This window comes from Nitrospira sp. (assembly GCA_016715825.1).
In the GTDB taxonomy this organism is placed as follows: domain Bacteria; phylum Nitrospirota; class Nitrospiria; order Nitrospirales; family Nitrospiraceae; genus Nitrospira_D.
The window spans coordinates 172,853-288,195 of record JADJXO010000002.1 but is presented as its reverse complement, the minus strand read 5'-3'; the positions used below and the strand labels follow the sequence as shown (position 1 = coordinate 288,195).

Annotated in this window: 108 protein-coding genes, 7 tRNA genes, 1 other RNA gene and 2 pseudogenes (2 of these 118 running past the window's edge); 46 read left to right on the top strand and 72 right to left on the bottom strand. The window is 54.5% G+C overall.

Features of this window, described 5'->3' with window-relative positions; all coding sequences use genetic code 11:
- The 10 genes from IPM58_07475 to IPM58_07430 all read right to left on the bottom strand — a co-directional run.
- A protein-coding gene (locus IPM58_07475; GenBank protein MBK9306914.1) for a hypothetical protein crosses the window boundary here: on the bottom strand, positions 1–1,820 show its 5' portion. It extends 3,121 nt beyond the left edge of the window; the window shows 1,820 of its 4,941 coding nt (coding positions 1–1,820); its start codon is at positions 1,818–1,820; the stop codon falls past the left edge of the window.
- A gap of 770 nt (positions 1,821–2,590) precedes the next feature.
- The gene (locus tag IPM58_07470; protein ID MBK9306913.1) at positions 2,591–3,631 is read right to left on the bottom strand and encodes an aromatic ring-hydroxylating dioxygenase subunit alpha; all 1,041 of its coding nucleotides are present in this window, start codon (positions 3,629–3,631) and stop codon (positions 2,591–2,593) included.
- 14 nt (positions 3,632–3,645) lie between these two features.
- The gene (locus IPM58_07465) at positions 3,646–4,368 is read right to left on the bottom strand and encodes a chlorite dismutase family protein (protein ID MBK9306912.1); all 723 of its coding nucleotides are present in this window, start codon (positions 4,366–4,368) and stop codon (positions 3,646–3,648) included.
- A 313-nt stretch (positions 4,369–4,681) separates the two neighbouring features.
- Positions 4,682–5,383, bottom strand: coding sequence for a hypothetical protein (locus IPM58_07460; protein MBK9306911.1), 702 nt, complete (start codon positions 5,381–5,383; stop codon positions 4,682–4,684).
- Between the two features lie 790 nt (positions 5,384–6,173).
- A complete protein-coding gene (locus IPM58_07455) occupies positions 6,174–7,553 on the bottom strand; it encodes a sigma-54-dependent Fis family transcriptional regulator (GenBank protein MBK9306910.1) in 1,380 nt (459 codons plus the stop codon).
- Positions 7,554–7,623: 70 nt separating this feature from the next.
- The gene (locus IPM58_07450; GenBank protein MBK9306909.1) at positions 7,624–8,022 is read right to left on the bottom strand and encodes a response regulator; all 399 of its coding nucleotides are present in this window, start codon (positions 8,020–8,022) and stop codon (positions 7,624–7,626) included.
- A 260-nt stretch (positions 8,023–8,282) separates the two neighbouring features.
- The gene (locus IPM58_07445) at positions 8,283–10,592 is read right to left on the bottom strand and encodes a PAS domain S-box protein (protein ID MBK9306908.1); all 2,310 of its coding nucleotides are present in this window, start codon (positions 10,590–10,592) and stop codon (positions 8,283–8,285) included.
- Positions 10,593–10,633: 41 nt separating this feature from the next.
- On the bottom strand, positions 10,634–12,013 hold the full coding sequence (locus IPM58_07440) for a sigma-54-dependent Fis family transcriptional regulator (protein MBK9306907.1): 1,380 nt from the start codon (positions 12,011–12,013) through the stop codon (positions 10,634–10,636).
- 166 nt (positions 12,014–12,179) lie between these two features.
- Positions 12,180–12,968, bottom strand: a complete 789-nt coding sequence (locus IPM58_07435; protein MBK9306906.1) for a hypothetical protein — start codon at positions 12,966–12,968, stop codon at positions 12,180–12,182.
- 103 nt (positions 12,969–13,071) lie between these two features.
- Positions 13,072–13,380 carry a hypothetical protein gene (locus IPM58_07430; GenBank protein MBK9306905.1) on the bottom strand — a complete coding sequence of 103 codons (309 nt, stop codon included), beginning with the start codon at positions 13,378–13,380 and terminating at the stop codon, positions 13,072–13,074.
- 252 nt (positions 13,381–13,632) lie between these two features.
- Between IPM58_07430 and IPM58_07425 the strand changes: the two genes are divergently transcribed.
- The 4 genes from IPM58_07425 (at position 13,633) to IPM58_07410 (ending at position 16,328) form a co-directional block, all read left to right on the top strand.
- The gene (locus IPM58_07425) at positions 13,633–14,283 is read left to right on the top strand and encodes a hypothetical protein (protein ID MBK9306904.1); all 651 of its coding nucleotides are present in this window, start codon (positions 13,633–13,635) and stop codon (positions 14,281–14,283) included.
- A 396-nt stretch (positions 14,284–14,679) separates the two neighbouring features.
- On the top strand, positions 14,680–14,976 hold the full coding sequence (locus IPM58_07420) for a hypothetical protein (protein ID MBK9306903.1): 297 nt from the start codon (positions 14,680–14,682) through the stop codon (positions 14,974–14,976).
- A 265-nt stretch (positions 14,977–15,241) separates the two neighbouring features.
- Positions 15,242–15,547 (top strand): RNA-binding protein, encoded by a 306-nt coding sequence (locus tag IPM58_07415; protein MBK9306902.1) that lies wholly within the window; start codon positions 15,242–15,244, stop codon positions 15,545–15,547.
- A gap of 514 nt (positions 15,548–16,061) precedes the next feature.
- Positions 16,062–16,328 carry a hypothetical protein gene (locus IPM58_07410; GenBank protein MBK9306901.1) on the top strand — a complete coding sequence of 89 codons (267 nt, stop codon included), beginning with the start codon at positions 16,062–16,064 and terminating at the stop codon, positions 16,326–16,328.
- A 432-nt stretch (positions 16,329–16,760) separates the two neighbouring features.
- On the opposite strand, the gene IPM58_07405 is transcribed toward IPM58_07410, so the two are convergent.
- From IPM58_07405 to IPM58_07375, 7 genes are all read right to left on the bottom strand, one after another.
- Complete coding sequence (locus tag IPM58_07405) at positions 16,761–17,360, bottom strand: hypothetical protein (protein MBK9306900.1); 600 nt, start codon at positions 17,358–17,360, stop codon at positions 16,761–16,763.
- A 515-nt stretch (positions 17,361–17,875) separates the two neighbouring features.
- Positions 17,876–18,178 carry a hypothetical protein gene (locus IPM58_07400; protein ID MBK9306899.1) on the bottom strand — a complete coding sequence of 101 codons (303 nt, stop codon included), beginning with the start codon at positions 18,176–18,178 and terminating at the stop codon, positions 17,876–17,878.
- A 125-nt stretch (positions 18,179–18,303) separates the two neighbouring features.
- Complete coding sequence (locus IPM58_07395) at positions 18,304–18,672, bottom strand: hypothetical protein (protein MBK9306898.1); 369 nt, start codon at positions 18,670–18,672, stop codon at positions 18,304–18,306.
- 37 nt (positions 18,673–18,709) lie between these two features.
- Positions 18,710–18,955, bottom strand: a complete 246-nt coding sequence (locus IPM58_07390; GenBank protein MBK9306897.1) for a hypothetical protein — start codon at positions 18,953–18,955, stop codon at positions 18,710–18,712.
- A gap of 50 nt (positions 18,956–19,005) precedes the next feature.
- Positions 19,006–19,230 carry a DUF2934 domain-containing protein gene (locus IPM58_07385; protein MBK9306896.1) on the bottom strand — a complete coding sequence of 75 codons (225 nt, stop codon included), beginning with the start codon at positions 19,228–19,230 and terminating at the stop codon, positions 19,006–19,008.
- A 152-nt stretch (positions 19,231–19,382) separates the two neighbouring features.
- Entirely contained in the window at positions 19,383–19,859 is a 477-nt protein-coding gene (locus tag IPM58_07380) for a DUF4184 family protein (protein ID MBK9306895.1), read from the bottom strand.
- A gap of 279 nt (positions 19,860–20,138) precedes the next feature.
- Positions 20,139–20,214 (bottom strand) — tRNA-Lys (locus IPM58_07375).
- A gap of 100 nt (positions 20,215–20,314) precedes the next feature.
- On the opposite strand from IPM58_07375, the gene IPM58_07370 reads away from it, so the two are divergent.
- The 5 genes from IPM58_07370 (at position 20,315) to IPM58_07350 (ending at position 23,910) form a co-directional block, all read left to right on the top strand.
- Positions 20,315–21,517, top strand: a complete 1,203-nt coding sequence (locus IPM58_07370) for a site-specific integrase (GenBank protein MBK9306894.1) — start codon at positions 20,315–20,317, stop codon at positions 21,515–21,517.
- A complete protein-coding gene (locus tag IPM58_07365; GenBank protein MBK9306893.1) occupies positions 21,514–22,101 on the top strand; it encodes a recombinase family protein in 588 nt (195 codons plus the stop codon). Before IPM58_07370 ends, IPM58_07365 begins: the two co-directional genes overlap by 4 nt.
- A gap of 129 nt (positions 22,102–22,230) precedes the next feature.
- Positions 22,231–22,968 (top strand): TIGR04255 family protein, encoded by a 738-nt coding sequence (locus IPM58_07360; protein ID MBK9306892.1) that lies wholly within the window; start codon positions 22,231–22,233, stop codon positions 22,966–22,968.
- A gap of 40 nt (positions 22,969–23,008) precedes the next feature.
- On the top strand, positions 23,009–23,296 hold the full coding sequence (locus tag IPM58_07355; protein MBK9306891.1) for a hypothetical protein: 288 nt from the start codon (positions 23,009–23,011) through the stop codon (positions 23,294–23,296).
- Positions 23,293–23,910 (top strand): hypothetical protein, encoded by a 618-nt coding sequence (locus IPM58_07350; protein MBK9306890.1) that lies wholly within the window; start codon positions 23,293–23,295, stop codon positions 23,908–23,910. Before IPM58_07355 ends, IPM58_07350 begins: the two co-directional genes overlap by 4 nt.
- 91 nt (positions 23,911–24,001) lie before the next feature.
- Here the strand turns inward: IPM58_07350 and IPM58_07345 are convergent, their stop codons facing one another.
- On the bottom strand, positions 24,002–24,211 hold the full coding sequence (locus tag IPM58_07345; protein ID MBK9306889.1) for a hypothetical protein: 210 nt from the start codon (positions 24,209–24,211) through the stop codon (positions 24,002–24,004).
- Positions 24,208–24,411, bottom strand: coding sequence for a ribbon-helix-helix protein, CopG family (locus IPM58_07340; protein ID MBK9306888.1), 204 nt, complete (start codon positions 24,409–24,411; stop codon positions 24,208–24,210). Before IPM58_07340 ends, IPM58_07345 begins: the two co-directional genes overlap by 4 nt.
- Before the next feature lie 581 nt (positions 24,412–24,992).
- Between IPM58_07340 and IPM58_07335 the strand changes: the two genes are divergently transcribed.
- On the top strand, positions 24,993–25,811 hold the full coding sequence (locus IPM58_07335) for a hypothetical protein (protein ID MBK9306887.1): 819 nt from the start codon (positions 24,993–24,995) through the stop codon (positions 25,809–25,811).
- Positions 25,812–25,983: 172 nt separating this feature from the next.
- A complete protein-coding gene (locus tag IPM58_07330; protein ID MBK9306886.1) occupies positions 25,984–26,799 on the top strand; it encodes a hypothetical protein in 816 nt (271 codons plus the stop codon).
- A 17-nt stretch (positions 26,800–26,816) separates the two neighbouring features.
- Here IPM58_07330 and IPM58_07325 read toward each other — a convergent pair whose 3' ends face one another.
- Positions 26,817–27,398, bottom strand: a complete 582-nt coding sequence (locus IPM58_07325) for a hypothetical protein (protein ID MBK9306885.1) — start codon at positions 27,396–27,398, stop codon at positions 26,817–26,819.
- A 269-nt stretch (positions 27,399–27,667) separates the two neighbouring features.
- Positions 27,668–28,990, bottom strand: a complete 1,323-nt coding sequence (locus IPM58_07320) for an adenylosuccinate synthase (GenBank protein MBK9306884.1) — start codon at positions 28,988–28,990, stop codon at positions 27,668–27,670.
- 273 nt (positions 28,991–29,263) lie between these two features.
- Here IPM58_07320 and IPM58_07315 point away from each other — a divergent pair.
- A tRNA-Ala gene (locus tag IPM58_07315) sits at positions 29,264–29,339 on the top strand.
- A 209-nt stretch (positions 29,340–29,548) separates the two neighbouring features.
- Positions 29,549–31,390: an ABC-F family ATP-binding cassette domain-containing protein gene (locus tag IPM58_07310; GenBank protein MBK9306883.1), complete on the top strand. Its 1,842-nt coding sequence runs from the start codon at positions 29,549–29,551 to the stop codon at positions 31,388–31,390.
- Positions 31,391–31,393: 3 nt separating this feature from the next.
- On the opposite strand, the gene IPM58_07305 is transcribed toward IPM58_07310, so the two are convergent.
- Positions 31,394–31,789, bottom strand: coding sequence for a PilZ domain-containing protein (locus tag IPM58_07305; protein ID MBK9306882.1), 396 nt, complete (start codon positions 31,787–31,789; stop codon positions 31,394–31,396).
- 53 nt (positions 31,790–31,842) lie between these two features.
- Positions 31,843–33,135, bottom strand: coding sequence for a replication-associated recombination protein A (locus IPM58_07300; protein ID MBK9306881.1), 1,293 nt, complete (start codon positions 33,133–33,135; stop codon positions 31,843–31,845).
- Positions 33,136–33,215: 80 nt separating this feature from the next.
- On the opposite strand from IPM58_07300, the gene IPM58_07295 reads away from it, so the two are divergent.
- Positions 33,216–34,055, top strand: coding sequence for an alpha/beta fold hydrolase (locus IPM58_07295; protein MBK9306880.1), 840 nt, complete (start codon positions 33,216–33,218; stop codon positions 34,053–34,055).
- Positions 34,056–34,074: 19 nt separating this feature from the next.
- Here IPM58_07295 and folE read toward each other — a convergent pair whose 3' ends face one another.
- The 9 genes from folE to IPM58_07250 all read right to left on the bottom strand — a co-directional run bounded on the left by folE (position 34,075) and on the right by IPM58_07250 (position 43,382).
- Complete coding sequence (gene folE / locus IPM58_07290) at positions 34,075–34,737, bottom strand: GTP cyclohydrolase I FolE (GenBank protein MBK9306879.1); 663 nt, start codon at positions 34,735–34,737, stop codon at positions 34,075–34,077.
- Between the two features lie 2 nt (positions 34,738–34,739).
- The gene (locus IPM58_07285; protein ID MBK9306878.1) at positions 34,740–35,129 is read right to left on the bottom strand and encodes a 6-carboxytetrahydropterin synthase; all 390 of its coding nucleotides are present in this window, start codon (positions 35,127–35,129) and stop codon (positions 34,740–34,742) included.
- 123 nt (positions 35,130–35,252) lie between these two features.
- Complete coding sequence (gene erpA / locus IPM58_07280; GenBank protein ID MBK9306877.1) at positions 35,253–35,573, bottom strand: iron-sulfur cluster insertion protein ErpA; 321 nt, start codon at positions 35,571–35,573, stop codon at positions 35,253–35,255.
- A gap of 82 nt (positions 35,574–35,655) precedes the next feature.
- A complete protein-coding gene (locus tag IPM58_07275) occupies positions 35,656–35,991 on the bottom strand; it encodes a (2Fe-2S)-binding protein (protein ID MBK9306876.1) in 336 nt (111 codons plus the stop codon).
- Between the two features lie 8 nt (positions 35,992–35,999).
- Entirely contained in the window at positions 36,000–37,304 is a 1,305-nt protein-coding gene (nuoF, locus tag IPM58_07270; protein MBK9306875.1) for an NADH-quinone oxidoreductase subunit NuoF, read from the bottom strand.
- A 986-nt stretch (positions 37,305–38,290) separates the two neighbouring features.
- Positions 38,291–38,812, bottom strand: coding sequence for a urate hydroxylase PuuD (locus IPM58_07265; GenBank protein MBK9306874.1), 522 nt, complete (start codon positions 38,810–38,812; stop codon positions 38,291–38,293).
- Between the two features lie 214 nt (positions 38,813–39,026).
- The gene (gene mdh, locus IPM58_07260) at positions 39,027–39,965 is read right to left on the bottom strand and encodes a malate dehydrogenase (protein ID MBK9306873.1); all 939 of its coding nucleotides are present in this window, start codon (positions 39,963–39,965) and stop codon (positions 39,027–39,029) included.
- A gap of 80 nt (positions 39,966–40,045) precedes the next feature.
- Positions 40,046–40,453 carry a hypothetical protein gene (locus IPM58_07255; GenBank protein ID MBK9306872.1) on the bottom strand — a complete coding sequence of 136 codons (408 nt, stop codon included), beginning with the start codon at positions 40,451–40,453 and terminating at the stop codon, positions 40,046–40,048.
- Between the two features lie 13 nt (positions 40,454–40,466).
- Positions 40,467–43,382, bottom strand: coding sequence for a VWA domain-containing protein (locus IPM58_07250; protein ID MBK9306871.1), 2,916 nt, complete (start codon positions 43,380–43,382; stop codon positions 40,467–40,469).
- A gap of 181 nt (positions 43,383–43,563) precedes the next feature.
- Here IPM58_07250 and IPM58_07245 point away from each other — a divergent pair, with 181 nt between their 5' ends.
- The 4 genes from IPM58_07245 to IPM58_07230 are packed head-to-tail and all read left to right on the top strand — an operon-like array spanning position 43,564 to position 46,774.
- Entirely contained in the window at positions 43,564–43,995 is a 432-nt protein-coding gene (locus IPM58_07245; GenBank protein ID MBK9306870.1) for a ferredoxin:thioredoxin reductase, read from the top strand.
- Positions 43,992–44,609: a hypothetical protein gene (locus tag IPM58_07240; GenBank protein MBK9306869.1), complete on the top strand. Its 618-nt coding sequence runs from the start codon at positions 43,992–43,994 to the stop codon at positions 44,607–44,609. The genes IPM58_07245 and IPM58_07240 overlap by 4 nt, the downstream gene beginning before the upstream one ends.
- A gap of 48 nt (positions 44,610–44,657) precedes the next feature.
- Entirely contained in the window at positions 44,658–45,341 is a 684-nt protein-coding gene (locus tag IPM58_07235) for a response regulator transcription factor (protein MBK9306868.1), read from the top strand.
- Positions 45,338–46,774, top strand: coding sequence for a hypothetical protein (locus IPM58_07230; GenBank protein ID MBK9306867.1), 1,437 nt, complete (start codon positions 45,338–45,340; stop codon positions 46,772–46,774). Before IPM58_07235 ends, IPM58_07230 begins: the two co-directional genes overlap by 4 nt.
- Before the next feature lie 392 nt (positions 46,775–47,166).
- On the opposite strand, the gene smpB is transcribed toward IPM58_07230, so the two are convergent.
- Entirely contained in the window at positions 47,167–47,640 is a 474-nt protein-coding gene (gene smpB, locus IPM58_07225; GenBank protein ID MBK9306866.1) for an SsrA-binding protein SmpB, read from the bottom strand.
- Between the two features lie 54 nt (positions 47,641–47,694).
- On the opposite strand from smpB, the gene IPM58_07220 reads away from it, so the two are divergent.
- A complete protein-coding gene (locus IPM58_07220) occupies positions 47,695–48,195 on the top strand; it encodes a DUF721 domain-containing protein (GenBank protein MBK9306865.1) in 501 nt (166 codons plus the stop codon).
- Here IPM58_07220 and IPM58_07215 read toward each other — a convergent pair.
- The 8 genes from IPM58_07215 to IPM58_07180 form a co-directional block, all read right to left on the bottom strand.
- Positions 48,122–48,709 carry a hypothetical protein gene (locus IPM58_07215; protein ID MBK9306864.1) on the bottom strand — a complete coding sequence of 196 codons (588 nt, stop codon included), beginning with the start codon at positions 48,707–48,709 and terminating at the stop codon, positions 48,122–48,124. The two genes, IPM58_07220 and IPM58_07215, sit on opposite strands and share 74 nt — an antisense overlap.
- Positions 48,710–48,754: 45 nt before the next feature.
- Positions 48,755–51,232 (bottom strand): DNA gyrase subunit A, encoded by a 2,478-nt coding sequence (gene gyrA, locus IPM58_07210; GenBank protein ID MBK9306863.1) that lies wholly within the window; start codon positions 51,230–51,232, stop codon positions 48,755–48,757.
- A gap of 88 nt (positions 51,233–51,320) precedes the next feature.
- Positions 51,321–53,783: a DNA topoisomerase (ATP-hydrolyzing) subunit B gene (gene gyrB / locus IPM58_07205; protein MBK9306862.1), complete on the bottom strand. Its 2,463-nt coding sequence runs from the start codon at positions 53,781–53,783 to the stop codon at positions 51,321–51,323.
- A gap of 31 nt (positions 53,784–53,814) precedes the next feature.
- Positions 53,815–54,942 (bottom strand): DNA polymerase III subunit beta, encoded by a 1,128-nt coding sequence (gene dnaN, locus IPM58_07200; protein MBK9306861.1) that lies wholly within the window; start codon positions 54,940–54,942, stop codon positions 53,815–53,817.
- Between the two features lie 23 nt (positions 54,943–54,965).
- Positions 54,966–56,309: a chromosomal replication initiator protein DnaA gene (gene dnaA, locus IPM58_07195; protein MBK9306860.1), complete on the bottom strand. Its 1,344-nt coding sequence runs from the start codon at positions 56,307–56,309 to the stop codon at positions 54,966–54,968.
- 559 nt (positions 56,310–56,868) lie between these two features.
- Complete coding sequence (locus tag IPM58_07190; protein ID MBK9306859.1) at positions 56,869–57,210, bottom strand: hypothetical protein; 342 nt, start codon at positions 57,208–57,210, stop codon at positions 56,869–56,871.
- Positions 57,211–57,228: 18 nt separating this feature from the next.
- Positions 57,229–57,558: a DsrE family protein gene (locus IPM58_07185; protein ID MBK9306858.1), complete on the bottom strand. Its 330-nt coding sequence runs from the start codon at positions 57,556–57,558 to the stop codon at positions 57,229–57,231.
- 94 nt (positions 57,559–57,652) lie between these two features.
- Positions 57,653–58,915 carry a histidine--tRNA ligase gene (locus IPM58_07180; GenBank protein ID MBK9306857.1) on the bottom strand — a complete coding sequence of 421 codons (1,263 nt, stop codon included), beginning with the start codon at positions 58,913–58,915 and terminating at the stop codon, positions 57,653–57,655.
- Positions 58,916–59,078: 163 nt separating this feature from the next.
- On the opposite strand from IPM58_07180, the gene IPM58_07175 reads away from it, so the two are divergent.
- Together IPM58_07175 and IPM58_07170 are read left to right on the top strand one after the other, a co-directional pair.
- Positions 59,079–60,566, top strand: coding sequence for an FAD-dependent thymidylate synthase (locus tag IPM58_07175; protein ID MBK9306856.1), 1,488 nt, complete (start codon positions 59,079–59,081; stop codon positions 60,564–60,566).
- Between the two features lie 16 nt (positions 60,567–60,582).
- Positions 60,583–61,614, top strand: coding sequence for a tetratricopeptide repeat protein (locus tag IPM58_07170; protein ID MBK9306855.1), 1,032 nt, complete (start codon positions 60,583–60,585; stop codon positions 61,612–61,614).
- A 746-nt stretch (positions 61,615–62,360) separates the two neighbouring features.
- Here IPM58_07170 and IPM58_07165 read toward each other — a convergent pair.
- Positions 62,361–62,630, bottom strand: coding sequence for a hypothetical protein (locus IPM58_07165; GenBank protein MBK9306854.1), 270 nt, complete (start codon positions 62,628–62,630; stop codon positions 62,361–62,363).
- Between the two features lie 149 nt (positions 62,631–62,779).
- On the opposite strand from IPM58_07165, the gene IPM58_07160 reads away from it, so the two are divergent.
- The 3 genes from IPM58_07160 to IPM58_07150 all read left to right on the top strand — a co-directional run bounded on the left by IPM58_07160 (position 62,780) and on the right by IPM58_07150 (position 65,173).
- Entirely contained in the window at positions 62,780–64,231 is a 1,452-nt protein-coding gene (locus IPM58_07160; protein MBK9306853.1) for a hypothetical protein, read from the top strand.
- A 206-nt stretch (positions 64,232–64,437) separates the two neighbouring features.
- Positions 64,438–64,523: transfer RNA gene (locus tag IPM58_07155), tRNA-Leu, on the top strand.
- A gap of 98 nt (positions 64,524–64,621) precedes the next feature.
- Positions 64,622–65,173 (top strand): sel1 repeat family protein, encoded by a 552-nt coding sequence (locus IPM58_07150; protein MBK9306852.1) that lies wholly within the window; start codon positions 64,622–64,624, stop codon positions 65,171–65,173.
- A gap of 46 nt (positions 65,174–65,219) precedes the next feature.
- On the opposite strand, the gene IPM58_07145 is transcribed toward IPM58_07150, so the two are convergent.
- Both IPM58_07145 and gcvP read right to left on the bottom strand, forming a co-directional pair.
- A complete protein-coding gene (locus IPM58_07145) occupies positions 65,220–66,539 on the bottom strand; it encodes an aminotransferase class V-fold PLP-dependent enzyme (protein MBK9306851.1) in 1,320 nt (439 codons plus the stop codon).
- Positions 66,540–66,709: 170 nt separating this feature from the next.
- Positions 66,710–69,598, bottom strand: coding sequence for an aminomethyl-transferring glycine dehydrogenase (gene gcvP, locus IPM58_07140; GenBank protein MBK9306850.1), 2,889 nt, complete (start codon positions 69,596–69,598; stop codon positions 66,710–66,712).
- Between the two features lie 284 nt (positions 69,599–69,882).
- Between gcvP and IPM58_07135 the strand changes: the two genes are divergently transcribed.
- The 4 genes from IPM58_07135 to IPM58_07120 all read left to right on the top strand — a co-directional run bounded on the left by IPM58_07135 (position 69,883) and on the right by IPM58_07120 (position 74,404).
- Positions 69,883–70,527, top strand: a complete 645-nt coding sequence (locus tag IPM58_07135; protein ID MBK9306849.1) for a hypothetical protein — start codon at positions 69,883–69,885, stop codon at positions 70,525–70,527.
- A 175-nt stretch (positions 70,528–70,702) separates the two neighbouring features.
- The gene (locus IPM58_07130) at positions 70,703–71,374 is read left to right on the top strand and encodes a response regulator transcription factor (protein ID MBK9306848.1); all 672 of its coding nucleotides are present in this window, start codon (positions 70,703–70,705) and stop codon (positions 71,372–71,374) included.
- Between the two features lie 50 nt (positions 71,375–71,424).
- Positions 71,425–72,828, top strand: coding sequence for a heavy metal sensor histidine kinase (locus IPM58_07125; protein MBK9306847.1), 1,404 nt, complete (start codon positions 71,425–71,427; stop codon positions 72,826–72,828).
- Between the two features lie 88 nt (positions 72,829–72,916).
- Positions 72,917–74,404: a Do family serine endopeptidase gene (locus tag IPM58_07120; GenBank protein MBK9306846.1), complete on the top strand. Its 1,488-nt coding sequence runs from the start codon at positions 72,917–72,919 to the stop codon at positions 74,402–74,404.
- Positions 74,405–74,489: 85 nt separating this feature from the next.
- Here IPM58_07120 and purU read toward each other — a convergent pair whose 3' ends face one another.
- Together purU and rimO are read right to left on the bottom strand one after the other, a co-directional pair.
- Positions 74,490–75,356, bottom strand: a complete 867-nt coding sequence (gene purU, locus IPM58_07115) for a formyltetrahydrofolate deformylase (protein ID MBK9306845.1) — start codon at positions 75,354–75,356, stop codon at positions 74,490–74,492.
- Between the two features lie 57 nt (positions 75,357–75,413).
- Positions 75,414–76,874, bottom strand: coding sequence for a 30S ribosomal protein S12 methylthiotransferase RimO (gene rimO, locus IPM58_07110; GenBank protein ID MBK9306844.1), 1,461 nt, complete (start codon positions 76,872–76,874; stop codon positions 75,414–75,416).
- An 81-nt stretch (positions 76,875–76,955) separates the two neighbouring features.
- Between rimO and IPM58_07105 the strand changes: the two genes are divergently transcribed.
- Positions 76,956–77,492 (top strand): gamma carbonic anhydrase family protein, encoded by a 537-nt coding sequence (locus IPM58_07105; protein ID MBK9306843.1) that lies wholly within the window; start codon positions 76,956–76,958, stop codon positions 77,490–77,492.
- Positions 77,493–77,498: 6 nt separating this feature from the next.
- On the opposite strand, the gene IPM58_07100 is transcribed toward IPM58_07105, so the two are convergent.
- Genes IPM58_07100 through IPM58_07090 form a run of 3 tightly spaced genes read right to left on the bottom strand, consistent with a single transcriptional unit; the run spans position 77,499 to position 78,923 of the window.
- Entirely contained in the window at positions 77,499–78,203 is a 705-nt protein-coding gene (locus tag IPM58_07100; protein MBK9306842.1) for a hypothetical protein, read from the bottom strand.
- 20 nt (positions 78,204–78,223) lie between these two features.
- Complete coding sequence (locus IPM58_07095) at positions 78,224–78,619, bottom strand: HEPN domain-containing protein (GenBank protein ID MBK9306841.1); 396 nt, start codon at positions 78,617–78,619, stop codon at positions 78,224–78,226.
- The gene (locus IPM58_07090; GenBank protein ID MBK9306840.1) at positions 78,606–78,923 is read right to left on the bottom strand and encodes a nucleotidyltransferase domain-containing protein; all 318 of its coding nucleotides are present in this window, start codon (positions 78,921–78,923) and stop codon (positions 78,606–78,608) included. The genes IPM58_07095 and IPM58_07090 overlap by 14 nt, the downstream gene beginning before the upstream one ends.
- A gap of 192 nt (positions 78,924–79,115) precedes the next feature.
- Here IPM58_07090 and IPM58_07085 point away from each other — a divergent pair, with 192 nt between their 5' ends.
- The gene (locus IPM58_07085; protein ID MBK9306839.1) at positions 79,116–79,448 is read left to right on the top strand and encodes an addiction module protein; all 333 of its coding nucleotides are present in this window, start codon (positions 79,116–79,118) and stop codon (positions 79,446–79,448) included.
- 131 nt (positions 79,449–79,579) lie between these two features.
- Here IPM58_07085 and IPM58_07080 read toward each other — a convergent pair.
- From IPM58_07080 to trmFO, 9 genes and pseudogenes are all read right to left on the bottom strand, one after another.
- A pseudogene (locus IPM58_07080) lies at positions 79,580–80,471 on the bottom strand (IS3 family transposase).
- Positions 80,472–80,654: 183 nt separating this feature from the next.
- A pseudogene (locus IPM58_07075) lies at positions 80,655–80,912 on the bottom strand (transposase).
- 109 nt (positions 80,913–81,021) lie between these two features.
- Positions 81,022–81,951 (bottom strand): restriction endonuclease, encoded by a 930-nt coding sequence (locus IPM58_07070; protein ID MBK9306838.1) that lies wholly within the window; start codon positions 81,949–81,951, stop codon positions 81,022–81,024.
- A gap of 390 nt (positions 81,952–82,341) precedes the next feature.
- Positions 82,342–83,205: a M28 family peptidase gene (locus IPM58_07065; protein ID MBK9306837.1), complete on the bottom strand. Its 864-nt coding sequence runs from the start codon at positions 83,203–83,205 to the stop codon at positions 82,342–82,344.
- A 26-nt stretch (positions 83,206–83,231) separates the two neighbouring features.
- Entirely contained in the window at positions 83,232–84,128 is an 897-nt protein-coding gene (gene argB / locus IPM58_07060; protein ID MBK9306836.1) for an acetylglutamate kinase, read from the bottom strand.
- A gap of 70 nt (positions 84,129–84,198) precedes the next feature.
- Entirely contained in the window at positions 84,199–85,566 is a 1,368-nt protein-coding gene (gene hslU / locus IPM58_07055) for an ATP-dependent protease ATPase subunit HslU (GenBank protein MBK9306835.1), read from the bottom strand.
- Positions 85,567–85,605: 39 nt separating this feature from the next.
- Positions 85,606–86,142 (bottom strand): ATP-dependent protease subunit HslV, encoded by a 537-nt coding sequence (hslV, locus tag IPM58_07050; protein ID MBK9306834.1) that lies wholly within the window; start codon positions 86,140–86,142, stop codon positions 85,606–85,608.
- Positions 86,139–87,071 (bottom strand): tyrosine recombinase XerC, encoded by a 933-nt coding sequence (xerC, locus tag IPM58_07045; GenBank protein MBK9306833.1) that lies wholly within the window; start codon positions 87,069–87,071, stop codon positions 86,139–86,141. The genes hslV and xerC overlap by 4 nt, the downstream gene beginning before the upstream one ends.
- Positions 87,044–88,360 carry a methylenetetrahydrofolate--tRNA-(uracil(54)-C(5))-methyltransferase (FADH(2)-oxidizing) TrmFO gene (gene trmFO, locus IPM58_07040; protein ID MBK9306832.1) on the bottom strand — a complete coding sequence of 439 codons (1,317 nt, stop codon included), beginning with the start codon at positions 88,358–88,360 and terminating at the stop codon, positions 87,044–87,046. The genes xerC and trmFO overlap by 28 nt, the downstream gene beginning before the upstream one ends.
- Positions 88,361–88,477: 117 nt before the next feature.
- Here trmFO and IPM58_07035 point away from each other — a divergent pair.
- The 3 genes from IPM58_07035 to IPM58_07025 all read left to right on the top strand — a co-directional run bounded on the left by IPM58_07035 (position 88,478) and on the right by IPM58_07025 (position 90,335).
- Positions 88,478–88,552 (top strand) — tRNA-Val (locus IPM58_07035).
- Positions 88,553–88,725: 173 nt separating this feature from the next.
- Complete coding sequence (locus IPM58_07030; GenBank protein MBK9306831.1) at positions 88,726–89,070, top strand: hypothetical protein; 345 nt, start codon at positions 88,726–88,728, stop codon at positions 89,068–89,070.
- 116 nt (positions 89,071–89,186) lie between these two features.
- Positions 89,187–90,335, top strand: coding sequence for a hypothetical protein (locus IPM58_07025; protein MBK9306830.1), 1,149 nt, complete (start codon positions 89,187–89,189; stop codon positions 90,333–90,335).
- A 295-nt stretch (positions 90,336–90,630) separates the two neighbouring features.
- On the opposite strand, the gene dksA is transcribed toward IPM58_07025, so the two are convergent.
- The 6 genes from dksA to IPM58_06995 form a co-directional block, all read right to left on the bottom strand.
- Entirely contained in the window at positions 90,631–91,080 is a 450-nt protein-coding gene (dksA, locus tag IPM58_07020; GenBank protein MBK9306829.1) for an RNA polymerase-binding protein DksA, read from the bottom strand.
- 89 nt (positions 91,081–91,169) lie between these two features.
- Positions 91,170–91,772: a recombination protein RecR gene (gene recR, locus IPM58_07015; protein ID MBK9306828.1), complete on the bottom strand. Its 603-nt coding sequence runs from the start codon at positions 91,770–91,772 to the stop codon at positions 91,170–91,172.
- Between the two features lie 2 nt (positions 91,773–91,774).
- Complete coding sequence (locus tag IPM58_07010) at positions 91,775–92,098, bottom strand: YbaB/EbfC family nucleoid-associated protein (GenBank protein MBK9306827.1); 324 nt, start codon at positions 92,096–92,098, stop codon at positions 91,775–91,777.
- Positions 92,095–93,894 carry a DNA polymerase III subunit gamma/tau gene (gene dnaX, locus IPM58_07005; GenBank protein ID MBK9306826.1) on the bottom strand — a complete coding sequence of 600 codons (1,800 nt, stop codon included), beginning with the start codon at positions 93,892–93,894 and terminating at the stop codon, positions 92,095–92,097. The genes IPM58_07010 and dnaX overlap by 4 nt, the downstream gene beginning before the upstream one ends.
- Positions 93,895–94,006: 112 nt before the next feature.
- Positions 94,007–94,106: signal recognition particle sRNA small type (gene ffs, locus IPM58_07000), an RNA gene on the bottom strand.
- A 103-nt stretch (positions 94,107–94,209) separates the two neighbouring features.
- Positions 94,210–94,299 (bottom strand) — tRNA-Ser (locus tag IPM58_06995).
- A gap of 263 nt (positions 94,300–94,562) precedes the next feature.
- Here IPM58_06995 and IPM58_06990 point away from each other — a divergent pair.
- The 6 genes from IPM58_06990 (at position 94,563) to IPM58_06965 (ending at position 99,238) form a co-directional block, all read left to right on the top strand.
- A tRNA-Leu gene (locus IPM58_06990) sits at positions 94,563–94,645 on the top strand.
- A 39-nt stretch (positions 94,646–94,684) separates the two neighbouring features.
- Entirely contained in the window at positions 94,685–96,001 is a 1,317-nt protein-coding gene (gene tig / locus IPM58_06985) for a trigger factor (protein MBK9306825.1), read from the top strand.
- Between the two features lie 66 nt (positions 96,002–96,067).
- Positions 96,068–96,706 (top strand): ATP-dependent Clp endopeptidase proteolytic subunit ClpP, encoded by a 639-nt coding sequence (gene clpP, locus IPM58_06980; GenBank protein MBK9306824.1) that lies wholly within the window; start codon positions 96,068–96,070, stop codon positions 96,704–96,706.
- 13 nt (positions 96,707–96,719) lie between these two features.
- Positions 96,720–97,976, top strand: coding sequence for an ATP-dependent Clp protease ATP-binding subunit ClpX (gene clpX / locus IPM58_06975; protein ID MBK9306823.1), 1,257 nt, complete (start codon positions 96,720–96,722; stop codon positions 97,974–97,976).
- A 183-nt stretch (positions 97,977–98,159) separates the two neighbouring features.
- Positions 98,160–98,678, top strand: coding sequence for a PilZ domain-containing protein (locus tag IPM58_06970; protein ID MBK9306822.1), 519 nt, complete (start codon positions 98,160–98,162; stop codon positions 98,676–98,678).
- A gap of 41 nt (positions 98,679–98,719) precedes the next feature.
- On the top strand, positions 98,720–99,238 hold the full coding sequence (locus IPM58_06965; protein ID MBK9306821.1) for a PilZ domain-containing protein: 519 nt from the start codon (positions 98,720–98,722) through the stop codon (positions 99,236–99,238).
- A gap of 305 nt (positions 99,239–99,543) precedes the next feature.
- Here IPM58_06965 and IPM58_06960 read toward each other — a convergent pair whose 3' ends face one another.
- The 3 genes from IPM58_06960 to IPM58_06950 all read right to left on the bottom strand — a co-directional run bounded on the left by IPM58_06960 (position 99,544) and on the right by IPM58_06950 (position 102,012).
- A complete protein-coding gene (locus tag IPM58_06960) occupies positions 99,544–99,867 on the bottom strand; it encodes a HEAT repeat domain-containing protein (protein MBK9306820.1) in 324 nt (107 codons plus the stop codon).
- Positions 99,868–99,956: 89 nt separating this feature from the next.
- Positions 99,957–100,760 (bottom strand): twin-arginine translocase TatA/TatE family subunit, encoded by an 804-nt coding sequence (gene tatA, locus IPM58_06955; GenBank protein ID MBK9306819.1) that lies wholly within the window; start codon positions 100,758–100,760, stop codon positions 99,957–99,959.
- Between the two features lie 106 nt (positions 100,761–100,866).
- Positions 100,867–102,012, bottom strand: a complete 1,146-nt coding sequence (locus IPM58_06950) for an aminopeptidase P family protein (protein ID MBK9306818.1) — start codon at positions 102,010–102,012, stop codon at positions 100,867–100,869.
- Positions 102,013–102,147: 135 nt separating this feature from the next.
- Between IPM58_06950 and IPM58_06945 the strand changes: the two genes are divergently transcribed.
- The 4 genes from IPM58_06945 (at position 102,148) to IPM58_06930 (ending at position 105,465) form a co-directional block, all read left to right on the top strand.
- A complete protein-coding gene (locus IPM58_06945; GenBank protein ID MBK9306817.1) occupies positions 102,148–102,612 on the top strand; it encodes a hypothetical protein in 465 nt (154 codons plus the stop codon).
- A 123-nt stretch (positions 102,613–102,735) separates the two neighbouring features.
- The gene (locus IPM58_06940; GenBank protein MBK9306816.1) at positions 102,736–103,140 is read left to right on the top strand and encodes a hypothetical protein; all 405 of its coding nucleotides are present in this window, start codon (positions 102,736–102,738) and stop codon (positions 103,138–103,140) included.
- Between the two features lie 2 nt (positions 103,141–103,142).
- Positions 103,143–103,883 (top strand): gamma-glutamyl-gamma-aminobutyrate hydrolase family protein, encoded by a 741-nt coding sequence (locus IPM58_06935; GenBank protein ID MBK9306815.1) that lies wholly within the window; start codon positions 103,143–103,145, stop codon positions 103,881–103,883.
- A gap of 133 nt (positions 103,884–104,016) precedes the next feature.
- Positions 104,017–105,465 (top strand): amino acid permease, encoded by a 1,449-nt coding sequence (locus IPM58_06930; protein MBK9306814.1) that lies wholly within the window; start codon positions 104,017–104,019, stop codon positions 105,463–105,465.
- Between the two features lie 27 nt (positions 105,466–105,492).
- On the opposite strand, the gene IPM58_06925 is transcribed toward IPM58_06930, so the two are convergent.
- From IPM58_06925 to IPM58_06905, 5 genes are all read right to left on the bottom strand, one after another.
- On the bottom strand, positions 105,493–105,936 hold the full coding sequence (locus tag IPM58_06925; GenBank protein ID MBK9306813.1) for a hypothetical protein: 444 nt from the start codon (positions 105,934–105,936) through the stop codon (positions 105,493–105,495).
- 113 nt (positions 105,937–106,049) lie between these two features.
- Positions 106,050–107,153 carry a beta-N-acetylhexosaminidase gene (gene nagZ, locus IPM58_06920; protein MBK9306812.1) on the bottom strand — a complete coding sequence of 368 codons (1,104 nt, stop codon included), beginning with the start codon at positions 107,151–107,153 and terminating at the stop codon, positions 106,050–106,052.
- A complete protein-coding gene (locus IPM58_06915; protein ID MBK9306811.1) occupies positions 107,150–108,676 on the bottom strand; it encodes a leucyl aminopeptidase in 1,527 nt (508 codons plus the stop codon). Before IPM58_06915 ends, nagZ begins: the two co-directional genes overlap by 4 nt.
- A 99-nt stretch (positions 108,677–108,775) precedes the next feature.
- Positions 108,776–109,411: a 7-carboxy-7-deazaguanine synthase QueE gene (gene queE / locus IPM58_06910; GenBank protein MBK9306810.1), complete on the bottom strand. Its 636-nt coding sequence runs from the start codon at positions 109,409–109,411 to the stop codon at positions 108,776–108,778.
- Between the two features lie 79 nt (positions 109,412–109,490).
- Positions 109,491–110,171 carry an HAD family hydrolase gene (locus IPM58_06905; protein MBK9306809.1) on the bottom strand — a complete coding sequence of 227 codons (681 nt, stop codon included), beginning with the start codon at positions 110,169–110,171 and terminating at the stop codon, positions 109,491–109,493.
- A 195-nt stretch (positions 110,172–110,366) separates the two neighbouring features.
- Here IPM58_06905 and IPM58_06900 point away from each other — a divergent pair.
- The 3 genes from IPM58_06900 to IPM58_06890 form a co-directional block, all read left to right on the top strand.
- Positions 110,367–110,450: transfer RNA gene (locus IPM58_06900), tRNA-Leu, on the top strand.
- A 242-nt stretch (positions 110,451–110,692) separates the two neighbouring features.
- Positions 110,693–112,969, top strand: a complete 2,277-nt coding sequence (locus tag IPM58_06895) for a PAS domain S-box protein (protein MBK9306808.1) — start codon at positions 110,693–110,695, stop codon at positions 112,967–112,969.
- A 308-nt stretch (positions 112,970–113,277) separates the two neighbouring features.
- Positions 113,278–115,343, top strand: the start of a protein-coding gene (locus IPM58_06890) for a PAS domain S-box protein (protein ID MBK9306807.1). 4,354 nt of this gene lie beyond the right edge of the window; 2,066 of the gene's 6,420 nt are visible here — the first part of the coding sequence; its start codon is at positions 113,278–113,280; its stop codon lies off the right edge, out of view.

Below are 115,343 nucleotides of genomic sequence, written 5' to 3'. Positions count from 1 at the left end.
GGATCGGATTTCCAGTTGGTCTTCTGCTGCTTGTCGACGATCTTGAAGGTCTTCCCGAACCAATCGACCGTTGTCCCAATCAGTTTGTCGGACGACACGCCGAGCTTCATCCGGCCCTGACGATCGGGCAACTCACGGAGATCCGGCATCGTATCGGTATGTCCGGCCCCAACTTGGAGCGTGTTGTAGAATCGGCCATATCCCCACATCCCCGCCACATAATGGTGAGCCACGTGGCAATGGAATAGGAACTCGCCCGCCAGATGTTGGCATCCGCCGCCGCCACATTCCGGCTCGAGATCCAAGGATTCAGACGGGCCGATGACCTCCACATCCACGCGATCGGATTTGGTCCGGACCACCGGATACTTCACCGGACCATCCTGACCAGCCGCCCAGAGGTTATTCGGCTCTGTCCCAGGGCTGCGTTGCCAGCGGATCGATCCACTATGTGGATGGTGCGAGTGGAACACTTCCGACCCACCATGGACCAACCGCCATTTAACCGGATCGCCCAAGTACCCGCGGGGGATCGTGGTCGGCGTATCACCGAACGTATAGGAGCTGTAGGCGAGTGATTCGTCCTCAAATCCGAAGTACTCGTGCTGAAGATGCATTTGATCGATGCCGAACGGTTCGCTGCGGTAATTGATCGCCCGACCGCCCGGACGATAGGCGTCGGTCAACGGGTCACGCTGAGGAAGAAAATCGCCCTTCTTATTCAGAGGCCGGAAGGCTTCGTCACCGATCTCGTGATAGAAAATCACAAACTCGCGGAAGTCCGGTCCTGAGCCATTATCGATATTGACCTGCCATCCGCTTTTTACCTCGGGCGCCGGTCCTCCACTCCCGATCGAATCGAGATACTTGGAACCCTTCGGTTCCACGATGAAGGCGCCAAAGAGGCCCAAGACCGTCAGTTCGCGGTCATGGCTGTAGGAGTGGAATTGCCGCACGCCTTCCTGCATGTGCGGATGAACGTACCATTCAAATTCCTGTGCTTTACCCGGTGCGACAATGGAATCAGGGTTGGTCGTCGTCGCCGGCTTTCCGGTCGCGCTCACAACCATGCTGGAGGCCTGAATGAAGAGACTACCGTCTTCGCCTTCCATCTGATTGCGCAAAGTCATCTTGATGCAATCACCCTGATTTGCCCGAAGGACCAATGGCTGAATCACATCGCCCTGGAGGCCGGTGGTCACAGCCCCCGGATCGAATCCATCCTTTTCACGGGCTTCTCTGTTCTGCGTTTCTTCTGCCCGAGCTTTCGCGACATCTTCCGTCAGCACATACATGTACCCCGGATAGAAATCGAGCCAACGATTCAGCGTAATCTCGACGTTGATCATCGACACATCGAATTGCTTCGTCGGCACACCGGCAGGGCACCGCCCCCCTGACGTCAAGACTGGCTCGCCTTTACTAGAATCTGTCATGAGGAGGAAGCTGCTCCCATCCTGCCCCATATACTGATGCATCATCGACATGTTGTTGAACATCCCGGATGTCTGCTGGGCTTGCGCATCTCTTTGAGCTTGCTGTCCCAACTTCTCCATCAGCCGATGGTGCTGCATCTCCATCTTCTGTGCGTTGTCGGCGTGCCCCTCCATGGCATTCTCCACGACCGTCTGGCCCTTCAGCTGTTGGGTCCAGCCCGGCATGGCCACCGGTGTCGCATGCGCGCCATGCTGACTCTGTTCCGACTCCGCCGCAAACACTGCAGGCGAGATCACCAGACCGCCAGTCAACACAACGGCCTGGAGTAGCAGCGAGGCCCTCCTGAGCCTCCGCCTCATCCGTTTAAGAAGAAAAGTCCTCATAACCTGCCTCCCTCACTTGGGTCCAGCTTCAGAGGCTGGACGGTTGTACGGTGTACGCGATACGAACAAATGCCGAGACAATGACGGTATTTTCTATGAACTCTCCGCACCAATTTCCCTAAGAGACTATCCCGCCATCTGTTCGTCCCACGATTAATAAATGTCAAGGCCCCGCCGAAGAGAAAGTACGCCTCGCGAGAGAACAGCAAGATTTCTACGTATGCTTGGCGTAACCGGCCTCCCGTGTGACCCCGGCCTCTTTCACTCATGCACTCACGAAACGATAAAGAGCTGGTGAGGGGCTCCCTCTTGCGAAGGAATGGGTCATTCGGAGGCCGGTCCAAAATTACCCAAACCCCCACCAGCAACACCGCATCAATGCAATCATCATGCTTTCCTGAATGAGCATTCTCATCAACTGCATTTCTCCTGCTGTCTTGATAAGTTAGAGGACTTCGTACGGCCGATCGCAGATCAACCGGGTAGGGGAAATCCGTCCAGGTGACGATGCATACAGGCGAAGCTCATCCACTCTACTCATAGAAATCATATGGTTCGGCTGTCTATCGCATTGGACAGTGCCTATGAGGAAATTGGGGCATGATGGGACACTCTCGGGTGATGAGTTGGAGTAATAACTTGCGTCCTCGACTTTTCATGGAGAGGCTGCCCGTGCAAGCGAGCCCGGCAATCACTCGTCGAATTGAAGTCCGCACCTGCGGGTCCTGCATGGCCAAGTCGGCCAAGCCCCACTTCCGCGTCAGCCCATCTCAGGTCACCCATCTGAGCATGGTCTTCTCTGGAATCGGATGCTGAGGATTCGGCACACCGGCCAAAGTTTCGCCATGATATTTCTTCAACTGCCGGTACCACACGGCCAGCATGTCTGATTCTAAGTTCAATAACATGCTTCCCTTCAGGCCGAACCCCTGTTCCTGCGATTCCAGAACGTCCCGGTCCTGGCCGAGAATCGTCCTCAGAGTTCGACGGATCAGCCATCCGACAGGAAGCCCTTGCAGGAAGTTCCATCCTACGCAGATATCAAATCGACTTCGTTTATCAGTGAGCGGGGTGGCCACCAACATGACAGACGCGAAGCGTGTGCCGATTTCCCACCGTTCGAAGTGGATGCCGGGCAAGACGAAATCGACCGTGGTCGTGGCCGAGCCCAACCTCAGGGACAACGCGCGAAAGATAAAGGTATCCGGCAGCAGGACATTCTGCGAGACCGTACGAAACCCCAACGGCAGCCGCGTGAATACCTTTTCTTTCTCTCTAGCTGCCTCGCGCCGCCGGAAATAGTTGTTGTGCACGAACGGGACATGCGCGGGATCCATGAGGCTGTCCACTGCAAAATCCCAGCGGACTTTCGCCTGGGCCGACTCGCGCACGGTGACCATTGGACTGCCGTCTGCGGGAATCGGCAAGGAGGGAGGGAGACCAGAAGGCTTCCCACGCCGGTCGTTCCCCATGTAGACCCACACCCACCCATCCCGTTCTTCTGCCGGGAACGTCCGCACGCAGGCCGAGGCCGTTGATGGATGCGGGGCATTGCCAATGGCCGGAACCTCTACGCACTCACCCGAGGAGATGAAGCGCCATCCATGAAAAGGGCAACGCAAGGAATCCCCTTCCTGCCGGCCTGAGGAGAGCGGGACACCCTTATGGGAACAGCGGTCGTGTAAGGCATGCACCAGGCCACGCCGGTCCCGAAATAGTACAAGAGGTTGGTTGCAGAGGACTACCGCGCATGATCGGCCAACACGGACGTTCATGCTTTCCGTGGCGATATACCAGAATCCTTCGAGCATTCAGTTCTGTGGCATCAGCCACCGAGTGTATCGAGCATTTCCTTGAGACTTCGACGGATGCACGTGAAGATTGGGGTGTCCCGCAGCGTATATCGTGAGCCTTCGGTTTCCCGGAGTGCCATTACGAGTTCCAGAAAGTCCTCAGGCTTGTCGCTTTCAAACGCCACCACCCATTCTTGATCGTCCAACCCGAAGGAATAGCTCGTATTCAGTTTCACCGAAGGGAATCGATGGCCGACTTCAATATGTTCATCCATCATGCCTTGGCGCGCCGCTTTTGTGAGCAGGAACCATTCGCGTGTCTTCAGAAACGGGTACACGAAGATGTACTTGCTCTTTCCCGGCACGACCGTCAGTCGCTTCCCTTCCTGCCCAGCGTGAGAATGGTGGTCCACATAGACCGACCGTTTAGTCATCGCCAAGTAAGAATAAGGGGTAGAGAGATACTGTCCGAGGCCAGAGGCGAGGATCGTGGAACCCATATCCTGGAACAGATCGAGGTCGTAGCTGATGCGCCAGAGCATGAAGTCGCAGTCCCCCCGGATACCGATGGTGGAATAGGGAACCACCAACACTTTACCGTTAAAGTCCTCCACGGCCCGCAGGAACTCTTGTTTCCCCTGGCTGCGCACATCTTCTGGGAGGCGTCGCCATGCCGGATCCACTTTATAAAACACAAAGTTGACGTACTGGCGTTTGGTTACCTGGAGCGCCGGGGCTTGTTCAGGGATGGACATCTAAACTCCTTTTCATAACCATCGGAAAAGAAGATCTACTTACTCATTCATAAATAGCGACACCTCATTTCATCCAGCTAGAGTTTCTCAACTGGAAGGATGGAGATGGGGGTGAGGGCAGGGAGCCGTCTCACGGCTCCCTGCAAAGCACTATGCCACAGAGACTACGGCTGCCAGACAGCGATTCTTGGCTCTCCTTGCTGACCGGCTGGGCTGCGCTTCGGAGTTGGCATCGATTCCTCAACACTTAGCGCACCAGGTGGCGCCGGCCTTAGGGATAAAACAACGGCCATTTTTACGACATGGCGCTGGCTCAAAAGCCAATTGCTCCGTAAATACCGGCAGTCCAGAAATTATTCACTGTGTTCGTTTGATTGGAAGCCAGGTGGAATCGGCTGTCGAGCCCCAGCCATAACTCTTTCCATACGCGAAACTCCGCACCGCCACCGAACTGTACACCGATATCCAGATAATTGATCTGACTGGATGTCGGGCTGATCACATGAAAATCCAATCCAGCAGGAATGATCCAGGGCTGAAAATCGGTTCCCTGTCTGAATTTCACTTTAGGCGCCACGCTCACGGTCAGCATGGTCATCTGCACCTTGCTCAGACCGCCGTTACTCACCCCCGTCACACCGGTGGTATCGCCGTTTGCGACGTTGGCGGATGCCCATCTCTTGAATTCCAAACCGATCTCGCCGACGAGCGCCACACCGGGCAACATCCCAAACAGGTCCTTGGTGAGCATGAGATCTGTTCCGCCACCGATGTAATAGCCGCCGCTGCCATCGTTCTTGCCTGCAGCACCATGGCCATCCGTGATCAACTCTCCGCCACGATCGCTTAACAGCTCACCATAGCCTCCACGAAAGAACACGCGGTTCCCCGTCGACGTCGTCTCAGTGGTCTCCTCGGCCAAGACAGTCCATGGACCACCTACGGCGACCGCCACAGCCAGCGAAGCCGCAACAGACCACACTCCGATGTTCTTCCCGCACTTCTGCGCCTGCATGATACCCCCTTCTCTGGTTACGCTTCGAGGAGCACGGCCCTCTTCGAGCAATCAGCTGACACACACTCACTTGTTCAATGCGTCAGCTTGGTGAATAGGCAATTCCTCTTTAGTCGATCCTCCAATCCACTTTCCCTCGACACACCGTTCCCTCTTACGAACCTCTCCTCAGTATTCCGCAATTTCCAATGCCTTCCCCGAATAGAAAATGAGGGAGCCACTCTCACCCGTGACCCCCTCATCACTCACACGTGGCGGTCGAAATAACCGCTCACAAGTAGGTGGACTGCACCAGACGGCGACAGGGCAAATCACCATCCAGCACCCAGAGAGCCGAAGCTCTCCGTACTACTCCCGATACTGAGCAACGTGCATGCCAGAATGATTCACCTTCTCTCGCCCGACTCATTCACGCATTGGACACGACGAATGTGATGTGTGTCCGGAACACGAACTTCTTCTATCGTGTCGAACGTGATCCATCGACTTGGACATTCGGAGGGCGATCTCTCTCAATCGCTTAATTATCATTCGCTTATCCTGTCTAGGTTGATAGACGAGATACCTGGGATCGAGGGCGAAATGGGGCACCAGCGAGACATCGCTTTCGTTCGTTCTGTTGATCGAAACCAACAATCCAAGCGCATCAACAAAAGCAATGTTCGAAATCTAAGAATGGCCCCTTTCGCGTGAGGGACAGGCCACGAGCGGGAGTGACAATGGGCGAGACTATTGAACCCAGTGGATTATGAGGAAACTATACAAGGGGTGGGAATGAGCCGACCAAAGGCTATTCAATGCAATAGGCGCGGAGTTTGTTGTAGAGACTCGCTCGGCTGATCTTGAGCAGCTTGGCTGCTTTCAAGCGGTTTCCGGCGGTCTTTTGCAAGGCGTCCACGATCCGAATGCGTTCAGCCTGAGTAACGGCTTCGCGCGAGGCCGACCGTAAGCTCCCGCCTTCGTTCTCGATATCCCTTGAAACCAGATCGTCGCACCCAAGCCATGGTCCGGCCGTCGTCACCACGGCTCGCTCGACATAGTGCTGCAACTCTCGAACATTGCCGGGCCATGGGGCATCGCGCAATGCTCTCATCGCGCTTTCGGCGATTTTGCGTGCCGGCTGATGATGTCGTGCGCAGGACGCTGCCACAAAATGCTGGACCAGCAGTGGGATATCTTCACGTCGTTCCCGGAGAGCCGGCAAATACAGCGGAAGGACGGCAAGTCGATAATAAAGATCCTGTCGAAACGATTTTGCCTTCACAAGTTCGGCTAGATCCTGGTTCGAGGCAGAGATGACCCGTGTATGGATCTTCATCGCTCGTGTGCCACCGACCGGTTTGATCTCGCCCTCCTGCAACACACGAAGCAGTTTCGCCTGAAAGGTCGGCGTCGTATCGGCAATTTCATCCAGGAAGATCGTTCCCCCGTCGGCTTCCTCAAACAACCCGCGTTTGTTTGTGACCGCCCCGGTAAAGGCTCCTCGCACGTGGCCAAAAAGCTCACTTTCAAGCAGTGTTTCAGGAAGGGCACCGCAGTCGACGACGACAAAGGGTCGATCACGCCGGCTGCTCAGGGTGTGCACCGTCCTGGCCAGAAGTTCCTTCCCTGTTCCACTCTCACCTTGGATGAGGACTGTGGATGAGCTGTCCGCCACCAACCGGGTCATGTCAAAAAGCTGTTGCATGATCGGACTACGGCCGATCAGATCGCCGAGGCGATCCGTGACCGGTATGGTTGAGGTCGCGGGGGATAGGTTCTTGCGCTTCGCGTTCGAGGCCGAGTCGAACAGCACGAGTATCGATGCCACGGTGCCGTTCTGATCCGCTAAGGGAAAGGCTTGGTGCATCCCGCAAGCAGTCCCGTCACCGTTTCCCGAACAGGACACACACTGCACCTCCGGCGTCCCGAATAGTGTAATCGCGGGACAGGTTCCACAAGGGTCTGTCCGTTGCGCGAAGGCTTCGTAGCACTTGGCCTGATGCTGAGGACGGTCTTGTCTCTCATCCACCGCCCAGGCCGCTTCGTTCGCATACACGAGGTTGAAGGCTTGATCCATGACGGCCACCCGGTTAGACAATCCTTGTGCCAGTTGCTTGATCGCCTCAACGCGCGCGGTAATGATGGGATCCGTCAGCACTGGGCCTGGCTGGGGCTCTGAGTCAGACAAGGTTATCTCACGTCACTGGTGGGAGATTTATTGGCTGTCTGCTTACTTGAGCTGATGGGAGGACTCCTCATCAGCTCTCTTTTTTCGTCGTACTGAGGCCGAGCAATTGTTGCACACATACCTTTAGGTCCGCAATACGGACGGGCTTGTCGAAGTAGGCGTTCGCACCCGCTCGCAACACTCGGGCTTTCAACGCCGCATCGCCGAATCCAGTAATGACCACGATGGGGCAGTGAGGTGCCACCGTCCGGAGCCGGCTGACGTAATCATCTCCCCCTGCCGGCATTCGCAAATCGGTCAGGATCAGATCCGGCACAGATTGCAGTACCGCCAGGAAAGCTTCGTCTCCATCCCTCGCCTCACGAAGCTGATACCCCGTTCCCCAAAATTCATCACAGAGCAGACTCCGCATGTCTCGGTCATCTTCGACGATGAGCAACACCGTACCCTTTTGTTCCGGCAGGGTCATGATCCACCTCGCCTCTCGTTGCCGATTCTGAACCGTACTAGAGGAATTGAGTGGCAAGGCGCATGCCGCTCGAGGCCAATGAGGATGATCAAATTCCAGGAGAATTGGGGCAGAATCGAGATGAAGGAGACTTGAGTGGCGAGAAAGACCACATCTTCGGGCACGTCAGCTGTTGCGGAATGCAACAGCTGAGCTATCAGCTATCGGCTTTCTTGGGAAGTTTCTCTGACCGATTCCTGCCTGCTGTACACTGACAGCTATTAGCTCTTGGGCAACAGAATCGTAAACGTCGTCCCATTCCCTTCTTCACTCTCCACGGCGATAGAACCTTGATGTTCTTCTATGATCCCCTTGACCACAGTCAGGCCTAATCCTGTCCCTTTGCCGAACTCTTTCGTCGTAAAAAATGGCTCGAAGATTTTCTTGACCACGTCATGGGGAATCCCATGGCCTGTGTCGGCCACGGTGAGCTTCACACAGTCCTTTTCCCGTGCGAGTCCTATGTGCAGTGTCCCGCCCTCCGGCATCGCGTGCACCGCATTCACAATGAGATTGATCAACACCTGGCTCATCTGGTCGGCATCACCCAAGACCAATGGACAGGAATCCACTAGGTCCATTTCAACATGAATCCGATTCTTCGCGAGACGTTCGCGAAAGATTTCCACACTATCTTCAATGGCCTTCTGAAGATCCAATGGGCGTCGTTCGGGTGTTTTGCGTCGTGCAAATGACAGCAACTGATTCATGACCTTCGTGATGCGCTCGACCTGCGTCACGATCGTCTGGAGCCCTTTTTTGATCGGCTCCTCTTTCACCCGATCCATCAGATACTCGGCACGGCCAAGAATGACGTTCATCGGTGTTCCGATTTCGTGCGCCATGCCCGAGGCCAACGTCCCAAGCTCTGCGATCCGCTCAGTCCTGCGCAATTGCTCCTGGAGCCGCTTCCGTTCGCTGACATCTCGGAGCATGATCAAGATGGCCGGTCCCTCTTCGTCAGTGAATCGAGTCGCGCTGACCTCGACATCAATCGATACCCCATCGAGTCTGACAATTTTATCCTCCGAGACGGGAACCGCTTGTACCCCCTCCAACAACTCGTGGATCCGCTCGCGAACGACGGCATGATGATCCGGATGAATAAGATCCAAGAGTGACTTGTCTAGAATCTCCTTCGCCCGCACGGCGCCGAACAGCTTGATGGCTTGATCATTGGCAAACACGATCCGGTCGCCCCTGTTGACAAGAATCGCATAGGGTGAGAATGCGATGAGGCGTCTGTAGCTTTCTTCACTCTGCCGAAGCAGTTGTTCAGCTCGCTTGCGTTCGGTCACATCGGTGACGAATCCTTCGACATAGTTGAGGGAGCCATCCGTTGTATAGATCCCCTCGCCTCGCTCCCACACCCATTTGACCTCGCCCAACCTAGTCAGAATGCGGTAGGTCATTTCGAAGGGGCGATGATGCTCCAGAGCGGCCTGAACCTCCTGCCAGACACGCTCGCGGTCATCGGGATGCATATTCACACCGTATGACGTGATGCGTTGAACGAGGTATTCAGCCGTGGTGTACCCGGTCAAATCGCAGACCCCCTCACTGACGTACTCGAAGGTCCAGTCGCGATCGTTCTGGCACCGATAGACGAAGCCCGGAAGGTTGCCGACCAGCGTCGCTAATTTCCGCTCGCCCTCACGGATGATCTCTTCCACCTGCTTCCGCTCGGTGATGTCTCGGAGAATGACCGTATAGAAGGCTCTTTTGTCGACGGCGATATGCGAGATGGCGGCTTCGATGGGAAACTCTTCTCCATTTGAGCGGCGCCCCATCACCGATCCCAGTTGCCCCATCTTTCTGGTGGTGACGCCGGATTGCCCGAACGACTGAATATGTTGACGGTGGGTTTCACGGAAGCGCTCGGGTAGAAATCGATCAAGTGGTCGCCCCATTGCCGCTTCAACCGAACAACCGAACATCTCCTCGGCAGCCCGGTTGAACAACACGACGTGCTGATCTTCATCTACCGTGATGATTGCGTCCATGGCCGACTCAATAATGCCTTCCAGTCTGAGCTGACTGGCGATGAGCTGCTCCTCAGCCTGTTCGCGACCGACGACGGCGCGAACCACATCCCGATCCGCACGGTCGCGGGCCTCTTGCGCCACCATCATCAAGCCTTCGGCATGCGCTTGCTCGACACGTGCAGACGTCAACTCCTGCTGAGTTCGTCGGTACCGGAACAGCCCTGCTGCAATAAGCCAGAGCACCATCGTACCCAATGCACGGTTGGAGACTGCATAAGGAATCGGGATACCGGCCGGTCGTACCAGAAGATCGATCCAGGTCAGGACTGTGGCTACAACGGTAAAATAGAGCGGCGCGCGTGTGTGTGGTAAAAAGAGTGTCAGGAGCATCGGAATCACGTACAGAATTGAGACGGCAATGCCGACGGGGGCGAGGAGGTCGACGATGAAAATTCCGATCGTGAGAAAAGGGATCATCCACGGCACAGCGCGTACAACACGCCAATCCACGAGTGTCACGTGATCCATCCCGGCCTGGATCAGCATTGGCCGACGCCAATCCCGATCTGATGATCAGAAAGAGGTTGTCATTCCTCTGGATGAGGCTCGCCTTCGATTTCGGCGAGCTTACGATACAGGGTCTTCCGGTCAATGCCAAGGGCATGAGCGGCTTGGTACTTGTTGCCGCCGGACTTTTCGAGGATTTTCTTGATATATTCTTTCTCGAGTTCGTGTAAGGGGAGGGCCTTTTCGGCAGCTTCGTCCAACACACGGCGGTCGCCACGGGCCCCTTGGACTGCCGTCGGCAAATCCTCCGGGGAGACTTTCTCGCCTCGACTCAACGTGACCGCGCGTTCGATGACATTCTCCAGTTCCCGGACATTCCCGGGCCACGCATAGTCCATGAGCATGGCAAGGGCCGCCTCGCTCACCCCCTTGACGTCTTTCCCGCGGGTCTCGCCGCACTTTTTTAGAAAGGCTTCGACCAAGAGCGGAATATCCTCTCGACGTTCCCGCAATGGAGGCAATTTGAGCTCAATCACATTCAGTCGATAATAGAGATCCTCCCGGAATCGTTTTTCTTTCACCTCCTCACTGAGATTCAAATTGGTGGCAGCGATGATCCGCACATCGACCGAGATCGGTTTGGTGGCTCCCACGCGCCTGATTTCTTTCTCCTGAATCGCGCGTAGAATCTTGGCTTGGAGCATGAGCGGCAATTCACTAATTTCATCGAGAAAGAGCGAGCCTTTCTGAGCTTCTTCAAAGAGTCCGCGCTTGTCGAGCTTCGCATCGGTAAACGCACCGCGCATGTGGCCGAATAACTCACTCTCCAACAGCTGTTCAGGAATCGCCGCGCAATTCACAGGAATAAACGGTGCGTCTTTCCGGTCGCTATTGTAATGGATGGCCTTTGCCACCAACTCCTTTCCCGTTCCACTCTCGCCGGTGATCAGCACGTTGGTCGGGCTATCAGCGACGCGACGAATGAGATCGAAGACCGCTTGGATCGCCTTACTCTTGCCTAAAATATGGTGAAAGCTGTATTCCTTATGGACTTCCTTCCTGAGTCGGCTGACTTCCCGTCGTAGGGATGCTTCTCGAACGACCCGCTCAATGACTCGAACCAACTCATCCTTCTTGACCGGCTTGGTGAGATAGTCGCTGGCTCCGTGTTTCATCGCCTCGACGGCTGTTTCCACAGAACCGAATGCCGTCATGAGGATCACATTGATGTCGGGATAGGTCTGTTTAATCTGGATCAATAGTTCCAATCCCTCCATCCCTTTCATCCGAAGATCGGTGAGGACAACCGCGTAATCCTCCTCACCCAGCAATCTCAAGGCCTCCTGACCACTTCCAGCCGTCGAGACTTGATGCCCACGATCCTTCAACATGTCGTAGGCGAGTTCCCGCATATCGGCATCATCATCGACAACAAGGATCGCTCCCCAATCTTCAGTCATCTCTTTGCTCCTCAAGGCTAGGCCACCTAGACTGCCCCATCATGCCACAATCGACCTGGCCAGGTGGCGCATTATGGGTCACTTCACGCACCCATCGAGACAGACCAGGAGATGGTCTGCAAAGAAAGGACCAGGGAAGTTCATAGCGAGAAGGGCAGACAGTGCGTCAGTCCGTTTTGGCATCAGAAGGGATGAATGTAACTTCTGAGGCCCTTGTGGCTACGACAGCAGGATATTCCCCTTCGTAGGTACTTGGGAATATGTACAGTTTGTCACCTGTCGCGAACAGAATCTTGTATTCTCTGGCTTCATCGTCGCGAAGATACACCTTAAACAGATTGGACGATACTTGCTTATCGACCCTCGCCCAATTCAGGCCAAGTTGCACCGGTACAATGTAGAGACCGACCGCCATGACAGCCAGAGAAAGGTACGCCATTGATACGTCCATGTGCCGACCCGCCTTGGCGAATCGTACAACCAGAAGTTCAAGCGTCGAGGCGCACAATAGGAGAAGAAGGGTGATCGCGACGACCGACAGGACAATGGCAGGCATGATCCATCTAAATCCACTGAGCAGAGGGATCACGGTGAGGAACCCGACCAAAAGCCATGGGCCATACTGAACCACGGCAACGGATACCTTGAAACGGGTGGTTCCTGTGGCCTTGTCTTGGCTCTCCATGGATGCCACGTTCGTGGTCGCCAGATAGCCCAAGAAGAGAATCAAGAGCAGTGGGATCCAGTTTTGTCTAAAGTAGACCGTCGTCGGAACCTCATCCAAGATCCATGAGGCTTGAAATTCTGAAAAGTAGGATCGTGTGTAAATCGATCCCGCTAGATAAGCCAGACCTGTAATCGCAAACAAACCAAGTAGTATTTTCGGAGCCTGCTCAATAATCCGGCGGGTGTTGACGCGAGCAGTTTCGGCTTTCTTGTTGTCCTTGGACGGCATAGTTCATGATCCAGAACATGTAGAGGGCCGGCAACCTTTCGAATGCTCCATTCTAGGAGGGAACAGAGAGGCGGCGCAATGCGTAAGAAGAGATGAACGCGGCTCAGTTCAACGAGATGAGATCGGAGCGCAGTTCGTCAGGCGGATCGGCATGGTGGAATTGGAATCCACCCGGATCCTGGTAATCCACAGTGACGCCGACCATTCGCGCGACGCTCGACATGGGGACCGCGACCGTCAACCCGTCGAGCGTCTGAGCTTGATCCTCTGACTGAACTCGTTCTTCCAGCGTGATACTAAAGACCAGCCGCTTGTCGTCCACATCCTTGACCTGCACTCTCACAATGGGATCCTCTGGATGCTCAACAATCAGCGCCTTCAGCCGTTCGACTGCCGGCCGTGTCAACTTCATCGCTTCGCCTCCTCTCACAGTCGAGTCTCGTTACCGGACGATGGATTTAAGATAACACACGGCTTCTGTCGTCCGCTGCTTGGAATTCCTTTTCTGCCGCCATAGTCTACAACTCCAACATGCTTGGGCTCAGTACTCAGTTTAAGGCCCCCCTCTTTGGTAGCAACTACTTTGGGGAATGCGTTCGGGTACTCTTCCCGCTACGCTTTATCTATCGGGAAGAGAAGAATGGACCATAGCGGAGGAGCCCCCATGAAAAACAGATCGAATCCCGTACGCCGCCATAGTCGGTTTCCAGTCAGGTGGCCCATGTTGTATGGTAGTAACGAGCTTGTCGCAGAAGGCACTGTCTTAGATTTGACTTCCCTCGGCTGGCGACTCGCAGGATCAATGCCGGTCGTCCCCGGCATGCAGTTAGCTCTGCAAATCTCCATCCCCGAACGGTCCACCCCGCTTCTGATCAAACGGGCGACCGTGCTGTGGATGAAAGATTATGAATTTGCGATTGAAGCCCACGAAATGGCGCCCATCGACCAGGCTTGGATCGACGAGTTCCTCCGCCAAAAACTCGGCTTCGTGTGGATGTCACGAACTCCCGGTTATGAAAACTCGGATCTCTCAAGAGGTGAGGTAGCTGATGTCAGTTCCACCCAGCTACAGACTCCCGTTCCGTTCTTTGAGGATCTGAAGCAACAATTGTCCGACTTTTACACCAGCTCGATGGATACGTCTACTAACGCACGATGCGAGGGTGACTCGGACTTTCAGCAAGGGGATGTCCGCCCATCTGACGATCCGCTGCCTGAGACCATTACGTTCGAGGCACGCCGCATCATGCGCGGGATGCTCGCTCTCAAAGCGGCTCGCGCACGGACCGGTCAGGATCCGATTGCCAAGAACTAGACGACGGTGTACCAAGGCCTTTTCAGCTGTTCCCTCACCTGCCCAGTTCTGTAAGATTTGCCACACAACTTCGGTAACAGAGTAAAGAAATCTGTAGACGCATCTCCCAGTTCGAGGACATGGTACACAGCGTCCCTCTCCACAAAGACGACCGTCGGTATCGGTCTGAATGTCAGCGCAGCGATTTCCGCGCTTCCCTAGATGGAATCACAACGTTCTAGAGCGGTAGGCTTCGTATGAAACAATCATGCAATACCAATATCACTGATATGGTATGCTTGAGCACCAAGCGCTCTTGCCTCTCTTTTGCGCCTCCCTCCTCAGTTGCCCCGCGCAAACGATGCCGTGTCTCATCGCACTGCGTACGAGTGTTGTGCTCAAACGAAAGGACTCGCTATGAGCCGCCTCAATTTGGAACCGGTCATGACGTTTTCGGATGGATCGTATTTGGCGATCAGCACGGAATGTTCACGGGAAGGCGAATTCACCTGTTCCGTTTATAGTGTTACTGAAACGGACGATCATCTGGCATTCCGCAACATCTCGAGGCACGCGCTCTTTTCGTCCAGCTGCTTCACGGCTCAAGAACAGGCCTACCACTATACCGCGAGACTTTACCCCGATGCGGCCCAGACCATGAAGAAACCACCCTACTTGATCTGGCATGGGCCACGATCATCAGAACTGTTGTAACCCATCGCCGTCTGCCGACGACAGTACACGTTCCCATCAGACCCTAGTAGCTATTGAGTTTGATACCTGCTAGGATGAGCCTGTTTCATTGCGCAGGGCCTCGCATGAACCATCAGCACGACGGCCCATCACAGATGTTGTTCCTACCGAGAATCTGATCGGAAGCCTGACCTGAGCCGTTCACCCACTACGTCTTTGGCCCTCTCCTTCCTCTTTGAAGTCCTCTCGCGTCATGGACGATGTCATCTCTATTAGGAGGACCCCCATGGGCACAAAATTGTATGTTGGCGGGTTGCCGTATGCGGCAACGGAATCGCAACTCACCACCCTGTTTGCCGAGCATGGCACCGTCGAATCGGCCCGCATCATCGCAGACAAATTCACCGGGCAATCTCGAGGGTTTGGCTTTATCGAAATGTCGACCTCTGCGGAAGCCCAAGCCGCCATTACGGCCTTAAACGGCTCGGAGATGGATGGGCGATCGCTCACGGTCAATGAAGCAAAGCCGATGGAGTCTCGGTCTGGTGGCGGAGGCCGATCCGGGGGAGGCTATACCCGTAACCGTTACTAACCCTCTTCGCTTTCGACAATCTACCAGCAGGGTGCTTCACCCGAAGCACCCTGTCATATTGCATTATCCCTGGGCTCTGTATCTTCTTGGCGTCGAACAGGTTTTCGGACGTCACCCCAGCCCCAATGTGCTTTGCTCATACGCGCTCAGCCGTAACCATGTTCAACGGCGATCCCACTCTCATAAGCAATCTTGCTCACGATGTGTTAGACTACACGCGTGGATCATTCCGATCCTCGCGCTTTTCCTTCCCGGTGTGGTTCCCGCGCGATTGCAATCATCAGTCTGCGACGAATTTATCGTCGACGGCCTTTGTATATGGCCACGAGTGTAAACGGCGGAGGTACAACTCGCTGCTGTAGGGCCGTGTTTCTCGCGCCACCGTTTACGAATTGAGATTCGTGTAGGCTATATAGATTCCGTTTCAGCAAGCCCGTACCCCAGACAAGTCTCGGTGGTGCGTAGAGGGTTCTGTTTCCCAGAATGTCAGCACAACTTTGAACGTGGAGGAGTGATGAATACATCATGGGGGTCCAGAGCCCCACACCGACGGAAGCGGGTCGTACTTCGAACCAAGGTCCGTTGGGAGATACTAGGACTCCAAGATCCCGCGCAGTCGTCCTCGTCTCAGTCAATTGAGGACCTTCGCCGCCAGATCACGTCCGCCGCCAGCTCGGGATTGAGTTCGGATACCCTGTCCCGCTCCGGCCAGAAGGATGAGCGTCCCAAATCTCGACGCAAGACGGCGGTGAATCTGAAACGTGGAGGCGCGTCACAGTAAGTCTTTGACTCGGTACGTTGTACCCGAAAGGAGGGCACCATCGCAGGAACAAGTAAAACCACTCAAGCTAAGCGGGAGCGTGAGAAATCACGTCAGCAGAAACAACGTGAAAAAGAAGCGCGCCGGGTCCAGCGGAAGGCTACTAAGCTCAACCGGCCAGCGCAGGAGGGTGAGGATCCTGACCTCGCCGGCTTGCAGTGGGGGCCGCAATCTCCACTCTATTGAAGGACCACAACACATTCGATAGTACGGACTCTTAAGTACGTACGAAAGGAACACATCATGGACGTCAACACAATCACCTTTGCAGTCGTGATCGTAGCACTCGGAATTGCAGGTATCGCCGTATACATGAGAGGCAAATAACACACTTCTTGCCTTTTGTTGCGGAGTCATCTGAGGATCTGGCGCATGAGCATGAAATCGAAAGCTTCATCTTCGACCGATGAATCGGAGCGTCTTGCTGGCAAACCAAGCCTTCCAGTCCAACTTCGCAAAGAGAACGACCAATGCGAGCATGAGGGCTTGCGTCAAGACAAAATACCCTCCGAAATAGGCAAAAACTGATCCTTGATCGACCACGGCCCTCTGCGCGACATCCATCGCAATGACCATCCAAAAACTATACGTCACAAGCCGTCCTATGAAGGCTGCTAGTGCCACTGGAGTCAGAGGCAAAGACGTGAGTCCATAGGCCATAAACAGCGAGTTCGAGGGAAAGGGGCTACACGTATAGGCGAGAACACCCCCAAAAGTCATCGCGCGTTGTGTTGCCAGACGCTCTTTCACGAGATCAATATTCTGTTTGGTGCGCGTGCTCAACCAGCGTTGCCTGACAATCAGAAACGCAAGCTTCGCAAGGACTACTCTCCCGGCGGTGGCCGCAGCAGCGGCAACGAACGCGGTGAGCCAGGGGTTCGCATCTGGGTTTGAGAGTCCGACTGCGGACAACACCATCCACGTCGGCGGGGCGAAAGCGGGTAGGCTATTGAGCACAAAGATGATCGCAAAGAGCGCCAGAATATTCATCATGGCGTGAATACGTCGTCAATGAGGGGAACCTGCATGGTCCACGGGCCTTACGGACAGCTGCGTCTACAGATACCGTGGAGTGATCTTGATGTAGTGGTTGAACCGTCAGAGAAGTCTTTCGACACCTACAGGAATACGCCGATCTTTCTCCACGCTGATTCAATCGGATCGATCATTCGTTAGTCGGTCTCTTCACCGCCTTCAATGCATGCTTCGCATTGGTCCAATTCGGGAGTGCCGTGTTCACTACAGAAGTACTTATGGCACCGGTTGCATGTCATGAAAGTCATCCTGACTCGATCTTCAACTTCACATTGATCACACTGGCCAGCACTGCGGGCTTTAGGCATCGCTCTATCTCCACGACGGGTTGAATGAGTGTTCGAAACGGCATGTCTCTAATCTGGCGAGGAGTGCAGGAAGGGGCCCGCATCCACCTCACAGTCCGTCCTACACTGATACCATATCCGTGTTCGCCGCTCCAATTCAAAACAGACTAGCGTTGGTCGTGCGTTTCAGATTCTCTCTTCGACAGTGATGTCTGACCATTTTGAAATCTGAATGCGCTTACCAGGATGCATGAGGGCCTTCGGAATCACCTTATGTTCGACGAAATGCTGCAACTCCTCGTTTGACGTGTGGTCAACTAAAAACTGTTCGTTAAAGACCACCTGCCACGAATGTTTCTCGACCTCGTGGCGAAAGCTGAACGTCGGTCTGATAGTCTGACTGAACTTGATGTCTGCAAATTGCTTTTCGAAACATTCCCGTATGGTCTGAATCGTATTTGGATGAATTCCACCTGTACGACTGTCCATAGATTTCTCCTTACCTGAGGCAACGGCACCGTGTGGATATCGTATCGTTCGCACTGCCCGAGGTTCGAGAGAATGCAACCAAGAGGCGTGAGAACCGCCACGCGCGTCGCCTGGTGCAATGTGCGCTAATAGCAATTCGCAAAGGCAGAATTTCTCCACGGGGAAGACAGACAATCCATTTGATGTTGTCTGCTTGGCCCATCCCGTCGGGGTTTAGCCTCTGGGTGTAGGCCTTTCTCCAACGCGTCAGTGACCAGCGTCTCGATTTCCGATTCCGGCATCGTGGGATATTCCTGTTGAAACTGCCGCTGAAGGACAGGACGGGTGGTCGCGATGTACCGTTCTCGAGCCTGCCTCGCGCCCTCACGGGCCTGTAGCAACAGTGCCTCTCGCGCCTCGACCGACAGACTACCGGCTGGCTCAGGAGTGTTGCCCGGTTTTAGGTCGGCACAGGCGCTCATCAGGGTAATGAGTAGAGCCAGAGCCAGCCGCATGACACACCTCCCACGCGCGTGTTGACTGTTCGGATAGTCAGTGGGGTGCACCAACCGAGGAACCGGGAATCTGGCCATCCACGAGCTGCTTGCCATAGGCAATGCACTGGGCCGTGGCTTCCTCCGAGGTCGCATACCGACCGGTCTTTACGAAATGCCTGCTGTCCTCCTCGTCCTCCGCGCCCCAGGAAATGAACACGTTCAACTCCCACTGGCCGGTATCCACGAGCTGCCGAGGAGCGGGTTGTATCGTGAAACCTTTATAGGTGATCGCTTGAGTCATCGCTGAGAATGAGCAGACCCACCACAATCTAGCAGGTCAACAGGTCGTGTTTACTGTGATCCGAGGATCTCCTGCTCCGCCTGAAGCCAGTCATCAAGTGGGCCTTGACGAATACGTCGTTCGTAGTTCTCAAAAGCTCGGGTGGCGATCCGTTCATAGAGCGTTGCCGAACTAGAAGGGGAGGGGGCCTTTGGTGTTGTTCGACGGGTAGATCGCGCGCGCGGCGTCTTCGATTTGGTCGGAGCCTTCGGCTTGATCGCCTTTTTCGACTTCACGAGTGGCTTCCTCTGTCATCCCCGATGGGTTGGTTGTGATGACTGCAAAGCTAGGCCATCCCCGGAGAGATGTCAAGGCAAGACCGTCGCAGGCTGCCATGGCTTTACCTGGCAGAGGCTTCAGCGTGTGAGCGGGTATTCACTCCTGTGCCTCAGAGGCGACCCAACCATTTTGTCAGTAGCCATGCGATACAACCAACGAGACCAAGTAGAAGACAGAGCCGATACACACCATCATGCGACAACTCGTTCAAGATCGGATTGGCACCAGAAAATGGTGCAAAGGGTTGCATGTCATGATGCATGAAACTATCAAGGACAATGTGGCTCAGGGTGCCCCCAAAGGCACCAGACCAAATCGCGAGACGAGTGGGCTCGGGTGGTTCCGACAGCCAACACAGCGTATAGGCCGTAACTTCTTGATTGTATCGACGGAGTATCGGGCGACAGATCGAAGGGGACACCAGGGCGACGAGCAGGCCGATCACGATGGCACCAAGTACCGTATGAGTTGGACCATGGAGGATCTCAGAATTTCGCACCATGCCGATAAACGGCTCAATATCCATAGCGATTTGAGCGACGCCAAATGTGATGAGGCTGAAATGCTTCTGCGCCGCGGGTTTCACGAGAAGCGCGGCACCCATGTGAAAGGGGGTAAATGGCATGGACCACTAGCAGTATCGGAAGTCGTAGAGGGATAGAGCCATAGAAAGCTATCAGGACCCTGCTCTGCGACCGATTGACCTGCCGGTACAGAATACCTCCATTTGCATGTGATGTCATCTCCTATGAACTTTTCCGAACAGAAGGTACTCTTTCCCTATCAATTACCTCCATTGTGTTGATCGATGCCTACTGCCATGGTTCATAACTCCTTCTCCCTGGCGACTGGAGTGAGATCTACGTGGTGAGCCGGCTGGGACTCGAACCCAGGGCCCTCGCCTTAAAAGGGCGATGCTCTACCGACTGAGCTACCGGCTCGGATAGGAACTAATAAAGTATTGATATTACTTGGTTTTTAAGATGTTTAACCCTAGAGTATACTTGGAGTGAGATCTTATTAGCATCACAATACCCTTCAATGTCTCTTGTCGTCAAGGAATCCCTCATCAGACTTAGAGATGGACGTTTACATCTCTACCGGCAGAACGACTCAAAGAACTGGTTATGGCGCACTTTCCTCAACGGTAAGTATGTAGTTCGTTCCACGAAAAACGAAAACCTTGTCCTTGCAAAATCCATCGCTGAACACGAATACGACAAACTACGGTTTCAAACTACCACACCAGACGGAACGGTAGCACATAGTTGGGCTGAATGTGAACGAGGATTTCTAAATTCCTTAGCTCATGACGAATCCAATAGACCTTCCCGCGTAAGGAACTACAAAGTCAAGTTAGGCATCTTGGCACAGTATTTTCACTCCTATCTGATTCACACGATCAAAACCAAACAAATTGAGGAGTATCTGTGCTGGCGAAAAGATACCTACAAACCACCTTACAAGAACTATCACTCCGAAACAGTCTCCAACAAAACACTAAGATCAGATCTGCTTGCACTTCGTCAAGTTCTGAAATATGCAAAGCGCGAAGAATGGATAAGGGTATTACCGGATTTCCCAAAATTAACTGTCAAACCTCGTCCAAGCGGGTGGTTCACCTCGGCGGAAATGGTGAAGCTGTTCAAATTTACCCATCAGTGGATTTGGCAAGAAGGCATTAGTGGCGAAGAACGTTGCAGGCGAGCATATGTGGACTGCTACATCAAATGGTTAGTTTTTACCGGAATGCGGGTTGATGAAGCGTTGCAGGTACGATTTGAGGATGTGACTATTGTATCAGACGCAAAACCCCGACCTTGTTTATTTGTCCAGGTGAAAGGAGGGAAACTTAGTTATCGGAAGGGAACTACCGAGATGATTGGACTTCATGGGGCGCTAGGAGCATTCGAAGAGTTGCAACGAATCATGCGTCCTCGTCATCCTCATCCCCATGATCTACTCTTCCCTGTCAATCCACGTGACACCATTCAAGAACTTCTCAAGGCAGCTGGCTTATTGCTTGATGAACGAGGACAGCGACGAACAGCTAAGAGTTTCCGTCATACCTACATCATGAACAGTCTTCTCCACAACGTTGACGCGTTTGTCCTGGCTAAGAATTGTCGTACCAGCGTTGACATGATTCAGGAGTACTATGGAAGCTATCTGACTGCAAGAATGAAACAGGCTGAACTGACAAAGATGTTTGCACGAGTCAAACCAGTAGGGAGATCAAAATGAAGCGCGTTGCAATTTACGGACGGGTTTCAACAACAGGACAATCTACCGATGTGCAGATTCAGGAATGTCGCGCATACGCAGAGCGATGTGGTTACCAGGTCGTTGGAGAGTATTGCGATAAGATCAGCGGAACCACGAGCAAGGATGATCGTGAAGCATTAACCAGACTCTTAGAGGATGCGTTCGCTCGAAAGTTTGATACGGTCGTTGTTTACTCCATTGACAGGTTGGGACGATCCTTGAAGCATTGTTTGGAGATTCTAGAAACCCTCAAGATGCACCGGATCGACTTCATCAGCATTAAGCAACAAATCGACACAAGTTCCCATCACGGGCTATTAATTTTCAATATCTTTGCGTCCTTGGCATCCTTTGAACGATCACAGATCCTTGAGAGAACGGCACTGGGCAGGGAACGGGCAAAAGCACGGGGGGTTCGCTTTGGGAGACCGTCAAAGATGAATTCGTCTGTCGCAGAAGCGGTTAGATTGTTACGGCAAAAGGGTTCAGGGATTAAGGAGATAGCAAAATCGCTTCAAATTGGCGTGGGGAGCGTGTACAAAGCACTCAGGACAGCGGCGTAATGGGGCAGGATGGGGTTCTAAAAAGGTACCGTATTACTAAACGTCCCAATATAGGTCACATCCGCATCATACCCTTGACACAAGTCTTCATGTAGGCAATGCTACAGTAAGAGTCTTTGCAATAAAATAATGACATCTAACTTTCCACAGATGCTCCGCAATAGTCCTCTACGTGAGGTTATATTTGAGCTTCGCTTTATACCGTCACAACCTGCAGCAGGAGACCTGCTTCCAGGGCTGCTCTATTCAGCACTTCAAAAAGACTACTCCGATATGATGACTCTCCCTGTGGCTACTGTCCCAAGGCAGATTCGCAATCAAAATCCTGACCTGAAATATCTGGCATCTCATCGATTCAGTAGCGGTTCGCATTCGGTCCAAATAGGGGATCATTCGGTCCTTCTTCAAACCACTGAGTATCCTGGATGGAGCGAATTCAAGAATAAAGTGGTAACTCTTCTCGATGCTCTGAAGAAAACAGAAATTGTTAAGCAGGTTGAGCGATTCTCCTTTAAATACATCAATCTGATTGCAGCATCTGAATCGGAAAGACAGCTGCAGTTTCTGAAGGTACGCGTTGAACTCCCTGGCAGGGCTCCAAATGAAAAAGGGTTTCTGCTGCGAGAGGAAAGTATTGAGGGGAAATTTATAACCGTTACACAGGTAGCTCCTAATGCCACAGCTAAGGTCTCTACATTAGCTCATGAGATATCGGGTCTACTAATAGACGTTGATACGATACGGCAAGTGGGCAATGAGTTTTGGACGGATCATGTCACGCTGTTGGAAGAGGGGCACGCAATTGCTAAAAAGAACTTTTTCTCATTATTGACAGAAGCAACTCTTCAAAAACTTGATCCCAGGTGATGACATGACAATATCGGACACCAAAAGGCGAGAACTTGACGTGGGTGGAACGACTGGCTCGGCAATTCTAGCAACCACGGCATTGGGAGTTGCTCTTGTTCTTGCACAATATGCTGCTCTTCGGATTTGTGAGAAACCTGCTAGTACCATACGTCTTGCAGGGACAGAGGGAACAATTGCGAGACCTCATTCACTAGAGATTAATGAACTGGATGTTTTTAAACAAATTAACCGGATTTATGACAACCTGTTGGTGAATCAGGTTGAGCTGGACAACGAGTCAAAATTTGCCCTTTATTCCAATCTTTGGGATCTCTATTCAGCGTGAACTTAGAAGACGGCATTTACGAGCAAATCAAACTATTTCTCCCCAAATATCTATCACCAGATCAAACTCGCGATCTATTCTCCGAACTGTCCAGATTCCCTGACAACATGGCTTTCTACCTGAATCGCGACGATCTTCGCGATGAACTTCTTCAAGGTGATGGGTGGAGAGGCTTGATTGCAATTAATTTTCTCACTGGAGAACGCAAAACAGTTTCGGGAGCAATTCTGTCTAATTCTTGTGATATTGATTCAAGTAATACAGGTAGTTTGCCCGTAAACGTTCTATTTGCCCCTTTGATAGAATTGCGAAAGTTCACGGATAGGTTGCGTGGGTTTGGCAAGACGGAAGACCAAATTCAAAATACAGTCATCACTATTAAGAAACAACAAGTCACCAATATCTTTTACCTTCCCGAATGCCACGGCTCCATTCCAGAGAGTCTCATACTACTAGGCGACATTCACTCCCACCCTCTTCAACACTTCCTGCAACAATCACGGCAACCTCTGTTTAAACTCAATCAATACGCGTTTTACCTATTTCTCATAAAACTCTCCATTCATTTCTCACGTTTTCAAGAAGGTGTACAGCGTTGCAGCAGCGCTGCATAGTTTGGAGTACATATAGAAGATTGTGCGTTGTTCCGTATGCGGGCTAGGCTTGGAATGTGAAGGTATTGGTAGGCATACCGATCTTCGTCTCCTACTCAGAGACCTGCGGCACCAGGCGCACTGCATAAGTTCCAGGTTTTTGCATATCTTCTCGGATTTCTACCAATCGCTCCCGATCCGACTTCAGGTCATCCAGTAATTCTAGGGCATCAATGAAATCCCTGAGACGCATCACGATCGCATGATCATGGAGCAAGGATAGATCGTTTCGCTCTGCGATAAATTGCTTGAATGACTTCATTTGTTCCCCTCCGTCAAGAGTTTCGGTAGTAAGTTTCTGTGGTAGGTGAGGATGGCAGGAAATTCTACCTGGCGGATGATGGCGAGATTGCGAACTATGCTCTGTCTAATTAGAGCAGAACGGTTGGTGTATGTTTCATCGGCAACATGATCCAGTTCGGCGAGTAATGATTCGGGAATTCTGAGAATTATGGATGGCATACAACAGACTCCTTGGTTTCTCGTCTATCTTTTGTATTTATTCTTTCCTGGTGTTTGAGGTGGTGGGGTTCCTGCTTTTCTGCCAATTAGTTCCCACACTCCTTTTGACGGTTACCAATCCACCAGGTGACTTTCTATTTTGGCATACATAGTCCTGGTGAAGGGTCATACCAGTGACTGAGCGGTCCGAAAACCGGAATCTCCTGAGACTCGCGGCTGCACCCTGGTATCCTGGAGAAGTCTGTCGGGTTGCATAATCGTCCTAAGCGAACGAACCTAGGATTATGAAGTCAGAATTCCAAAAGCAAATGGAGAAGAGTTCAGCGCAGGTCAGGGCTGCTATGAAGGCAGAATATGCGGAACGCAGGTTTTACTATGGGACCCAGAATTCTGTTCGGTTGCGAAGGGCGTTAGCATTAAACGGGCTCCATCACTTACAAAAGCGAATCCTAATCTCACCAGAAATTCACACGATCCATACCGCACGACTTACCAAACGATTCCTTAGTAAATTGGAGAAAGTGAAATGGTCAGTGAGGCAACAACAGCAAGACCTTGTCAGAGCGAATAGGCGATATGGTATGACTGTGAACCCTAGTTCCATCACAGCACATGACCGGCTCCGTTTTCTCACGATCCTTCAGGGTTTTGAAGTTCTGGATGTTTCAAAAACCTTGAAACAGGTTCGTGGCTTTAAGGATCAACTCCGAACTGTCATGGAAGGGTGTCGGGGGCTCTGGTGTTTGGGCGCAATTGAGGTGGAAGTTGTGAGCATGGAGATGATGCGGCAACTCAAAGACCAGACTGATTCTGAAACACGTAAACTCGCTGTATGCGAGTTTATGGAGAAACGTCTAGCAAAGCGCAATCAGGGATTGTCGAGTTACTTTTTAATTCATTTTCATGGGGTGGTCGTTGCGAATCGACCACGCTATTTCCATGAATTGGAGAAGCAACTGAAACTCCTCTGGAAGCACGAACCACGGCAAGTACAGGTGAAACCACTATCGCACATGTTCAACGGGAAACCTAAACAACTAGAAAAGAGTTTAAAGGACATAGCACGGTACGTCACCAAGGGGGGAAATGATTGGATCGGGAAGAAAGCATACTTACGTTACAAACTAGGGTTTGATAACGAGCACTTGGAGACAGAAGATGCATGGGTGAATAGGAACTGGCGACGAAACAAGACCCTTCAGGGGGAACATAGAGAGGAAGGGCTGGAAGATGTACTGAGTATGACACGCTCAGAGATTTATGCATTGGCGCAGGTCATTGATGGGATGATGGCGATGTCACGAAATCGAACCGGGTATCTTGTCCTTGGGAAGAGTAAGAGGAAAAAGAAACTCACTACTACAGGATTGCGGGTGTTTGGTAGGGGTATCGCGGCATAAAAACTGGGAGTTCAACAAATTGGCATGAATTCTGACGAAATGCCTTTAAAATGTGACCGCAATATCAAAGACTTATGATCTGGGTAGTGGAAGAAATATTGGTTCAAGCACTTATGACATTTGCGAACCGAGGGTTTTACTGTGAGAGGCTAACAAAGCAGGAGAATATAGGGTGTTGATGGTAGGGACGTGTGGGCTCTGCTTACAACAGAAAGAACTTCAGAATAGTCATCTGCTACCCGCTGCTCTTTATAAGCAGTCCAGAGACCCGTCTGCTTGGTCAAACCCTAACCCGGTTTTAGTAACAAACGGGAGGGCGTTTACCTCGTCTCAGCAGGTATCATCACCATTTCTGTGCGCGGATTGCGAATCGCGCTTTTCTGTCAACGGGGAAAACTATGTTGTGACTCAATGTGCGAAACTTGATGGCTCGTTCAGCTTGCGGAAACTCTTACAAACCGTTTCTCCTTTCCTTGAAGATAAAGAAAAACAGATCGCACTTTATGACGTTCATCGATTACTTGGCGCGAAGGTGGATCACTACCTGTATTTCGCTACAAGTGTATTTTGGCGCGCTTCTGCACACAGTTGGAGGATGGGCGACGGGCAGGTTGGCAAAATTGCTCTTGGTGAGAAATACCAGGAGCAGTTCCGTTTGTATCTGCTCGGTGAAGATACCTTCCCACAGAATGCTCGCATCCATGTCCACGTTTCTAGTGAGACTCACTTACCTCTCACCCTTACCACGGGTCCCACAACATTCCGAATCGGCAGCGCACACCGTCACAAATTTTATATTCCTGGTGTACTATTCGTCTTGTTCCTTGGCAGCAAAGTTTCCAAAACCCACCATATGTTTGCGCTTAATAGCAGGAAACAGCAGACAATGTGGCTTTGTCCGTGGCAAAACGATTCGCTCTTTCGCGGCATCCTTAAGCACTTGGAGACGGCAATACCGGTAGGGAAGCTAGGAAAGGGAAAAGGCTGAGCGTTTATCCAGAAAATCTAGTTCGCGAACAATTTAAATGCAGACCGAATCTTTTTGACGAACGAAGATGCTTCCGCAATTGTTTCAACTGGGTTTGGTGGCTGACTAGCAGTTGCAGCATGCTTTTTGACAGCAACCATCTCAAGAAGTTCGTCTTCGCTCAAGTGCGGCGCAGCAAGTCCCTGGTCAGCGGTGCTTCTAAGGGAGTGTTCTTTTGTCATTCTATTAGCGGCAATCTCTCTCCTGGTAACCCGATCTAACCTGTTGATACTAACATTTTCTCCAATCAAACACTCTGAGACGATGAATGAATTATATATCTCGGATTGTGCGTCTTCCACGCGTTGCTTCAAGTCAGACTCTTCTAGAGCAGGTAACAATGTTCGGTGAGCGAGATCGAATATATTGAGTAGGTTGACGCGTTTCTCTTCGGTGTCTGCTTTCTCCCAGAGCGAGATTACTTCCTGGATTAACTGACTTAGTTTCGGTACTGAGTCTGTTTCTCCTGGATGCTCAGTTGAGGCGATCACCTCATCCAGCAAGGACACCAAACGATTGGCTTCTCCGCTGTTATTATCTATGGACTCAGAATTTGTCATAATTCAACGGAGTCAACGATGAGTTGCTGATTCTAGCATCTGGTTACCAAGGGGAGCGGGGAGGAATAATTTAGAGTGCTAGTTAGAGTGGAATTCTACAAGTTATTGATAATGCTCGTGTATTATTGATTTCGATTGAGCTACCGGCTCACGCTCGGGATGTTGAAAAAGCTTCCCGCTTTGTCCTGACAGGAAGAACTTCTGAACATCCTGCACTCGAACCACTCACCGACCCATCCTAGCATCCCCGCCCGGTGAATGACTATCGACTATTTTCGGGAACGTGTGGGGCGTCGGCGGGAGCAGTCCAAGGGATTGCGAAGCATGATCGTTTCTGCGCGCTTGGACCCGGTTGAAATCATGTCGATCCGGCATTGCGCCAACTCTTCGACGCGAGCCAGATACCGCTTCGCTTCAGCCGGGAGTTTCCCATAGCTGGTAATCCCGGTGGTGCCGGTTGTCCACCCCTTCATCCGCTGATACACCGGCACACAGTTGGTCAACACCTCGAGATCGGCCGGCATGGTCTTATACAGCCTGTTCCCATGTTTGTAGCCGGTACAGAGCTTGAGTTCTTTACAGCCGTCGAGCACATCGAGTTTGGTTAAGGCCAGCGCGGTGAGCCCATTCACCACGGTCGCATGCCGAACTACGACGGCATCAAACCACCCACACCGTCTCGCCCGTCCAGTCGTTGAGCCGAACTCCCGCCCTCGCTCTTGAAGGCCCCGCCCGTCCTCATCATCTAATTCGGTCGGAAACGGTCCACTCCCCACCCTGGTGGAGTAGGCCTTGGCGATCCCCATCACCGCATCGATCATCGTGGGCCCCACGCCGGTACCAGTGCAGGCTCCACCGGACGCGGCGCTCGACGAGGTGACATAGGGATAGGTACCGAAATCCACATCGAGGTTCGTCCCTTGAGCCCCTTCAAAAATGACCGTCTTGTTTTTCTCAATTGCGCGATTGAGCAACATGGTCGTATCGACGATATGGCTCTTGAGCCGATCGGCATAGCCCATGTATTGATCGAATACTTTGTCGACTTGAAAGGTTTCGACCTTATGCAATCGCTCCAAGAACCAGTTCATCTCGACGAGGTTTTCTTCGAGTTTCTTCTTGAACAACGGCGGATTCAGCAGATCGCCCACCAGAATCCCGATTCGTGCCATCTTGTCGGCATACGACGGGCCGATCCCTCGCCCGGTTGTCCCGATCTTGCGCGACCCCTTGGACTGTTCCGACGCCCGGTCGATCGCCTTATGGTAGGGGAGAATCAAGTGCGCCCGCTGACTGATGGCGAAGTTCTTACCGATGGTGATGCCTTTGGTGTGGAGGTGATCCATCTCTTCAATCAGGGATCCGGGATCCACGACGACGCCGTTTCCGATGACACACGTCGTGCCTCGGTACAGGATGCCCGAGGGGATGAGATGAAAGATGTAGGTTCCCCGTTCGTTGATGACGGTATGCCCGGCATTGGACCCACCCTGATATCGGACGACAACATCGGCATCGCGGGCCAAGATATCGACGATCTTGCCCTTACCCTCATCGCCCCATTGTGCCCCGATGATGACGAGATTACCCATAACGTTGGAAATTCCCAGCCGGTTTCGACACGAAAAAATGGCTCTGACCAGACAGGGAGATCAGAGCCAAGGAGGCCTATGGTAGGTGTGACCTCATCTTTTGTCAAGTTGTTCTCTCACGATGTTGTAATGCGAATGGTTCGTCTTCCTGCTTTACTGGCTCGCCAGACGATCCAGCGCTTTCTTGACTGGTCCATACCCGCATGCTAGCATGGCCCTCGATTTAACGTCGTAATTTTCCTGATTCATTTCGAGTTGAGGATCTCCCAGGGTGGGGCTGTGGCGCAGTTGGGAGCGCGCGTGAATGGCATTCACGAGGTCGCCGGTTCAATCCCGGCCAGCTCCACCAAACCGCACGTCGTGCGCACCGTCGGCTATTTTAGCGGTTTTGGTAATTGAGCCGACGGATCAATACCATACGTTTTCCAGGATCTCGTATGTTCGCCCTGTTTAATTGTCTCACGTTGCCTCGCCTCCCAACCTCCTAGTCATTTCCTCTGTTCGAGTTCGTCTCGGCTGCTTCACACTGGTTCATTTCGCACGGAAAGGTTTGTGTCCATGCTCCAAATTGAATCAATCCATAAACAATATTCGACGAAGGTGCTCCTCAGGGAGGCCTCGGCGCATCTTCGCCCAAATTCACGAGTCGGCCTGGTTGGCCCCAATGGTGCCGGAAAGACCACGCTCTTCCGCATGATCCTTGGCGAGGAATCACCTGACAAGGGCTCGATCCGGAAGCGACCGCGGCTTCGGATCGGTTATTTACCTCAGGAGCTCGAAACCATCACCGGCAAGACGGCACTCGATGCGGCCCATCGCGATGAGTACCCTGAATACGAGGCCAAGCGCATCCTGATGGGACTGGGTTTTACGGAAGGGGATTTCGACCGCCCTGTGGACAAACTGTCAGGCGGCTATCGGATGCGGGTAGCCCTTGCGCATCTGCTCTTGTCGAATCCCGACGTGCTGATGCTCGACGAGCCGACAAACCATTTGGATAAACCGACCCAGCGTTGGTTTGAACAGTTTCTGATCCAATCCGGCATGACGCTCTTGATCATCAGCCACGACACCGCGTTTCTGGATCGCGTGGTCACCCACATCTGGGAACTCCGACATCACACGCTCGAAGAGTATCGTGGCAACTATTCACTGTTCTGCGAATTGAAAGCGGAAAAAGACGCCCAACTACAGGCCTCGGCAACTCGCCAGTCCAAGGAGATCGCGCGGGTTCAAAAGTTCGTCGATCGTTTCCGGTACCAAGCCAATAAGGCCAGCCAGGTGCAATCGCGCCTGAAGCAACTCGAAAAGGTTAAGCGGGTTGAGATCCAGCGAGATCCGAAACGCGTCAAGTTCCGGTTTCCGCTACCATCGGTCAGCGGTCGCCAGGTGTTGGATCTCGCCGGAGCCAGTAAGCGCTACGGGGAAAAGGTCGTCTATACGACGCTCGATTTCGCTGTGGAGCGCGGTCAGCGTGTCGCTCTGGTGGGAGAAAACGGCGCAGGGAAGAGTACGCTTCTTAAGATGCTCGCCGGCGTGCTTCCTCCCGATACCGGTACCAGATCCGTTGGGCACGGTGTGACGCTCCACTACTTCGCCCAGCATCAGGCAGAAACGTTGAACCCCGAGCATTCAATTCTTGAATCCCTCGAAGAAGTCACCAGACATGCGGAGATGAATTTCCTGCGTGGGATCGCCGGGGCCTTCTTGTTTTCCGGCCAGGACCAGAAGAAACCCATCAAAGCCTTGAGCGGTGGTGAACGGAACCGCGTTGCGCTGGCCCGCATGCTCGTGGAGCCGTCGAATACTCTCCTGCTTGATGAGCCGACCAACCACCTGGATCCAGCCTCGGTGGATGTGCTCACGGACGCGCTCGCCGAGTTTCCCGGGACCATCATTTTCATTTCGCATGACCCGACGTTTTTGACACGCATCGCCACGAGAGTCGTTGAAATCGAGGAGGGCCAGGCTCGGAACTTCATCGGAGACTACGAGTACTATCTCTGGAAGAAGGCGCAAGAGCTCGAATCGATCAAGGAGTCACGCGAGGAGCTCGACGGCGCGTCGAAAGCCGCGTCGTCAGGACCAACCCGCGCGATGACGCAACAAGTCCAGACGAAAGGTCGAGGGGGCGAGCGACGTGATTTGACCAAAACACAGGCGAGGTTGGAGAAACAGGTGTCTCGTGCGGAGGCGGAGATTACGGAGGCTGAAGCAAAGCTCAAGGCCCGTGAGGCAGAGCTGGCCGATCCGAAACTCTATGAAGCGTTCGACCGGTGGAACGTCCTCCATCAAGAACAGGAAGACTGGAAGCGGGGGCTTGAACGACTGACCGCGCGCTGGGAATCACTCTCGGCTGAATTGGAGAATGTCAGGCAACAGCTCGTGGCCTTGGGATAGGGTCTAGACGGAAGCCTTGAGGGTCTCTTCCAGATAGTAGTACAGCCAGCGGTTTTTTTCTTTTGTTACCAGGTCATCCCACACCACGCCGACCAAAAACCCTTTCTTGTCCCAAAGCTTGACCCAGGCGACGGTCCCATCGAGTTTTTCCTGTTGCTCGACTCGGTCGGAATCCAGGAATGCCAGAGAGACCGTGACTCGCTCGTTCGGCGGGAATCGATCTTTGGTGTGGAGCCCGGCTCCGATCTTATTCACATTGTCGAGGACTGCGGTACAGGCCCGCCCGCCGCTCTTCGGCGCGATCAATGCAGACCCGACCAACGTCGCCCGGACGAACTTTCGTCGTTCACTGATGGCGGTCATGCTTGCCGATTGCTTGGCCTCGCCTCGCTTCATCATTCTCTAAGTATAACCGATTAGACAAGAATGTAAACTAGGGCAATCGGCCCTAGTTATAGGGGCTTTGGGCGGTAATATCGTCGCTCTCCTAGCGCTGGAGGGAGGTGGGTTTGCTCGACGCGGGCCGATGGATCATCGTGTACATAACGATAGTCCGTTCCGTACCCCATGTCTTTCATCAACGATGTCACGGCATTGCAGAGATGCAGGGGGACCCCAAGATTGCCGTGGCTCTTTGCATCCTTGAGGGCCTCCAGGAAACCGACATAGGACGCGTTGTCTTTTGGCCGTGACGCCAGGTAGGTGGTGCCATGAGCCAGGTTGATCTGTGCTTCCGGCAACCCCACAAATTGGACCGCCTGTGCCACCGACGTAGCGACCACCAATGCCATCGGGTCGGCATTGCCGATATCTTCCGAGGCAAAGATGACCATCCGGCGGGCAATGAACTTCGGCTCCTCCCCGGCATCAAGCATGCGGGCCAGCCAATAGAGCGCCCCGTCCGGATCAGAATCTCGCAGGCTTTTGATGTACGCTGAAATGACGTTGTAGTGTTCGTCCCCGGCTTTGTCATAGCGAAGGGCCTTCTTCCCAAGCGATGCTTCCAAGGTTGCTTCGTCAACCACCCGGACGCCATCGGGGCCAGGCGCCGTCTGCATGACGACAAACTCCAACGACGTGAGGAGCGCTCGTGCATCCCCATTCCCGAATGCGATCAACTGCTGCCTGGCCTCCGGCGAGAAGCGCGGCTTCCATTTCCCTAACCCACGCTCGACGTCGACGAGTGCACGATCAAGAATCGTCCCCAAGGCCTCGTCAGGAAGTGGCTTGAGGACCACGACCAGCGAACGGGACAAGAGCGGACTAATGACCTCGAACGACGGATTTTCGGTGGTCGCGCCGACGAGAATAATCGTGCCTCGTTCGACATGTGGGAGAAATGCATCTTGCTGCGCCTTGTTGAAACGATGGATTTCATCGACGAAGAGAATCGTCCGTTGCCCGTTCATCGCTCGCCGCTGTTCAGCCACCTTAATGAGTACACGCAGCTCAGGCACCCCGCTGGTGACTGCGGAGAATGGGACAAACTGGGCTTTCGTATGCTGGGCAATTAGGTGGGCCAGGGTGGTCTTCCCGGAACCGGGTGGACCCCAGAAGATCACGGACGAGAGTTGATCCGCCTCGATCGCCCGTCGGAGCGACCGATCGGGCGCGGTGATCGCGTCTTGCCCGACGAAGTCCACGAACGCACGGGGCCGCATCCGTTCGGCGAGCGGAGGGGGGATCGTATCCTCGCGGTCGGTGGGCGTGAATAAGTCTGGCGTCTGATCGTGCGCGCGTGACATCGTGCTCCTTGAGCAAGAGCGGGAATTGTATACGCCGCCTCTCCTGATCGCAAACAGCCTCTTGACCATACCGGCGACCAATGGTACGAACTGAACAGCCGACGGAGCAGACCTTGCAAGCTAGGATTAATAACAGCACCCTCGCGTTCAATGATCAAGGGACAGGCATTCCTCTCGTCTTTCTCCACGCGTTTCCGCTGAACCGCTGCATGTGGGTCGAGCAGGAACAGGCACTGTCCTCCCAATTTCGGGTTTTGACGATCGATTTGCGCGGGCATGGCGAATCTGATGCACCGCTCTGGCGCTATACCCTCGACCAAACGGCTGACGATGTGATCGGACTGCTCGATCACCTCTCAATTCGACAGGCGGTATTTGTCGGTTTGTCGATGGGTGGCTACGTCCTATTTGCGCTCTATCGGCGGTATGCGGACCGGGTACGGGGCTTGGTGTTCGCGAACACACGAGCGCAGGCCGACACCGTCGAAGGGAAGGAAGGGCGGTTTCAGATGGCGCAGACTGCGTACAAGAACGGCTCATCGGTCATCGCCGACATCATGATTCCGAAATTGTTAAGCCCTGCGACCATTCACACGAAACCCGACCTGGTAGGGCGCGTGCGGGCGATGATCGAAGGCAATGAAATCAGCGGTATCGCGGGGGACTTGATGGCAATGGCTGAACGACCCGATTCCGTCTCGCTGTTGGGCCAGATCACCTGCCCCACTCAGATTATCGTCGGTGAGTTGGACCTTCCGACTCCGCCTTCCGACGCCAAACTTATGGCTGATAGGATTCCCGGGGCCTGCTTGACCATCATCCCAGGAGCCGCTCATCTTTCGAACTTGGAACGGCCGGATCAATTCAATGAAACGCTCCGGAGTTTTGCCTTGGCTGTGACTCGCACAGCGAGCAGATAGGGAGAACGTCTCTGAGATCTCAGTCCGGGTCGCCGACGCTGCCGCGGCGTATTAATTTTAAAAACTCTACACGTGTCTGGGATTGACTGCGGAATGCGCCCAGCATGGAGCTGGTCACGGCAATAGTGTTTTGCTTCTCCACCCCACGCATCATCATGCAGAGATGTCTTGCTTCGACCACCACCCCAACGCCATGTGCGTTTAACTTGGAACGCAAGGTTTCAGCAATCTGAACCGTCAGACGTTCCTGAACTTGGAGTCGCCTGGCAAAGGTATCCACGATCCGTGGAATCTTGCTCAGACCGACGACTTTCTTGTTTGGTAAATAGCCGACATGAACCCGTCCGAAGAACGGGAGCATATGGTGCTCGCACATGCTGAAGAAATCGATGTCCTTCACAATGACCATCTCATCGTATTCGATGGGGAAGAGGGCTCCGTTCAACAAATGGTCGATATCGCGCTGATAGCCTTGCGTCATGAATGCCAGGGCCTTGGCCACACGCTCCGGCGTCTTGAGCAAACCATTGCGACTGGGTTGTTCCCCGAGCGCGAGCAGCATTTCGGTGACCAGCGATTGAAGAACCGGCAGATCCGCAGGCTTCCCGCTCCCGCTCGTCTCGTCTATTGATTCTCCCTTTCGGTCTTTCGTCCGGTGCTTCCTCACTAGAGTCCCTTTCATACTTACGCCGCACCCCCGTATTCGAAGTAGTTGTCCCTCGTCTCAATCACACCAATCTTTCGCAGGCAGTCAGACGGTAGAGCCGGCTTCAGAATGTCCCAAATCACTTTGACGAGATTTTCCCCCGTAGTGGTGAGCTCGCCAAAAGCAGGATCACGATTGAGGTCGAGATGGTCGAAGCGCTCGACGATCTTCTCGTTGACCACCTGATCAAGCCGATCTAGATCACATGAATCCTGTGCTGCCCCGCTCGTGACGGTCACCAGCACGATATAATTATGCCCATGTCCGTTTGGATTATTACATTTGCCGAACGCGGCCCAATTCTCTTCGAGAGAGAGTTGATCCGTGTGCAGCCGATGGGCGGCGCAAAACCGATAGCGCCTAGTCACATGCACCTGTGACATACGAGCTGGTTCTCTTGGAGTGAAATCAACGGCTGGAACCGCTTGTGCTTCAAGCAATCCCAGCCTGGAGGCCCCGTACAGCTATTCCTACGACAACTGTAGCCACGCTTAGGCGCTGAACGAGCTGCCGCAGCCGCACGTTGTTTTGGCTTGTGGATTCTTGATTGAGAAGCCCGAGCCCTGCACGCTGTCCACGTAATCGACTTCCGCACCCTGGAGCAACGGAGCACTCTGTGAATCCATGATGAGCTTCACATCGCCCTTTTCAATGATGGTATCGTCTTCGGCCATTTTGGATTCAAACGCCATTCCATACTGATAGCCGTGGCACCCTCCGCCACGCACGTAGACTCGCAACCCAACGATATCTTTTTCCTCGGCCATCAATTCCTTAATCTTCTGTTCCGCCACCTGGGTAATAGTAACCATCTTGTCGCCCTCCTCTATGGATCGGTCCAGCCCGCACGAGCGGGCTAGCTAAGTTGTTAGTCTAACACCTCTCTCTTGAATATCAACCCCACGCCTCGGTCGTCGTAGTTTTTTGGTTCTCCCATTTGGTTTCTGGAACACGCACGACGACATCACCCAGGACACGCGCCTGACAGGCTAAGCGATGCTGCGGGTCCGTCAATGCTTCACGATCGAGCAGGTCTTGCTCGTCGAAATCGATTTCTGAAAGATGTTCATGCCCTGCCTGAACCTCAACACGGCAAGTCGTGCAAGAGGCATTACCTCCGCAGTCGTGGTCCAATCGAAAACCCACTTCCTTCGCCGCAGCAAGCAACGAGATGTTTTCCTCTACCTCTCCGCTACGCCCGTTTGAATGGAGGAAGGTCACGCGTGGCATCATGTCCCCTATGATTGCACGGCAACTTCGGCCGGGACTTCCTGATAGGGACAGCGTTGCAGCCGGATATGATCCTCATATTCCTGCCGGAATAACTTCAGACTGCTTTGCACCAATACCGATGCACCGGTGACCAGCGTACAGTATCCGGTTCCTTTCACAAATCCACAGAGCTGAAGCATGCTGTCGAGGTCTTTTTGCGTACCCTGGCCCGCCTCAATCTTCGTCATCAGTGCGGCCAGGTTCATCGTTCCCATCCGACAGGGAGGGCACTGACCGCAGCTCTCGTTCTTGAAAAAATTGGAATAGTGCAGCGTCTTGGCTACCATGCAGCTCCCATCGTCGACGACGATCACCCCGGCCGACCCCAACCCTGTGCCAGCCTTCTTCAACGAATCAAAGTCCATGGGCAAATCCACCTGATCCGCCGTGACCATGGAAAACGCCGGGCCGCCCGGAAAGACCGCCTTGATCTTGCGGCCACTGGGGACGCCACCACCGCATTGCTCGATCAGATCACGGATTGTCACGCCCATCGGCATTTCATACACCCCTGGCCGATTGACCGAGCCACTGAGTGAAAACATCATCGTGCCGGGACATTTCTCCGTGCCCACCTGCGTGAACCACGAGGCGCCCTTGTAGAGAATCCGCGGGATGTTGCAGAGCGTCTCCACGTTATTGACGAGGGTCGGCTTCCCATAGAGACCGAAGTCCGTCGGATAGAACGGGGGCTTCTGCCTGGGCATCGCCGGACGGCCCTGCATCGACTCGAGCATCGCCGTCTCTTCGCCCGCCACGTAGCTGCCATGGCCATCAAAGATTTCCAGCTCAATATCAAACCCACTGCCAAGCACGTTCTTCCCGAGGAGTCCCCGTTCTTTTGCTTGGGCCAGGGCTTTTTTCAGATTCTGCTGCTCCTCATGGTACTCATGATTGACGTAAATGAAAGAGGCTTTTGCCTGTACCGTGTAGGACGCGATTAAACAGCCTTCGATCAACTGGTGAGGCAAGGTTTTCAACAAATGGCGGTCTTTAAAGGTACCTGGTTCGTGTTCACCAGCATTACAGACGAAATAGCGCTCTTTCACCCGGTGGTTGAGGACCTTGTCCCATTTGATGCCCGTTGGAAATCCTGCACCACCACGACCTCGTAAACCGGATTTCTTCAGCTCATCAATTACGTGATCCGCCTTCATGTCCTTCACACAACGCTTCCAGGCATCATAGCCACCAACCTTGAGATACCCCTCGATCTCCCAAGGAGCTCCCTCGATCTGTTGGACAAGGCGTGGTTCAGCGGCTGTAGACATACCTACCCTCTCAATAACCTCTTGAGGCTGAACTCATACTATACGGCTCCGCCTCTTCCTCCGTCAAGGCAACTTGCTGTAAATAGGCCTGAATCTCAAGCAGTTAGGACTAGGGGACCTATTGAGAGGCTAGGTAAGGAGGGGCAGGAAGAGAGGGAGCAGTTCATTTCACGAAAAGATCGACGTGGTTGAACCGGACTTGGTAGGCACCTTCATCAAGTCCAGTTGGTGCGCGTAGCTCACTCGAGCTAGATCCTAATTCTCTTCGACTGTCCACGTAATTTTGCCCGTGTGTGACCGATCCAAGAAAAAATGGTGATTTCTATACTCAACGGCATCAATTGCTGCTCGAGCATATTCAACCGTGGATTCGTCATTGTGCAATAGTAGCTGTCTCAAGTTACTGACCGTGTCATCACGTAGAGAATAGGCCAGGAGGGAACAAGCTCGATACCTGACAACCTTAGATTTATCCTTGAGCGCTTCTATGCCCAACTGTACTGCATCATCGCTATCGCGGGCATAAGGGATAGCAAAGAATACACAGCTAACTCGACTTCGCCATGACCGTGACGCTCTGTAATGCTCAAGCAGTGCACGAGGAACATCCGTGCCACTATTCTCCAATTCCCGAATGGCAACCCAATTCTTGTCTGGATTGGTTTCACCAAGCGCGCTTAACACTCTATGAAGTTTGTCTTTGTTCACTGATTCCCTCTTTAGCTGTAGTAACACCCTGCAGATCCATGGTTTCGAAAGAGAAATGACGAGGAGGAGGCTACCTCTTACATACCAGCGTCTCTGTGGCCTGGACGGGTGCGATAGCAGCACCGTACCACGGTTCAAGCCTATAGCGTAGCAAATGTGAACCGGTGAAGTGCTCCGTTTTTATCTGGGTGAAGAGGCCCAGTATCTACGGATGGAGTAGGGTAGAGAAGGTTCGCGTTGGTCGGGGAGCTTGGCTCCCCGACCGCAGGAACGAAATGTTATCGGAAGTGACTGCCCGCTCCCATGAAGAACAACATGGGAATCGAGAGCAGGAAATTCACACGGGAGGCCAGCAAGGCTGTGCGTCCCCATTGCGCCATTTCAGGCGGCGCAGGTGTTCCCTGCCCAGCCGCGGTGACAGCGGCAATAATCTTCTTCTGGTTCGGCCAGATGATGCCATGGACATTGCCCATCATGATGATGCCGAGCAGCCCACCAATCGCCAAGGCCACAGCTCCTGTTCCGCCTTTGTGATACATGTGCCCGTACAAGAACACTCCGGCCACGACGGTCACGGTGGCTCCGTGCCGGAACCAGTTGAGTGCCGCCGGCATGAGCTTCGGAATCACGATGTTCTTGGTCGGCCCATCCAGGCTCTTCAAGAACGCGGCATTGATGATGTTGAAAAAGTACAGAAGCCCGATCCACGTGATTCCGGCCAGGAAGTGAATCCAGCGAAGAATCATCTGGCCCCAGTCGGCTTCGCCAGCGCTGATGCCCGTTAACCCCAGGTATATCATGATCAACACAACGGTGAGGGCAAATCCCGCCCACATCGTCTGCATCGGATCTTCAAGAAATTTCATAACTCCCCTCTCTTCAAAAACGGTTGATTGCCTAACTTGATGTCTCTACTGCAGCGTTTCTCTGAATGTCAAGCGCACGAAGGACCTACGTCGATACGACATCAGTCGCCCATAGTGGCCTTGAAAAGGAAGATAATCGAGAGGCTTCTTAGGCCATCAGTCGATCGACAGTGCCACAGAGCTCCCGAACCGCATTGGCCGATGTCTCCAATGCCGCTCGTTCGTCGCTCGTCAGCTCATACTCCACGATCTGTTCGGCTCCGCCACGGCCGATTTTCACCGGCACACCGACCACGACGTTCTTCAGCCCATACTCCCCGTCACAGAGCACCGCGCAGGGCATCACCTGCTTCTGGTCCTTGTAGATCGCGTCCACCATGGCCACAGCCGAGGCGGACGGCGCATAGAAGGCACTGCCCGTTTTCAGGAGGCCGACGATTTCGGCGCCTCCGTCGCGCGTGCGCTTGACGATCGCCTCCAGCTTCTCCTTCGTCATGAGGTCCGACACCGGCTGTCCCTTCACGGTCGTATACCGTGGTAAGGGCACCATTGTATCGCCATGTCCGCCCAAGACCATTGCTTGAACATCCGTCACCGACACATTCAGTTCCGCAGCGATGAACGTGCGCATCCTTGCCGAGTCCAATACGCCGGCCATGCCTATGATTCGTGATGAGGGAAGACCGCTGACCGTACGCGCCACATGGACCATGGCATCCAAGGGATTGGTGACCAGGATCAAGATGATCTCCGGCGAGTGGGAGACTAACTCTGTCACGACCGATTTCACGATTTTCGCATTCGTCGCCAACAGCTCGTCGCGACTCATGCCCGGCTTTCTCGCCATGCCGGATGTGATAACGGCGATCGACGATCCGGCGGTTTCGATGTACTCGTTCGTCCCGACGACTCGCGTGTTGTACCCGCAGACCGGCCCGGCTTGAGAAATATCGAGCGCCTTGCCCTGTGCGACTCCTTTGGCAATATCGACCAGCACCACGTCATAGAGATCCTTCTCCGCCAACCGTTGTGCCGTCGTCCCTCCGACGTTCCCCGCTCCTACCACTGTAATTTTCGGTTGCACCATGATTCTCACCCTCTCTCTCCTCAGGCGTGAAATGGGACCCGTGGTGTGTCACGGTCCTGACAGCTCACCTTCTTCCCCTCTCACGCATGTTCGTGCTCTGTCCAGCCCCCAACTTTGAAGTTGATCGTACAGACGAAATTCTCATCGTCATAGAAATTAACCTTGATCTTTTTCTTGCCGTAGGTTTTGCTCAGGAACTCTTCCGGATTATCGACCAGCTCTTGGTACCCACCGGGAGGATACTCGCTGAGGTCATGAAAGACTACGATCATCCCTTCTTTCACTTCCTGCAGCACCTTCACTCGGCAACGAGGATAGATCTCCCAGAACTTGGCCTCGATCATCTCCTTCGTCGGCTCAGGACGGTCTTCACCGGGTTTCACCGTCTGTCCGAACTTGGCTAAGCGACGGACGTAGGGATATTGGTGGCCCGTGAAAAGCTTATGCAACCATGCAGGAACCGGAGGTTTTCCAATCGAGTCTGTCATACGCAATACCTGGTTACGCCGTCAATTGCCGGTAGATACGAGGGAGCTTGGAGGGAAGGGTTTCGACAGTGCTGACGACGCAATACCGCGTGTCAGCATACATGCGGCCAAGATAGCTTTCCGATTCCCGATCAATCGTCACGCAAAAAGCCTCCACTCCCCGCACTCGTGCCTCGCGCAGGGCCATCTTCGTATCTTCCAGCGCATATTCATCCTTGTAGCCATCGTCCAACGGTCGTCCGTCACTCAACAACATGAGGATACGGTTTTTTGCGTCGCGCCGTAGTAACTTGGTGGTGGCGTGCCGTATCGCCGCTCCATCACGATTCTGATGGCGGGGAGTCAGGCCTCCCAGCCGATGCGCGGTCGAGGCGCCAAGCCGCTCGTCAAAATCCTTGACCGTGAGAAAGTCGACCATAGCACGTCCCTGGCCGGAGTAGGCATACAATCCATACTGATCGCCAACGGCTTCCAGTGCTTCACAGAGGAGCACCAGTCCTTCTTTTTCTACATCGATCACTCGACGCCCATGGTCGAGGGTCCGGCTGGTCGATGCACTCACATCGACAAGAAACGCCACCGCCACATCGCGCTCACGCTTTTCTCGACGAATGTAGATCCGATCGTCGCCTTCTCTGCCCGCGCGCTGTTCTCCGGCCCGTCGAACCACCGCATCAAGATCCACCTCGTCCCCGTCCGGTTGCCCAGTAACGCGTCGACATGCGGGAGGACGCAACCCCTCAAAAAACCGCCGGAGCGACCGAATGGCACTCCGCTGCGCCGCCAACGTCGCCGTGACGAACTCATCAGATCCGATATCCGCGGAGCATTCGCTGACACGGCTCCAATTCATCCGGTAATCGTCAATCCGATGGTCCCACTCGGGGTACAGCACAGCTTGTCCTTCATGCGCCCGGACCTCTCGTCCCGATCGAGCATCAGTCTCGAGAGTCACGCTCTCTTCGACCAAGGACGGCAAGGATCGTCCCTCGCTCAAGCGCTCGTTAGCTCTGGGCTCCTGGCCACGCCGGGGATTTTCTGTCGAAGCATTCTCGGGGGGTACCGGAGGCTCCGGACTTTGTTCGAGTGGTGCCTGGTTCCATGTGATGAACTCCGGATTCATCGAGCCACGATAGGCGACATCGGTCACTGGGCGGTATTGGTCACCTGGTTGCGTAGGTGAAGGTTGCTCCTCTTGTCCATCCTTTGGGTCCTCATCTCGTTCGATAGTAATCATCTCCCCACGAGCCGCCAAAAGTTCCTCCAATTTCACATACACGGCGTCGACCACCCGAACGACGTCTTCCGCCGTGGCCGTCGTCTTCAGAACGGCCTGGCTCATGCCCCAGAGGATGGAGACTTCCTCCTTCACCGCCTGTGGGACTGCCACAGCTTCCGTTTCACCTGTCGAAAGCCTCAAGAGGCAGTCGACGACCACTTCCTTGACCGTCACCCCATGCGTGGGATCGCGCGGGGTGATGGATCCGGCGGCCAACCGCGCAAGATCACGCCGAAGGCCAGGATACTCCGCTTGCAACAAGCACTCGATGCGAGCATCTTCCAATACGACCCAGAGATCCCTGACGAGGAGTGCCTGAGGGTAACGCTGGAACAAGGCATTCAGCGTCTCGGGTCTGGCCTCGCTGGATCGACCGTAACGCTCTCCTACGGTATCGACCAGATCGCCGAGCGTATCGAGCGTCAGCCGATAGGTGCCGAATTCTACATGTCCGGCTTCGTGCGCCGCCATCACGAGGTAGAGGCGCTCGTTCTCTGCGGCAGTCGGATATCGGCGAAGCAGCGCCGGCAAAGAAATGGACTTTCCGTCTGTGCTGACCGTCGCTCGGCCTGGAGCCATCACTGAATCCGGAAGCGCCGTCACGGCCACATCGGTTCCGCAGAGCCCCTGGACAAACAACGTGACTCTTCGCGCGACCTGTCGAAACGGCACCCCACTTAACGCCTGCTCGACCGAGGCCAGCGCTTTCTGGGACTCGACTGCGAAAAAGGCGCGTGCTGCGTCCGGACTGTAGGCCAGCACTTCCATTCCGGTCGTGAACCAATTCTCAAATTTTGAGACGGCCTCAGGCCCATCTCCGAGCAATTGGATGAGTTCCGGCGCACGCTGTAGATAGCCGATAGTCGCCTCCACATGCTTCTCGGCTAGCAGGGACCCGTACTGCAAGAGCTTGATCTGCCATGCTTCCGACGGTACTGCGCGTAAGAGGTTGGGTGAATCCGCAAGCCAGGCGATGCTGGATTCCGGAGATCGCTCGGCCAACAAGAGGCAAAGAGAGACGACTTTGGCACGAACGGTCGCCTGTTCTATCTGCCCAAGAATGGAGGGGCTGGTCCTGAGAAACTCCATAGTCGCCATATAGTCCGGCTTCCCTAGGCTGTTCGGCACAATCAATTTCATGCCCACGGTGGCCCAGTCCCGTACGCTCTCTACCGGCAGCACGGAGGTAAGCCTGGAGATTTGCCTAATAAATTCGAGACCGACGACCACGTTGACTTGTGTGAGTTCCATGCCGATGTCGAGCCAGGGGCGCAAGTGGGTCGTGGGGACATCTGCGAGAATCTGTGGAGCATGCCGAATATATTCGAGCGCCACGTTGGCGTCTTGCTCAGCCAGTTCCAGACCGATCGTCAGGACCTCAACTCGCGCATGAGCCGGTTCGATGAGCCCCAGCAACAAGGGGCTATCTTTAAAATATTTGAGCGCGGATGCACCTGACGACTCAGCTAAGGCCACCCCAAGATCAAGCCACAAGATGATATCTCCTAACCTGGCGCGACGGTCCAATGCAGGGAGCGCTTCGACCGCCGCGGTGGCTGTTTTCCCTGATAATTCGTGCAGTTCATCCAGCAGGGTCAATACTTGTTCCGCCGCATCCGGTCGACCCGTAGCCTGAGGCAACCGAGTCATCAGTGCCTCCGCAACCTGTGTGCCTAGTTCGGTCGCGAGCCGTTGGTGCAAGATTTGCTGATGAATAGACATGCGTGTCAGATTTGGTTATGAGAACCGACTGAAGAGCCGGATTGTAAAGCAGCGAATTCCCCTTGTAAACTAGCGGGTCTGCCTTTCATCACTCTGTAGGAGGAGGTCTATGGCTGAGCCAACACCGGGAAGCCTTGAGAAAATACGAAAGTTTGTGGAAGGGTTTGCGGAAAAGAGCGGCACCACCATGCATCCTAACTCCGCCGTGACCGAGGCGGTCGTCAACGGATTGGCGATGCACATCGATGAACTGGGGAAGCCCCTCTGTCCGTGCAATTTCTATCAGGACAAACAAGCCGAAGCCAAGCTCCGACGTTGGATCTGTGCTTGCGACGAAATGCAGATCTACAAGTACTGTCACTGCCTCCTCTTTGTTCGCGAAGATGGGATGCCGATCACGGAGTATTTGCCGGAAGGCCACGAGGGACGCGAGGTCTATGGCGTCGTCACCGATCCGACGCCAGAGAAGGGTCGCGCCCTCAAACATAAGGCCATCTCCTCTCCACTCGTGTCTGACGAGTCGCCAGCCTCCCCGACATGACACGGTCTCAGGTCACGCTCGGTTGGTTCTTCGCCGGCTATCTGCTGATCAGCATCTTTTCTGATCCATCGGTACCGGCGGCCGAGCCACCTCCAGCCAATCCCCCTGCACTGAATGAGAAGGAACTCTTCTCTTACAAACCCAAGGGGCGGGGAGCGGCAACCGGCCAAGTGTTCCTCAGCTCACCCTCCGGCAAGGCCGTCACGCAGGCCGGTGTCCCGGTCTATTTGATTCCGCGAATAGCCCATACCCGGGACTGGTTTAACCGATATGTGCGCGTGACCGCCTGCCCCCCACACAGTGTCGTATCGTTTCCCGATAATTCCGCTGTTCCTGCGCCATCAGGTGACTGTCTTCGAGATGTCCTATCCCAACTGTTGACTGAAAAACGCCTTGTCCCCTATCTCCGCACAACCCGGGCCAATCCAACTGGTCACTTTTGGTTCACGAAACTTCCCGCTGGACGCTATTATATAGTTAGCCTTCTCGAGGGAGGTTCCGGGGCACACCAGGATGTATCTCAGGGTGGAATTGCTTGGGCAACCCTCGAGCTGGATACTGGCGAGAAAGCCACAAACCTTGTCGTCACGGACTGCAAGAGCGGTCTTTGTTGACCAATAGGGTCAGAGTGTCAGCGGTCACGGGAAGGTGTAAGGAGCGCCATGCGAATTCTCTTAGTTGAAGATGATGCGGATCTCGCGCAATTTATCCGAAAAGGGTTGAAAGAAGAGCAATACGCGGTTGATGTCGCCATCGACGGTGAGGAAGGGTTGGAACTTGCGTTCAACAATGCGTACGATCTTTTCATTCTCGACATCGGGCTTCCCAAGCTCGATGGCCTCGCCCTGTGCCGCCGGATTCGCGATAAGGGGAACATGACACCGGTGTTGCTCCTGACCGCCCGCAACACCGTAGAGGACAAGGTCTCGGGGTTTGATACCGGTGCGGATCAATTTCTGCCGAAGCCATTCGCCTTCGTGGAGCTGTTGGCGCAAATACGGGCACTCCTACGGCGTGGCAGTACACAACAAATCGTCCAACTGCAGGTGGCCGATCTGAGACTGGATCCGGCTTCTCATCGCGTCTGGCGCGCCGGAAAAGAGATCGCACTCACCAATAAGGAATACGCGCTCCTCGAATTTCTCTTACGGAACAAGAATCGAGTCCTGACGCGTACCGCGATCATCGAACATGTCTGGGACATCAGTTATGACCCCATGACGAACATCGTCGACGCCCACATTCGGGCCCTCCGCGCGAAGATCGACCGAGACTTTTCCCCGCCCCTGATCGCCACCGTACGAGGCGCCGGATATATGCTTGAAGAGCCGGATGCGCCTGCATGAAATCGCTGCGCGTCCTGATCAGCTGGTCCGTTTTTGTCTTAATGGCCGGGCTGCTCTTGTTCTCTGCTCTCGTCTATGCCGCGAGTGAGGTGTTGCTCCAACGTTTTGTGGACGGACGCCTCCTCGTATTGGGCGAGACGCTGACGGAATTCGTGGAGCGGAAGCCTGAGCTCTTTGAACACCGCGACCGAGACATTGCACCAACCAGTGAATTGACTCAAAGCCCCACGGATCAGCATGTCTTGCCAGACGTCACTCATGCCCTCCGGGTTTTTTCTTCTGGAGGGTCGCTCGTCTGGAGGAGTCCTCACGCATCGAGACTGGAGTCGCTTCCGCCGAGAATTCTTGAACAAGTCCGCCTCAAGAACATTCTGTTTGAGACCTTCAAGGCACCGGATGGCATACCCGCGCGTCACCTGTTTCTCTTCTTCGTGGGCAAAGGCGGCGTGCAGTATGTCTTGCAGGCAGAAACGTCGTTGCTTCACTACCAGGAAACGTTGAATGGTCTGGTGCTTCTCCTGGCACTCGGATCCGGAGCAACTCTTTTTTTCGCCTGGATCGGCAGTCACTGGTTGTCCAAGAAGGTCCTGGCTCCGATCGATGCGTTGTGCAAAGGCGCCGAAACGATGTCAGATACCGACCTCGAAAAACGCCTGCCGATGGACTCACCGTACCACGAGTTTCGGCGACTCACCCAGGCTGTCAACGCCGTGTTGGATCAATTCCAACGTGGCAGTGAAGTCCAACGAAACTTTTGCGAAATCGCGGCCCACGAAATGAAGACGCCGCTGACGATTCTGCAGGGGAACCTCGAGGTTGCCCTGATGAAAGCGCGGACTGTCGAGGAGTATCATGAAGTGCTCCTGAACAACCTCCAGCAAGTCGAGCGTCTCATTGCGCTGACCCGACCCTTGTTGACTCTCGCAAAATTCACCAGCAGTAAGCCTCCGGTCCATCTTGTACCACTCGTGCTCGAGCCACTGATTCAAGAGATCGTTGACGAGCTCGCACTACTTGCCGACGACCATCAGATTTCACTACGGTTCGAGTCCCAGCCGGTTCCCTCAGTGCTCGGCGACACCCAATGGCTCAAGCAAGCGTTGATCAACCTGCTTGATAACGCACTGCAGTATACCCCGGCCGGTGGGTCCGTCACGGTGCGGCTACAGTCATTGGGTCGAGAGGTCGCCATAGCCGTCGAAGACACAGGCCATGGTATCGAACCAGAGCATATTCCCCACCTGTTCGAGCGCTTCTACCGGACCGATTGGGCTCGGGCAAAAGACACCGCCGGGACCGGGCTTGGACTCCCTATCGTAAAGGAAATCATGGAAGCCCACGGCGGCAGCATCGCGGTCACCAGTGAGGTCAATAAAGGCTCTAGTTTCACCTTGCGTTTGCCGGCCCTCAGTCAACCTACACGTTCCACGTAGTGGTTGCTTGTTCCTACCCGGGATTTCCTCCCGACCCAATCCTTACTGTCGTGTGCCTCTGCCGACGTATTATTTGGCTACTCCAGCATGAAGATCTCTTCATGATTCCCTCATGGTGGCTTCATATTGAGGGCGTATACATGTAGGAAAGTGAAAGGGGGTGAACACATATTATGATTTCCTTTATTGAAGGGTTCTTATTGTTGGCCATATTCAGCGTGCTGTTCGCCATGATGCAGACCGCGAATCGGTAGCTGAACGGCTCCCTGATTGGTCAGGAACGACCTGATGGGGAGGTGCCTGAGTGTGAATGCCGGTGCTTGGATGTGAGGCGGAGGACGACAGGGAAATGGGCGTTGCCTCGAAGCCGAGAGCGATCGAGAGGGGTTGTTCTATTTTCTCTCTTTCATCGCTCGTTCAACCTCTCGTCCCGCCTCTCGAGCCTTGATCGACGCACGACGATCATGTTGTTTCTTCCCTTTTGCCAGCCCCAGTTCGACCTTGGCCTGGCCTCGAGCTGAAAAGTAGATGCGGAGAGGTACGAGCGTGAGACCTTTCTGCTGGGTTTTGCCAAGAAGCTTGTTGATCTCTTTGCGGTGAAGGAGCAATTTACGGGTCCTGATCGGATCATGGTTCATGAGATTACCATGACTATACGGACTGATGTGGCAGTGGTGAAGAAAAACCTCCCCTTCTTTGACGCTCGCGTAGCTGTCTTGTAAGTTCACACGCCGATCGCGCAACGATTTCACCTCGGTGCCTTTCAGGACCATCCCCGCCTCGAACTTTTCCTCGATAAAGTAGTCGTGATAGGCCTTCCGATTTGTGGCCACGACTTTGTACTGATCGTCTGTCTCTTTGGTCATTAGTGAAAACCGACGTCTTGATCTGGTGCTTGGATACCGCCTATGATGCCCTTCATGGGCTCTGGTCCGCTCGACTCCTTCGGCAACATCCTCGCGGGAATTTCCAAACGTCTTGGTCTGGAACCGAGGTTGATTGAACTTCGTTTACAACATCGTTGGCGCGATCTTGTCGGCGAGCCCATGGCAAGCCATACCTGGCCGGCTCAGATTCGCTTTAAGAAACTGTATCTCCTCGTCAGAAATCCTGTCTGGCTGCAACAACTGACGTATCTCAAACCCGCGCTTTTGACGAAGTTACAAGCAGAGTCCGGACAAGAGTCCATAACCGATATTGCATTTCGCGTTGGAGAGATTCCCGATACCACCACGGCCGCAGTCGATCTTCTCAACGTCAGGCTCCAGTCTTCTCATCACGCTGAACCTTTGCCTGAAGTAGTTTCGCATACCACGACGATCCAAGACCCTTCGTTGCGCGAGCGATTCAGAGAGGTGATATCGACTTATCTGGCTCAGGTTCATCCTCGACCGGCAAGGGATCCGTCACAAGCCCCTTGAACAGAATCCGTGTGTCGCTGGACATGATTCCATCATGAGGCATGGGGCCAGTACCGCCTTCTTCGTTCTGATCTTGCAATCGATAGTACCCGCGCATGGATTGGACGTAATCCTTTCTCACCACCGCGTCGCCTGCCAGGTACCTTGCCAGTACTTCTGGATTGGTTTTGAGATGGTCGTCAAACACATAAATCATGATGTGACGGTACCGACCGCCGGAATGACCCTCGGTTGTGGGATAGATTTTCATAGGACCGAAATCGCGCGTTTCATGGCCGACTTTTCGAAACCGCTTTACTAATCGTTCGACCTGTTCATCTTGGGTATCCCGAGGGACATAGGTCGCCACGAAATGACCGGCCTGCGACCCGACCGTGTAGGGTGGAATCGAACGATCGGGACGGCTAAGATACATGCCTCCCCAAATCAGTGCGAAAGATCCCACAAACACAGCGAGCGCAAATTTAACGACAATATCCAGCGGCTTTTTGGTCGTGGGATCGGCGGGAGGCATGGAAGAAACTATCCGTTGGATACAGGAACAACCGTCCAGTCTTGGTTAGGCCACGGGGGTGTCATCCGATGGCACATCTTCTCGTTCGACCGCTTCCGCTAGTCTGGCGACGCCCACCACTCGGTCTCCTTCGCCGTCGAGATCGAGAATACGAACACCTTGGGTATTCCGGCCGATCTCGCGGATGTCGTCCACCTTGCATCGAAGCACTTTTCCCTGTGCAGCCATCAGCATGATTTCATCATCGTCTCGGACTTGCAAAAATCCGACGGCGAGGCCGTTTCGCTCCGTCGTCTTCACGCTGATAATGCCTTTCCCCCCACGGCCCTGCACACGATACTCACCGACCGGTGTCCGTTTCCCGTAGCCACCTTCCGTGACGGTCAAGATAGACGTCGTAGAATCGGGCGTGATGGTTTCCATGCCGATGACTTCGTTCCCCTCTTCGAGGGTGATCCCCTTTACGCCATAGGCGGTCCGACCCATCGGCCGTACTTCTTCTTCTCTAAACCGAATCGTCATGCCCTGTCGCGTGCCGAGAAGGATTTCTCGCTGCCCATCCGTCAGCTGAACCCCGATCAGCTTGTCGCCACTCTCAAGCCCTAATGCGATAATCCCGCCCTGCCTCGGATTGCTGAACGCGGACAGTTCCGTCTTCTTGATGACGCCTTTCTTGGTGCCCATCACGATATACCGGTCATTCCGAAACTCTTTGACCGGTAAGGTCGCCGTCACCTTTTCATTGCTCGATAAGGCCAAGAGGTTGACCAGCGCCTTGCCCTTCGCAGCCCGGCTGGCCTCAGGAATTTCATGGACCTTCAACCAGAAGACTTTTCCCGCATCCGTAAAAAAGAGAAGCGAATCATGGGTGGAGGCGGTGAAGAGATCCTCGACGAAGTCCTCCTCCTTGATGCCCATGCCGATCTTGCCCTTCCCCCCTCGTCGTTGAGAACGGTAGAGGGATACGGCATTTCGTTTGATGTATCCCGCATGTGAGATACTCACGATCACTTCTTCTTCCGCGATGAGATCCTCCAGACTGATCTCCGCCTCTTCTTTGACGATCTGCGTACGGCGCTCGTCCTTATAGGCCTCGCGAATTTCCGTCAGCTCGTCTTTGATGATGGTTCGGACCAGTGCTTCACTTGCGAGCACGGATTTGAGGTATTCGATCTGCTTCAGCACGTCCTGATACTCTTCGACGAGCTTCGTCCGTTCAAGTTGCGTCAGGCGCTGGAGTCGCATGTCGAGGATCGCCGTGGCTTGGACTTCGGTAAGGCCAAACCGCTGCATCAGCCCGGCCCGCGCTTCATCCGGCGACCGGGACCCTCGGATGAGCGTGATGACGGCGTCGAGATGATCGAGCGCAATCTTGAGCCCTTCGAGAATATGTGCTCGTTCCTCCGCTTTTCTGAGCTCGAACGCCGTCCGTCGCACGACGACTTCTCGACGATGATCGAGGAAATGATGGAGGATCTTCTTGAGGTTCAGCACCTCCGGTCGGTTGTTGACGAGCGCCAGCATGATGACGCCGAACGTCGTCTCAAGCGGGGTATGCTTGTAGAGGTTGTTCAAGACCACTAATGGGATTTCGCCTCGTTTCAGTTCGATGACGACTCGCACTCCTTCGCGATCCGAGGACTCGTCTCGTAAGTCCGAGATGCCTCTGATCCGATCTTCTTGAACCAATTCCGCAATCTTCTTGATCAAGCTCACTTTGTTGACTTGGTAGGGAATCTCCGTGACAATCAGGCGCTCCCGATCGGTCCGTTCATCGATCTCCACCGCCACTTTCGCCCGCAATGTGAGGAGGCCTCGACCGGTTTCATAGGCTTCCTTGATGCCGCTCACACCGTAAATGAACCCCGCCGTCGGAAAATCAGGACCGGGTATTTTCTTCATCAACTCGGCGATCGTCACCTCAGGATTCTCCAGCAGGAGGAGCAATCCATCGATGACTTCGGTAATGTTGTGGGTTGGGATATTGGTCGCATAACCGACCGCGATACCTCCGGCTCCGTTGACCAGAAGATTTGGTACCCTGGTTGGTAGGACCAACGGTTCCTGCCTCGACTCATCATAATTCGGGGCAAAGTCGACCGTTTCCTTATCGATGTCGGCCAGCATCTCTTCAGCCAGTTTGGTCATGCGCGCTTCGGTGTAGCGCATGGCCGCCGCTGAATCGCCGTCCATCGACCCATAATTGCCCTGGCCATCGACAAGGGGATAGCGCATGTTGAAATTCTGCGCCATCCGCACCAGGGTGTCATAAATGGCCGAATCGCCGTGGGGATGGTAGTTCCCCATGATTTCGCCCACGATCTTGGCCGACTTTCGGTAGGCCCGATTGGAGGCGAGGCCCATTTCATTCATGCCGAACAAGATGCGGCGATGAACCGGTTTGAGTCCGTCGCGAACGTCAGGCAGCGCCCGCCCCACGATCACGCTCATGGCGTAATCGAGGTAGGAGGACTTCATCTCATCTTCAATCGCGATGTGGCCTAAGCGTTCATCAGGGGGCATTCTGTCCTCGTGAAGCGTATCTCGTGAAACATGAAACGTAAGGATCCGAACACTCGTTCGGCCTGCGCTTCACCCTTCACAAACGACGTTATACGTCTAAATTTCTAACCTCAAGCGCGTGTGTCTGAATGAAATTCCGCCGCGGCTCGACCTCGTCACCCATCAAAATCGTAAAGATCTCGTCCACGCCCGTCAGGTCCTCAAGCGTGACACGGAGGAGAGTGCGCATTTCAGGATTCATGGTTGTTTCCCACAGCTGCCCGGGGTTCATTTCCCCCAATCCTTTGTAACGCTGGATACTGAGCCCCTGCTTGCCCGTTTCCAAGATGGCTTTTACCAGCTCATCGGTCGTCCGATACAGGTTCTCCTGACCTTTCACTTTGAGTTTGTACGGAGAACGTCCCAGCCCGATCGCCGTAGGGGTCAGCTTCTGAAGTTCTCGAAAGTCTGCCGAACCAACAAGCTCGTGTGAAATCTCCAATTCTTGCGCGGTGCCGTTGGTATGGAGCCGGCACTTCACTTTGTTCGATTGATGCTCTTCATCGTCTAACACGTCAAAGGTCGGTCTTGCCTTTGGAAACACCATGGCCAGGGATTGCCTGACGTTCTCGACCGACTGTTGGAGGGCTCCTCGTTCCTTGAGACGCTCGCGATCGAGGCCCGGCTCATCGACAAACGCCCGCAGAATGGCAGCCTCGTACAGCTTCTTATTCTGGCGACCAAGCAACGTTTCAAACGCAATCATCTTTTTCAGAATGGGAAGGAGTCGACGGCCGGTTACATATTCCCGGACCCCTTCCAGATAAAGCTCGACATCTTCAACAGCTAAGTCGGCTAAATGCTCATTCAACGACGCTTCGTCCTTGAGGTAGCGTTCTGCCTTTCCCTTCTTCACTTTGAACAGCGGGGGCTGCGCGATGTAGATATAGCCTCGTTCGATCAGTTCGGGCATTTGGCGGAAAAAGAAGGTCAAGAGCAGGGTCCGGATGTGACTACCGTCGACGTCGGCATCGGTCATGAGAATGATTTTGTGATAGCGTGCCTTGGCGATATCGAACGCATCCTTTTCCGCTTTGTCGCCTTCTTCCCGCTTACGACCAATCCCGGTCCCCAACGCCATAATGAGCGTCCTGATTTCATCGCTGGAGAGCATCTTGTCGAAACGGGCCTTCTCGACGTTCAGTATCTTCCCTTTCAACGGTAAAATGGCCTGGAACTTCCGGTCGCGCCCTTGCTTCGCGGAGCCACCAGCCGAATCTCCCTCCACAATATAGAGTTCGCTCAACGCCGGGTCTTTCTCCGAACAATCGGCTAATTTTCCAGGGAGCGAGCCTCCGTCAAGCGCGCTCTTGCGCCTGATCAGGTCCTTGGCCTTCCGAGCCGCTTCGCGCGCGCGCGCAGCATCGACGGCCTTGCCGATGATCTTTCTGGCGACGGGATGATGTTCTTCAAAATAGTTGCCCAGGGCCTCGTTGACGGCCGCCTCGACCACACCCTTGACTTCGCTGTTCCCCAGCTTGGCCTTCGTCTGGCCCTCGAACTGCGGGTTGCGTACCTTGACGCTGACCACAGCGGTCAATCCCTCCCGCACGTCGTCTCCCGTTAAAGACTCCATATCTTTCTTGAGGAGATCGTTCGCGTTCGCAAACGTGTTGATCGTCCTGGTCAGAGCGGCTTTGAATCCTACTAAGTGGGTGCCGCCTTCCTTTGTGTTGATATTGTTCGCGAAGGAAAAGAGATTCTCGGAGTAGCTGTCGTTGTACTGCAGTGCCACTTCGAGAATCATTTCTGGTCTCTCGACCTTCACATAGATCGGCTTATGCAGGGGCGTCTTAGCTTCGTTCAGGTGTTCGACGAAAGAGACGATGCCGCCCTTGTACAAGAAGACCTGTTCTTTTGCCGGTTCTTTGCACTCATCTCTGAGGGTAATCGCCAGGCCTTTATTGAGAAAGGCCAGCTCGCGAAGCCGTTGGGCCAGCACATCGAAGCTGAACTCCAACGTCTCAAAGACTTGTCCGTCCGGTTTGAACCGAACTTTGGTGCCCCGGCGTTTCGTCTTCCCCATGGCCTCAAGAGGCGCGTTGGGCTTCCCACGCTCATACCGTTGTTCGAAGACTTGGGCATCCTGCCAGATCTCCAGCTCGAGCCATTCCGACAAGGCATTGACCACGGAAATGCCTACTCCATGGAGTCCTCCTGAAACCGTGTAGGCGCCTTGCTCGAACTTCCCGCCTGCATGAAGGACCGTCAAGGCCACCTCTGCTGCCGATTTGTTTTGTGTGGGATGCATACCAGTGGGAATACCGCGTCCATTATCGATGACCGTCACACTCCCATCGATGTGGATGGTGACTTCGATCGTCTCCCCGAATCCGGCCATGTGCTCATCGACGCTGTTGTCAACAACTTCATACACCAGATGGTGGAGGCCATCGACCCCGGTACTGCCGATGTACATCGCTGGTCGCTTGCGGACTGCATCGAGTCCCTCGAGGACTTTGATCTGATCGGGGCGGTAGCTATCTGACGGAGACGGATCTTCTGTGGCCATCGTTTCCTAACTATGTGGTAAGCGGCTGAGGCTAAATCTTAATGGGCATCACGACACACTTGAACCCAGGACTTTCCGGCTCCTGAATCAGACAGGGACTCAAGGGCGTCTCCATCTGAAGTGAGAGCGTGTCTCCATCCATCACATTGAACACATCCAAGAGGTACCGGGCATTGAAGCCGGTGTTCAATGTCTCACCTTCGTATTGTGCCGGTAGCTCTTCCGTCGCTTCCCCATAGTCCGGGCTGCTTGAATAGAGCGTCATCCTTCCGGAGGTAAACGACACTTTGACAGCACTGGATTTGTCTTTTGACAAGACCGACACCCGACGAAGCGCACTCTCCAGTTCGGCCCTATTCACATGAATGGGCCTGCCAATTTCCTTAGGAACGACCTGTTGATAGTTCGGATAGTTGCCTTCCATGAGCCTGGACGTCAGGAGGAGACCGCTTTTCCTGAAAATCATCAGATTCTTCGTGAAACCAATCAGCGGCTCGCCATCTCCCCCCTCTTCCAACAAATGCCGGATCTCATGGGCTGCTTTCTTGGGAATGATGGCTTTCATCTCCAGCGGCATTCCTTTGGCACCGGCCGCTCCGACTTCCTGTTCTGCCACGGCGAGGCGATGACCGTCCGTACCGACCAATCGCAGAGACGTTTTCTTTTCAGTGGCCAGCAATGTGACCAGGAGACCGTTCAGGATATATCGGGCATCGTTGTCACCTGCCGCAAACAGTGTTTTCCGAATCAGCTCAAGGAGTCCGTCTCCAGAGAGAGGCGTCAACCCTTCCCGATCAATAGTCGGCAGCGCCGGGTATTCGTTACTGGGAAGACCCACAACTTTGAATTGGCTTTTCCCGGCTTGGATCGTCGTCCAGTTGTTGTCGGCGGCGACCAACTCAATATCCCCGGGAGGTAATTCCTTCACGATCTCGAACAGCTTTCGCGCTGAGATCGTCACGCCTCCGGTCGTTAAGACCGACGCTTTATAGAGGCCTCTTACACCGATCTCAAGATCGGTGGCAACGATCTCGACGCCGTCCGGTTTTGCCTCTAACAAGATATTCGACAGAATCGGCATCGTGTTCCGCTTCTCCACGACACCCTGTACGCGCTGGAGCCCTGTCAACAGTTCATCTCGCCCGATGCGTACTTTCATAGCGTTCTCTCCCAGGCAAGTCGTTAGCTTCTCAGAATCTGTTCTTTCAATGTGTCAAGGGTTGTCTGCAACGTGCTGTCCGTTTCCTTGGCTTTCGCGATCTGACGGCAGGCATGAATGATAGTGGTGTGGTCTTTCCCTCCGAATTGTCGTCCGATCTCGGGGTACGAGGCATCCGTTAACTCCCGGCAGAGATACATGGCGATCTGTCGAGGATGCACGAGTGTTTTGCTCCGTCGGCGCGATTTGATTTCCGTCAACTTGACATGAAATTGACTGCACACTACTTCTTGAATGTCGTCCATAGCGACGATCTTTTTCTTATCGCCGATAACGTCTCGAAGGAGATTCTTCGCGAGCTCAAGCGTGATCACCTGTCCTGTCAGCGAGGCATAGGCCCCTAAACGAACAAGGCTCCCTTCGAGCTCTCGGACGTTGCTTTTCATCGTGATAGAAAGGAATTGAATGACGTCTTCTGGTAATTTGACGCCCTCGTCCTCGGACTTCTTACGTAAGATTGCAATACGCGTCTCGACGTCGGGAGGTTGTAAATCCGCGATAAGCCCCCACTCGAACCGAGAGCGGAGCCGTTCTTCAATATCCGGCATATCCTTTGGGAACCGATCACTCGAGAGAACAATCTGCTTATGTCCTTCATATAAGGCATTAAAGGTGTGGAAGAATTCTTCTTGTGTGCGTTCTTTTCCCATCAGGAATTGAATGTCGTCGATCATGAGCATATCGATATGGCGATAGCGCTTCCGAAGGTCGATCATCTTATCGTACCGGATCGAATTGATGACTTCATTTGTAAACTGTTCAGTCGTTAAATATGCGATGCGGAGGTCGCTCTTTTCGGCCACATGATTTCCAATCGCATTTAGGAGGTGGGTTTTCCCAAGGCCGACTCCACCATAGATGAAAAGTGGGTTATACGTCTGTCCCGGTTGTTCGGCCACTGCCATACATGCAGCATGGGCAAATTGATTCCCCGCACCAACAACGAAGTTCTTGAAGATATATTTTGGATTGAGCTGAATTCCTCGACGACTCTTATTGTGATTTAGCGGTCGCTGGGGGACAGATGGAGACACGATCTCATTCTTCTGCAGCGAGGCCTTCTCACGGACAGTAAACGTCACCGTCGTTTCTCCGCCGCCGCGGGCAGTTGACACTGCTTCCGCAAGCAGAGATGCATAGTGCGTATCCAACCATTCTCCGAAGAATTTATTCGGCACACCGATATGAGCCGTGGAGTTCTCAATCCGGTCAAGGTGCACCGGTATAAACCAGGTGTCGTATACTTGCTTCGGTACCCTCCCTTGAATGTATTGCAAAGCCTCTTCCCAAAGTGTGTCTACACTCATAAGTTGTTTAAAATCCTATTCACAGGATTATTCACACCTGTGGATAATAATATTTTTTAACCATCAACCTCATCCACCCACATTCCAGTGCATAACCTGTCAGATATTCAAACTCGATTCTTACATACACCGACACCTAAAAAATCACCCACAGATTTCCCCCACGTTTCACCTTATTAAAACCAACATATCCCCAAACTTATCCATCACATTACAAGTTATTAAATCTTATATAATCAACAACTTATCTCTTATCCACACTCTTCACTTTCCTACTCCTAATTCGACTACTACGAATCTTCTTTCTTTAGAAAAATCGGAGTTACAGAGTAATAACCTTGTCAGCCTTGAGGAGCAACTCCAATACCTTCCCATAAGATAAGTTGTCACCTCGGTGACAAAGTGATGATTCTATAGTCCTTTCAACCTTTCCCGGAGGAAGATTCTTATCTAATGAAATCACAAGACCAGAACCCTCTTTAAGGCACATCTCATAGGTAATTGATCGTTCAATAGGGTGAACGACATAGATAATTAGGCTCATACCACAATATTGCTTTTAGAAAATAAGTGCACAATCGCTGGATCGAATAACGTCCGCAATATGCTCATCTGTATAATATTGAACTTGAAAATTACTCTGTAGCTGGGTGTGATTCGCCCTGGCCTGGAGAATAAATGGAATCTGTAGCTGGATGATCGATGGGAGATATTTCTCAAGAATATCAACATCAATAATATCATCTGTGTCTTCAGTAAGAAGGCGAAAAGATTCTCCGAGGAGAACCACAGTAGTGTGGTGTAATCCCGCAACAAGGCCAAGGGCTATCCTCAGTGCTTCAACCGGCCTGTGTGTGTTACGAGGATCTTCTTGAATGACAAGGGCGATAGTCTTGGCCACGGGAGATTCATCGATCTATCACGCAAAGGACAAGAACGGCTTACAGTTCTCAATAAGTCCTGAAAGCACTACTAATCCACATAGGGACATAGTGGGATCCACGTCAGTAGTCGGAACACCATGTTGCTGGCAACCATACGCACAGATAAAAATGTTTGCGCCTGTTTGGGCAAGTCTTCGATACTCGTCATTAGGCATATTCTTAACGCCTTCATCAATGAGGTACAGATACACTTCATGCCCGGCGTTGAGTGCAGCCTGTGCTAACCCATGGACAGTTGAAGCACTGACATGTGAGGGAGGTCGAGCTAGGAGGAACCCTACTTTGTGAGTTTGCTGTGAATTCACAGGAATTTCTATTATTATTTCAGTATGTTAGGAGTAAAATGATATTAAGAGAGTACGGGGTTTAGAAGGGAAAGTCAACGTGAAAAATGGCTCGTTAGGAGATCGTGATGAGTGGTTGAATCGCGGAAGGGAGTGTTGATAGAGGGAGTTCGTTCTGGCTCTTTGTCACCATATCTCGAAGAATTGCTGCGCCTTTTACGACTTCATCATCCCCGATGATGAGACTGAAACGACAGCCAAGCCGATCTGCCTGCCGTAAGTGGGCCTTTAAGGAGGAAGATCGGAAATCTGACAGAGCTGATATCCCACAGATGCGAAGCTCCTCAAGTGCTGAGAGGCCGGCAAGTGAGCCTTGCTCACCAAAGGCAGCGACATAGACAACCACTTTAACAGCTGATGCCCTGGTAGCTGAATCCTCGAGCAACATCGCAATACGTTCCAAACCGACGGCGAATCCGACAGCTGGTGTGGGAGGTCCTGAGAGCGTCTCAACGAGACCATCATAACGTCCACCTGCCCCGACGGCATTCTGTGCGCCAAGATTCGTCGCAGTCACTTCGAAGGTCGTCAGGTTGTAATAATCCAGTCCACGGACGAGTCGATAATTCAAAGAATATGGAATATGGATAAGATCAAGTCCGCGCAAGACAGCACTAAAGTAGACTTGTGGAGCTTCAGAGAGTGAATCGGCGAGCCGAGGAGCCTGTTCTGTAAGGGCACGACACTCTGTGACTTTACAATCAAGAACGCGAAGGGGATTCATCTCAATCCTGCGCTGGCAATTAGAACACAGGCGGGATTCATGTTGTCGCAGATAGGTCACGAGTTGAGGTCGATAGGAATCACGATCGGCAGGATACCCCAAGTTATTAATCTCCAAAGTGAGGCCCTGGAGACCAACATCACTCAGTAACCGCCACAGTAGGGCAATGGTTTCAATATCAGCTCGCGGGTCAGCCATCCCAAAGGACTCGACACCAAATTGATGAAATTGTCTAAGACGCCCGGCCTGGGGTCGCTCGTGCCGGAACATCGGCCCGAAATAAAAGTACTTCTGGGGAACGGGTACTGCCCCGCGATTATGCTCGATATAGGCTCGGACTGTCCCGGCAGTTCCCTCAGGCCGAAGAGTCAGCGAGGTACCGTCTCGATCTTGGAACGTGTACATTTCCTTCTCGACAATATCGGTCGATGCCCCGATACTGCGTGCAAATAAGGTCGTTACTTCAAAGATCGGAATACGAATTTCATGAAATCCGTACCGGTCTGCCCACCTCCTGGCAGTCTCCTCGATGGCACGCCAACGGGGTGTCTCTTCCGGTAACAGATCCTTGACGCCTTTAATGCCCTTGATCATAAAACGTGCATAGCTCCCTTGCGCCAAAACCGTGCGAATCTCGCGATTCGGCGGACTATAGCGGCGCGTTCTGCAGCAAGTCAACGGACCTGAGCTTGCGCCATCTTGACGTGAGAGGTATAGTGCGCGGCTTGCAGTTCAACGAGGATGTGAACGGCCCTCTATGAGTCAGGATCAATCAGGTCGACGGGTTGTTGCGATCGCTCCCATGCCGCCGGAGAAATCCGCATACGCACTGGCGCGCTATAGCCGATCACCGGACTCCATCGAAGACAGCATCCGGTGGGTCCATGGGCATTCCTCGGAAAAGTTCTGGGACCAGTTTTATTTCGATTACGGTCATGCATCGATCGCCGATCTTGGTCACGTCATTATCTGTTTTGAAGAGATTTCTGAATTGGCCGCCATTCGTCTGGAGGACGAGCCACTCTGGGACGGGCAGGCGAAATCGAGTCGCTATCAGAATTTTGCCTCGAGCCGATGGTTTGTACCGGGACAGATTCGAGGGAGCGAGACCGAGGCGCTCTATGAAGGTGTTCTCCGCAGCCTGTCGGAAATTTATCGATTGCTGCACGATCCCTTGATCGCGTACCTCTCCGAGCGGGATCCACGACCGGAATCCATGAAACCGGCCGATTATCAGCGGACCATCGCGGCGCGGGCGTTCGACGTCACCCGGTACCTGCTTCCCCTTGCGGCAAAGACCAACGTGGGGCAAGTCGTCAGCATCCGGACATTGGAAAAGCAGATTACGCGGCTCCTGTCGTCTCAGCTACCTGAGCTGCGAGGGATCGGTGAGGATTTGAAAGCAGCCTGCCAACGCCAGCCGGTGAATCTGTGGAGCGAGCTCTGTGGTCAGACTTCGGGCGTGAACGACCCGCTCGCGCCGACACTAGCACGACATGCGAAGGCGAATGCCTATCAAGAATCAGTGTATTCCGATTTGGCTCGCCACGCAAAAGAGGTGTTGCGCGGGACGGGATTAGACCAGCCCAGCACGTGGGGCGCGGTGGAGGCGGTCGAGCTGGTTGACCCGCATCATCCACTCGACGAGATCGTCACGACCCTTCTCTATCGCGTGTCACAGGCCCCGTACCGGAATATTCTCGATGTGGTCCGAGAATGGTCTGAGAAGGAGAAGCACGCGACCATCGAGGTAGCCACGAGGCAGCGAGGGCCGTACGATGACCTCATCAAGGAGTTCCGCAGCGGCTATGCGTTCACCTTCGATATTCTGATGGACATCGGCGCATGGCGGGATATGCACCGACACCGGCGGTGTCAGCAGGTGCAACAAAACTTCACCACCGTTCACGGCTATGACGTGCCACCGCCGTTGGTCGATGCTGGGTTGGATACAGAGTATCGACAGGCCATGGATGCGGTGTGTACCGACATCGAATTGCTCAAGAAAAAGGACCAGGAAGCCTCGCTCTACGCCATCCCCTTTGGTTTCAAGGTGCGTTGTCTCTTCAAAATGGATTATGCCGAGGCGGAGTATATCGCCAAGCTTCGTTCCGGGGTCAAAGGCCACTGGTCCTACCGAACGGTTGCCTGGCAGATGAAGCAGCAGCTATCCAAGAAATTTCCCTTTCTTGGGGAAGGGATCCAAGCGACGCCACCTGACGTCCAAGACGTGCTGACTCGATAGCATCCCCGAATCACTCATGAGCAGCCATCAGCAACAATGCGAAGCGGCCATCGTCGCGGGGGTCTGGGACGTCTTGTACGCCGAGTCGATGGGCTGGAGCCGAGATCCCGACGGGGCGAAAGATCCGCGTCCGCTGTTCGCCAGAAATGTTGTGTATCTCTTGCAGGGTCGGTTTGCCGATGCGTGGAAAGCCCATGCGCTCTGTCTTGAGTCACAGGAACACATCGCGGTGGTGGGGAGTTGGGTGAACGATCTGCTCGAACGACATGCTGAGTGCGGGTACGTTCATTTGATCAAGGGCCTGTTTCTTGCGCAGTCAGGGCAATCGGAACAATCCCTGAAACTCTACACGGAAGCCGCTCGATTGCTTCCAGAGTCGGCCCATCCATACTATTTTCAGGCACAAATTCACGAACGGGCTGGCCATCCTGAGATGGCGATCAAGGCGTACCGCGAGGCTGTCCGGCTTGCTCCTGATTTTCCCCCAGCGCGGATGAATCTGGGAGTTGCCTACCAAGACCAAGGGCGGCTGGAAATGGCGATCAAGGAGTATCGTGAGGTGATCAAGCTCACCCCCAACGATTCGGCGGCTCATTCCAACCTGGCCTGCGCCCTTGCGGAACAGGGCAAGCTGGAACCGGCCGTGCAATCCTATAAGACTGCCTTGAAACTGAATCCACAGGATGCCGAGGTGCACTTTGCCCTCGGTGGTCTGTATGAAACACGCGGTCGGCTGGGCCTGGCGCAGAAGAGCTATCAGGATGCGCTCAACGCCAATCCGGACTTTGGCGCCGCTCACTCCGCTCTTGGCTGGCTCGCGTTAGGTAAACATCAACTCCAACAAGCGGCGGACATCTTCGGCCGGGCGCTCAAGTGCAATGAGGGAGATGCGCGGGCCTATCACGGCATCGCTGAGATCTATGCGATTCGGGGGAAACGTCAAAGCGCAATGGAGAACTATAGCAAGGCATTGAAGTACTATCAGGACCCCGAAAAGCGAAATCAGATCATGAATCAGCTGTTTCAGGAAGGACAAGTGGGGGATTGAGGGTGTTGGTTCCTTATAAGTCCCATTTAAGTGTCCGAATGACGAGAAAGGAGCCGGTGTGGCTCGGCGTCCTCGCGTATTCAGTGCATTCCTCGATATGATGAGTGGTGCGCTGCCGCTTGTCTTTGCTTGTTCATCATCCCCCCCACCATTGTCCCCTCCCCCCGGCGGGTTTTAGAAGATCGGGAAGGGCGCAGCCCCTCTGCTCGCGCCCGCGAGGCCAAGGCCACTCACGACTCGCCCATCTGGCCCCGCCCCCCCCCCGCAGCCCTTAATCGCCAGCTCGGTTTCCCCAAGGCCGAGCCGGGGCCGCCGCCGGCCGCCGGCGCCCCCCCGCCCGGGGCCCCCGGGGGGGGGGGGCGGGGGGCCGGGGCGCGGGGGGGCGGGGGGCCCGGGGGGGGGGGGGGGGGCGCGCGGCCGGGCCCGGGCGGGGGGGGGGGGGGGGGCCGCGGCCCGGGGGGCCGCGGGGGGGGGCGGGGCCCGGGGGGGGGGCCCGGGGCGCCGGGCCCGGGGGCGGCCCGGGCGGTCGTCGAGGCTTCTCCGTCCTTATAATCTACTTTCAGTTTTTCAATCTCTTCCATGGAAGATTTCCTCCAAGTAGTCGGTAGTGTCGCAAACGTTCCTGTAGGGGTTTATAAGGCCATTTGCAAAGGCAAAAGGGTGAGAAGAGGTGAAACGTCCGCTATCTGATAGCTTGAGTTTCGCAAGTGATGCAGAGCGAAGCTGGCGGTGTTTTTAACGCCTACTCAAAGTTCCCTGATGGCTCCCTGCAGCACCGTGATCTGCGTGGTGGGATCGCCGGTCGCTTTCAGTTCGGTGCGGATCTGATCCTTCAGGTAGGATGAATATCCAACACGGTCGATGAGGAGGTCCAAAAATCGCTCAGCCGGCAGGAGGCTTTGGTCCCTGAGCTCCTCAACGGTCTCATCACTCACCGGGACATAGGTACTTCCGATGTGGAAGACCACATTGTAGTGACGTTCAGTGGCGATCCGTTCGAACCTCAAGCCCTTCACAGATTCCCTCCCAGCAAGGCGCTCATTCTAGACAAGATCTGGTCGTGAAGACAAGGGCAACTTCGGCGCTTGTTCGGTGGACAGTGCTCCTGATGGACATTTATGATCAGGATACCGTGGGCCTCAGGTTGTAGGGGATTTCTGACGTAATGACTGCACATGACCTCATAGAGGCCTGTAGCGTCAGCCTTGAAGCCGAACGAGCTTATCTGACGGAATCAGGGCAGGAAGCGCCTATTCTAGCCTCACAGGGGCGGCTGATTCGGACAGTCGGCGGGCTCCATCTCTATGAATTTGCTCTGCCTTCCAACGTTGCGCTCTGTGGTGATCTTCCGGTATCCGTTATTCCACCCGAGGAGGCAGAAACCACAGAGGGCATCGTACTCTATCAAACCGACAATCGCGTCCTGCTTCAACTTGTCGATAACCTCGGAAACGAGGTCCCTTCTGTCACGCTGGTTCCAGACAAGGCGGGTCTCCTCAGTACCTCTGCCGGTCGTCTGAGAGAGATGTTGGCAAAACCTGACCTGTTTCACTTTGGGCCCACCGAACGGCTGGCGTCGATGCTGCAGAAGCAAGGCGTCGACGCTCAAGCAGCGCCTGCCGCGTCATCGGTCTTCATGACTCTGTGGGCGGATGACCGGTCAGAACGTCGACAGAAACTCGCGAGTCTAGCGGTAGAACTCATTCGCGCCAACAAGCGTATCCTCTTTCTGAGCCCGAGCCATCACGAGTGCGATGAGGCTATTGGCCAAATCGCCAGAACGATCAAAGCCGGCGGTCTAAACTACAAGATGTGGGTTACTCGGTATGAACTCTCTATGGCTACGAAAGCCGAGGGCATCGACCTCCATGAACTGGGATTCGAATCGCAAATGCACCAGTTCCTCGCCAAGTCACAAGCCGACAAGGCGTCCTTAAAGAGTAAATACGATCGCTTTCGCGCGTTGGTGCCGCTCCTGGCCCAAAAGGAGGCGAAACAGAAAGACTTGGATGAAGTCCGTTCATTCGAATGGCGTCTCGTGACTCAGTTGCGGGAGCTTCAAGTGCGGATGGCTGAGGCTGAGGCCACACTCAAGCAGTTTGAGACTCTGTCGCTGTTTCAACGTTTGTCGATGCAAGCACTCGGGAAAAATGCAGAATCGCTCAAACAGTACTGTGAGCTGTACCAGAGTCAGATAGATCAGCTGGATCAAGAAATTGATATCGCCAAAACACGCATCCAAGCACTCGTTCCTGAAGCCGCCGTTCCCAGGGGGAAGCGCGCCGAGTTTGAGGAACTCAAAGAGTTCATCACGAAGCTGGGAGGCGCAAAGAAGGTTCGCGAACTGATGGCAGCGGAGGAACATCCGAACCGCCAGGCCTTTCTTCAAAACCGACGACTGGTGGCTGCGACACCCACACGGGTGGCGAGCGACCCTTTGTTCAACCAGGTGCGCTTCGATGTCCTGATCGTCGATGAGGCACCGAGGATTGCGGCGCCCTCGCTGCTCGCGGCAGCAGGGCTGATCCGCGAGCGAATCATCATCAGTGGCGATCCACGAGAGATCACGAGCGCCGGACAATGGATCATCCCGGTCACTACTCAGAATGCAGAGTGAATGGCGGTCCGGTTGCTTGCTTGACGTGAGCAAGGAGAATTCAGGATAATCCGGCTCCCCCGTAATTCATCGCATGCGGGGATGTTCAAAAAGGCCGTCCAGCGAGGCCGTAGTGAACGAAAGGTTGAGGCGTACTATTCGCCGGTACGTCGAAACCTTGAGCGAAACGAGAACGAAGCTGGCGGGTTTTTTCAACATCCCCTCGAGCCGAAGTGGTGGAATGGCAGACACGCCAGCCTCAGGAGCTGGTGCTCGCAAGGGCGTCCGGGTTCAACTCCCGGCTTCGGCACCACCAAACGAAACTTCTCTTGACCTGCGGCTAGTTCCACGTCAAAACGGAACAGATATCGGTGGATAAGGACTCGAATGGTCAGATTTGAGAGGTGCACGATGAGGCTGTTCCTGCTTGCGGTCGTATTGATGTGGACCTGTACATCCGTCGCGACCGCGGCGGAGCCGCTCAAGGGTGGTTCGAAGAAAACGGTACCGTCGTCGGTATCTTTGTCTGGGGAGGAACCGTACGCGGCCCTACGGCGTGGCGACTTTAGGGTCGCGGGGGCGCTCTTTCTTCCTCTGGCGGAAAAAGGAGATGACCGGGCACAATATAACCTTGGACTCCTCTACGCCAGTGGCCTGGGAGTGATACATGACTTCAAGGCGGCGATGAAGTGGCATCGCCTGGCGGCGGGGCAGGGCCATGCAGGGGCGCAGAATGCACTCGCGCAGATGTATGCGAAGGGGCAGGGCGTGCCACTGGATTCCGTGCGCGCGCATATGTGGTACAGCGTGGCGATTGAGTCTTCGATGGCGGGATCGAAAGACGAACTGATGAAGGATCGCGACAACCTCGCTTCACACATGGCGCCGGCTCAGATCAAGAAAGCCGAGGAGCTGGCCCAGAAGTGCTTGGAATCGAAGTTCAAGAAGTGTGGTGAGAAGTAGCGCTCTTCGCGCATCGGTAGGTACCTCGCTCTCCCGGAATGCTGTGCTACTCCGCACGTAGCTTTCTGATCTCTTCCAACGTGTTCTCAATTTCTTTCGGCGAGTTTATAAGACTCGGCGCGAACCTGACATACTTGGTCGCATAGGGGGTCACGCTGCCGACAATTCCCCGTTCACGGAGCTTCTCCACAACCTGGCGAGGCTGCAAGCCGTTCACGTCAAAACAGACGATTCCTGCCGAGAGATTCTGTGACATCGGTGTGTGGAGGGTCACATACCGCATCGAGGCTAATCCCTGTTTCAACTGCTGGTTCAGTTCATAGATGCGCTGCGTCACGGTTGATTTCCCGATGGCTTGATGGAACCTAAAGGCTTCATCCAGCGCCCACCGATGTTCGAAGGAGTGGAATCCGCCCGGGGTCATGTGGACGGATGGCGGAAGATTCCTCGAGGACTTGTTCTCCATCCAGAGTTCGTAGGCCTGCCCACTAAAGGTTGGAATCGTCGCCTGGGCGATTGGCCAGGCCTTGGGGTGACCCCAAACGAGTCCGGTCCCGCGTGGGCCGAACATCCATTTATGCGTCCCAGCGACGAAGAAGTCACAGCCGAGCTCGCTCACACTGAAATCTTCCACCCCCAAGCCATGGAGTCCATCCACGCAGAAGATGATCCGGTCCTGTTCATCACGGGAGCGATTGATAGTCTGAATCGCCAGTGCCATTTCGTGGATCGGCAGCTTCAGTCCCGTGCTGGAATGGACCCAGGTGACGGCCACGATACGTGTGGCGGTCGAGATGCCCTTGCGCAGGGACTCAACGATTTCGTCGCGCGTGACGGTCTTAAGGGCACGATAGAGGGAAATCTGACGCACGGTGGCGCCCGTGCGTTCGGCGCGGAGGCGCAGCGCGGTTTCTGTCGAGTAGTGATCGTGTGTTGTGGTCAGGATTTCTTGGCCAGGTTGAAGCTGTAGGCCTCCGTACAGCAGCCCGAGCCCCATCGTCGTGCTGTCGGTCAGGGCGATGTCGGTGGGGTGGGCACCCAGATAGTCAGCTGCAGCCAAGAGCACCCTTGCCTCCTGTTTTTCTTCTTGCTCCTGCCAATAGCCGATCGGGTCGGCATCGAGACCGGCGCGATACCGTTCGATGGCTTCGCGCACCGGTGTGGGATGGGAGGCAAGGAAAAACGTCGCGAGGTGAATGAGATGAGGAGAAAGTACAAACTGTGCCCGTAGGTCTTCCCAGTTTGTGAATCTATACGGCAGAGTGTGTTGATGGGCTAACGTGCGCGAGCAGGCCTCCGTCAGAACAGCCGTGCTCAGGGCCAAACCCGTCCGCACCAGAAACCCTCGACGGCCGATATCGCTCATACCATCTCCTCCTTCGAAATCGGTCTAGGGTACTGTACTGCTTGGTATAAAACTCAGGCAAGGAAGAACTGGGATCGGAGGAGGAACGGTCTCCGTAGTATCGGGCGAGGGTCGTTCATGGTTCGACAAGCTCACCACGAACGCCGTTGGCGGACTTTTCCCGTATCCTGCTAGGACTGGTAACTTTCGATCGGAGGACAGCTACAGATGAGATGACGGTCGCCGTAGGCCTCATCGATACGGCTCACGCTTGGCCAGAACTTGCTATGTTTCACCCATGGGGCAGGAAACGCAGCTTGTTCACGGGCATAGGGGCGATTCCACTCCGTCGCCGTCACGATGGCGGCAGTATGCGGTGCGTTCTTGAGTAGATTATTCGTCCTCGGTTGGCGTCCGTCGACAATCTCCTGAATCTCGGCACGGATCAGAATAAGCGCCTCGCAGAACCGATCGAGCTCGCTTTTCGCTTCGCTTTCTGTTGGCTCGATCATGAGCGTTCCAGCGACGGGGAACGACACGGTCGGCGCATGGAAGCCGTAGTCCATCAATCGCTTGGCCACATCCATCGCTTCCACTCCGGCCGTCTCCTTAAACTCACGGAGATCCAGAATGAATTCATGTGCGACCAGTCCGGACTCTCCTCGGTAGAGGATGGGGTAATGCTTCTCTAGCCGCTTGGCCATGTAGTTGGCGTTCAGGATTGCTACCTGCGTCGCTTTGGTCAAACCATCGCGACCCATCAGGGCGATATAGACCCAGGAAATCGGCAGAATGCTCGGACTCCCGTATGGAGCAGCCGACACGGGACCAATAGCTTCCGGTCCGCTGATCTTGACGACAGGATGTCCTGGGAGAAACGGCAGGAGGTGCCGCGCCACACCGATCGGCCCAACGCCGGGGCCTCCGCCTCCATGGGGAATGCAAAATGTCTTATGGAGATTGAGATGACAGACGTCGGCTCCGATGTCGCCGAGACGGCAGAGGCCGACCATGGCGTTCATATTGGCACCATCGATATAGACCTGTCCGCCGTGGGTGTGGATGATTTGGCAAACACGCTTCACACTGGCCTCAAACACTCCGTGGGTGGAGGGATAGGTGAGCATGAGAGCTGAGAGCCGGTCTCTATATTGAGCAGCCTTGGCCTCCAGATCGGCAACATCCACATTTCCGTGGCGATCACAGGCCACGACGACGACGGTCATGCCGACCATGGCGGCACTGGCGGGATTCGTTCCGTGGGCCGACACAGGAATCAAACAGACGTCTCGGTGTACCTCGCCCTTCGAGCGATGGTACGCGCGTATGACCATGAGGCCTGAATATTCACCTTGAGAGCCTGCGTTGGGTTGAAGTGAAAAGGCTGCAAATCCCGCGATCTCAGCGAGCCACGTTTCGAGTTGTTGGAAGAGGGTTCGATACCCATGCGTTTGCTCAACAGGGGCGAACGGGTGCAGGCGGGAAAACTCCGGCCATGTTACGGGCAGCATCTCCGCCGTGGCATTGAGTTTCATCGTGCAGGATCCCAACGGAATCATGGAGTGCACGAGCGACAGGTCCTTGGCTTGCAATCGGTGGAGATAGCGGAGCATCTCGTGCTCGGAGTGATAACGATGGAACACTTCGTGCGTCAGGTACGGGCTTGTTCTGGCCAACGACGGCGGATAGGCAGGATCGATGGTTGCCGCGAGTTCGGGGAGACGGAACGGTAGCCGGTCGTGTCCGACGAATATGTGTAACAGGCGAAGAATCTCGTCCTCTGAACTGGTTTCGTCGAGTGAAATTCCGATCGAGCCGTCTTCATAAGACCGGAAATTAAAGCTCTGTTCATTGGCGCGCCCAACAATCTGTTCCGCCTGGGTCTTGGAAACAGGAATGCGGATCGTATCAAAAAACACTTTCGGGAGAACGTCGAACCCAAGCCGACGAAGCCCTTCAGCCAAGAGCAACGTGAGGCCGTGCACACGCGTGGCGATACGCCGAAGACCGTCCGGTCCATGGTAGACCGCGAACATACCGGCCATCACGGCAAGGAGCACTTGAGCTGTACAGATGTTGCTCGTCGCTTTCTCCCGGCGGATGTGTTGTTCCCGAGTTTGAAGCGAGAGGCGGATGGCCGGTTTACCCGTCACATCTTTCGATACCCCGACCAGACGACCAGGCACCTGTCGTTTGTAGTCCTCCTTTGTGGCCAGAAACGCCGCGTGCGGCCCACCGAAACCAATCGGCACGCCAAACCGTTGTGTCGAGCCGACGGCGATATCAGCCCCGAATTCTCCGGGCGAGCGCAGGACCGTGAGAGCGAGAAGATCGGTGGCTACTACCACCAGCACGCCGGCCTCATGAGCGCGTGCCACCAAGGCGCTGATGTCGCCTACATACCCATCGGTAGTGGGATATTGCAGTAACATGCCGCAAAATTGCGGCCGTAGCCAATCACTCGACGACGTGGCACCGGTGGTGAGAAGGATTCCCAGCGGTTCCGCTCTTGTCCGCAACACTGCTAAGGTCTGTGGATGGCAGTCGTGTGATACGAAAAACTCTTTCCGATCTTGACCGGCATGGCGAGCGATGGTGTAACACATGGCCATCGCTTCCGCTGCAGCGGTCGCTTCATCCAAGAGCGACGCATTGGCCAGTGGCAATCCGGTAAGGTCTGCCACCATCGTCTGAAAGTTGACGAGCGCTTCCAAGCGGCCTTGGGAGATCTCGGCCTGGTATGGGGTGTATTGCGTATACCAGGCAGGATTTTCTAGTATGTTGCGCTGGATCACCCCGGGCGTGACACAGTCGTAGTAGCCCATGCCGATCAGCGACCGGTAGACCTTATTCTGGGATGCGATGTCTTTTAGTCGTGCTAAGACGGCCTGCTCGCCCTCACCTATCGGGATGTTGAGGGGTTGAGGGAGCCGAATATCAACGGGAACCGCCGCGTCGGCCAACGTGCCGAGGCTCCGCAGGCCTAAGGTCGCGAGCATTTCTTGAAGGTCGGCTTCTGAAGGACCGAGATGTCGGGGGAGAAAGTCATCGGTCGGTTGTAACCAATTTTTGATGGTCATGGAGTCCTCAGCCCTCTCGCTAGATTCGGGACAATAGGTATCAATCAATAGGCCAGTCGACCGAGCAGCGTACCATGGGATCGAGACATTTCCAAGAGACCGAACAGCGCCTCTTGCTGAAGACGTTGGTGAGGGTGAGTACGAGGGCTGCTGAGTGCCGAGGAGCTGTGCGGAACGAGACGGTTCCTGTCCGCGGCCTCCCCATGCCGAAGCAGGCTCTTTCGTTGCTTTTGGTGGAATTCCGGTTATTGTTAGGTATCCCATGAAGGCTGAGGATTGATCACATGATGAGCATGCAGCAGAGTGACGATCGACGAGCAGAGAAGGATTCCTCGGCGGGCTTTTCGACATGGAAAACCATCGTCTTCGTTCTCGCCGTCAGTCTCATGACTGGTATCGGGTATCTGATGTTTAAAGCCCAAGGGTCACCGACCCGTTTCTTGGCTCCGCGAACGTCCAGCACCCAGACCGAGGTGACTCCTACGAACTCCCAGGCGAAACCCGTTCCTCCTGATGTGCGGCTGACCCGTGAAGCGATCGATGGATTGCTCAACGCCCTCGACGAGGCCACTCGTCAAAAGGATGTCGACAGCGTTGTGCGCCACATCGCGCCTGATGCCAATATCACCATTCATATGATGCAAGGTTCTCATCAGCAGATGGCCCTGTTGACCCGCGAGGAATATCGGAAAACATTGGCCATGGCCTTTGCTTTCCCAAGCGCCAATGACTTCACCCGCACGAATACGTCGGTCTCGTTGGCCGCAGATGAACGCAGCGCGAAAGTCTCCTTTAAGTCTACGGAGACGCTGCTCCAAGCCAATCGAGAATTCAAGACGGAGGGCGAGGAGACACTGGTCGTCAACGTTCGCGATGGCAAACCGATGATTACGTCGTTAGAACAAACCTTCCCGGGCGATTCTACCTAGGCATACCTTCGGGGGTGCATCCCCGCTGCTGTGTATCTCCCTATGAGTGTCATTGCCGGTTGATGGTGTGATTTCAACAGCGATTGTCTGCCTTCGGTCGGATGGGCTGAGACTCGCATCACACGGTTTGGTATTTGGTATAATGACCGGCTGATCAACCTCTGTGGGAGTCTGTATGCGGGTCCTTGTCATCGAAGATGAAACCAAAGTGGGCTGTTTTATCAAGCGGGCACTCGAAGAAGAGAGCTATGCGGTCGATCTCAGTGAAGACGGCGCAAAAGGTCTGGAGATGGCCTTGGCGACCGACTATGACCTCTTGGTCGTCGACGTGATGTTGCCGTCTATGTCCGGGTTGGACGTGTTGAAGAACCTCCGTCGTGAACGGATCCAAACACCGGTGTTGATCCTCTCTGCGCAGTCTCAGATCGATCAGCGGGTCAAGGGTCTGGACGCTGGTGCCGACGATTATCTGACCAAACCGTTTGCCATCGACGAGCTGCTGGCCCGTGTACGGGCGCTGTTGCGGCGTGGTGCGACGGAAAGTCCGGGGATTCTCCAAGTCGATGATTTGGTACTGAACCCGGCGACGCGGGATGTCACGCGTGGCGGACAACGTATCGAGCTCACGCTCAAAGAGTATGCCTTGCTGGAGTATTTGATGCGTCATACGGGACGTGTGCTGACTCGACCCATGATCTCCGAACACGTGTGGAACCAGGATTTCGATACCTTCACGAACGTCATCGATGTCTATGTGAACTATCTCCGCAACAAGATCGACCGAGGGCGGACCAAGAAATTGATCCATACTATCCGCGGGAGTGGATATATGCTGAAGGCTGACTAGGACGAGGCCACGGCGATCCGGTCGCGTCGTCAGTGAGTAGGAGCTGATCTATGCCGCTGCGTGTCCGGCTGACGCTCTGGTACGGGAGCGCTCTCGCCCTGGTCTTAATAATCTTCTCCGTGGTGCTGTACGCGATGACGGCACGGAGCCTCCGCGACGCAGTCGATGAATCCCTGGAGGACACGGCCACCATCGCGGTGCGCTCACTGGAAGAGCGAGGATTTCTCCCTCTCCTCAACGAAAGGGAATTGCTCTCTCAATTTCCTGAGTTGGCACGAATCGACAAATTCTTCCAGATTTTTAGTCCTTCCGGCACGATTACCCTCAGCTCTCCGAACATCAAGCACCACGACGTTCCGCTCAGCCGAACGGCGTTGGAGACCGCCTTCTCCGGGCACAGCATTTTTGAGTCGGCCAAGTACCCCAATGAGCCGCCGTTACGGGTCATCTCTGTGCCGATCATGTATCGGGGCAATCTGTTGTATATCGTGCAGGTCGGGACCTCGATGGAAACCGTCGGAGAGACCTTGCATCGCTTTTTGATCCTGCTCGTCGTTGCGATGCCGATTGCCTTGGCCGTCTCTCTGGCAGGCGGGTGGTTCTTGGCCGGGCGAGCATTGAGGCCGGTTGATGAGATCACCCTTGCCGCACAGCGCATTGCGGCGGGCGATCTCACCCAGCGCCTTGGCATGCCGCCCGCTCAAGACGAGATCGGTCGATTGGCGGCCACATTCAACAACATGATTGGTCGGCTCGATGGGTCGTTTCGCCAGATTCGTCAATTCACCAGCGATGCGTCACATGAGTTGAGGACTCCCCTGACCGTCATGAAAGGTGAAACGGATTTGATTCTTCGCCGACCTCGTCCGCTGGAAGACTATAAAGCAGTGCTGGAAAGCAATCTGGAAGAGATCGATCGCATGACCCGCATCGTCGATGAGCTGCTGTTTCTCTCTCGCGCCGACATGGGCGAGGTGAAGATGGATGCCTTGCCGGTCGCGCTGGAGGCGCTCGTGGAAGACGTCCATCGGCAGGCGCGGTTGCTCGGACATGACCGAAACATTGAAGTCGTGCTGGGAACCATCATCCCCGCCGTGGTACAGGGTGACGACTTGCGCCTGCGAGAACTGTTGCTCAACCTCGTCGAGAATGCGATGAAGTATTCTCACCCAGGCGGAAAAGTGGAGATTTCTCTGTTACGGGAGCGGCAAGACGCCCGACTGTCCATCACGGACCATGGCATCGGCATCGCTCCAGAAGACCATACGCGGATCTTCCAGCGCTTCTTCCGGACTGACGTCGCTCGAGCCCATACAAAGAAGGGTACCGGCCTTGGTTTGGCCATCTGCGCATGGATCGCAGATTTGCACAAAGGCCGGGTCGAAGTCCAAAGTGAGCTCGGGCAAGGCGCTACCTTCACCGTGGTCCTTCCGCTGGCTCCCCCCGTGTCTTAACGAACTCTAATACCCGATTAATCCCTCTCTCATCCCTAGTTGGTAGGTTTCTTCTGGCAGACCATGACATAGTTGATCAGGAGGACCTATGCCGGCACATCTCAAAAAAAGAAGGATAGGTTTTATCATCGGGATCGCTCTCATCAGCGGTGTCGTGGGTTGGGGTGGGTATTGGCTGAACCTGTCCCAGGCATCCAGTCCTCAAAGTGCGAATGTTGTCGATGCTACGCGTACGACTCCGGCAAACGGTTTCACTGAGGTCGCCAAGCGGGTCACTCCAGCGGTGGTTAATATCACCACAGTCATCACGGAACGGGTCTCTGGTCCGGGATCCGGTCAGGAGGATTTACGTGACGGGCTAGAAGAATTCTTCGGGCAGCCATTTAACCCTCGACGTCGTGGACCCGAACGCCCACGGGAGCCTCGCGGGTCACGGAGAGGTCAAGGTTCGGGTGTCATCGTCTCGCCGGACGGTGTGATCCTGACGAACAACCATGTGATCGACGGGGCTCGTGACGTGACGGTCACCCTTACAGACAAGCGGGAATTCAAGGGGAAGATCGTCGGAATTGATCCGAAGAGTGACCTCGCCGTCATCGAGATCAATGCGAAGGAACTTCCGGCGGTCGCGTGGGGGGATGCCACGAAGCTACAAGTCGGGGAATACGTCTTGGCTGTGGGCAATCCCTTCGGGTTGAATTCAACCGTGACGCTGGGGATCGTGAGTGCCGTCGGCCGTGGCCATATGGGCATTACGCAGTATGAGGATTTTATTCAGACCGATGCAGCCATCAACCCTGGGAACTCCGGCGGGGCGTTGGTCAATACCAACGGCGAGCTTGTCGGCATTAATACTGCAATCTTCTCACGGACCGGGGGCTATCAGGGCGTCGGATTTGCCGTGTCAGCGACGATGGCAAGGCCGATTTACGAGAGTCTGATCACCATGGGAAAGGTCGTTCGAGGATACGTCGGGATCGGCATTCAGGATCTCAATCAGGACCTCGCCATGTCGTTTGCGGTCAAAGATTCTAGGGGTGCGTTGATCAGCGACGTGAAACCTGACAGCCCGGCGGCCCAGGCAGGACTAAAACAGGGCGACGTGATCATCGAGTATAACGGCCTCACAGTCGAGGACGGCGTGGCCTTGCAGCGAATGGTCGCCAGGACGCCTGTCGGAACGAAGGTACAGGTGCGGGTGATTCGTGATGGTCGCGAGCATGACATGGCGGTCCGGGTCAGTGAGCAGCCGGATAATTCGAAGATCGCCAAAATGGGAAAGTCAGAAGGTGACCATGCCTTCTCCGGTATTGAGCTTGAGGATCTCAATCAGGACACCGCCAGAGTTCTTGGATTCGATGGAAAACGGGGGGTGGTTGTGACGAATGTGAAACCTGGTAGCGAAGCCGAAAAGGCTGGCCTGCTCACGGGTGATGTCATTCAGGAAATGAATCGGCGACCCATCAAGTCGGTGCAGGATTTCAAGAAGGCTTCATCGGATCTAAGGACGGGAGCCAATGTCTTGATGTTGATCAGCTGGCGCGGGAGTGCCCTATTTCTTTCCGTCAAAGTGTAGCGCGCGAGATCTGAGTTGCGGCATGAGCAGCAGGAAACAACCTGCTACTTGTGCCGTGGCTTCGGTTCGATTCTTGACAAGCGGGTCAATCGAACACCACAGTCTTTCTCCCGTATATGAGGATACGCCGTTCGATGTGGCGGCGAACAGCCCTCGCGAGCACAACTTCCTCAAGGTCTCGTCCTTTCCGCACAAGATCTTCCACCGTGTCCCGGTGCCCTACGCGGATGACATCCTGCTCGATGATCGGCCCCTCGTCGAGATCTTGGGTTGCGTAGTGCGCCGTCGCGCCAATGATTTTCACGCCCCGCTCGTAGGCCTGTCGGTATGGATTGGCGCCAATGAAGGCCGGCAAAAATGAATGATGGATATTGATGACCGGACAGCCGACCTGAGCCAGAAAGTCCCCTGAAAGAATTTGCATATAGCGAGCCATCACGACAAGTTCCACGCGATGCTCTTTCAGCAGGGCCAAGACCTGTTGCTCTTGTTGCGGTTTAGTCTCCTTGGTCACCGGATAGACGGTGAAGGGAATCTTGAAAAGCTCGGCCCAACTCGCGCAGGTGTCATGATTCGAAATGATGACAGGAATGTCGATATGCAATTCATCTCGGCGATGGCGTTGTAGTAAATCGGCCAGACAATGGTCTTGCTTGGATACCAGCATTCCCACACGGGTTCGTCGGCTACAAGGATGTACCTCATAGCGCATGTCGTACACGTTGGCGATAGCCTGAAAGGCCGACGGGATGTCCTCAGGAGGGATCTGGAAGCCCTCGGTTGAAAATTCCATCCGCATGAGGAAATCGTTTGTTTCCTCGTCCGTGTGATGGTCGGAGTCAAGAATGTTGCCGCCGAAGTCGTGGATGAACCCAGACGCTCGTGCGACAATGCCTGAACGGTCCTTGCACTGGATGAGGAGGATAATCGAATCCTTCTTACGTAGGGTCATCGGACTTTCCCTCTGTGAGGATGGTTGTCGGACACGTCGCGAAGTACAACGCGGCACTCATCCGTTCGGTGTGGGCACAAGGCGTCCCACAAGGTCGAACGCTGCGGCATCGGTGATCTCGATCTTGCAGAAGGATCCGGCCGTGGGATGGGAAACCGTAGGGTCCGATGCGGACTGCGTCGCGATGTCAGTCGCCCCTTCATCGATGTAGACAACCCCATCGATCTCGGGAGCGAGGCCCTCGTGCCGTCCTTCTAGGACATGCTCGGTTTCTTCGGAGCGGCCGTCGACGAGCACGTCAAGGATAGAGCCGATTTTGGCTCTTCCCTTGGCGGTGGCAATCGATTCCTGCATTGAGAGGATGACATTCCGACGCTCATCCATGACGTCTTGCTCGATTTTGTCACCGAAGTCGACCGCGGAGGTCCCTTCTTCATCGGAGTAGAGAAACACCCCGACCCGATCGAATTGCGCCTGTTCCACATACGAATACAGTTCGCCGAAGGCGGCCTCGGTTTCTCCAGGAAACCCGACAATGAACGCGGTGCGGAAGAACACGTCCGGAATGCGCGCACGGATCCGCTCAACCAGCGACTCAATCGCCCTGCGATCACCGAGCCGATGCATACGTTTGAGCATGCGATCATTGATGTGCTGCAGAGGCATATCCATATACTTGGTGATCTTTTCTTCACCGGCGTACAAATCGAGCAAATCATCCGTGACTTGCTGAGGATAGAGGTAGAATGGGCGGATCCACTGTAGGCCCTCTACCTTTACAAGGTCACGGAGGAGCTGAACCAGGCCTTGGCGAAGACCCAGATCGACTCCATAGTTGATCGTATCCTGGGAGATAAGGTTGATCTCCTTCACTCCTTCGCGTGCCAACTGTTGTGCTTCTGCCACGATGGATTGGACCGGTCGGCTGCGCTGTTTGCCTCGCATCAGTGGAATCGCACAGAAGGCACAGTTGCGATTGCACCCTTCCGCGATCTTGACATAGGTGCTGTGTGGCGTCCCAAGTCTCACACGTGGTGCTAATTCGTCATAGAGATAGGGTGGTTGGCTCATCCAGAGCCGGCGATGCCGTTTCTTTGGAGATAGGAGGTCTCGACAAATCTCGGCAATCTTGCCGAACTCGCCGGTGCCTACCACCGCATCCAATTCAGGCAGTTCCTTCAGCAAGTCTCCTTGATAGCGCTGAGCCAAGCAGCCGGCGGCTATCAGAACGCGACAAGTCCCGGCTTTCTTTAGATGACCGTGTTCGAGAATCGTGTTGATGGATTCCTGTTTCGCTTCTTCAATGAAGCCACAGGTATTGACGATGACGACTTCTGCTTGTTGAGGATCGTCGGTGAGCCGGAAGCCTTCCGTGACAAGTGCGCCCAGCATAATTTCAGAATCTACCTGGTTCTTTGAACAGCCGAGATTCACAAAGCCGATGGTGGTCGTCGAATGATGGATCTTTGTCGGCTTCGTGGACTTGGCACGACGGGGAGTGATCAATGGCTGCGACATAGGGGCAGTCTACGGGAGGGTCAAAAAGACTGTCAATTAGACCCTTGCGGGAGATCGACCATTTCCCCTAGAGTGCCTCGCATGATTCGTACCTTTCAAGGCATCAGGCCGACGGTCCCAACGTCATGTTTTGTCGAAGACACCGCCGTGGTGATCGGCGATGTCGTGCTGGGTGAGGAGTGTAGCGTCTGGTTCAACACTGTGATCCGTGGCGATGTGAACTATATTCGCATAGGAAATCGTACGAATGTGCAGGACCTCTGTATGCTACACGTCACTCACGACACGCACCCGCTGATCATTGGGGATGGCGTCACGATCGGCCACAATGTAGTCCTACACGGCTGTAGCATCCGAGACCGAGTATTGGTCGGCATGGGCGCGATCATTATGGATGGCGCCATCATTGGTGAAGATTCGGTGGTGGGAGCCGGTGCGCTGGTGACAGAGGGAACGGTGGTCCCGCCAAAGAGCCTGATTCTTGGCTCACCGGCAAAGGTGAAACGTCCGGTCACAGAGCAAGAGCTGAACTGGGTCAGGGAATCGGCAGAGAATTATGTGCGATATGCCAACCAGTACATGTCCGATACGGGGAAAAACGCGGGTTTCAAGGTGTAAGACTCGTTAACCTCGGTACGTTCCAATTCTCATAAAACAGATCGGATCACCGACAAGGGCCGTGGCGTACTGTTTCCGTTCAACCTGGTAGGGAATGGTGTGCCGGTGGCACCAGTCGGCAATCCACACCACTTCCTCCGTTGACGTCGTGACCACACCCGGCACAGTCAATTTAGCCATGCATCGATTCACGATCGTTTGGACAACCCGCCGTTCTTTCTGAAATCCTTCCGGATTGAACGTGACCGGATCAGCTCGACCGTAGGATAACGGCGCAAGATGGGGGAATCGTTCCGGGTCGTTCAACACGCTGACCATCCAGATATGATCGAACTGACCTTGTGCCATAGCGGCATCGCAGGCATGAAAACGGAACGGGGCGTTGCGACAGGCACGATTGAGGACGGCCACTTCGAGACGTCGGAGATTATAGGGTTCAACGTGGCGTTGACGGTCGATCGCTTCGGCCAGCAAGGCCGGCAGTTCCGTCACGCCGGCTCCGACATACAAACTACGCCCGCCCGGCGGTAACTTCTTGACGAGAACCTCGGCTACGTTGGTCCCCAATCGCCGACAGGGTTCCCGCTTCTTCTGCCAGAACTCCTCACCACCTTCGTAACAGTAGACGGATTCCAAGGCCTTGTAGTCGAGGTGAGCAAATACCTGGGCGATGACGCGCCGTGTCGAGTTGGGGATTGATTTCCGTGTCATGCCCCGGCCGTTCGGGCTCATCAGGCTTTTGGTAACAAGGCGAGAATCCTCGCTCGAAGTCGACGGGAGGCAGACACAAGTTCACGACCGTCGGGTTCGCCTGGTTCGAAGAGATCATCGGGATAGCGAGCCGAAACGCCGTACGAAGTCAGCTTGCGGCAGTCGGCTTCGAGATCAGAGAGCGTGCGGTCGATAGTTGCGCATTGGGCGAGCAGCGCGACGAGATCATGGGTTTTCAAGAGCTCGCGCCCATGGTGGGCGAGAAAGGCCTTGAGGACTTTCTCCGCCACTTGCTGAGCATGAAAACACACCGTGTCCCAAGGAACGTCCCTCGCGATGAGATTGTTCTCGATGTTCAGGAGGTCGTGGTCTGCTTTGCGCAACCATGCTGAGAAGTTGGACTCAACGCTGCTCATACAGCATCTTGCCCTCCTTCTCGATGATGGAGAGAAGCGTACCGTTGACACTTCGCAGACGGCGAACCTCTTCAGGCGTGTACACGACGATATCCATCGGCCATGGACGGAGCCCAAACACTTCACTCACTTCGATGGCGCGCTCCGGTGGGCGGTGAGGCGTGTCCATTTCAATGAACAGATCTAAGTCGCTGTCCGGACCGGCCTCGCCGCGGGCATGGCTGCCGAATACCATGATCCGCCTCGGTCGAAACCGGTCGATGATGGTCTTTGTCACGTGTTCCAAGAGAGCCGCTTGCGTCATGGGGCAGTCCTTTTGACCGTCAGCTTACACTAGCCTCCCCACCACGGCAATCCATTGTGCGTCGGAATCAAAGTTCTCCTGTGGACGCGCGGTGGAGCATGGATTGGAATAGATCAACCAGCGGGAAGCGGCAACGGAGCAACGAACCGAGTCAACCTTTCATTCCTGCGGAAGATGGGCTAGCGCGTATCGATGGCTCCATCCACCCAGCAACTCCTCAAGGATGCGCTGCAGCTCACGGATGAGCAGCGTGCAGCATTAGTCGTCGAATTACTTGACAGTCTTCCACCGGTAGAACCCGGACGAGCCCGCAGTGACGCAGAATGGCTTGTGGAGATTGAGCGACGTGCGTGGGCCGCGCAGGCCGGAGTTCCCGGGGTTGCTTGGGAAGAGGCGCGCAAGCAGGTGGTAGATCGCCTTCCGAAACAGGAAGCCCCTCAATCTCTCACCCGAAGCTGTGGCCCATGCCAAACGGCATCCCGATTACTGGCTCAACCGTCTGCAAACCACCTGAAGTCTCTCTAGGCTTCTCAGTTAACGCCCTTGTTCTTCTACCTTTCTCAGGAATATACAGTGGAGAGGCGATTGGAAGAGATCGCGGAAGCGTAGCCCGAACACCTGAGTTATGACCTGCTGCCGGTTTGGTTGACACTACCCTACACTAATTGAGCCTGCCGTTCGAACTCCATTGGACTGAGATACCCCAATGTGGAGTGCCGCCGCCGGGGATTATAAAAGCGCTCGATGTAATCAAACACATCGGCTTTCGCCTGATCTCGTGTGCGGTACGTGGTCCGCGCCGTGCGCTCGGTCTTCAACGAGGAGAAGAAGCTTTCCATCGCCGCGTTGTCCCAGCAGTTGCCGGAGCGACTCATGCTACAAGCAAGGCCCTGGTCCGCCAGGAGTCGTTGGAACGGCTCGCTGGTGTACTGGCTGCCTCGATCCGAGTGATGCAACACCGCTTCGGGCTTGCCGCGCCGCCAGATGGCCGTGATCAACGCATCGGTAACCAATTGAGCCGTCATCGTCGCCTGCATCGACCAGCCCACCAGCCGTCGGGAGAAGAGATCAAGAACGGCAGCGATGTAGAGCCACCCTTCGGCCGTCCAGAGATACGTGAAGTCGGCCACCCATTTGCGATTGGGAGCGGGGGCATCAAACTGGCGATTGAGCACATTCGGCGACACTGCGCCCGACGACTGCGAGGCGGCATTGGCCGGCACTCGACGCCGTCTGGGCCGTGCCCGCAAGGCCTGTTGCCGCATTAGTCGCTCAATCCGATGCAGGCCGCACGCCCCCCTCGGCGAGAAGGTCGTGCCACACGCGTCTTGCGCCGTAGGTCCGGTCACTCTGAAGGAAACTTGCCCGAATCATGACGCCCAACATCTCGTCGCGACGAGCGCGCCGGCTGCGTGGCCGCGTCAGCCAGGCATAGAACCCACCCCGCGAGACACCGAGCGCCTCGCACAACCACGCCGTCGGCCAGAATCCTCGGTGCTTTACGATGAACCCGCACTTCACAGCGACTCCTTCGCAAAGTAGGCTGCGGCAGTAGTGTCCGGCAGAATCGAAAAACGTCATTTGCCTGGCCGTAACCCGTTGATATACAAAGCATCAGGCCTGCGCTTCATTTTCAAATCGGAGACACCTCGATATCAATGAAACGCCACGCTACCATTGGCTTTCCGTGCTAGGGGCCCGTTTTCAACCGGACATTACTGAGGCCGCGGCTTTTTTTAAAATGTCCCGCTCGGCCTTGAGTTTGATCACCTCGCGTCGGAGGCGTTCAATCTCCACCTGATCCGGTTTCATCTGCCCTTGACCGGGGAAGGCCTGTTACGAATCGGCCGTGTACTCTTGGACCCAGCGGCGTACCACGGTCCCGTGCACGCCCAAATCCCGTGCGGCTTGTGCCACCGTCACGCCCCGTTCTCGAACTAATTTCACCGCCTCCAGCTTAAACTCTCGCGCAAACTTGCGTCGCTCCATGGCACACCTCCGGTTTCAGTGATACACCTAACTCGGTGTCATTGAAACCAGCAGCAGGCCATTAAGCCGCACCGCAAAGTAGCGTTAGCTTGAATGAATTGTTTAGAGTTCAATAACCCAGCCCACCCAATGCTGCTGGAATCATTGTGAGACTCTTGATACGCTCATTTTCTTCCTCCGTAGCGTCACGAGCTACAAATGGATAGACATTCAATATGAACTCTTTGAGGTTTTCAAACGCCTGATCTGAATATTGCTTACCACTACGTAATTCATTAAGCGGACTCATCATCCAGCGAGCAAATATCAAGGGGATTGCAACATCTGGTATGTCTTCCCATTTGTCAAAGAGATCAGGGTTTTGTCTTTTAGAGGCTAATGATCGGTCGCACCTTCCTTTGCAGCACCAGTAAAAGTCCTCTGTTTTGTTGATCTTATGGTCAACCCAAATAACAACTATTCCCGATGCTTGACTGCCAAGAAGCTCTGCATTGCAGTTCTTGCACTTTAATGTAGGTGAAGTGGCAAAAACGTTTGCTACTTTTGGATACTCCTTAAGCCATTTTTTCATTGAGACTGGGAAGTAACGGCGTGCTAGATGTATTCCCGCACTGTTACCGAGCAATCGTTCCTCAATTCTGGCGCTGTCAAAGACTTGGGCTTCAATCTTCGTTCTTAGCCCTTCGATCGCCACGCTCAAACCGGAGCTGGGTAATGTTGAGTACATCCCGATGAATCCACTGCAAGCATTATTTTCAACCCTATCACGAATGTTTGCCTCTTGATTTGGGCCAACTGAGGTGCCAGAGTGTGCATTGTGTTTGCAACTCACTAGCCATTTAACAAAGGTATCGCCACCGACGCCGCTTCTTTTTTCTTCGACGACAATATCTTTTCCGCTATCAGCCCCTCGGGATGGATTCAGGAGAACTTTGTACCCAAGGAAGGCGAGAAAGTCTCGAGAAAATAATTCAAAAGAGTCTTGCTCGCCTGACCCAAGATTTGCTTGGGCAATTTCTTTGAAGTCTAAGGCTGCCATAACGTTATCCTTTGACGCCTAATCATTGAGTATGCGCACTGGCATCGTACGCATTGACGTGTTGCGTGCTGGAGCGAGATTCTTGTCATTGGTCACACATTTGTCATGAACGATCCTAACATCGTGTAGATCAAACGCCAATCGAAAGCGAACAGCTTTCTTGTAATTGCTTGTGGGGGGCTGACGAGTTGAGGCGGGCACCTTGGAAGAAGAATCTCAGAAATGTGTGCCAGTCGGCATCACGATTTCCCCTTCGACTGGAAGCCGATCCTTCGTTTAGGAGCGTCGGGAGGTTGCAGCAGCAGGAGCAACTTTTCGTATTGGTCCAACAGGGACGAATCGTGCTCGAGCAAGGTCCGCTGAAAGTCTAACGAAGTCGGTCAACGAAAGCTATGTGCTCTGTTGACAGGCCAACGCCCTGACCGTTGCCGTAACTCCATCGGCGACTGAAGCGATGAAGTCAAGATTCAGTGTTTCGAGCGTATCGGTCGCCCGATGGTAGTGGGGATTACGAAAATTTGCCGTGTCGGTCAGCATGACGGCGGGGAAGCCCTGCTCCCAGAAAGAGGTGTGGTCGCTGCGTCTTGTATCTGGTAGCAGCTCACCGTTGCCTGGCACGACCAGTGGCACGGTTGGCAGGTGGGATTTCATGGCCTGAACGACGAAGCCGGCTAGTGCCTGGGATCGTTCGTTCCCGATCACCCCGATAAAGTCACCAGTGCTGGGGATGCTGATGGGGAGGCCTGGCGGCTTCTTTTGCGAGCCTTCTTGATGGCTCGCATAGCCGACACACTCCAATATGATGGATCCGTGGATGGCCTCACTGGTCTCGCTGAGGAACGAGGCATAGGCTGCGCTGCCAAGCAAGTTCTCTTCCTCGAGGTTGAAGGCGATAAGACGAAGCGGCCTGATCAGTGGCATCTCTTGAACCTGACGAGCAATCTGGAGGATCACGGCAAGCGCGCTCGCATTATCATCGGCGCCTGGCGAGCCTTCTACGGTATCGAAGTGCGCGCCGAGGATCAGTGGCGGCAGTGAGGTATGCGCGGAGGCTGGAAGTGCTGCCCCAATAACGTTGCGATACGTGCCGCCTAAGGCGTGGAATGAATGCGTTGTGACGGTGAGACCTGCTTCTGAGAATTGGCGAAGCAGGTACGCTTCTGCCTGCTGTAAGTGGGCTGGTGAGGTGAGAGGATGTCGTTCTCCCACCAGCGCCTGAAGGTCTGCTGTGAGTTGGTGACGATCAACGGGCACGGAGCTGGTTTCCGTTTGGCGACCGATTAAGTGACGATTTCAGTGCCGATGCCTTTGCGCGTAAAGATTTCGAGCAGCACGGCATGAGGTATGCGGCCATCGATGATGTGGGCCTTGTGGACTCCCTCGGCCAATGCGTCGAGGCAGGCATGAACTTTCGGGATCATGCCTTCGGTAATCGTTCCCTTCTTCATCATACGTTGCACATCTTTGCGAGACACGGTCGAGAGGTGGCGCCCATTGGCATCGCGAATCCCTTTGATGTCGGTCATCATCAACAGTTTCTCCGCACGCAAGGCTCCCGCGATCGATCCGGCGACGAGATCGGCGTTGATATTGTAGGTGTTCCCCTCACGGTCTGTTCCGATGGGAGCGATGATCGGAATGTAGTGATCCTCTTGGAGGTTCCGGAGCAAGCCAGGATCGACCTTTTCGATATCACCGACCAATCCGAAATCACCTTCTCTATCCTCACCTTCCAAATCACGATCAAGGCTTTCAGCCCAGGCCTTGGCCGTCAATGGCTTGCTGAGAATCAACCCACCGTCTTTCCCGCTCAACCCGACCGCACTGCCGCCGTGCCGGGTGATCAGGTCGGTCAGTTCCATGTTGATCTTTCCCGCCAGGACCATCTCCACGATCTCCATCGTGGCAGCGTCGGTGATCCGGACACCATGCCTGAACTTGGCTTGGATGCCGAGGCGATCGAGCATTTTGTCGATCTGGGGTCCCCCACCATGAATGATGACCGGGTTGATCCCCACGTACTTGAGCAGGACCACATCTTGCGCGAACCGTTCCTTGAGGGAGGAGTCGGTCATGGCATGGCCGCCGTATTTGACGACCACGGTTTTTCCGCGAAATGTCCGGATGTAGGGGAGGGCCTCGATGAGGACATCGGCCTTCTTGATCAACTTGTTCATGCGCAGCCCCCAGGGATCGAGTGTTGGAATCCAAGATCAACTGATGCCTAATGAAAAAAGTCCGTAGGGCTCAGAGGATATACCGACTCAAGTCCTGATCCTTTACGATGTCTTTCAATCGTTCACGCACATAGGTGGCACTAATGCTCATCCGCTTGTCCGGCCATCCTGGTCCCTCGAAGGAAATGTCTTCGAGCAATCGTTCCATGATCGTGAACAGCCGCCGCGCCCCGATATTCTCGGTCCGCTCGTTCACCTGCACGGCGATCTCCGCAATTTCTTCGAGCCCATCCTGTGTGAATCCGATCGCGAGGCCCTCCGTGGCCAACAGCGCCTGATATTGCCGGACCAACGCCCCTTTCGGTTCCGTCAGAATACGGACAAAGTCGTCCTTGGACAAGGGACTCAGCTCGACGCGAATGGGAAAGCGCCCTTGGAGTTCCGGGATCAGGTCGGACGGCTTCGCAACATGGAAGGCACCGGCGGCGATAAAAAGGATGTGGTCGGTCATGACCGGGCCATGTTTTGTGTTGACGGTGCAGCCTTCTACAATGGGCAGCAGGTCTCGCTGGACACCCTCTCTGGAGACGTCAGGCCCACTGGAGCGCTCGCGACCAGCGATTTTGTCGATCTCGTCGAGAAACACGATCCCGGTTTGTTCCACCTTATTGATCGCTTCACGCGTGGTGTCGTCCATATCGATCAGCTTTTGGGCTTCTTCTTGCGACAGGTGTTTCAGCGCCTCGGGTACCTTCATGAGCCGCTTCTTCTTCTTGCCCTGGAACATCCCACCGAGCATGTCACGGAGGTTGTTCTCGAGGTCATCCAAGCCTCCCACGTTGGAGATGACGCCGACCGGAAGGCCACGTTCTTTGACATCCATCTCGACCGTTCGCTCATCCAGTTTGCCCTCCCGCAACTGGAGACGCAGTTTCGACCGCGTGGTCTCATGTGAATCAGGAGAGGGGTGAGCAGGTTCCTCGCTCGTGCTATCTACAAATCCAGGTCGAGGGGGAGGTGGTGGCAAGAGGAGGTCGAGCAGACGCTCCTCTGCCTGTTGCTCGGCTTTTTGCTGAACCGAACCCAGGCGCTGGGTCTTGACCATATTGATGGACAGTTCCGTCAGGTCTCGGATGATCGATTCTACATCTCGCCCGACGTAGCCGACCTCAGTGAACTTTGAGGCTTCAACCTTGATGAAAGGGGCCTCAGCCAGCTTGGCCAGTCGTCTGGCGATCTCCGTCTTCCCGACCCCTGTCGGTCCGATCATGATGATGTTCTTCGGCATGACCTCGTCGCGGAGATCGGGTGACAACTGCTGACGACGCCACCGGTTACGCAGGGCAATCGCGACCATGCGCTTGGCATCTTTTTGTCCGATGACGTAGCGATTCAACTCTTCGACAATCTGCGGCGGGGTGAGACTATTGACGTTCAGCGGTGTGGCATCGCTCCTGAGCGGTTTCATCATGGTGGATTATCCTCGGAGTTCTTCGACAAGAATGTGTTGGTTTGTGTAGATGTCAATGGATCCGGCGATGGTCAGGGCTTCAGTGACGATCACCGGAGCCTCGAGCTGTGAATGGCGGAACAATGCTCGTGCCGCTGCCAGCGCATAGGAACCACCAGAGCCGATGGCCAGAATGCCGTCTTCCGGCTCGACGACGTCACCGGTCCCGGTAATGATGAACGACTGCTCGAGCCCGGCGACGGCCAGGAGGGCTTCCAGGCGGCGAAGCACACGATCCGTTCGCCAATCTTTCGCCAGCTCGACGGCGGCTCGCGTGAGATTCCCTCGATACTCTTCCAGTTTGCTCTCAAACTTTTCGAACAGGGTGAACGCGTCTGCCGTGGCGCCGGCAAATCCCGCCAGGACCTGATCATGGTGCAAGCGCCGAATCTTCTTGGCATTGTGTTTCATGACCGTGGTGCCGACGGTGACCTGGCCGTCACAACCCATGGCGACTCGTCCGTCGCGACGGACACAGAGAACGGTCGTCGACCGAATTTTCATGATGACTTGTGGTCCTTTCCATGTACGGGACGTGTTGTTCGTGCTCGAGGGTGAGCCCGATCGTAGACCGCCAGCAGCTGAGCCGTCGCCACATGCGTATATTTTTGAGTGGTGCTCAGGGAGGCATGACCGAGCATTTCCTGTATGGACCGGAGATCTGCCCCTTCATCCAGCAAGTGCGTCGCGCACGAATGTCGCAAGGCATGCGGGCTCACCGCTCCACCCACGAGGCGGCTGGAATACCGCGAGACCATTCGAGCGACGCTTCGTGTCGTGAGCCGACCCCCGCGATGATTCAAGAACAATGGAGCCGACAGCTGGGCGTTCAGGCGTGGTGCACACAGTGATGTCCGATAGTTCTGAATGGCCTGGAGCGCCATGTCTCCAATCGGAACAACCCGTTCCTTGCGCCCCTTCCCGCGCAGGCACACGAGGCCGTCCGTTTCATTGAGGTCACCCCGATTGAGGCCGACGACTTCACTCACACGAGCCCCAGTGGAGTATAAGGTCTCTAACAACGCACGATCGCGTAACGATAGGGGTGATGGCCCGGTCGGAAACTCCATCAGTGCTTCAGCGTCGCCCTTTGTCAGCACGCGAGGCAGTGGCTTTGGCAGCTTAGGACTTCGCAAGCTTTCCGCGGGATTTGTCGGCACGATGCCCTCACGCACGAGAAATCGAAAAAAACTCCTGAGACACGCGAGCTTTCTTGCTAACGATGATGCCTTGTCACCCTGTTGGTCCAGGTTGTGGAGATAGGCACGCACATCGTCGCTGGCGATTTTGTCCACTCGAGGGTGAGAGATGTCCGTACGGCGGAGGAACCCCTTGAACTGGAGAAGATCGGATCGGTAGTTGCGGATGGTTTCCTGTGAAGCATTGCGTTCCACTTGGAGATACATTACGAAAGTTTTGATCGCATCGTCCATGCTTCGAAATCCTCAATGGCTCGTTGGCTCAAGGCACGACGCTTCTTCTCCTTGTCCCTCGGGGGGATCGCCAAGGGCGGGAACAGGCCAAAATTGGTGTTCATTGGTTGGAAGTGACGCGGATCTGAGGCCGTGACATGCGCAATCAAACAGCCATGTGCCGTCGTAGGCGGTGGTGTGATCAATGGTTTGCCAGCCAGCGCCCGAGCCGTGTTGATGCCGGCAATGCCGCCCATGGCCGCTGATTCCGTGTAACCCTCCACGCCAACCAACTGCCCAGCGAAGAAGAGGCTCGCGCGAGCCTTGAACTGCAGGGTATTAAGGAGTAGCTGGGGGGCATTGATGAACGTGTTGCGATGCAGGCTGCCATAGCGGAGAAACTCAGCTTGTTCGAGGCCGGGGATCATGCGAAACACACGCTTCTGCTCACCATAGGTCAGTTTGGTCTGAAAGCCGACTAGGTTGTAGCATGTGCGGTGGACGTTTTCTGTGCGCAATTGCACGACGGCTGCTGGCTCCACGCCGGTTCTCGGATCTTTGAGGCCCACGGGTTTCATCGGGCCGAACTGCATCGTCTGGCGGCCACGTTCAGCGAGCACTTCAATCGGCACACAGGCCTCAAAATAGGGCGTCTTCTCAAATTCCTTCGGCTGGACTTTTTCCGCGGCCATCATGGCGTCGTAAAACGCATTGTACTGGTCTGCCGTCATAGGGCAATTTAAATAATCATCCCCGCCCTTGTCGTAGCGTGACGCCCGAAAGACGATGTCCATGTTGATCGAGTCCGCATCGACGATCGGCGAGATGGCGTCGAAGAAATACAGGTGTTGGGATCGCGTCGCTGCGCGAATGGCCTGCGAGAGCTTGTCGGAGGTCAGCGGCCCCGTCGCGATGATGCAGAGGCAGTCTGTTGGAATCTCCGCGATCTCCTCGTGAAGAATTCTGATGTTCGGATGGCTTTCCAGCGCGCGGGTGATGTGCTGAGAAAATACATCACGATCCACGGCCAGCGCCGATCCGGCCGGCACACGGGCTTGCTCCGCAGCAGCAATGATCAGCGAATTCAGCCGCCGCATCTCTTCCTTGAGGATGCCCGGAGCGTTCAGCGGATCTGACGAGCCCAACGAATTGGAGCAGACGAGCTCGGCCAAGTTGCCCGTCTTATGCGCCTTCGTCATCTCTTTCGGGCGCATCTCGTAGAGCGTGATTTTGGCGCCGCGATTAGCCGCTTGCCACGCGGCTTCGGATCCAGCCAGACCTCCGCCTACGATGACAATGTCGTCACGCATGGGATTGGAAATTCCTGTGAAGAGAAGGGCTCATTCTAGGAACCGTCTTTTATCGAAGTCAAGGAGACAGAGCACGTTGAACCAGCCTGAAATCCCGTGCTAGACTCCCGCTCGGTCGGGCGATTAGCTCAGTGGTAGAGCGCTTCCTTCACACGGAAGAGGCCACAGGTTCGATACCTGTATCGCCCACCATTTCTTCCTTTCCGAATCCCTTCTATCTCATCAGAAAGAATGACTTTTCCAGTAAGAGGCGAAGCCCTTGAATTCTGGACAGAAACCGGGGTGTCGGCTACACTTCAGATTGTCTCTCTGATTGATTTGAAGGGGGCATAGTGGATCGTAGGGTCTGAAACAAGCGAGGTTATATGATGAAAGCCACGTTAACGGTTGTCGGGATGGTGATGTTGGCTCTGGTCGCAACCGGCTGCAGCACGACGCATCAACAGGGTGTGGCTGCTGAGGACAAGGAATACATGCCTCCGACAAGCATTTATAACATCCTGGACAGTACGGCGTTGGTCTACTCCTCCCCAGCCGCCGGATCGGCCATCAGTGATCATCCGCTCCGCTGGGTCGGGTTCATTCTGCACCCGATTGGCCATGCGTTTGATTACGGGATTAATCGTCCGATGTATACGCTGGGCGGGAGCTCTCCCTATCTTCACGGATACACGGCTGAAGATAGTATGCTCGACGCCCAACGCCAGTAGCTACGGCCGACTGCTGTAAGATTAAGGCCCGCTCTTCACAGAAGAGCGGGCCTTTCATTTTCCTCTTCGCGAAGTCCCCCTCAAATCGTGTATGGTTCCTCTCAGAGGCTTCGCGTATGACCTTCTTGTGGTCCCTGATATCATCCGGCGTATTTCTCGCCCTAAGCCTAGCCATAGTCGGCTGTGCCTCGGATGCCCCGGTCCGACCCCCTCTCCCTCCCTCGGAAACCGATCTCGTTCTGTTGGCGTCGACAGCGCTCTGTGAGCACAAGGCTGACTTCTTGACCAAACATCCGTCCTCGACGCATACAGCCAACGATTGGGGAAGTGGCCAGGAGCTGACAATTCCCATGGAGCGTAGCGCCTCGCACGGAGAAGAATCCTATTTCTTCGACGAAGACGGAGTCCTCGTCGGAGCCCTCTTTACTTTTCCGAGAGGATTGGATCTTCATCCATATTCGGTGCTCCGGCACACGCTCTCTCAGCTGAAGCCGTCCCTCGAGTTCTATTTGAATGTGACCGAATTGGAAACCGGAACGAACATGGAGAGTAGTGCTCTGCTGGAAACTGGCGATGAAAAAAGCACGACCCAATATCTCGTGGCCAGTTTGCGGGATCGTCCGATGCTGCTCCAGGCTTCCTTCACCATCGACACGTATGTACGGCTGTTCTCTCCCTATCGGCGGGAGTTTCTTGATCGGCTACGCAATCCGACAGGAGGCAAGGGGGGGCAGAATATTGAAAGTCAGGGGATCGAAGATAAAGAACCGTTCTCATCTTTGCAGCAATTCTCGCGTGGACAAACCGCTCAACTTGCTTACTGTGGCGAGAAGAACTATGACATTGCCGTGGATGCGTATCAAAAGTCTATTGCCAGCGGATTTACGAATACCGTGTGGCTTGCAGAAGCCCATCATAAGCTTGGCGTCGCCTGGCAGGCGAAGGGACAACGTGAGAAAGCGAAAACCGAGCTGCTACAGTCACTTGCACTCAGACCCAATATTCCTGAGGTACTCAACAACCTCGGTACGATCGAGATCCAACTTGGAGATAAAACCGCAGGAGTGACCCTGTTTGAGAAGGCCATCGTCCTACGACCCAACTATGCGCTTGCCCGTTTTAACCTTGCTGAATCGATTGAATCGTCGAATCCTAAACGTGCACTCTCAGAATACGAAACCTACCTCGCTATCGTGGAAGGCATTCCTGAAGAAGCTGCCCGGATTGCGCATGTGAAGGAACGTGTCAAGGCGTTAAAAAAATAGGCTAGAGTCCTTAGGGGCGATGGTATCCCTATGTGGGTATCAGCGGAGGTTCTCAGCGGGCTCGCTTATCAAGACAGGGCTACGAGGAGACCAGCTATTCCCCATCCGTTCAGGCATTGACGGGTCTCACGTTCTTTGTGATCCAGCACCTAGCCCTCTTTGGTGAAGCGAAGTGGACGCAGGGCTGGTACATATTCCGATATGAAACGGATTCCTAATTGGGACGATATAGCATTCAATGATTCATCTGGTGGGTGGAGTCGCGCTGCACTTCTAATACCGAAAAAGAACGAACTCAGCCTCGAGTTTTTTCTTCCTGTTCCTGGAGGGTTTTGCACTCGATGCAGAGGGTCGTGACGGGACGGGCTTTGAGGCGTTTGTACGGGATGTCTCCGCCGCAGCGCTCGCAAATGCCGTATGTGGCTGCATCCATTCGTTCCAGGGCTTCATCAATTTTCTTGAGCAGCTTCCGTTCGCGGTCGCGAATGCGCATCGAAAAGTTCTGATCGACCTCGGCAGACGCTTGGTCACTGACGTCGGGAAACGGCTCGATGTCACCACGATGTGTTAGGACTTCCTCAGTCTCATTAAGGATTGCCTCCCGCTGGCGTTCAAGATCACGGCGAATATCCGGATACTTTCCATTTTTTGGACTTCTCTTTCGAGCAGTCACTGAACGTTTAGGAGGTGTTGCGCGAGGAGGTTTCGTGGAAGAAGTTCGCTTTTTTGGGGGACGTGTTTTCATAGCCAGGGCTCTAGACTCGAGGGAATACGTGAACTATAGCAACCTCGCTGAGAGAGGGTCAATGCGGACTGGGAGGTAACCTATTAGGTTTACAAATCTCGCCGTCCTTCAATCGATTTCAGCAGCGTTACTTCGTCCGCATACTCAATATCCATACCGACCGGAATGCCATAGGCGATGCGTGAAACGCGCACACCGAAGGGCTTGAGCAATCGTGTGAGGTAAATCGCAGTGGCCTCTCCTTCTATGGTGGGGTTCGTGGCGAGAATCACTTCTTGAACTCCACCCAGTTTCACGCGGTCGATCAGCTCCTCCGCCTTGATGTCTCCAGGACCAACGCCGTCGAGCGGAGACAGCGCTCCCAATAGGACGTGATAGAGGCCACGATAGGCACCTGCCCGTTCAACGGCATACAGGGTACTCGGTTCTTCCACGACAAGAATCTTCGTCCGATCGCGTTTCGGGTCCAGACAAAACTCGCATAAATCCCCCTCGGCAATGTTTCGACATTGTCGACAAAACGACAACCCGTCCTTCACTGCTCGGATCGCATCTGCTAATCGCAAGGCATCATCCCGCTCAGCTTTCATCAGATGAAAAGCCAACCGTTGTGCGCTTTTGTGACCGATTCCAGGAAGACGGACCAATTCCTTGATCAGTCTTGCCAGCAAGCCTTGTTGATCGACGGCCATCGTTAAAACAAGCCCGGGATTTTCATTCCGCCGGTCAACGCTTTCATTTCACCTTCCATCAATTCTTTCGCCTTACGGAGTGCTTCGTTCGTCGCGGCCACTATAAGGTCCTGAAGCATATCGACATCGCCGCTCTTCACAACTTCAGGATCGATCGTTACGCCGACAATCTGCATCGCACCGTTCGCGGTGACTGTAACAATCCCACCGCCTGCCGTGCCGCTGGTGGTCTTCGATGCTGCTTGTTCTTGAAGCTTGGCCATCTGTTCCTGCATGGCTTGAGCTTGCTTGAGGATGTTGTTCATGTTGCCGAAAGGATTTTTCATTCGCTTGCCTCCTGTTGGGCTATGGTACGAACCTCGGCTAACTCAACGCCGAAGATCTCGAGTGCCTGTTTCACCGTTGGATTCGCTTTTGCGCGTTCGAACAACACCGTTCGCTGCTCTTGTTCCTTAGCGGCTCGAATTTGGGCCATAGTTGGCCCTGGGGGATGAGCCTCGTTCAGCTCGATGATGCGAACACGGACCGGATGCCCCACTTGCTGTTCACATAACTGCGCTAGTACAAGGAGGTTTTCTTCCTTCTCCAATCTGGCTCTAGCCAGAGTCGCCTGCTTTGGAAATCCGATAGTCACGAAGCCGCCTTCCATCCCGACAAACCGACCAGCCTCGAGGAATGGTGCCATATTTGGAAATGAAGCATTGACCTCTTCTTGGACCGATTCCCAGTGTAATGTTGGGTGTGGGCCGACAGGTACAGTCGGCATGGCTGCTGAAGTCCCTGCCACCGTATCAGCCGCAGGTTTAGGGACAACCTCTGAAAGAGCTGGTCCGTCAGCCTGCCCCGGTTTAGAAGCGGAATGAGGGTGAGAGGCTAGCTTTGTGCCGACAGGCATATCCTGACGCCGAGAAGGGGGAGCTGCAGCTGGTGAAATGGTTTTACGCGCGTCTGAGGTAATGGGATGCTTTTGGGTTGAAGGAGGCGGTGCGGCCTGGACAGGCTGGCCCGTGTGGCTGTCGCGTTGGCGGAACAATCGTGTGGCTCGGATGGCGGCAGTTTCTACCACGAAACGAGGGTGAGAGCTGAATCGGAGCGAATCCTCAGCCTGAATGAAGATTGCCAATAGTTCCTGGATTTGTTCAGGCGTCAACGATTTCGCTTCTACCGAAAGCTGGTTCAGGTCGTCTTCCGCAGTTTCAATCAAACTGCGTAATTCGGTTGTACCGGAAACGACTGCGGCCACAAGCAAATTGCGGAGACGTTCGACCACGTCTGCGCAAAATGCCCGCAAGTCATGTCCTTGATCAAGCAACTGGGCAAGGCTGGTCAGTGCAGCTGGGCTATCTTGGGCGAAAATCGCTCCCACGAGGTTCTGGACCATCTCTTGGGGCACGGCTCCCAAGATTACTTCAAGTTCGGAATGGCGGATGGTCTTGCCACCATAGGCGACTACCTGATCAAGAAGACTCAGGGCATCACGCATGCTTCCTTCGCTGGCTCGAGCCAGCGCCACGAAACTTCGGTCCTCAAGGGTCAACTCATCTTGAGCCGCGACATGTCGCAGTCGCTCGATGATCTCGGCCCTCGGGATGCGCCGAAAATTGTAATGCTGGCACCGTGAGAGAATCGTCGCGGGGATCTTGTGAATTTCCGTGGTGGCAAACACGAAGACGACATGCGCTGGGGGTTCTTCAAGCGTCTTTAAGAGGGCATTAAATGCCGAGTTAGAGAGCATGTGAACTTCATCGATGATATAGACACGAAACTGTCCACGAAACGGTGTGAACTTGATGTTTTCACGAATTTCCCGGACATCGTCCACACTGGTATTGGATGCGCCGTCAATCTCGATGACGTCGACCGAGCTACCCTGTGCAATTTCGCGGCAATTCTCACACGTGTCACACGGGCGGCTCGTTGGTCCTTGTTCACAGTTGAGCGCTTTTGCGAGGATTCGAGCGACGGTCGTCTTTCCCACGCCGCGGGTACCTGAAAATAGATAGGCATGCGCGATTCGCTTCGTCGAGACGGCGTTCATCAGTGTTTGAACGACATGCGGCTGACCGATCACATCATCAAACGTGCCGGGCCGATATTTTCGAGCGGAAACTAGATAATCCAAAAGTCGCTATCCCCTTCCGGTGAGCAATAATCTTAGGATGTCACAGATGGGAGAGTCCAGATCCACAGAGAAGACCTCCTGTCCTCTTTTCAACATAATTTGAAAAGAGAAGTGGGGCCAGGTGATCCTGCGGCACACAGAACTGGCTGTTTACCGTTGCTTCCTTCCGGACCTGGCGGGGTTCACAGGGTTCCATTGCACAGGGCCCAGCCCCTAATTCTTTAAGCGAGGCTCTACAAAATAGTCCGCACATGAGGTGTTTCTCCGCCCACTCCAATTACCATGGAACGAGAGTGGTACACGCTATGTGCGGTATGGCGGAGAGGGTGGGATTCGAACCCACGGTCCCGTTGCCGGGACGCATGCTTTCCAAGCATGTCGATTCGTCCACTCTCGCACCTCTCCGCTTCGAGAAGTACAAAGGGCGGCATCTTAGCATGCGTATGCATGACCAGCAAGGCAAACAGGTCATGCCCCTGCTGAGTTGGTCGCGAGATCACATAGAGATTACCTTTTAAGCTGTGTATCCTGACGAACGGGGGGGATGAGGTTCCCTCGGTCGTATGGGTTGACACTAGCATGGGTCCAACGGTACAAAGCTATACGGTATTGCTACTTTTTGTTATCTCACTACTTAGAGGGTAGATCCGCGGACGTTCTCCACCGTTGCGAGAGTGGCGGAACTGGCAGACGCGCGAGACTTAGGATCTCGTGGGTGACCGTGGGGGTTCAAGTCCCCCCTCTCGCACCATCACTTCGATCCCCTTGACTAGGAGTCCGAACCGTGACGATGAAGATGGAAGTAACGGAGCTGGGACCGATGAAACGCGCCTTGAAGATCGAGGTGCCGGCCGAAGAGGTAACCCAACAGTTTTCACGTGCATATCTAGAGCTCAACCGTCAGGTACAGATTCCAGGATTTCGACCAGGGAAGGCTCCCATGGCGATTCTAGAAAAGCGTTATGCTAAAACGGTTGAAGAGGATGTGATCCGAAAACTGGTTCCTGATTTCTATGATCGAGCTATTAAGGAGGCAGGAATCAGCCCGGTGGTAGTCGAAATTCCACCCTTGGATCGAGTCAAAATCAAAAAAGATTCGCCGTTCACGTTTACTGCGACAGTTGAGATCAAGCCCACAATCGAGCTTCACAACTATAAAGCGCCGAATCCAATTTCCCTTCCGGCCGACAAACGCACTGTTACCGATGAGCAAGTAGATCGCGCGCTGGACGTGTTACGCGAACAGCATGCTCAGTTAGATGCTGCACCTGTTGGTGCAGCGATAGCCGAAGGAAACTATGCCATCGTCGATCTTGAGGGATTTCTAGATGGTGTCCCTCTTGAAGGGACCAAGAAAGAAGGTCAGCTACATAGGGTAGGGTCAAAAGCGGCCTTATTAGGCATCGAAATCGATGAGCACCTTATCGCAAGACAACAAGGAGACGTTATCGAAATCCCTCAGACTTATCCTGTAAGTCATCCAGATCAGCGTGTCGCGGGAAAGTCCGTCAGATTCAGTTTGGATATCAAAGGGGTCAAACAGAGGAGGATTCCTGCACTTGATGACGAGTTTGCCAAGGACTGTGGATCATACGCGTCACTCCACGAATTGCGAGAGAAGCTACGCGGTGAAATGGAAAAGGCTCTCAAGAAAGACATTGAAGAATCTTACAAGGACACACTGCTCAAACGTCTTCTTGAATCCCATCATTTTGACCTTCCCGACTCACTCGTAGAACGAGAGCTGAGTACGATTGTGCGTCAAAAACTCCAAGCACGGCATCGGGGTAACGCTACCGATTCTCTTCCGGCCGTTGATGACGAAGAACGGAAGAAGATGCGCGAGGAACATCGTGATGAGGCGAATCGTCGTGTTAAGGCGGGACTAATACTCGAAGCTATTGCCGAAAAGGAAGGTGTGTCAGTCAGCCAAGAAGATCTGAACAACGAGGTCACTCGATTGGCCACTGAACTGAGAGTCCCGATGGCTGATCTCGTAAAGATGATCCAGGCAGGTGGCCAGGATGCCATCGATGAGTTGCGGGCACGGATCTTGACTGACAAAGCTCTGGATATTGTCTATCGCCAAGCGGTCATTCAAGGATGAATTCAGTCGTTCGTTGCGCCTGATCTCAACCGTCAGGGGCTTATGCGAAGAAAGGAATTGAGGAATATGTTGGTCCCGATCGTTGTGGAGCAAACCAATCGTGGCGAGCGTGCCTATGATATCTACTCACGCCTTCTCAAGGATCGCATCATTTTCCTTGGCGCCCCGATTGACGATGTATTTGCCAACCTGGTAATCGCACAATTGCTTTTTCTTGAAGCGGAAGATCCTGAGAAAGATATTAGTCTCTATGTTAATTCTCCAGGGGGCAGTGTCACAGCCGGATTAGGCATCTATGACACGATGCAGTATGTGAAACCTCCGATCAACACCATTTGCCTCGGACAAGCTGCGAGCATGGGTGCGCTCTTATTGACCGCGGGGACAAAAGGTAAACGGTTTGTTTTGCCTAATGCCCGGGTGATGATCCATCAGCCGTTAGGCGGATTCCAAGGTCAGGCGACGGAGATCGATATTCATGCTCGCGAAATACTAAAGATTCGTGAACGCCTCAATGAGATTATGGCTAAGCACACGGGACAACCTATCGAAAAAATCGCTCACGATACTGAACGGGACTATTTCATGTCCGGTGAGGAAGCGAAGCGGTACGGGCTTATCGACGAAGTCATCTCACGACCCCCAAAATTCATGAAAGCAGTGGAGTCTCACGACGGAACAAAGGACGGGGCCAAAGGCAAGTAACACAGGAGGATCCATGGCCAAGCAGGAAAAGATGGACAGGCACTTACGATGTTCTTTCTGTGGCAAAAGCCGTGATGAAGTACGAAAATTGATTGCGGGACCGACAGTCTATATCTGCGACGAATGTGTCAATCTCTGCAACGACATCATTGCCGAGGACTGGGAAGAGGCCAAAGAAGAGATTTCGTCGAAGCTTAAGAAGCCAGCAGAAATTAAGCATCACCTCGATCAGTATGTCATCGGACAGGAGCGTGCGAAGCGCATCTTGTCTGTGGCCGTTCACAATCACTACAAGCGCATCTCTTCAAAGGAAAAAGGGGTTGATGATATTGAGCTCCAGAAGGGCAACATTCTCATGGTGGGTCCTACTGGTACAGGAAAGACGCTCCTCGCTCAAACTCTGGCTAAATATTTGGACGTCCCGTTTACCCTCGCCGATGCGACAACCCTGACCGAGGCTGGTTATGTGGGTGAAGATGTGGAGAATATTATTCTGAAACTCTTGCAAGCTGCTGACTACGATGTTGAACGGGCTGAGCGTGGGATCGTCTACATCGATGAAATCGATAAGATCAGCCGGAAGAGTGACAGTCCATCCATCACTCGGGATGTGTCTGGCGAAGGTGTACAGCAAGCCCTCTTGAAGTTGATTGAGGGTACGATCGCGAACGTCCCTCCGCAAGGGGGGAGAAAGCATCCACATCAAGAATTCATTCAGGTGAATACCAGCAATATATTGTTTATATGCGGTGGGGCCTTTGTCGGTTTGGAGCAAATCATCGAGCAGCGACTAAATCGTAAGTCGATGGGATTTGGAGCGGATATTCGTGGGAAGAGCGACATTCGCTTGGGCGATTTACTCTCCAAGGTGCAGCCTGAAGATTTCTTGAAGTTCGGTCTGATTCCTGAATTTGTCGGCCGGTTGCCCGTTGTGGCTACTTTAGAAGAACTAGACGATCGCGCTCTTATCCGTATCCTGACAGAGCCGCGCAACGCCTTGACGAAACAGTATGAAAAGTTGCTGTCGTTTGAAAAGGTCAAGCTACGGTTCACAGAAGGGGCGTTAGGGGCAGTCGCACGAAAAGCGTATTCACAGAAAACTGGCGCTCGCGGCCTTCGAGCCATACTGGAAGAGGTAATGCTCGACGTAATGTACGACGCACCGTCCCAGAAACAGATCATCGAGGTAGTCATTACGGAGGATGCCATCCAGGGCAAGAACCCACCGATGCGTATATTTGAACAAGAGAACGATGCTAAGACAGCGTAAACATTAATTAATTTATCGATCACACATTTGCCTCCTCGACATTTTAGAAAGACCTAGGTTGGTCGGTATTACGGCAGATACCACCGTCCTTCTTCTCTTCTGCTAGTACTCCTAGCCATTATCTCGACAAGCAAAATCGCTGAGCTATACTTTCCAGGTGTACAGTGGCTGGACGGAGGTCTTGTGAAGTACCCAGTTTCTCTGAGTTTTCGCCATAAGGGCAAGGTCCTCGAGCTTGACCCAGCCCGGGAAATGATTGTCTTGGTGGGGGCTAAGGGAGAAGCGATCGGCAGTTTAACTTGGGATTTTGTCATCGACCAGATTCTCTCCTATCACAAAGTTTCAGCTCAAAAAGAGGTTCGCTCTGAGCCACGTATCTCACTTGCGTTTCGAGTGAGATATCACACCCCAGATGGCATGCGATTTGAAAGTCGGGCTGGAGGTATCGGGGGGGGGGGGTTATTTATTGAAAGCCAATCTCCCCTTCCTGTAGGGACGAAGTTAGCCATGGAATTCTCGCTTCCAGAAAAGTCAGAAGAATGGCTGCCAGCTAAAGGGAGCGTTGCCTGGGTTTGTCCTAAAGCCGATCAATATACATTCAGCCCTGGAATGGGAATACGATTTACGGAGATTGCGGATGAGATACGCGATCGGATCCATGAGTTAGTGAAAATTACTTCACATACGGGGCAGGCAGCTTAGTACTATTACCCATGTAGCATACTACAAAGAGTCATGGTTCTATGAAACTTCCTGTTGTTTCCACTGCAGGTCATGAAGGTAAGTCTCTCGTCATCGATTCAAAGTTAGAAACGATCACCATACAAGACCCCTTTGGCCAACTGTTGGGTGCTATGTCGTGGGGTGCGGTCATCGAGCGTGTACTTGCCAGCGGTGAAGATGCCCGGTTTGCTCATTGCCGCGCCCAGCCGCGCGCACCTCTTGCATTGAAGGTTCGTTACACGACGCCAGAAGGTAAACAGTTTGATAGTCTGACCGGAGGTATAGGTGGGGGGGGCCTCTTTATTGAAAGCGGGGCTCCCTTGAAGCCAGGGACAGAGCTGACGGTCAAATTTGCCCTTCCAGATAAGCCGTGGGATAAACTGACCGCGAAGGCAAAGGTCGCATGGGTTCGTAGCAAACCTGAGCGATATCTGCTGTTTCCCGGGATGGGCGTTCAATTCATCGAGCTGGATGAACAGGTTCAGAAGGAACTAGTTGGGCTGGTCGAGGCACTGAATCGAAGCAGAAGCTCATCCTGAAGGTTAAGGGATCCCGTTTGTTTACCAAGCGTCCGTGAGTCTTGTATCTCATCGAAAAAGTCCTTCTATCTTTACCGGCCAAAACACATCACCGGAAGAAACACTAACGTCTAGCTGCCTCCCCACGGGTCACGATACCAAGAGATTTCCTGAGAGTCGAGTGTTAATACGATCCGTGGGCATTTCTTAGACCGCAGCTATCTCATTTTGTAGAGATGTAGGTAAGAACTCCGGAGCTCTGATCCCTGTTCAGGGGTTTGTCGCCACTGTCGAAGCGCGTCATATGCAGGCAACTCCGCAGGTATTTAGTTTCTATTGAGTGCTTGTGAGGCCGCCTGCCGCACTGATGTATGGTCATCCTGCAGAAGCATTGTCAATCTAGAACGCGTTCCGGGATCCAATCCAGGGAGCCAACCCAAGCTCCGCGCAGCAGCTTCACGGACTGATGGCTCGGGATCATCCAGCTTTCCCAGAAGCATAGGCTTGGATCTCAGATCACCGATCTTTCCCAAGGCTTCTACTGCATTCCTTCGAACAAGCGTGTCGCGATCGTCCAGCAACAGAATAAGAAGGTCCAGCGCTTTCTCTGAGTCTGGTGAGGGGCTCTCTTGATAGCAACCGACGGTCAAAGTGAAGCATGCTAGGAACAGGAATGTAAGGAGGGACCATTTGATACGGCACGCATCTGACGGCAGTATGGAGAACAACGAGAAGTACGTCACTGAGACTTGGAGCTCTCGTCTTCTTCCGGGGGGAGTTCCTTCGCGGCTTCGATCGATTGCTGGATTTCCTTTTGGGCCGCATCCATCTCAGCTTGGATGGTCTGCATCTGGGGATCCACGCTGTTGCGAACGTCGGATACCGCCTGTCGGAATGTTCGTACGACTTCCCCGAGGCCTTCCCCCAGATGTTGCAGGTTGTCCGGAGACATTCCCGCGGCTAATGGCGCCGTTTTGGTTTTGAGTGCAGCTTGCTGCGCCTGCACGCGCGCGACGGCGTCCTTATTCACAATCGCTGATGGGCGCTTTACGTTGGCTTTGGCTTGTGGCGAGGCCGGCAAAGGCGGATACGAGGCACGAGCTGCTGGCGGAGGCATTGCATCCCGCTCCTCCATCGTAATCACCTGATGGGAAGAAGACGGTTGGACTGGTTTTGGAGGCGTTATCGATGCTTGAGGAGTCTGCGGCGAAGTATTATATAGCAAGGAAGCGGTCGTGCCCGGCGTCAGCTCAGGTCCTGGTGCGTAAGGGGCATTTGTTCTGGCAGGAGTGGAGGACGGCTGTGCAGCGGAAGACGCCTCGGTCGTGCCTGTAGGAGAAGCTTCAACTGACCGTGGTTGTACAGTTTCCTGTTGGGGTGCCTCATTTGGTGGAGATGAGGGAGCCTCGTTGACCTCTTTTCGAAACCCTTTCAAGGCTTTACCGACGCCCTCACCGATCTGTGGTAGCCGGCCAGCACCAAAAATGATGAGAATGATGATGAGAATGATGATGAGCTCAGAGAAACCCATGGTCCCGAACATCTCTGCCCTCGTGAGAAGAACTTTGTATTAAGAAGGATGAGAATTTAATCTATCCGCTGCCAAGAGACTGTGTCAAGGAAGTCGAACGTTCAAGGTGTGCCGACGACTAGAGAAGAGGCACGAGCTGCGTCTGAAGTGGTAGGCCATACACCACGGCCTCTCGCTCCGACACATAGACGTCCAACTCGCTCCTGATCCCGAATTCTCCAGGAAGGTAGATGCCCGGTTCAATAGAAAAACAGGTATGCGGCATAAGCCGGCGACTGTCCTGAGTTTCGAGGTTGTCGATATTGGCTCCATTGCCGTGGACTTCCTCTCCGATCGAGTGGCCAGTTCGGTGGATGAAAAAATCCCCGTACCCTGTCTCCTGAATAGTTTTCCGGCAGATCTCATCGACTTCCCATCCACAGGGAAATCGTCCGGCCAGCACTTGCTCCTGGACAAATGAGAGTGCCGCGTCACGGCCTTGCCGCACGTAATCAAAGATCATACGATGCCTGGCCGGCACCTGCTTTGCGCTGTAACCGGTCCAGGTGATGTCGCCATAGACAGATCCTGGGAAGGTTTGCTTCGCCCACAGGTCGATCAGAACCAAGTTGTCACGGGTTATGGGGGAAGATCCGGATTCGGGTGGGGTGTAATGAGGATCAGCGCTGTGAACATCCACTGCGGCGATCGGAGCACTGGATGTCGTCAGACCTGCGGCGCGCATTCGGGAGAGGATGAACTGCTGCAAGTCGTATTCTGTAAGAGGACGTTCGCGATGGACGCAATAGGCTACATGAGAAAAGGCGTCATCGACGATGCGTCTGAGCCTGTCAACAGCGTACTGATGGGATTCGAGCTGTTCGTCTGTCCACACTGCTTCAAATCGTTGTACGAGATCGGCGGATGTGATCACCTCGAGTCCGAAGCTTCGAATCAATTCGATCGTACCCGCATCGACTCGTGAGAGGTATGGAACGGCGTTCAAGGGCGAGTACTGCATGGCGACTTGTCGTTGACCGCGCAAGAGAGACGCTAGAAGCATCCGTTGCTGTTCCCATGACACGTAGTGTTGGACCTGGCCAGGTAGCTCATCAAGCACGTGTGGCTCGATCCTGTGAAGAAGTTTGACAGGATCTCCGGTGGCCGGTATCCAATAGTACCAACGACGAGTGACGTGCCGAGGCTGATCGAGAAGCAACACACGATAGGCAAGCGGGTCGCTTTCGCGAAAATCGTAGAACAGCCACCCGTCAACTGTCTGCATATCTCGAAGCGCTTCTTGGATAGCGAGAATTCGCCTATGATGCACGCCGTTTTTCACGGAGGCAGATTATCCTTGGGATTTAGAGGCGTCAATCAATCGACGGTCCTCACGTGAACCATGATATACTGAGCCCCTATGATATCAGATGCAATGCGGGAACTCTCGGCCTTTCGGATCACGCTTTTCTTTGGGCCCGAGCCGGTTGAGAAGAAACCCCATATTGTGGCCTGTGTGTTCAATGTCAAAAAGAGGAGCTGGAAAGCAGGTATCCAGGTAGCGGTGGAGATTAACACGAGTCAGCTCCTGGCACTTCGAAAAACCATGGCACTGGATGATCGGCTCGCGGCAATATTGAAAGAGGCTGAGCTGGATGATGTCTCACACTATCAGGAGCGTGCTGAAGATGTATTTGCCCAAGCCCTCTGTCGGTGCAAGCTGGGCCTTCGATTGAGCTCTGGTCTCGCCCAAGAGAATCAACGAATGGAGGCCGATCAATTGATGGATGAACTGAACAAGGAAGCCAGTGCCCGTACAGAAGAAATTGTTGCTTCGATCATGGACGAACTGGATCTAATCCCAAGCTACCCATCATCACTATGAAGCGCAAAACAGCCGGAGGGCTTGCATTCATGTCCGAATTTGTTATAACGCATGTCGGTATCACTCGCATGGTGTCCATGCAGTGATTGAGTTTGTGTCTTTGAGAGGAAGGAGGGGCATCACGTGAGACTTGCGATGGTGATTCTTGTCGTTATCCTGACCTATTGTTCGATGCTCGTGGCTCCGGCATGGAGTCAGTCCTCGTCCGCTGATCAACAGCAAGGGACGGCTACCGGAGCCGGGATGGGAGCGGCTTCTGCGGCTGCCACCATATTGTATTTTCCCTTTAAGGCGGCCTTTGCGCTCGGTGGGGGGATTGTGGGCGGCCTTGCCTACGTGTTTTCTGGTTTCAGCGAACCTACGGCAATGAATATTTGGGTGCCCAGCGTGTACGGCACCTATCTCATTACTCCCGAGCACTTGACCGGGGATAGACCGGTTCGTTTCCTCGGTGTTGCCGCTGAAAACGAAGGAATGTCAAACACGCATTCAACGCCGTACGAACCACCGTACGAACCAGTGCAGTAACTATGAAGCCTGTCATCGGCGTGACACCGGACTTTCATGCTGGTGACAGGAAGGATATGGGTGGACCGGAAGCGACGTACTTCCTGCGAGCCCGGTACATTCGAGCCGTTGAAGAACTTGGCGGCATTCCTCTGATCCTACCGCTCGTGGCTGATCCAACTGCTCGGAGACGGTTGCTCGACACGGTCGATGGACTCCTACTCACAGGGAGCGGGCCGGACCTTCCGCCAAGGCTCTATGGCGAAAAGAAGCGCTACAAGTTTCCGATGGTTAGCGAGCGTCGCGCAGATTTTGAACTGGAAGTGGTTCGCCAGGCCAGAATAAGGGATCTTCCACTCTTGGGGATCTGTGGAGGAATGCAGGCAGTAAATGTCGCCTGTGGAGGGAGCCTCTTCCAGGACATTCCTGCACAAGTCCCAAGCGCGATGGACCATCGTCAGAAGGCGAAAGCGATCCATGTTTCTCATGCCGTCACCGTGGCATCCAAGAGCCTTCTGAGAAGGGTGGTCGCGAGTGAGACCCTCATGGTCAACAGCTCACATCATCAATCGGTCAAGAGCGTAGCCCCGTCACTTATGGCAAGTGCCCTTGCACAAGATGGGATCGTCGAGGCAATCGAGTCATCCCACCATCGATTTCTACTCGCGGTTCAATGGCATCCTGAATTCTTATTTGAGCGGCATGTGGGTCATCGTCGGCTATTTGAAGCCTTGTTACGTGCGGCTCGTCGGACACGCCCATGACCTGCTTGGCCCGTTTCATACCATGGCTGCTTATCCATCTCACCATTCTCCTGCCATATCCTGAACTGATGAGCAGTTTCAGACCATTGATCCCAACAGGTCAAAGTCGATCACCATGGGCCTGGGGGCGGCCGTGAGAAACCCCCTTCTTCGAACAAAATCCATCGATCAAATTTTGGCCGATGCCGACCGGCCGGAACACCGGCTCAAAAAAACACTGACGGCGTGGGATCTGACGGCACTGGGAATTGGTGCAATTATTGGGACCGGCATCTTTGTTCTAGTGGGAACTGCCATAGTCGGCGATGCACATCGTCCAGGAGCCGGACCAGGAATAGCCCTTTCCTTCGTCCTTTCCGGACTCACATGTGCACTGGCTGCCCTCTGTTATGCGGAATTCTCGGCCATGATTCCAGTTGCCGGGTCGGCCTACACCTTTTCCTACGCGACGCTAGGAGAGTTTCTCGCCTGGCTAACGGGATGGAATCTCATCTTAGAATATGGTGTGGCTTGCGTCGCAGTCGCAATCGGCTGGTCCGGATACTTTACCAATTTGCTTAAACTCGCGGGCTTGGAACTGCCGTATTGGGCGACCAACCCACCGCATTGGGCTGGAGGGCCCGAAGGGAGCATCGCCAATTTCCCAGCTGCGATTATCGTGCTGTTGGTCACAGCCATTCTGGTCAGAGGCATTAAGGAAAGCGCTCGCGCCGCAGGAGTGATCGTCATCGTGAAGGTGGCGGTAATCTTGTTCTTTATCGCCGTTGGAGCTCCGGCGGTGGACGCAGAAAATTGGACGCCCTTTATGCCGAACGGGTTTGAGGGAGTCCGAGCCGCTGCCGCCATTATCTTTTTTGCGTACATCGGGTTCGATGCCGTCTCGACCGCCGCAGAGGAGGCACGGAACCCTCAGCGAGATGTTCCGTTGGGAATCCTTTGCTCGTTGGCCGTGTGCACGGTCCTCTATATCTCCGTTGCCGTCGTCCTTACCGGGCTGGTTCCAGTTAGCCAAATTGACGTTCATGCCCCGGTCGCAGAAGCGCTGAGTGTCGTGGGTTTTAAGTGGGGCGCTGCTATTGTAGCCTTTGGCGCTGTCGCCGGCATCACCAGCGTCTTAGTTGTCATGATGCTTGGACAAATACGGGTGTTCTTTGCGATGTCACGTGACCAGCTTCTGAGCCCAGGGTTCTCCAAAGTCCATCCAAGATTTGGGACCCCGCATCGTGCGACTATTCTGACAGGCGTCACGGTTGCGATTTTGGCCGCATTCTTCCAAATCGGTGAAGCCGCTGATATGACCAACATCGGGACATTCTTCGCGTTTGTGCTTGTCAGCTTCGGGGTGATGCTGCTCCGATACACCAAACCGCATCAATCCCGACCCTTTCGACTTCCGCTGATGCCTTTCGTGCCAATTTTGAGCATCGGCGCATGCCTCTATCTCATGGCCGGATTGCCACAAGCCACCTGGGTTCGCTTTGTGGTATGGACCGTCATCGGGATTCTTGTCTATGTCGGCTATGGTGTGAAACACAGCAAATTGGCCGGGCAAGATACGCGTAGTGATGCGTTACCCGGGTGATTCCAATGCACGGCTATCGATAGAGGACTAGGCAGGCTTTCCGGACGGCTGTGCCGGGGGAGCAGGATCCTCTGTAGCCGAGTGTGGTGTTGCTGGAATCGAAGTTGTCGCAGAAGCAGGTGATGCAGAAGAGGGGGACGCCGGGGCGACTGCTGGTGCTGGTGGAGTCGCAGTCTTTGGCGGCGGTGCTGCAGGCTTCGGCGGAGCAGGTTTTTCGGGCTTAATGCCTTTTTCCCATGCTGGGCCTGAATATAGATCTGCCGTTAAGCCATTGGTTTTCCACCTCTCCTCAAAGTCTGCAGCAGCCTTGTTGGGCGTTTCTCCGATTCCCATGACATCGTTCCAGGGGTAAACCTTGGCTCCAATCTGGCACCCGGATTCGGTCCGTCGCAAATACAATGCGATCGGATTACCCCTGTAGGGTCCAAGAAAGATATGGACGGATCCGACGTATTCGAGCAATGAGGCCATAAGGCCCTCCCAAGGAATGCTCATGATGCCACAAGAGGTGACAAAGGGGCAAGTTGCTGGGGTATGGGATGATCCCAGATCCTGCTGCTCACAAGAGGTATGCTGTCCCCTGATCAGATCTCGGTCTTTGCGATCTGCTCACGGGTGTGGTGGATAGAACGTAAGAGAGCCTTGTGGCTTCGGCAGCCTACCACAAGTCTCGCATCAGAGATCGTTACCGGTCGATAGGGGCGTAGGAACCGCTCCTTAACTCGGTGGATTCGGGCAAAGGATTGTGCCAGTCGTCCTGCAGAAAGGTCGCCGCCTGTAGCGGCCTTCTCAACAGCGTGATAGGCAGCAACGATCCCATTACGGTCTTTGCAGATCAATGGCATGTCGCAGCCGGCCTGGATGGCCTGCACGGCCGCATCTCCGATGCCGTAATGGTCGATAATGGCGTGCATCTCCAGGTCGTCCGTGAGGACGACACCGTCAAAATACAACTCCTCACGAAGGAATCTTCCGATAATTGTAGGAGAGAGCGTGGCAGGGCGAGTCTCATCAAGTGCCTGATACACGACATGGGCGCTCATCAATGTGGCCACTCCGTTGGTGATCACGTGTCGGAAAGGAGGAAACTCGACGTGGTCGAGCCTTGCACGGTCCGCTGTGACGATGGGCAATTCTTTATGCGAGTCCGAGGTGGTGTCACCATGTCCAGGAAAGTGTTTCCCGCAGGCCACGACCCCATGGTCCTGCAGTCCACCCGCAGTAGCCAGTCCTAATTCGGACACGATATGAGGATCTGCGCCAAATGCACGATCGCCGATTACCGGATTCAATGGATTGCTGTTCACATCCAATACAGGAGACAGGTTCATGTTGATGCCGACGGCTTTAAGCTCTTTCGCTGTCGTGGCCGCCGCTGCATAGGCCAACTCCGACGAGTGGCAGTAGCCCAGCACTTCACATGGAGGGAAAATCGTGAATTCTGTCGGCAACCGGGAGACACGTCCGCCTTCTTGATCGATCGAGATGAGGAGAGGGACGTGTGGACTGCAACGCTGAAGCTCGTTCGTCAGGTCAACAATTTGTGCTGACGATTCGAGGTTTCTTGCGAAGAGGATGATCCCGCCCGGCTTGTATTCGGTGATAAACGAAGCGAGATCCGGCGAAACGGTTGTTCCGTCGAACCCTATCATGAACAGTTGGCCGATTTGGTCGCGAGAGACCGTCATATCGTGTAGTGAACGAGAGAGCGATCAATAAGGAACTGGATCAACAGCCTGGTCCCGATGCCGGTTGGTCCTTTGGGAATATAGGCGCGTTCCCGCTCACTCCAGTCGGTACTGGCAATGTCCAGATGCACCCATGGGTACTCACCGACAAACTTGCTGAGGAATAGAGCGGCAGTGATCATACCACCCCCTCGCCCACCGATATTACGCATATCGGCCACATCACTGCGTAGTTGTTCAAAATATTCTTCCCAGAGAGGCATTTCCCATACGCGTTCCCCCGCTCGAACGCCTGACTGACGAATCGCTTCTTTCAATTTTGTATCCGTGCCCAACATCCCGATCGCAAATTGGCCCAACGCAACGACACAGGCTCCGGTCAGAGTGGCGATGTCGATCAGGGCGGCCGGATTGAATCGGGATGCATAGGCGAGACCGTCGGATAGGATCAGACGCCCTTCGGCGTCGGTGTTTTGGACTTCGACTGTTTTTCCGGAGAGGGTCTTGACCACGTCTCCGGGTCTCATCGCTCGACCACCAGGCATGTTCTCAGCGACGGGAAGAATGCTGATGAGATTCAGCGGAAGCTTCAAGCGAGCGGCTGCGCGTATCGTGGCCAAGACCTCTGCTCCGCCGGTCATGTCGGCTTTCATATGTTCCATATTCTCCGACGGCTTGAGCGAGATTCCCCCCGTGTCAAAGGTGATGGTTTTACCGACCAAGACGACCGGACGCTCGTCTTTCTTCTTGGCTCCGCGGTACTCGAGAATAATGAACTTCGGCGGTTCATGGCTGCCTTTTGCGACCCCCAATAAAGCCCCCATGCCCAGGCGTTCCATGTCCTTCTGCTCGAGAATTTTCAGGCTGATGCGTGTCTCCTTGGCCACAGCCTTGGCTTCATGAGCGATCCTCGTCGGCGTCATCACATTGGAGGGATGGTTGGAGAGATCTCTGACGAACACCGTGGCTTCCGCAGTGGCCACACCACGACGAATTCCTTCCGATATCTGCCTGAGGTCGTTCTTATGGGAGATCAGGACCGTCATCGCCGTTAATTGGCTGTTGGCGGGCGCATCACTCCGGTACGCGGTAAATTGATAGCTCCCGAGGATGGCGCCTTCGGCCATCGCTTGTGCGACATCCAAGGGTGAAGAATCACGAGGAGTGAAGCTTGGAAGCGCGACCACAAAGGTCCGGGATTTTGCGCTGCGTACCCGCTTGACGGCACATCCCATCGCTTGCCGAAACTGATCAAGACTTAAGCTACCCCTTTTCCCGAGCCCGACAAGAATCAGCCGCTTCGCTGGAATTTTTCCGTGCGTATGAAAGAGGACCACTTCGTTGGCCTTTCCTTCGAATTCCTTGGAGTGGAGGAGGTCACGGAGCGCCCCTCCAAGAGGTCGATCCAGCACCGCTGCGTCTTCATTCGAGAGCCCCTCACCCTCACAATGCAGGAGGACAAGCGTATCTGCAGTCTCAGTATCGACTTGACCCTGTTTGGGTCTGACTCGCATGATGTTCATTTCGTTCTCCTTCATGATGCGTCAATCACTGACCGACATACACTACGCGCGATGGGATCCGGACGAGCCGTATAACTGCAACAGGGCGGATGTTACGCCTCACACGCCTCTCATATCAGGGGCCCAGATGTATTTGTGTAGTTGCAACTGAAGTCGGACCGGCAGGCGATCTGCCAAGACCCATTCGCTGAGGGCTCGAGGGTCAAGCGTGCCGAACACCGGACTGAACAGGACCGGACAGCGTTCGGTCAGGCGAAAACGATCGAGCATGCGTTTGGCCCAGTCGTAGTCGATCTCGTCTTGAATAACAAATTTCGCCTCGTCCTGTGGCCTCAGCCGGTCGACATTGGGCCAATGCATCCGTTCCGTCATACCGCTTCCCGGACACTTCACATCCAGGATAATACGGACCGATGGATCAACCCTGGCTGTATCCAGGGCTCCGCTTGTCTCAAGGAGGACCGTGAACCCTTCTTGGCACAACCGATGGAGTAAGGTGGTGGTCTCTGTCTGGGACAATGGTTCACCACCAGTCACCTCGACCAACGAACACCCGAATGACCGTATCTTTCCGAGGACCTCATCGAGTGACAGTTCCGATCCTCCGAAAAAGGCGTAGTCCGTATCACACCAGGTACAGCGAAGTGGACAGCCAGTGAGTCGCACAAACACGCAGGGCATCCCAGCAAAGGTCGATTCGCCCTGTACGCTGTGAAAAATTTCCGTTATGCGCATGAGAAACGCGCCCTACTCACAGCAGTGTTGATTTGGATGACCGGCTGAGGAAACGGTGTGTCGTGGATCAGGCCGACGCTTATTGCCATTTGACAATCGGCCATTTCTTACGTCGCGCAATAGAGGCCATCCCACGAATCGGGTTCACCACTGTCGGATGGCCGACGGCCTGTAGTAAATCGAGATCACCGGGACTGTCTCCGTAGGCATAGCATTGGGAGAGATCCAAGGTCAGCTCATGAGTTAGACGATCAATCAGTTGGCGTTTCCCTTGGCCGTAGGGAAGCGGGGGGATAAGAAAACCGGTATAGAGGCCATTCATCTGCTCCAAACGACTGGCAAAGCATCGATCAGCCTGAAGCGCTTCCGCGACAGGAGCGATCAAGAAATCGATGGACCCTGTCACGAAGACGATGGCATGGCCGGCCCGTCGATGTTTTTCAAGCGCCCGCATCGCAGGAGCCGAAACCCGTGGACATAATTCCTCTCGACAGAATTCTTCCCCGAGAGGTTGGATTACTTGCGCAGGTTTTCCGGCAAGGTAGAGCTTTCGTGATCGGAGCGGATGCAGCGAAAGTGTCGGGAAATGCCGCAGTAGCCAAGAGACACTCTCTCGGGCTTCCGGCCATCCCACGATCCCACGACGCCAGAGCCAACGGAAAAATTGTAGCTCGCTCGCTTCCCCAGGCAAAATAGTATTGTCGACATCGAAGAATGCAACGATGGAAGAGGAGAGCCCGCGCTGATCCGTTTGTACCATGAGCGACTCGTGCACAGAAAAACTGGTGCCGATTTTACCGGAGCCTCGGTTGATTGACAACAATTTTACCGTACTCCTATAATGCAGGCTCCCTTAAGCTCGTTCTTCGTGACTCGTGAGGCGCAGCTCCTGAAACGCTTTGCGAGACAAACTCCGGATGAACGACGCTTCACGATCGACGTTTCACGCGTTGTTGCCGAAGTGGTGGAATGGCAGACACGCACGTTTGAGGGGCGTGTGGCGAAAGCCGTGCGGGTTCAAGTCCCGCCTTCGGCACCATTTTTTTGAACTCCAGCCAGTAGCTTCTGCCTGCCCAAGCCCAGCCATTACTATCTAGACTTTTGGCCCTATCCCGTAGGACACTGGCCATGTGTCTATTTCTACACGCCTGAGTGACGAGCGATGAGATCGTCCCATTCCAAGCTATGTTCCGCCGTCTTATCAGGTCTAGTTTCAATCCCGCATGGAAGCTCCAACGCTTCTTCGATCAGTTGCCTCAATCACCAGGCAAGGAGTCTCGGATGATGTCTCCTAGTAACGTTTCTGTATCAGAGCTGCTACGCAAGCGGGCTGCCGATCTGGCGCAAGAACTGGTCGAACGCGATAGCGTGGTGCATGAACGAACCAGGCACCTTCGTGTGGCTCAGTCGTTAGCGCATCTGGGTAGCTGGGATTGGGAGATCGAGAGTGGTGAAGTGCGATGCTCGAACGAATTGTATCGTATCTTCGGGCGTGATCCTGGGTTGTCTCACATGACCTTCGAAATTTTTGTCTCCGCACTGTTCCCTGACGATCACGATCGCGTTGTCGCCGCAATCAATGCGGCGTTGGGGGGGGAGGCACCGTATGATGTGGAATATCGAATCGTCAGACCGAATGGTGACGTGCGGACGATTCATTGCTGCGGCGAGGTCCTCCGAGACGACAACGGCAAGCCCTGTCGGATGTCTGGTTCTGCCCTGGACATCACGGGCGAAGCGCCGGTGCCTCCCCCCCCCAACCCCCGCGGCCCCCCCCCCCCCCCCGCCGGGGGCCGGGGGGGGGGGAGGGGAAAAACAAACAACGGGGGGGGGGCGCCCGGGGGGGGGGAACCGCCGGCGGGGGAGGGGGGGGGCGGCGCCCCCGCCCCCCCGCGCCGGGGGGGGGGGGGGGCCCCCCCCGGGCCCGCGCGGGCCCCCCCGTGTGTGGCGGGGGGGCCGGGGGGGGCCCCCCCGGGGGGGGGGGGCGGGGGTCCCCCCCCCCCCGGGGGGGCGGGCCCCCCCCCGGGGGCGGGGCCCCCCCCCCCCCCTGGGCCCGAACCCCCGGCCCCCCGGGCCCCCCTCCTTGGTTCGCATACCGACATTACCGAACGCAAAAAGATGGAGGATACAATACGTGAGGGCGAAGACCGATACCGAACGTTGGTCGAACTTTCACCCTCCGGGGTCTTCGTCTTCTCCGAAGGACGGGCCGTGTATGCCAACCACACGGGTGCTATTCTCTTGGGAGCGAATGATCCCAAAGAGATTCTTGATCGCCCGATGTCCGATTTCATCCATCCAGAGCATCACGACGAAGTCCGTGAAAACGTGAAACGGCTGCTCACGGGAAGCGTGTCCGTCCATAGTGCGGAACGGGTCTATGTGAAAATGGATGGCACCTCGGTCCCGGTTCACGTTGAAGCCGCACGGATCATGTGGAACGGCAGGCCCGCCATCCTTGTCCTATTCTCTGATATCACCGATCGAAAACGTGTGGAGGTCGAGTTGCGTCGATCCCATACCTTTTTACGGCAGGTGATCGACGCCGATCCGAACTTTATCTATGCGAAGGATCGCGAGGGCCGTTTTACGATGGCCAACAAAGCGGTCGCCGATTGTTACGGAACGACCGTGGAGAACCTCATCGGCCAGTCGGATGCTGACTTTAATCCCAACTGGGACGAAGTTGAACGTTCTCGCCAGACAGATCTCCAGGTCATGAATTCCTTGCAAGACTACTTTATGGCTGAGGAAAAGATCACGGATTGGTCTGGGAAAACACGGTGGTTACAGTCCGTGAGGCGGCCGATTGTTGATGCCCAAGGGCAGGCCCATATGGTGCTTGGTGCGGCGACCGACATCACTGAGCGGAGGCAAATGGAAGAGATGCTCGTCCAACGCGAAGAAGACTTGAGTACGGCGCTTCGGGAACGAGAACGTATCAGCCAGGATCTCCATGACGGGATTCTCCAGTCGCTCTATGCCGTTGGGCTCGGGTTAGAGGCCTGTAAGCTGTTGATCGAACAACAGCCAGAACACTCCGCACAGCGTTTTGTGGCGACACTCGATCAATCCATTGGGCAGTTGAACGATGTGATGGGACAGGTCCGCAATTTCATCATGGGTCTCGAGTCTCACCCCATGCAGGGGGGCGATTTTCTGACCGCTCTACGAACCATGGTCCACTCCGTGTGCGCGACCCATCCGGCCAGATGTCGAGTGCGAATCGATGACGCAGTCGCCAGTCATGTCTCGACCGAGCAGGCCGTTCACGTCATGAATATCGCGCAGGAGGGAATGAGTAACGCCCTCCGTCACAGCCATGCCACACGCATTACTCTATCGCTGCGACAATACATTGGTTCCGTCTGTCTCGCCATTACGGACAACGGGATTGGGTTTAGTTCACGCTCAGTGCGAGGTGTTGGTCGAGGGTTAGCCAACATGGCGGAGCGGGCTCAAAAAATCGGTGGCGCATTCACTATCAGATCGGAGCCTCACAAGGGCACAAGGATTGTACTCGATCTCCCGAAGTGTCCTGAGGAGAACGCTGACTGATACGTGTATTTATGGTCTGTGCGGCGACAGTCGTGCGAGCGCATGTCATGCCTTCCGTACCATGGGTTCCCTGCAGCCTCATCCTTGAAGGCCCTGGGCCATTCGGATCTAGACTTTCATCGACTCTCGTAGGAGACTAGCCCCCTCGTTGGGACATTTTCTTAGGAACCCGTAGCCGAGCGTTAGACGAAGTGTTGTTCTTGGCGAAAACCGCTCTCAATCAGTGTGTTGAGGTTTGAGGCAAGCCGCTCCAGGGGCTGAGCCAGTCTTGCCGTATTGGTCGATGTCGCGCAGCAGGGAGCCCAATCATGAGCGCCACAAGCCATCCTCCTGAAATGGAGCTATTGCGGAAGCAGGTTGCCGACTTAGTCCGTGAGTTGACGGAGCGAGACCAGACCATTCGCCATCAGAATAGGCAGATGGATGGTGAGCTCCAAGACCTGCGTGAGCAATCGGAAATGCTTCGAGCTATCGTGGCGGGCACGGCGGCAGAGACCGGCGAGGAGTTTTTCAAGACCCTGGTGCTTCATCTGTGTTCGGTGTTTGGCGTGCAGTATGCCATCGTGGGAGAGATCCAACCCGCGGCCGTCAGGAAAATTCGCACCATCGCGGTTTCCTCAGGAGGCTCGCTCGTTGAAAATTTTGAGTATTTCCCCGCCGACACACCCTGCGAAGTCGCGCTCAACCATTCGTTGGCCTGTTTCGACCAAGGCGTTCGAGCCTCGTTCCCGACATTAGGACGATTCAATCAGCTCGGTGTCGAGAGCTATTGTGGGCTCTCGCTCAGGGCGAAAGACGGGACGGTTATTGGCCTATTAGTAGTTATGGATACCAAACCGCTGCGTCATGCCCACCGGTTGAAATCGTTCATGACCGTGTTCGCCTCACGTGCCGGAGCCGAACTCCAGCGCCGCCAGGCTGAACACGAGCTCTGTCATCGGGAACGTCATCTGATCGAGTCCCAAGCGTTGGCACACCTTGGAAGTTGGGATTGGGAGATATGGAGCGGAAAGATGTGGTGGTCGGATGAGCAGTATCGGCTCTTCGGTCACGAACCCAAAACCATTCCGGCCACGCGTGATACCTTCTTGCGGGCCATCCATCCCGATGATCGAAACGACGTGAAGAGGGCGATCGATGCTGCCCTGGCAGGCCGGGCCCGGTTCGACATGGAATGTCGGATTGTCCGGCCAAACAGGGAGGTTCGTGCCATCAACTGTCGAGGTGAGGTGCTACGAGACAGCGGCGGCCAACCTATTTCCATGTCCGGTAGCATGCTCGATGTCACAGATCGGAATCGGGTGGAGGAGGCACTGCAGGCTTCTCAGCGCAAGCTTCGGCAAGCGCTGCAAGCCTCGGGTACTGGACTATGGGATTGGAACACCACCACAAACGAGGTGGTATTTTCCGAGGAGTGGATGCGCCAGCTTGGATACGAGGGAGGGGACCTTTCAGCTTCCTTTGAGACCTGGGCGAGCCTTCTTCACCCGGAAGATCGGGATCGAGCGATAGCGTATGTGCAGGAGTATATAGCTCATCGGAAGGGCGATTATCGGCAGGAATTTCGCCTACGGCATAAGAACGGCACCTATCGATGGATCGAAGCAAGAGCCTCGTTTGTCACGGAGGTGGATGGTAGACGGATTCGGTTGCTCGGCTCCCATACCGATATCAGCGAGCGCAAGCAGATGGAGGCGGCTGTTCGGGAAAGCGAAGAGCGCTATCGCACGTTGGTCGAGCTGTCCCCTTCCGGTGTATTCGTTTTCCATGAAGGACGGACGGTGTATGTCAACCACACGGGCGCGCTCCTCATGGGAGCCAAGGATGTGCGAGAAATCATCGACCGGCCGACGTTTGAGTTTATCCATCCCGACTATCATCAGGACGTCCGTGAGAATGTACAACGACTCCTGAGCGGTGGCGTCTCTGTCCATAGCGCAGAGCGTGTCTACCTCAGGTTGGACGGAACACCGATTCCGGTTCAGGTCGAAGCAGCCCGGATCTCTTGGAACGGCAAGCCCGCTATTCTCGGTCTCTTTTCCGATATTACCGAGCGCAAGCAGGCACAGGAGGTGGTTGCTTCCCTCAACGCCTTGCTGGAACAGCAGGTGTCTGAACGGACGGAGGCATGGCGCCAGAGTGAGGAGCGCTTTCGTCAATTTGCTGAGTCAGTTGGGTCTTCGTTTCTGATTGCGGACCTTTCGCCGGATGCAATGAACGTCGTGTATGTGAACACGGCGTTCACGTTCATCTGGGGTATCGAACGAGAGGAAATCTGTCGGAACGGGTCGCTGTGGCTCGACTCGGTCCATCCGGAGGACAAGGAACGGGTCAAGGCGAACCACGATCGATTTGTTGCCGCCGGGACGACCAC

What these genes read in the sequence shown, in the direction of transcription:
- IPM58_07470 (MBK9306913.1), bottom strand. Translation starts at nt 3,631, where the DNA reads ATGCTCGAAGGATTCTGGTATATCGCCACGGAAAGCATGAACGTCCGT.
- IPM58_07465 (MBK9306912.1), bottom strand. Translation starts at nt 4,368, where the DNA reads ATGTCCATCCCTGAACAAGCCCCGGCGCTCCAGGTAACCAAACGCCAG.
- IPM58_07460 (MBK9306911.1), bottom strand. Translation starts at nt 5,383, where the DNA reads ATGCAGGCGCAGAAGTGCGGGAAGAACATCGGAGTGTGGTCTGTTGCG.
- IPM58_07450 (MBK9306909.1), bottom strand. Translation starts at nt 8,022, where the DNA reads ATGACCCTGCCGGAACAAAAGGGTACGGTGTTGCTCATCGTCGAAGAT.
- IPM58_07445 (MBK9306908.1), bottom strand. Translation starts at nt 10,592, where the DNA reads ATGCTGATCCAGGCCGGGATGGATCACGTGACACTCGTGGATTGGCGT.
- IPM58_07440 (MBK9306907.1), bottom strand. Translation starts at nt 12,013, where the DNA reads ATGACTGAAGATTGGGGAGCGATCCTTGTTGTCGATGATGATGCCGAT.
- IPM58_07435 (MBK9306906.1), bottom strand. Translation starts at nt 12,968, where the DNA reads ATGCCGTCCAAGGACAACAAGAAAGCCGAAACTGCTCGCGTCAACACC.
- IPM58_07430 (MBK9306905.1), bottom strand. Translation starts at nt 13,380, where the DNA reads ATGAAGTTGACACGGCCGGCAGTCGAACGGCTGAAGGCGCTGATTGTT.
- IPM58_07425 (MBK9306904.1), top strand. Translation starts at nt 13,633, where the DNA reads ATGAAAAACAGATCGAATCCCGTACGCCGCCATAGTCGGTTTCCAGTC.
- IPM58_07420 (MBK9306903.1), top strand. Translation starts at nt 14,680, where the DNA reads ATGAGCCGCCTCAATTTGGAACCGGTCATGACGTTTTCGGATGGATCG.
- IPM58_07415 (MBK9306902.1), top strand. Translation starts at nt 15,242, where the DNA reads ATGGGCACAAAATTGTATGTTGGCGGGTTGCCGTATGCGGCAACGGAA.
- IPM58_07410 (MBK9306901.1), top strand. Translation starts at nt 16,062, where the DNA reads ATGAATACATCATGGGGGTCCAGAGCCCCACACCGACGGAAGCGGGTC.
- IPM58_07405 (MBK9306900.1), bottom strand. Translation starts at nt 17,360, where the DNA reads ATGATGAATATTCTGGCGCTCTTTGCGATCATCTTTGTGCTCAATAGC.
- IPM58_07400 (MBK9306899.1), bottom strand. Translation starts at nt 18,178, where the DNA reads ATGGACAGTCGTACAGGTGGAATTCATCCAAATACGATTCAGACCATA.
- IPM58_07395 (MBK9306898.1), bottom strand. Translation starts at nt 18,672, where the DNA reads ATGCGGCTGGCTCTGGCTCTACTCATTACCCTGATGAGCGCCTGTGCC.
- IPM58_07390 (MBK9306897.1), bottom strand. Translation starts at nt 18,955, where the DNA reads ATGACTCAAGCGATCACCTATAAAGGTTTCACGATACAACCCGCTCCT.
- IPM58_07370 (MBK9306894.1), top strand. Translation starts at nt 20,315, where the DNA reads ATGTCTCTTGTCGTCAAGGAATCCCTCATCAGACTTAGAGATGGACGT.
- IPM58_07365 (MBK9306893.1), top strand. Translation starts at nt 21,514, where the DNA reads ATGAAGCGCGTTGCAATTTACGGACGGGTTTCAACAACAGGACAATCT.
- IPM58_07360 (MBK9306892.1), top strand. Translation starts at nt 22,231, where the DNA reads ATGACATCTAACTTTCCACAGATGCTCCGCAATAGTCCTCTACGTGAG.
- IPM58_07345 (MBK9306889.1), bottom strand. Translation starts at nt 24,211, where the DNA reads ATGAAGTCATTCAAGCAATTTATCGCAGAGCGAAACGATCTATCCTTG.
- IPM58_07340 (MBK9306888.1), bottom strand. Translation starts at nt 24,411, where the DNA reads ATGCCATCCATAATTCTCAGAATTCCCGAATCATTACTCGCCGAACTG.
- IPM58_07335 (MBK9306887.1), top strand. Translation starts at nt 24,993, where the DNA reads ATGACTGTGAACCCTAGTTCCATCACAGCACATGACCGGCTCCGTTTT.
- IPM58_07325 (MBK9306885.1), bottom strand. Translation starts at nt 27,398, where the DNA reads ATGACAAATTCTGAGTCCATAGATAATAACAGCGGAGAAGCCAATCGT.
- IPM58_07320 (MBK9306884.1), bottom strand. Translation starts at nt 28,990, where the DNA reads ATGGGTAATCTCGTCATCATCGGGGCACAATGGGGCGATGAGGGTAAG.
- IPM58_07310 (MBK9306883.1), top strand. Translation starts at nt 29,549, where the DNA reads ATGCTCCAAATTGAATCAATCCATAAACAATATTCGACGAAGGTGCTC.
- IPM58_07305 (MBK9306882.1), bottom strand. Translation starts at nt 31,789, where the DNA reads ATGATGAAGCGAGGCGAGGCCAAGCAATCGGCAAGCATGACCGCCATC.
- IPM58_07300 (MBK9306881.1), bottom strand. Translation starts at nt 33,135, where the DNA reads ATGTCACGCGCGCACGATCAGACGCCAGACTTATTCACGCCCACCGAC.
- IPM58_07295 (MBK9306880.1), top strand. Translation starts at nt 33,216, where the DNA reads ATGGTACGAACTGAACAGCCGACGGAGCAGACCTTGCAAGCTAGGATT.
- folE (MBK9306879.1), bottom strand. Translation starts at nt 34,737, where the DNA reads ATGAAAGGGACTCTAGTGAGGAAGCACCGGACGAAAGACCGAAAGGGA.
- erpA (MBK9306877.1), bottom strand. Translation starts at nt 35,573, where the DNA reads ATGGTTACTATTACCCAGGTGGCGGAACAGAAGATTAAGGAATTGATG.
- IPM58_07275 (MBK9306876.1), bottom strand. Translation starts at nt 35,991, where the DNA reads ATGCCACGCGTGACCTTCCTCCATTCAAACGGGCGTAGCGGAGAGGTA.
- nuoF (MBK9306875.1), bottom strand. Translation starts at nt 37,304, where the DNA reads ATGTCTACAGCCGCTGAACCACGCCTTGTCCAACAGATCGAGGGAGCT.
- IPM58_07265 (MBK9306874.1), bottom strand. Translation starts at nt 38,812, where the DNA reads ATGATATACCTGGGGTTAACGGGCATCAGCGCTGGCGAAGCCGACTGG.
- mdh (MBK9306873.1), bottom strand. Translation starts at nt 39,965, where the DNA reads ATGGTGCAACCGAAAATTACAGTGGTAGGAGCGGGGAACGTCGGAGGG.
- IPM58_07255 (MBK9306872.1), bottom strand. Translation starts at nt 40,453, where the DNA reads ATGACAGACTCGATTGGAAAACCTCCGGTTCCTGCATGGTTGCATAAG.
- IPM58_07250 (MBK9306871.1), bottom strand. Translation starts at nt 43,382, where the DNA reads ATGACTCGGTTGCCTCAGGCTACGGGTCGACCGGATGCGGCGGAACAA.
- IPM58_07245 (MBK9306870.1), top strand. Translation starts at nt 43,564, where the DNA reads ATGGCTGAGCCAACACCGGGAAGCCTTGAGAAAATACGAAAGTTTGTG.
- IPM58_07240 (MBK9306869.1), top strand. Translation starts at nt 43,992, where the DNA reads ATGACACGGTCTCAGGTCACGCTCGGTTGGTTCTTCGCCGGCTATCTG.
- IPM58_07235 (MBK9306868.1), top strand. Translation starts at nt 44,658, where the DNA reads ATGCGAATTCTCTTAGTTGAAGATGATGCGGATCTCGCGCAATTTATC.
- IPM58_07230 (MBK9306867.1), top strand. Translation starts at nt 45,338, where the DNA reads ATGAAATCGCTGCGCGTCCTGATCAGCTGGTCCGTTTTTGTCTTAATG.
- smpB (MBK9306866.1), bottom strand. Translation starts at nt 47,640, where the DNA reads ATGACCAAAGAGACAGACGATCAGTACAAAGTCGTGGCCACAAATCGG.
- IPM58_07220 (MBK9306865.1), top strand. Translation starts at nt 47,695, where the DNA reads ATGGGCTCTGGTCCGCTCGACTCCTTCGGCAACATCCTCGCGGGAATT.
- IPM58_07215 (MBK9306864.1), bottom strand. Translation starts at nt 48,709, where the DNA reads ATGCCTCCCGCCGATCCCACGACCAAAAAGCCGCTGGATATTGTCGTT.
- gyrA (MBK9306863.1), bottom strand. Translation starts at nt 51,232, where the DNA reads ATGCCCCCTGATGAACGCTTAGGCCACATCGCGATTGAAGATGAGATG.
- gyrB (MBK9306862.1), bottom strand. Translation starts at nt 53,783, where the DNA reads ATGGCCACAGAAGATCCGTCTCCGTCAGATAGCTACCGCCCCGATCAG.
- dnaN (MBK9306861.1), bottom strand. Translation starts at nt 54,942, where the DNA reads ATGAAAGTACGCATCGGGCGAGATGAACTGTTGACAGGGCTCCAGCGC.
- dnaA (MBK9306860.1), bottom strand. Translation starts at nt 56,309, where the DNA reads ATGAGTGTAGACACACTTTGGGAAGAGGCTTTGCAATACATTCAAGGG.
- IPM58_07180 (MBK9306857.1), bottom strand. Translation starts at nt 58,915, where the DNA reads ATGATCAAGGGCATTAAAGGCGTCAAGGATCTGTTACCGGAAGAGACA.
- IPM58_07175 (MBK9306856.1), top strand. Translation starts at nt 59,079, where the DNA reads ATGAGTCAGGATCAATCAGGTCGACGGGTTGTTGCGATCGCTCCCATG.
- IPM58_07170 (MBK9306855.1), top strand. Translation starts at nt 60,583, where the DNA reads ATGAGCAGCCATCAGCAACAATGCGAAGCGGCCATCGTCGCGGGGGTC.
- IPM58_07160 (MBK9306853.1), top strand. Translation starts at nt 62,780, where the DNA reads ATGACTGCACATGACCTCATAGAGGCCTGTAGCGTCAGCCTTGAAGCC.
- IPM58_07150 (MBK9306852.1), top strand. Translation starts at nt 64,622, where the DNA reads ATGAGGCTGTTCCTGCTTGCGGTCGTATTGATGTGGACCTGTACATCC.
- IPM58_07145 (MBK9306851.1), bottom strand. Translation starts at nt 66,539, where the DNA reads ATGAGCGATATCGGCCGTCGAGGGTTTCTGGTGCGGACGGGTTTGGCC.
- gcvP (MBK9306850.1), bottom strand. Translation starts at nt 69,598, where the DNA reads ATGACCATCAAAAATTGGTTACAACCGACCGATGACTTTCTCCCCCGA.
- IPM58_07135 (MBK9306849.1), top strand. Translation starts at nt 69,883, where the DNA reads ATGATGAGCATGCAGCAGAGTGACGATCGACGAGCAGAGAAGGATTCC.
- IPM58_07130 (MBK9306848.1), top strand. Translation starts at nt 70,703, where the DNA reads ATGCGGGTCCTTGTCATCGAAGATGAAACCAAAGTGGGCTGTTTTATC.
- IPM58_07125 (MBK9306847.1), top strand. Translation starts at nt 71,425, where the DNA reads ATGCCGCTGCGTGTCCGGCTGACGCTCTGGTACGGGAGCGCTCTCGCC.
- IPM58_07120 (MBK9306846.1), top strand. Translation starts at nt 72,917, where the DNA reads ATGCCGGCACATCTCAAAAAAAGAAGGATAGGTTTTATCATCGGGATC.
- purU (MBK9306845.1), bottom strand. Translation starts at nt 75,356, where the DNA reads ATGACCCTACGTAAGAAGGATTCGATTATCCTCCTCATCCAGTGCAAG.
- rimO (MBK9306844.1), bottom strand. Translation starts at nt 76,874, where the DNA reads ATGTCGCAGCCATTGATCACTCCCCGTCGTGCCAAGTCCACGAAGCCG.
- IPM58_07105 (MBK9306843.1), top strand. Translation starts at nt 76,956, where the DNA reads ATGATTCGTACCTTTCAAGGCATCAGGCCGACGGTCCCAACGTCATGT.
- IPM58_07100 (MBK9306842.1), bottom strand. Translation starts at nt 78,203, where the DNA reads ATGACACGGAAATCAATCCCCAACTCGACACGGCGCGTCATCGCCCAG.
- IPM58_07095 (MBK9306841.1), bottom strand. Translation starts at nt 78,619, where the DNA reads ATGAGCAGCGTTGAGTCCAACTTCTCAGCATGGTTGCGCAAAGCAGAC.
- IPM58_07090 (MBK9306840.1), bottom strand. Translation starts at nt 78,923, where the DNA reads ATGACGCAAGCGGCTCTCTTGGAACACGTGACAAAGACCATCATCGAC.
- IPM58_07085 (MBK9306839.1), top strand. Translation starts at nt 79,116, where the DNA reads ATGGCTCCATCCACCCAGCAACTCCTCAAGGATGCGCTGCAGCTCACG.
- IPM58_07070 (MBK9306838.1), bottom strand. Translation starts at nt 81,951, where the DNA reads ATGGCAGCCTTAGACTTCAAAGAAATTGCCCAAGCAAATCTTGGGTCA.
- argB (MBK9306836.1), bottom strand. Translation starts at nt 84,128, where the DNA reads ATGAACAAGTTGATCAAGAAGGCCGATGTCCTCATCGAGGCCCTCCCC.
- hslV (MBK9306834.1), bottom strand. Translation starts at nt 86,142, where the DNA reads ATGAAAATTCGGTCGACGACCGTTCTCTGTGTCCGTCGCGACGGACGA.
- xerC (MBK9306833.1), bottom strand. Translation starts at nt 87,071, where the DNA reads ATGGACGATGCGATCAAAACTTTCGTAATGTATCTCCAAGTGGAACGC.
- trmFO (MBK9306832.1), bottom strand. Translation starts at nt 88,360, where the DNA reads ATGCGTGACGACATTGTCATCGTAGGCGGAGGTCTGGCTGGATCCGAA.
- IPM58_07030 (MBK9306831.1), top strand. Translation starts at nt 88,726, where the DNA reads ATGATGAAAGCCACGTTAACGGTTGTCGGGATGGTGATGTTGGCTCTG.
- IPM58_07025 (MBK9306830.1), top strand. Translation starts at nt 89,187, where the DNA reads ATGACCTTCTTGTGGTCCCTGATATCATCCGGCGTATTTCTCGCCCTA.
- dksA (MBK9306829.1), bottom strand. Translation starts at nt 91,080, where the DNA reads ATGAAAACACGTCCCCCAAAAAAGCGAACTTCTTCCACGAAACCTCCT.
- recR (MBK9306828.1), bottom strand. Translation starts at nt 91,772, where the DNA reads ATGGCCGTCGATCAACAAGGCTTGCTGGCAAGACTGATCAAGGAATTG.
- IPM58_07010 (MBK9306827.1), bottom strand. Translation starts at nt 92,098, where the DNA reads ATGAAAAATCCTTTCGGCAACATGAACAACATCCTCAAGCAAGCTCAA.
- tig (MBK9306825.1), top strand. Translation starts at nt 94,685, where the DNA reads ATGAAGATGGAAGTAACGGAGCTGGGACCGATGAAACGCGCCTTGAAG.
- clpP (MBK9306824.1), top strand. Translation starts at nt 96,068, where the DNA reads ATGTTGGTCCCGATCGTTGTGGAGCAAACCAATCGTGGCGAGCGTGCC.
- clpX (MBK9306823.1), top strand. Translation starts at nt 96,720, where the DNA reads ATGGCCAAGCAGGAAAAGATGGACAGGCACTTACGATGTTCTTTCTGT.
- IPM58_06965 (MBK9306821.1), top strand. Translation starts at nt 98,720, where the DNA reads ATGAAACTTCCTGTTGTTTCCACTGCAGGTCATGAAGGTAAGTCTCTC.
- tatA (MBK9306819.1), bottom strand. Translation starts at nt 100,760, where the DNA reads ATGTTCGGGACCATGGGTTTCTCTGAGCTCATCATCATTCTCATCATC.
- IPM58_06950 (MBK9306818.1), bottom strand. Translation starts at nt 102,012, where the DNA reads ATGCAGACAGTTGACGGGTGGCTGTTCTACGATTTTCGCGAAAGCGAC.
- IPM58_06945 (MBK9306817.1), top strand. Translation starts at nt 102,148, where the DNA reads ATGATATCAGATGCAATGCGGGAACTCTCGGCCTTTCGGATCACGCTT.
- IPM58_06935 (MBK9306815.1), top strand. Translation starts at nt 103,143, where the DNA reads ATGAAGCCTGTCATCGGCGTGACACCGGACTTTCATGCTGGTGACAGG.
- IPM58_06925 (MBK9306813.1), bottom strand. Translation starts at nt 105,936, where the DNA reads ATGGCCTCATTGCTCGAATACGTCGGATCCGTCCATATCTTTCTTGGA.
- nagZ (MBK9306812.1), bottom strand. Translation starts at nt 107,153, where the DNA reads ATGACGGTCTCTCGCGACCAAATCGGCCAACTGTTCATGATAGGGTTC.
- IPM58_06915 (MBK9306811.1), bottom strand. Translation starts at nt 108,676, where the DNA reads ATGAACATCATGCGAGTCAGACCCAAACAGGGTCAAGTCGATACTGAG.
- queE (MBK9306810.1), bottom strand. Translation starts at nt 109,411, where the DNA reads ATGCGCATAACGGAAATTTTTCACAGCGTACAGGGCGAATCGACCTTT.
- IPM58_06905 (MBK9306809.1), bottom strand. Translation starts at nt 110,171, where the DNA reads ATGGTACAAACGGATCAGCGCGGGCTCTCCTCTTCCATCGTTGCATTC.
- IPM58_06895 (MBK9306808.1), top strand. Translation starts at nt 110,693, where the DNA reads ATGATGTCTCCTAGTAACGTTTCTGTATCAGAGCTGCTACGCAAGCGG.